The organism is Streptomyces sp. CBMA29 (genome assembly GCF_014596445.1).
GTDB lineage: Bacteria > Actinomycetota > Actinomycetes > Streptomycetales > Streptomycetaceae > Actinacidiphila.
In genome coordinates, this window is the sequence record NZ_MECL01000220.1 from 113,617 (window position 1) to 228,959 (window position 115,343).

The following is a 115,343-nucleotide window of genomic DNA, read 5'->3' on the forward strand; positions in this document are numbered from 1 at the left end:
TGACGCTCCGCCGTCCACGACGGCTTTCTCCCCCTCTTCTCCGGGTGCCTTCGCGTACCGCCGCGCGTTTTCGGATGCCCCCTACGGGCGCGTCGGCGTACGGGTGTACGGGCGTGGGGGCCGTACCGCTGACCCCGCTCCCGCCCCCCGGCGCCCACCACTCAAGGAGATCGCATGGCCAGATACGAGTCGGTGCTCGACGCCATCGGCGGGACGCCGCTGATCCGCCTCACCCGCGCCGCCGAGGGACTGCGCCTGCGCGTGTACGTCAAACCGGAGTGGCACGACCCCGGCGGCAGCGTGAAGGACCGGGCGGCGCTGGCCATGCTCCGCAGGGCCGAGGCCGACGGCTCGTTGCGTCCGGCAGGCACCGTGGTCGAGTTGACCAGCGGCAACACCGGCATCGGCCTGGCGCTGGCCGCCGCCCACCTCGGCTACCGGACGGTGGTCTTCACCGGCTCCGCGACCTCGCGCGAGAAGCGGGACCAACTCGCCGCCTACGGAGCCGAGGTGCGGCTGGTCGACGCCTTCGTCCCGCGCGGGCACCCCGACAGCATGCGCTCGCAGGGCACGCGGTTCGCCGCCGAGACGCCGGGTGCCTTGTTCGTCGACCAGTACGACAACCCGGCCGATCCGGCCGCCCATTACGCCACCACCGGCCCCGAGATCTGGACGGACACCGAGGGCGCGGGCCACTTCCTGCACCCCGAGGCCATGGCCGACGTCTGGCCGCTCGCCCTCGACTCCGCCGTGATCGACCGCTACGTCTCCGTCGAGGACCAGGACGCGATCGACGCCGTACGGCGGCTCATCGCCGACGGCCTCGGCGACGACGACGTGGTGGTGGTCGCGTACCGTCGCGACCGCCGCCTGCTCGCCCCCCACCCCACCGACCACCTCGGCTGGACCACCCCCGCCCGCCTCCGCGCCGCCCCGACCGTCGCCGACTCCGCTCAACCCCTCGCCCCCCGCCTCGGCGCCGCCCTCCCCCTCACCGCCCCCGCCGTCACCGCCTGGCCCCCCGCCAACGGCCACATCGCCCCCGTCCTCACCCACGGCCGCGCCACCCACACCGTCCCCTGGCCAGCCCTCCACCCCTGACCCCAGCTCCTCTCCCGCCGGAGTTCCCAGTCGCATCAGGTCCGTACCGTCCCGGCGTTCCGCGCCTCGTTTCGCACCGTCCCCGGCGAGCGCCGTCGCACTTGGCCGCCGCTACACCGGATGTCGTAGGTTGAGCGATTTCACCGCATGCCAGCGTGGTGCGAGGTGACGATGGTGGCCGATGTGCACAGGAACTTCCGCGTGGTCGATGGGGGAGAGCGTGAGCTCTGCACGGGATGCCGGCGCAGGTGACAGGGCGAAGCTCAAGAGCAAGGTCTGGTCGTTGCGTTCCCGATGGCCGCAAACCAGCTTCCTGGCAGGGCTTGAGGAGGACATTCTCGCCGCGCTGGTGGACTCCTCCGAACCCGTGCGTTTCGACCGTGACGACGTGCTGCTGGCCGAAGGCGCCGTCGGGTCCGATGTGCTTCTCCTGCTCACTTCATACGTCAAGGTCACCACGCTGCTAACGAACGGATCACGGGCGCTGCTCGCGGTGCGTGTCGGCGGTGACCTCGTCGGGGAGTTAGCGGCCTTGGACAACGGGCGGCGGACCGGGACGGTCATCGCCTGTGGTGTCGAGCCGGTGGACACTCTGCGTATCGACGCCGAACTCTTCCTCCGGGTGCTCTCCACGTCGCCGAAGGCGATGCTCGGTCTGTCCGAGTCCGTGGCCCGCAAGCTGCGCAGCGCTACGCAGCGGCGCATTGACCACCAAGGGGGGCACGCGTCGGTTCGGCTTGCCCGCGTGCTGGTTGAAATGGCTGACGACCATGGCGCCACGACGTACCGCGACAACGTGGTGATCAGCATCGATGTCACCCGCCTCGAGTGGGGCAGCCTCATCGGGGTGAGCAAGCGGACCGCCGAGCGGGCGATCGCGACCCTGCGGGACAACAAGCTCATAGGGTCGGGAATGAAGCGCATCACCATCCATGACATGGAGGGACTGCGAACTCTCGCGAACTCTGAGTGAGCGATCCCGCCAATTGGCGGGAGTCTGTGGGCGATTACCGGCGGCTGGACATACTGCTCGCCCCAACCCTCACGATGCCGGGCCTCATGTGCCGGTTCGCAGCACTTCATGGAGCATCGCGTGGTCACGCAGCCCAGCCCGTCCGGTCGTTCCGGCGATCTAGCCGCCCCTCCCGTCCCCCCTGTCCGTGCGAGCGCGCCTGCTCCGCGGGACTGGCCGACGTCGACCCTTCTGGGCAGGCTGCCCCGGACCACCCGGGACCTCCTCCTGGAGGAGGGCACACCGATGCTGTATCCCAAGCACCGGATGCTCCTGAGGCAGGGAGACGGGGGGAAGCACCTCTTGCTGCTCACCCGCGGAGTCGTGAAAGTCCTCGCCTCTTCGGAGAACGGGATGGACGTACTGCTCGGGATTCGTGTGGCAGGTGAACTGGTCGGTGAGATGGCCGTGTTCGAGGAGAAGCCGCGGTCCGGGTCTGTCTTCGCGTGCGGCGAGGTCTCGGCGCGGATCATCCCTCTGGAGGTCCTGGAGGGCTTCCTCACCCGTCACCCCGAGGCGATCAAGGCGTTGGTCGCCTCGTTGAGCGCCCGTCTCCGCTGGGCGAACCAGCGGCGTATCGACTCTCGGTCCTACGACGCGCCGGTCCGTCTGGCGCGAGTACTGGTGGAACTCGGCCGCGCACACGGCCGTACGCCGCCCGAGGGCATCGCGGTGCGCAAGGTTCTCGGGGTGACGATAAGCCAGTCCGAGTTGGCGTCGCTGTGCGGGTTGGCCCTTCCGACGACGGAGAAAGCCCTCGCCTCCCTTTCTCGAAAGGGGTTGGTCGAGCGTAGTTACCGCCGCATAACGCTCTGCGATATGCCGAGTCTGGCCGAGTTCGCGAAAGTCGGCGACGAGATCCCGTACTGGTAGGGAGTCCGTCCGCCGGAGTCCGCCTACTGTCTAGGAAAACGCAGCACCTACTCCGTTCCAGGCCAGAGAGGAATGGTCACATGGCCGCATGGTCCGGGTTCCATCCCTGTACGTGTATTGCCGTCGATGCCCAGGCATACAGCCGCAATGACGACCGCAGACAGTCCGAGATTCAGCACGACCTCCCACGACTTCTCTCCCGCGCCGCCGACGGTGCGGGACTGAACCGTTCCCAGTGGCACCTCCAGCCCAAAGGCGACGAGGAACTGGCCGTCTACCCGATGGACGGCTCGGAGCCACGCCTGGTCGACGATTTTGTACGCCATCTGGTCTGGGAACTAGGGGAATACAACCGGAGCAGGATCTCCGCGTCCCGGCTACGGCTGAGGCTCGCCGTCGACCACGGGCCCGTGGAGGTGGCGCCCAACGGTTTCGCGGGCGCGACCGTGGTGTCGGTCTCCCGGCTGCTCAACTCGGCGCATCTCTATGAGGCACTGCGTCAGTACGAGCCGGCGGACCTCGCCGTCCTGCTGTCCGACCACGTGTACCGGTCGACGGTGGGAAGCGGTCACACCACTTTGTCGCCGGAGGACTTCCGGAAAGTCGCCGTACAGGTCAAGGAATACGAGTCCGTCGCCTGGCTGCGGATACCCGGCGGAAACGGTTTCAGCCCAGGGCCGCGTCCCGCTGATACGGCGACGGCTTCGTCCGCGTCGCCGAGCCGATCCCACGGTTCGGCTGCCGAGAGCGCTTCCGGCCATCATTACCGGGCCGATCGCCTGAATGTGAACAACTTCGCGGGTCCGGTTGATCTGCGAGGAGGCACCGTGGGCTTTGGCGGCTCGAATGGCTGACGACGATGGGACTCCGACCGACGGGGCCGCAGCGGCGCCGCCTGAGGGAGTTCCGCAAGAACCGCTCGCGGCGGGCGGATCACCGGAGGTGCACGTCGTATCCGACTCCGCGGAGAAGGAGGGCGACGCCCAGGGATTCGCGGAGCTCCACCGTGCTTTCGGGCAACAGGTGCACAACCACTTCCACTCGACCGTCGAGGCTTCTGGGGCCACGTTCGGATTCGGCGCTCCACGGGCGCCCGGACTCGCCCCGGGCAATGTGCGTCCGGAGGAGGTCGACCACGCGCTGCGGCACTACTTGAGCCCTCAGCCGTGCTTCAGCGAGGCGCTCGCCAAAATCCGCCGTGATCACCTGGTGGTGCTCTCCGGCCACGAGGACACCGGCCGCCGCGCCGGGGCCTTCGCGCTGCTGCGGGAACTGACCGGGCCGGGTATCGGCCTCAGAAGCCTTTCGCCCGCGAACTCCCTGGCAGGGCTGACGGCGCCGAACGCGCTCAAGGAGCGCCAGGCGTTCGTCATCCTGGACTACGTCGGAGAGACGAACGCCGATCCCGTGCAGTCCTACGACATCGCACGGTTGGCGGAGGAGCTGCGCCGCAAGGACAGCTACCTGGTGATCACCGCGACCGAGAGCAGCCTGCGGAGACTGGCCTTCGACGGCTACTGCGTGCCATGGCGGGCTCCCGACCCAAAGGAGCTGTTCCGGGCTTGCCTGGATCCGCTCCAAGCGGCCGAACTGCCCTCGGCACTCATGGAACGGGTCGGCGAACAGCGCCGGCCCGCCGACGTGGTCGCCGCCGCGACCGGGTTCTGCGCCGGGGGGACGCCCACGGCGATGAAGACGATGAGCGGCAGCGATGCGGATGCCGTCCGGATGTGGTTCCGCAAGGTGCCGCTGCTGGAGGACCTGCTGCCGCTGGCCGCCCTGGCCTTCTTGGAGGGCATCCCGGAACGCAGCTTCGAGGAGCACCTGGCCACGCTGGAGGGACTCGTACGTGACTGGGAGCTCAGCGGTGAGTCCGCTCCCGGTGAGCGCGACGCCGTGCCGGTACCTGGCACCGGCACGACGGTGCTCCCCCAGAGCCGGGCCCTGTGGCGCAAGCGGGCGACCGGACTCGTCCGCGTCGATCGACGGCCCGAGCCGGGGCTGGGCGCGGACCGGAGCGAACGCCGGATGGTCTTCATCTCACCGGGCATCCGCGAACTGGTCATCGGGGAACTCCACACCCTCTACGGATACGAACTGTGGTACCCGCTGCGCCGTTGGCTGCACGACCTGGCGCAGCACCCGGACCTCGCGGTCCGCACCGAAGTCGCCCGGGGTACCGCCCTGTTCGCCGGTCACTCCCTGGCAGAGGTCGATGACCTGCTCCTCCAGGAGTGGGCGGACGGCCTGACCAACCAGCGAGTGACCGCGGCCCTCACCCTTCAGCACATGGCCGAGACGGACCGGTTGGCCCCGGCGGCCCTGACCATCGCCCTGGGCTGGGCCAGCAACAGGGGACAGGCTCGGGCGATCACGATGGCGATGGCGCTGTCGGGAACGCTCGGCTCCGTCTACCGCCTTGAGGTGCTCAACTGGTTGTGGCGCCTCACCGGTCGGGGAGAGCGTATGGCGGCCGCCGCACGTCGCTCTGTCGTGCTCTTGTTGCAGACGGCCGAGCAGGAACCCGAGCGGGCGCTGTTCACACTGCGCTACATACGTACGCGGATGGCCAACGCCCGCGCGGGTACCTGGGATCACCGTCGAACGACGCTGATCGCCGCCCAGGTGCTCGTGGCGCCCAGGCTCGGGAACCAGCCGGGCACCCTGCCCGGAGCCCTGCTCCGGCAGCGCCGGGAGAACGCCCGGCAATTGGGGAAGCTCTGGGCCGGGCTGCTGCTCAGCCGGAGTCGCCGTACCGCGTTCGAGGCGCTCTGCGACACCCTCGTCGACGTCCGCGACGAACCGTCCGTCGCCGACGCGGTACGGACCCTGGGCGAGGCGATGCGCGAGGAGATGACGCCGGCCCAGTGGCAGGCGCTGAGCTCCCGGTTGCTCGCGGTGCTCCGCCACCCCGACCTCGCCATGCCGAGCACCCGTCAGATGGCCCACGTGCTCCTCGGGACGCCGGGGGTCTAGCCGTTCCTCGGGACAGGCCGCTGTTCCGCTCGCAGGCCGAGGCGCATCTCAAGCCGCACCTCAGTTCGTACATCACGTCGTACATCAAGGAGATCGAGGCAAGTGAATTATCCCGTTGTGTCCGAGCACGTCCTTGGCGTGGTCAGCAGCCGCTTGTGGTCCCGCCGCCGACGTGAGGACGTGCCGCCGCTTCTTCCCGGCACCGTCCATGTCTTCCGCGTCGGCGGAGAGTACCGCCAGTACCCGGAAGGTCTGGTCTTCGACCCGGGTCACGCGGATGTGCTCGACGCCTCGTCCGTCAGCCTGATCGACACCAGAGTGCGCGTCGTCGATGTCCGTCGGACAGTGCCCTCGGTGAGCGAGGCGGACCAGTTCACCGTCAGCGTGTCCTTCTCGTGCCAGGTAACCGACCCGGCCCTGATCGCCCGCCAGGGCGTGGTCGATGTGACGGTGCCTCTCCGCGCCTACCTGGCGGGGGAGGACGACCTGCCCCGAGTGAGCGCCGGCTATCGCGTCGAAGAGGTCAACGCCGTCCGAGCGGAAGCGGCTCGCTGGATGACCGCGTACAGCACCGTCGTACCTCCCCGTGTCTCGGGAATGAGCGTGGAGTTCGTCGGCGTCGAGGTATACGTGGCCGACGAGCTCCGTGCGTGGGAGCAGAAGCTGCGCGAGCAGCGCCGCTCACACGAACTGCTGCGCGGCCAGAACGACTTCGAGTCCTACGACGCCCAGCGAATAGCCGAGTTGCTGGCCCAGGGGTCCGACTACGCCGACGCGATCGGCATCGTGCGCGAACGCGTCGATGTCGCCGACGTGGCCGCGCGTATCCACGGCCTCGCCGCCGCCCGGGAGGCACGCGCGGCCAGGATCGACGAGGAGAAGCGCGCACATGCCGAGGCCAGGGAGATGCTCTCGGCGCAGACCCAGCGGGACCTGATCCTCGAACTGGTGCGGCAAATGGGTGCGGAAGGCACTCTGTCCGATCCCCAGCCGCTGCTTGAGGAGCTCGTGCGCCAGGGCGCTTCGCGGTCCGGTGCCAACCCCGCACTCGACGTCGGTGGCACCCGGCCGTCGGACGAGCCGCGCCCGGCGCCCCGTAGTCTGCGGTCCGCGCAGACGCCGGAGGACGACTTCGTCAAGGACGAGGACGATTTCGTTGACTGACATGCCACAGAACCCGATCGCCCGGACGTTGTCCCGGCCCGTCGGCGCGGACGGGTCCCCGCACGCCGTGCCTGACCTGGGACGGTTCCTGCGCTCGCTCACCGGCGTCGACGAGGAACTGCTCGCAGAGGTCCGGCACGAACGCAGCAAGTACACCGCGCTCGGCGGTGTGGTACTCGGTACAGCCGTGATCGCGGCGTTCTCCATGTGGAACTTCGCCACGGAGGCACTGGGCCGGGTCTCGATCGTGGCCCTGCTGCCCACGGTCATCTGGCTGCTGCTCATCCTCAATCTGGACCGCTGGCTGGTCACGCCCGTACCGAACGCCCGTCGCAGATTCGGCCCCGTCGTGCTGCGGCTGGTGATGGCCCTGTTGCTCGGAGTCGTGATCGCCGAGCCCCTCGTGCTGCGAATCTTCTCCACAGCCATTGAGGAGCACATCGCCGACGGCCGGACGACCACGCTGGACGACCTGCGCGGCAAGCTGCTGGCCTGCAACCCGGTGCCGTCCGGCACCGCCGCCGCGCCGCCCGCGAACTGCGGCCACTACACGCTGGTCTTCGGCGCGACCCCCGGCAATCAGGCCGACGAGCTGGCGACTCTGCGCGAGGACGCCACAGCCCTGCAGAAGCGGGTCGACCAGGACAACACGGAGCTGACCGCGCTCGACACGCAGGTACGCGACGAATGCCGGCAGCTCATCCGTGACGCCGCCAGCGGCTTGCTGGAAAGGACGTCCGAGTGCCAACGGCTGCGCGCCAAGGCACGCGACTTCCGGGCGACGCACGCACTGGACACCGAACAGCGACAACTCAGCGGGATGAACGTCCGCATCGCCACGCTGGAGCGCGGGGTCGCCAGTTCGCGCGGCGACTTCGTGAAGGCCCGCGCGGCGGCGGTCGACAAGCGGATGGCCGAGGAGCAAGCGAAGCAGCGGGAGATCGGTGTCCTGGAGCGCATGCAGGCGCTGGACGAACTGGCCGCGGGCAAGCCCGTGCTGTTCGTCGGGATCTGGCTGGTCAGGGCCCTGTTCGTGTTCCTGGACGTGCTTCCTGTCATGGCGAAGTCGCTGGGGGGCGAGAGCACCTACGAGCGGATGCTCAGCTACGAGAGCACCAGCGCGGTCAAAGTGCACAGTTCCCGGGTCCGGCTGGCCGAACTGCGAGCACTGGCGGACACCGAGATCGCCCAGCACGCCATCGAGCAGGACGTCCGGCGCAGTCGTGCCGAGTCCGAGGCCGCGCACCGTGAGGTCGTCGCGACGACCAACATCCGTACGCGGCAGGCGATCAGCGCACTGGAGGAAGAGCTGCGCCGTACGTCGGCGCACTGACCGTCATCGTTGTCGATGTCGTCGGGCGGGCTCCGAGAGGCCGCCCGACGACCGGCGAGACAGGGAGGGTCCGATGCCTGACCGCAGCAGAGCGACGAACCGTCAGAAGGACTTGCTCCGGATCCTGACCGCTGAGACCCGGGAGGAGTTGGTGAAGGCGGACGGAAAGGCGGGACTCGTCCTGTCCTGTCTGGGCGCGGCACTTGCCACTCTTCTCGGCGCGCTCACCACGGGCAACCTCGCGCCGCAGCACTATTCACCACTGCCGCAGGCGCTGTTCTGGGCCGGTTGTGCCACCTGGATACCGGCCTTTCTCTTCCTCGGCATGGTCATCGCTCCGCGCCTGGGCCCGTCCCGGGCGATGCGTGCCCACTACTTCGGAGACGTGAACGCCACCCGCTCCACGACATTTCTCGCCGACGCCATCCGGCGCACCGACGTCAGCGACCGTGACCTCCAGCAACTGGAGCGGCTCTCGCACATCGTCTCGGTCAAGTACCGCTGCGTGCGGTACGGGATGCTGTGGTCGGCGGCGTTCGTGATTCTGACGGCGGCGGGTTTCCTCCTCGGCACATCGACCTGACGCCCTCTCGGCCGCAACCCCGGGAATCGCGGCCCGTACGGGCCCGCGGCCACCGTGTCCGCCAAAGCGCCGGGGTCCGGGCGCCGGCCCGTCACGCCTGGGCGGCCCACCCCTGAATCGTGGGGAGCACCGCCTCGGTGATGCGGAGCGGCATCGTGCCGTCCTTGCGCCACAAAGTCACCTCGTAGGAGCCGCCGCGGTCCTTCGCGTCCATGGCCACGGAGAGCACGCGGGCCGGGACACCGGGACCGCTCTCGCTGTCGCTCCCGTCGAAACGGAAGGTGAGCCTGACGGTGCGGTTGGAGTAAACGACGGCGGGGCGGCCCAGAACCGTCCGCTGCTGAGCGCCACTCCTCGGAGTTCTGAGTGATGCTCATCCACACTTCCCGACGGGCGCCTGAGCCCTACTTGGGCCACGGCTTCATCCCCTCGGGCGCATGAACGCAGATCAACGGGCGATCCGCGCTCACCATAAGGTCCAAGCCCTCGTAGGGTGTGCTTCCGATGCGCCAGATCAGGCCGTTCGCGTAAGCGGCCACAGCCCCGTCCTGCCGCATGAAGACATGCGAATAGCTGAGCCACCAGCCAACGGGAAACCATGAACCGCCGACGGCTGAGCCGATCGCCGAGGATTCGTCCTGATGCCTGCCGCCAGCCCCCACGGCATCGACGAAGAACGGTTCGCCGTTGATGAAGTTGGGGCCGTCCTCACGGGCGGGCCCAATCTTCAGGCCTCGGAACGTTTCGAGGAAGGCGGTTGCCAATGGGCTCGGGATGTACCCCTGCGCCTCCAGAGACTGGATGTCGGAGGACACGTCGAGGTGCCGCCCGGGGTACCAGCCAGCCTCCCGCAGGGCGGAAACCGTTGCCGGGTTCAATCGGGAGGTGAAATCCTCCGGTTCGCCGGGCACTAGTAATTCACCCCCAAGCTGTCCATCACTCGGCGGCATGCCCTGCACGGGGTGGCAGAAGCACCGTGGTCACCCTTGGGTGTATCGCTCACATGCACCGTAGTCATGTTCCCGCCTCGGATACCCGGTTCACCTTCTCGTGCATACGCCTTGCTCAGGCACTGCATTTCCGCACATCCACCGTTCATCGGGTGGGCATGCTGCTCGAAGATCTCCGCCATTTCATCCGGAGCGGTGACAGGCTCCTTGTTGTCCGATCGGTAGACATGGCCGCTCTGAGATTCATATTCGGCGGCGAAGTCGCTTCCCCGAGTCTCGCCCGCATTGGCCTGTGCGTCGAGGGATGCCTCACCGCAGTTATGGACAAGGACCGGCGTAGCCCCCGCCACTACATAGTACGTGTGCAGGCGGTGGACGGTGAGGTTGTAGGTGGTCTCGCTGTGCTGGTAGTTGCGGACTGCTGCGACGGTGATCAGAGTGCCGTTGGGCTGGCGGAGTTTGTCGCCGGGGTGGAGGTCGGCGGCGTTCTTCCACTCGTGGTCGGTGGCGTCCCAGTAGGGGTGGTGCTGGGTCGAGGTGATGGTGCGGGAGCCGTCGCCGACGTTGACCGTGACGTCGGTGAAGTCCTTGTCCGTCTTGGTGACGATGACGTCGGTGACGGTCTCCGCGTGGGTGGTTCCCGTGATCGGATCCGTTGCCAAGACCCGGTCACCGGACTTGACCGACGCTATCGGGACGATCTCACCATTTGCCTTGAGGACCTTGGTGTCCGCGGTGAAGCTGTTTCTCCCGCAGGCGCTCGCCTTGCTCTCACCGAATTCGGGAGCTCCCATGAACTCCAGAATCAGCAGGAGATTGGTTTGGTGCAGCCGGTGCGGCCGTAACAGACGTTGTGCCCCTTGTACTGCGGGTGCCAGTAGCCGCCGGCTCCAGTGGTTCCGGTTGGCGCCGTGGGGGCCGCTGGGGCCGTGGGGCTGATCGTCGACGCTGCAGAAGGGCGGGCAGTCGGAAGCGGGGTGGTGGATGCGATTACCGCCTCCGCCGGTGTCGCCCGACTGGAGACCGCTGGGGTCACTGGAGGTGACCGGGCTGTCGCCCGCGTAGGCGTAGCCCCCGATCTGGTTGGGGTCGGTGGCTTCGAAGAGCGGGTCGGCCGAGGTGAAGCGCCCGAGAGCGGGGTCGTAGTCGCGTACCCCGAGGCGCGTGAGGCCGGTCGTCGGATCCTGGGTACCGCCCACGAACCCCTTGTCGCCGGGCCAGCCGGTCGGCTGCGTGCCGCGCGGATTGCCGTACGGATCGAGGAGCCGGAACGTGGGCGTCTCGTCGGTCGCGGTCAGGCTGGTGGTGCCGGTCGCCTGGTCGTTCGCCGCGATGTAGCTGTAGGCGTTGCCGGCGCCGGTGCGGGTGCAAGTGGCGCCGCCTGGGAGGGCTACGTAGCGCGTGGCGGTGGTCGCACCCGAGCCGGTGACAGACGAGTCGTAGACGACTTCCTGGTCGGGGAGGAAGAGCGTGGTCTTGCCGTCCGGGTCTGAACGGAGGAGTTGATTGCCGTCGGCGTCGTACGTATAGGTCGTGGGGTTGTCCTGGCCCGTGGTCTTGAGGCTTGCGATCTGCCCCTCGTCGTTCCAGGACAGCGTGTCCGTGCCGGGCGTCGTGGTGCGGATGGTGGTGTTGCCGGCGTCGTCGTAGGTGTAACTGCTGCCCGTGACGGTGCCGTCGGGGGCGGTGGTCTGCGCGCCGGTGAGGGTGTCGGGCTGGGCTGTGGGATTGCCGCGCTTGCCGTAGGAGTACGTGGTGGTGCTGTCGGCGCTGATACCCGAAGTGCCGTGATTGACCTGTGTCTTGCGGTTGCCGTCCACGTCGAAGGTCCAGGACGTCCAGTACGTGGTCGTGGGGTCCGCGCCGCCGACCGTGGGGCTGGCACCGGCGGCGGTGGGGGCACCGGCGCAGTTGTCGGTCGCCGTCCACGCGTCGGTGAGGCGGCCGAGGCCGTTGTAGGCGAAGCACTGAGTGTCCGTCGCGGCGCCCAGGCGATTGTCCGTGATCTTGGTGATATCGCCCGCCAAGTCACGTGTGTAGGTCGTGTCCTGGATGTTCTGCGGAGCGGCGGACCGGCTGATATTGGTGTTGTTCAGCGCCCCGGTGTGCTCGTCGTAGGTGTTAGTGAACACCGCGCTGTTGGCCACGGCAGCGCCGTCGATGACCTGTGACACACGGGAGTAGGCGTCGAACATCGTGTCGCGGGTGTACGTGGACACACCGCCCACGGAGTCGACCATGTCCATGGAGTTGTAGCCGTAGGAGACCTTCTCCGACGGGAGGTTGCCGACCGCCGGATAGGTCGTGGACAGAGGCAGTCCGAGGTTGGGCGTGTATCCGTGGAAGTAGCTGTAGGAGCCGGCCAGGCCGGCGACGCTGGCCGGGATCGTGGTCGTGGTCTTGGTCGGATTTCCCTGAACGTTGTAGCCGTTGACGGCTTGGACGTACGCGTTGCCGGACGAGTCGTACTGGGTGGAAGACGTCAACCGGCCGAGGCTGTTCGGAACCGCGGTGTTGTCGTAGCTCCACTCGGCGAGCTTCGGCGACGCGGCGTCGGGACCGTCGTACCGGGCGGTCTGGCGTCCCAGGTCGTCATAGGTAGTGGAGATCGTCCTGTCGCGGGCGTCCGTGGTGGACGTCATGCGTCCGTCGGCGTCGTAACGCATCGTCGTCGTGCCGGTGTCCGGATCGGTCTGCGAGATCCTCTCGCCCAGCAGGTTGTAGGCGTACGTGCGCAGGTTCGTGCCGGGGTCGGTGATGGCCGAGTTCTGGCCGTGGCCCCGCCTCAAGATCAGCGACGGCTGGCAGGCGTACAACACCCTCCTCTGACCGGCCTTTTGACCGCTGCGCGGGGTGCGGACGGGCGATGGCGATGTCGGCGGGGAGTTCCGCGCCGACCGCTTGGCCAGGGTGTTGATCCGGTCGGCCCGCCCGGTTATGCGGGTCCTACCGGCCTCGGGCCTGTTCCATGTTGGCCCGGTGAGGACGGGAGAGCCAGTCCGCGTGCGGGCCCAGGCGCGCGTCGACCGGGTCGTCTCCTCGCCGGAGCGCGTCGATGTAGGCACGCTCGGCGGCGAAGCGGGCCGCCACCTCGCGGCCTTCGGCAACGGAGCCGTGGCCCGGGACCACGACGTCGGCCTGCCTGGCAGCCTTGGCCAGCCGGTCGAGAGCGCCTTCGTAGGCTCCCACCTGATCGTCCTGGCGAGCGTCGAAGAGCGGGATCAGGACGTCGGAGAGCATGTCGCCGACGAGCAGGACGCCTCGGTCCGCCAACAGGACCGAGGCGTGGCCGACAGCGTGCGCCTGGTGCTCGATGACCTGGCCCGGCACCGCTCCGCCGTCGGCGGGCAGCGGGGTGACGAGCGCGATGAGGTCGAGGGGTACGCCGGACGCGCTCTCCGCCGCCATCGCCTGCGCCCGCTCCCGGGCCCGACCGGCGACGCGGGCGGCGGCGCTCGTCGCGTAGCGCGGCACATCGCCGAACCGGGAATGCCACAGCAGATGGTCCCAGTGCGGATGGGTGCAGAAACCGGCCACCACCGGAATGCCGAGCCCGTCCACATCATCGGCGAGCTGGTCCAACTCGGAACCGTCGATGCCGGGATCGATCAGGACCAGCCCGTCCTCGCCGCGCACCACGATCGAATTGGACCAGACCCAGTCGCTCTGCCGCACCCAGACACCGTCGGCCACCTGCTTCAGCTTGCCCATCTCTGCTCCCATCTCTGCTCCCATCTCTGCTCCTATCGCTTGCCTGCACTGCCCAGCCGACTGCCCAGCCGACTGCCCAGCCCTCGGGACCGCGACGGCTTCCGCGCTATGCCTTATGCGGACGAAATTGCCAGACCTGTGTGACGTGCGAGGCGCCGCACTTTTCAAACGTGACCGGCACGCGAGAATCTCCTGTCGCGTCGTCGTGCACGGTCAGACAGCCCTCGTTGGAGATCACCTCATAGCCGCCCCGCGCCGGACTGATGGTCAGCTTCAGGTCCGTCAACTGATCCAGCACCGGCTCGCCGCACTCCTTTGGCCACATGAAGAATCCGGCCCCGTTCTGGTAACTCCCCATAGCTTTGCACAGCACGTCCTGGGGCGGCTGCCCCGTCATGTTGTCGGTCGTGCCGCCGGAGAAAAGGGGGCGAATGGTGGCTTTGGATGCGGCGCTGATATTCCAGATCTGACTCTTGTCCACGCTCTCGTTCCGATCGATCGCCTCGGCTGTGAGCTGGACTCCGCAGAAATGCCGAAAATTGGGCACTGAGTCGATTGCGCCTTTCTCGCACTCCAGGACGAGCCTCTTCCCCGGCGAACTGGGGACCGCCAGATAGAGGGTGTGCCCGCCCGCCTCCGTGGAAATCTGATAGACGCCGTCCGGCAGTGCGGACGGTACCTCGGGCGTCGTGCCCGCCGGATGAGTGGTGCCCGCCGGATGCGTGGTGAAGGTGCTCGACGGTGTACCGGCCGACCGCGACTTCGGGTAGCCGGTCGCGGGACTGTCGCCGGCCCCGTGGCGCGACAGAACGGCCCAGCCGGCGCACGCGGCAGCCGCGATCAGCACAGCGGCCAGGGCCCCGGTTCCGACTGCTCGTCGTCGGAAGAGAGCGGGAGCACCGCCTCCTCGGGGCTCCGTCCTTTGTTCCTTTTCAGGGTCAGGGGAAGTCCGTGACGGACCGCCCTCGGTCCGCGCGGACGGGCCGGACGGACTGTACCGTTCGTGCGTTTCGGATGGGTCGCGGAAGGTGCGGCGGGTGATGCCTTCGCCGAGCTGATCGACCACGGCGAGGGCGAACTCCGCGGCATGGGCGGCGGCACGCTCCTGGGACCCTCGGCTGTCGGCGGTTCCTTTGGCGCCATCGGCCATGTCGCTGATACCCCGGACGGTCAGCAGGGCCGAGCCATGGACGTGCACCGCCTGAGCGACTCCCGCGCTCTCCATTTCAATGGCGGCCGCGTCCTGGTAGTGCGCGTCGAGTCCACGGGCGAGTGACGAGTGTCTGGAGTCGAGGACGACCTCACCGGCGGCGATGGGCTTGAAATGGACTCTGAAAGGCGACGGTGTGCCGGGCGCGGACCGCGCAAGAAATTCGTCACGCTCGGCGTCCACGTGCTTGGCGAGCTGCAACAGACCGTGACTGGTCTCCCAGGAGCGGGGCCGCGACCGAGACCGTTCACCGTCCTCTTTGGCGCCGTGGACCGCGTAGATTCGCGTGCCCACCACGACGTCGCCGAGTTCGATGTCGTCCTTCAAAGCTCCGGCCACGCCGACGAACAGGACTGCCTGTGGCCGGAACATTTCGATTCCATGAGGGGCCATCACCGCGGCATTGACGTTGCCCTCTCCGGTTGAGCCCAATGCGATCCGGACACCGCTGCGCAGTTCGCCGACTCGGAACACTGTTCCCGTTGAGTGTTCATGCGGGCGCAGGCCGGTCGCATGGCGGCTCACGGCCTTGTACTCGAGTGGCAGCGCAGTAAGGATCAGAGCCACAACGGATAATTCGTCACTGTGCATTTATGCGCCCGGTCCTTCTGGTGCGAGGCATCGTCGTCAGGCGATCCAGTCTACGAACGAGGGCGACGATCCGAGGGCTGTCAGCCATTGCGGGGGTTTACTCCGAGCGCGATGTGAGGCTGATGCCGGTGACGAAGCGGCGGAATGAAGCACTACGACGGCCCGCGGCTCGACACGTTTCCCCAGAGCGAATGCAATTGCGTTCGACGAGGGTGATCCGCACCCCGACTCGGCGAAGATCCGCTCGACGCCCTATGCCGCGGCGCGTGGCGGTGCGCTGCCCGATGAGGGGGCCGACGCGACCGGTGGCGCGCTTCCGGTGCCGACGGGCGTCGTCGACGGTCCGGAGAGGTCCGCGTAGAGGACGATCTGGCAGCAAAGAGCGGCGAGCATGGACGCGTCGATCAGGGAAGTGACGAGCAGGGCGGCCGTCGCGTCGGACGAGAGCCAGAACACGATGAGCGCCACGGTGGGGACTGCGCAGAAAGTCAGCAGGTCGACGCCGAGTTGGAGATATTTGCGCGAAGCACGCCGCGCATCGCGACGATGAGCGTTCTCCCAGTCGAAGACGGGAGGGCCGCCGGGGCCGACGGCCAAGGCGGCCAGGCGCGGCGCGATGTCGTCGCGCACGTACCGTCCGATGGCCGAGATCTTCTGGTCGTTGACGAGGTAGGTCCAGCCGAGCGGCACGGATACCGGCGGCAGAAGGAGCAGAAGGCCCGTGTTCTGAAGCTGAAGGGCCGCGGCGACGACGGCTGCCATTGAGGCGAACGCCGCGTACAGCAGATTGTCACGGAATCCGATCCGCATCCGCTGTTCTTCCTTGAGGCTGCCGTACTCGACCAGAAGTAAGTCGGCTGTCGTCACTCCACCGCTGCCGGCCACAGCATCCCCCCACGGCTCGCACGATTGCGGACGCGACTTCCCTGCCCCCTACCCCGCGAGTGCGCAGCAGAAACAAAATGTGCCGCTTTGTGGCTGAAAATGGCGTGGTGGGTTGCCTGTTGCTCGTTGCTCGTTGCTCGTTGCCTGTTGCCCGGTGGCTACCGGCCTGAGGCCCCGGCGCAGGACGCCATGAGGTTGCGGCCCCGACTCCGGCCTGGCCCGGCCCGGCCCGGCCTTCAGAACGCGTATCTGACCCGTAGCCAAGGGGCGTGTGCCGCGATCAGCTCCCGGAGCCGGACGACGGCGCCGTGCTTGACGTCCCGCGCGTAGCGGACATTGAGCGCGCCGTTCTCCGAGCGTTTGACCTCCTGGGCGGCCGGTTGCCACAGCACGTCCTCCGCGCGCGGGTGCCAGCCGAGGTTGACCTCGTGCAACTGCTGGTTGTGGGTCAGCAAAATGACCTCGGCGGCGGCCTGCCGCTTCACCCGATCGGGCAGGACATCGTCGAGGCGGGTGAGCAGACCGGCCCAGTCGCGCTGCCAGCCGGGCCGCAGTACGACCGGTGAGAGGTTGAAGTGGACCTCGTAACCGGCGTCGAGGAAGTCCGCCGCGGCGGCGACGCGCTCCGCGACCGGGCTGGTACGGATGTCCAGCAGGCGCGAGTCGGGTTCTGGCATCAGCGAGAAGCGCACCCGGGTACGGCCCCGCGGGTCCAGCGCGAGGAGGTCGGGGTTGACGAACTTCGTGGCGAATGACGCCTTGGCGGTCGGCAGGGCGCGGAAAGCGGCGATGAGGTCGGCGGTGTTGTCGCAGACCAGGGCGTCGACCGAGCAGTCGCCGTTCTCGCCGATGTCGTAGACCCACGCCTGCGGGTCGCACTGGTTCGGCTCCTGCTTGGGGCCCTGCGCCCGCACATGCCGTCTGACGTGGGCGATGACCGCCTCGACGTTGGTGAACAGCGTGATCGGGTTGGCGTATCCCTTGCGGCGCGGGACGTAGCAGTAGGCGCAGGCCATCGCGCAGCCGTTGGAGGCGCCGGGGGCGATCCAGTCGGCCGACCTGCCGTTGGGGCGCGTCTCCAGGGTGCGCTTCACGCCCAGGACGAGGGTCTCCGTCTTGACGCGCACCCAGCGGGTGACGTTGCCCTCGTTGCCGTGCAGGGAGGGGATACGCCAATGGCTTGCCACCTCCGTGACGGGGACGCCGGGGAGCCGCGCCATGATCTGCCGCCCGCGCGGGGAGGCGAGCGCGGCCGGCTCGGCGTACACCTGCCGTACGTCCAGCATCCGGCGCGCCTGCGGGCTGTCCCGGAATCCGCCGTCGTCGGGCGGGGCGGCGGAGGGCGTGTCCTCCCAGCCGAAGAGGGTCTGCTGCTGGGGCGTATCGGGTGCAGCGGGCGTATCGGGTTGGACTGGCCGCTTGTGGGACGAGCCTGCCGGGGGCTGCGGCATGGCGCTCCTCCTGTCCACGGCCTGGTCCGGATCGGTGTGTCGTCCGCTCGTACGGTACGCGCGGCTGCCCGCGCCGCATGTGGTCGGCGGACGTGACGACGGACGTCATGGCGGACGGACGCGTCCGAGCCTACGGGGCCGAGCCCGGGGGCGGTGCGGAGTGAGCCGTCCGGGGCTGGCCGGTGGCGTACGTCCTGGCCCGCCGGAGTGTGGGCGCGCCGGACCCGCGCGGAGGCTGGCAGCATCGTCCGCGCGGAGCCCCGACCTGCGGAGCGCAGACCCCGCTGAGCACCGGCCCGCTGACCACCGGCCCGCCGCGGGGAGCACCGGCCGCCGCGAGAGGAGACCCCCATGGAACCGCGACCGCACTGGCTGTTCGGCGACCAGCTCGGCCCCCACTTCCTCGATCCCCGGCACGGCGGCCCCGACGCACAGGCGCCGGTGATCATGATCGAGGCCCGTTCGGTGCTGCGCCGTCGCCGGTTCCACCGCGCCAAGGCTCATCTGGTGCTGTCCGCGATGCGGCACCGCGCGGCCGAACTGGGCGACCGGGTGACGTACGTACGCGCCGAGACGTATACGGAGGGGCTGGCCGAGGTGCCGGGCGGCGGCGGCACGGACCGGCTCACGGTCTGCCACCCGACCTCGCGCGCCGCGCTGGGCCTGGTCACGTCCCTGGAGCGGGTGGACGTGCTGCCCGCGAAGGGCTTTCTGGTGCCCCGGGCCGAATTCACGCAGTGGGCCGGGCGCCGCAGTGGTGGCAGCCTGCGGATGGAGGGCTTCTACCGCTGGGTGCGCGAGCGGCACGACCTCCTGATGGACGGGGAGGGCCCGGCCGGCGGCCGGTGGAATCTCGACCACGACAACCGTGAGCCGCCCCCGCGCGGCCGGGACACCCTGGACGTGGCGGGCCCCTGGCGGCCGGAGGAGGACGAGATCGACGACGAGATCGACGACGAGGTCCGCCACGACCTCGACCGGTGGGAGCGCGACGGCCAGGTGTCCTTCGTCGGACGTCACGGCCCCCGGCTCTTCCCCGCCACCCGCCGCGAAGCCCTGTCGGCGCTGCGCCGTTTCCTCTCGCACCGGCTGCCGGACTTCGGACGGTACGAGGACGCGATGCTGGCCGCCGATCCGGTGATGAGCCACAGCCTGCTGTCCGCGCCGCTCAACCTCGGGCTCCTCGACCCGGCCGAGTGCGTCGAGCGGGCCGAGGCCGCGTACCGCGCCGGTGACGCGCCCCTGAACAGCGTCGAGGGCTTCGTCCGGCAGATCGCCGGCTGGCGCGAGTACGTATGGCAGCTGTACTGGCACTTCGGCGAGGACTACCGGCACCGCAACGAGCTGCGCCACCACGCCCCGCTCCCCGACTGGTTCCTCGAACTGGACGCCGACGCCGTCACCGCCAACTGCCTGTCCACCGTGCTCGCCCAGGTCCGGGACACCGGCTGGACCCACCACATCCCCCGGCTCATGGTGCTCGGCAGCCGCGCCCTCCAGGACGGCTGGGATCCGGCGGCCGTCACCGACTGGTTCCACCGCTGCTTCGTCGACGGCTACGACTGGGTCATGCTGCCCAATGTCGTCGGCATGTCGCAGTACGCCGACGGTGGCCTGATGACCACCAAGCCGTACACCTCCGGCGGCGCGTACCTCCACAAGATGAGCGACCTGTGCGGGCCGTGCGCCTACCGCCCCACCGACCGTGTGGGCGACCACGCCTGCCCCTACAGCACCGGCTACTGGGCCTTCCTCCACCGCCACCGGGCCCGCCTCGCCGCCAACCACCGCACGGCCCGCGCCGTCCAGGGCCTCGACCGGCTCAAAGACCTCCCCGAACTCCTCGACCAGGCCGCCGCCCGGGGCGCCCAAGCGCCGTGACGCCTCCCCCGACGGACGCGCGGCGCCAGACAGCCTGCGCCGCGCACGGCGCGGCCCCGGCCCTCTCATCGCCAACAGCATCCGCAAGGCCGGCCCCGCCCCGCGGGACATGCGCGAGACCGCAGTCCGCATGTCCAAGCGCTTCAGGTGCGGCGATCCGATCGACATCGCGACCGGCGAACAACCGAGCTCAGGCTCCTGAGCGATGCCGACCGGCCGGCTGTGCTCCGCTACGGATACGACGAGCGCGGCGACGTCACCGAGATCGTCGACTCCTCGGCTCTGCCGTTCCGCCTGAGCTACCACGAGCATCACCGTGTCACCGGCTGGGAGGACCGCGGCGGCACGCGGCACGCGGTACCAGTACGACACCGAAGGCCGTTTGTGTCAGTACGGCCGGCTCGGAAAATGTCCTCGCCTACGACATCGCGAACCGCACCACACGCGTCACCGATTCGCTCGGGCACACGACGACGTACGAGTTCAACGAGCTGGGCCAGCTCGTCCGTACGACCGATCCCCTTGGGGCTGCCGGAGACGGTCACTGTGCCGGACGGACGGCACCAGGTGGCGGCACGAATACGACGAGCGCGGCAATCTGACCCGTACGGTCGACCCGCAGGGCGCTGTCACCGGACGTGACTACGACACGCGCGGGCGGCTCGTCCGGATCACTGACGCCCTGGGGGGCGTTCGCGATATGACGTCGAACGGCGCGGGCCTGCCGACGGCCACCACGGACGTCGACGGCAATCTCGTCCGGCACATCGATCCGCAGGGGACTGTGACACTCTTCGACGTCGGGTCCTTCGACCGTCTGATGACGAAGACCCTCGCCGACGGCACGACCCTGCGTTTCGCCTACGACACCGAACTGCGGCTGACCTCGGTCACAAACTCACCGGCCGACAGCGGACCTACGACTACGATCCGCGCGGTGTGCTCCGCGGCGAAACGGACTTCAACGGCCGGACGGTCCGGTACGTCCACGACGCCGCAGGCCAGCTCGTCGAGCGGATCAACGGCGCCGGTGAGGCGACGCGTTACGTCAGGGATGCCGCCGGACGCGCCGTCGAGTGGCACGACGGCGACAGCGTCACGTACTTGGAGTACGACCCGACCGACCGGCTCACTCGCGCCGTCACCGCGGACACGGAACTGCTGCTCGAGCACGACGCCTTCGGACGGGCGGTTCGGCAGACCGTCAACGGCCGCACGCTGACCAACACGTACGACCAACACGTACGACCGGCTCGGCCGCCGGACCGAGCGCCGCACCCCGAGCGGCGCGGTGAGCACCTGGGAGTGGGACACGGGGATGCGTCCCACGGGCCTGCGCGCCCCCGGCCGACGCATGACGTTCGGATACGACGTGGGCGCGCGGAGACCGAACGGGCCCTCGACGCCGGCCTGGTGAGGATCCGACAGGAGTGGGACAGCAACCCTCGCCTCGCCTCGCCTTGCCTCGCCTCCCGGACCGTGAGCCGCAGCGGCTCGTCGGACGGGCCAGGGACGCTTGTCGCCCGGCGTACGTACGCGGCGGGCGGACGCGGATTCACCCTGGACGCGATGGGCCGGGTCACCGCGGTGTCCGCCGAGGGCTGGACCGAGCGCTACGCGTACGACTCGCTGGGCAACGTCGTGGTCGGCCAGTGGGACACCGGGCTGCCCGGGGACAGCGGCCCGATGGAGCGCCGAGGACCGGCTCGTCGAGGTACGCACGCCCGACGGGATCCGCTGGAGGTATCCGTACGACCCCTTGGGGCGCCGTACGGCGAAGCTCGGGATGGGCGAGGACGGCACGGTCGGGCACGGTCGTCAGCAGGACGGACTTCGTCCGGGACGGTACGCCCCCGGCCGTCGTAGTGACCTTCGACCGCGCCACCGGCTACACCCTGACCTGGCCGCCAACCCCACTGGTGCCCGTGGCCGACCGATCCGTACCGCTGCGCGTACCGCAGCGCGTGGTGCGGGAGCGGCGCGGGAGTGCTGCCGCAACTACGAAGCCTTTCTCGAACTCGCCCGCTCCTTGATCACCCTGTGCCAGATCAACTCATCGCGCTGGCCGCCGAAAAGGCTCACATGCGAACATGATTTAGGCCATCAGTGACGAGAAATGCAACAAATATTGACGCCCCCAAACATCGGGCGTAACTTCCGTTCTCAGCCGTCGCGCACCGCCCGCTCACCTCCCACACAGGCGAGCTCAGCTCCGTCCCCCCACTTCTCCGGGAGCAGCATGCGCAGAAGACGCGGGAAGCGCGGAAGCCGTCTTCCCGCGCCCCCACCGTCGTGGGCACCCCGTGCGGAGTGTGAACCGTTCCCCAACTTCCGTGGAGGACCGCGACCATGCCCGTATCCGCGCCACCGCGCCTTCGCTCCCGCCGTCGCTCCCGTCGCTCCCGCCACCGCGCGTCCCCGGCCGCCCTCCTGGCCGTCCTCGCCCTGTTGTGCGCCATGCTGTTCCTCACCAGCGGCTCCGCCTATGCCGCGCCGGCCGGTCCCGTCATCGCCGGGCCGGGCGCTACCTGCGTGGACGTGAGCGGCGACGACACCGGCGTCAACGGCGCACCCGTCCAGCTGTGGACGTGCCAGCCGCAGGCGTTTGACCAGCGCTGGAAGCACAACGCGAACGGATCGCTCGAAACCCTCGGCCGTTGCCTGGACATCATCGGCAACGGCACCGCGATCGGCACCCAGGTCGAGCTGTGGGACTGCGACGGCGTCGGCGGACAGAACTGGCAGCAACGCTCCGACGGCTCGCTGTTCAACCCGCAGTCCGGCCGCTGCCTCGACTCCCCCGGCGGCGCCACCGCCAACGGCACCCGTCTCCAGATCTACGACTGCAACGGCAGCGCCGCGCAGCAGTTCCGCATCGGTACACCCACCGGTGAGTCCAACGGCGGCGTGCGCATCATGCCCTTGGGCGACTCGATCACCGACGGATACAACGTGCCCGGCGGCTACCGCTCGGACCTGTGGCAGTACCTGGCCACGGACGGGCACACCGACGACTTCGTCGGCTCGCAGTCCAACGGCCCCGCGCGGCTCGGCGACCACGACCACGAGGGGCACCCGGGCTGGCGGATCGACGAGATCGACGCACACGCCGCCGCCTGGATGCGCGCGACGTCGCCACGGACGATCCTGCTGCACATCGGGACCAACGACATGATCCAGAACCACGACCCGGCCGGCGCTCCGGCCCGGCTGTCCACGCTGCTCACCCACATCACCGACGCGGCCCCCGCCGCCGACGTACTGGTCTCCGACCTGATCCCGCTCGCGGACCCGACCATCGAGAGCCGCGCGCGGCAGTACAACGCGGCCGTGCCCGGGGTGGTCTCCGCGCTCGCCGCACAGGGCCGCCACGTGCACTTCGTGTCCATGCACTCCGCGCTGACCACGGCCGACCTGGCCGACGGCGTGCACCCGACGGCCGGCGGCTACTCCAAGATGGCCGCGCGCTGGTACTCCGCGCTGATCTCCTCGCCCGTCACCCGCTGGGAGGCGGAGGACCCCGGCTACGCCTCGGTGCACGACGCCGACCTGCCGTCCAGCCCCACCGCCTCCGGCGGGGTGAAAGCCGGTCACATCGACAACGCCGACAGCTATCTGCAGTACGTGATCACCGCCCCCTACACCGGCGGCTACCGCATGTACGTGCGCGGGGGGAACGGCATGGGCACCGCCTGCACCCACCTGCTGACCATCAACGGCGGTCCGGCCACGACCGTCACGTACCCCTCCTACGGCTGGGACGAGTGGTCGATGACCGGCATCGATGTCCAGCTCCAACAGGGCGTCAACACCGTACGGTTCGCCAAGGGCGCCTGCTACGCCGAGATCGACGCGATCGACTTCGCCACCTTGGGCTCCCCGACGCCCTGGATCTGAGGCCCGCTCGCCGCACTACCAGCGTCGACCTGCCGACCCCGCGGACGCGCCGCCGCGGGAGTACGCCAGCCACTCCTGGAACGCGTCGACCAGAAGGGTCCCGCACTCGTAAACCGGTTCAAGCCCTTCAACGAAGCGCGTTTCGTCCACCGTGCACGTCCAACGGGGACGAACCGGCGCCAGGCGCCCCCGCAGCAGGAACCCTCAAGAGGGGGGGTACAGGTCCAGCCGCCACCGCGAGCCTTTCTCTGCCCCCGCCCCGGATCCCCAGGCCAACCCCGCGCGATCCACCGCGCTAAGGGCAAGCCGGTTGGGCGTTGTGATCCTTTCTGCGCACCGCCTGAGCCAAAGACGCGTCTCGCCATCCGCGAGAGCACCCCCCGGTTCCCGGTCAACTGCGCGCGCCCCGGTGCCATTGCGCCTGAATCTGCCAGCCAACAGCACGGAGCGTCGCGTCGAACCCGTCCTTCTCCGCCGCGTCCACCGCGCTTCCGTCCGCCTCGAAGCCCGCGCGCTGGAGCAGCCGCATGACATGCGCTCTGGAGTCAACGATCCGTCCCATGTCCCCGAGGACGGCCATGCCCTGTTCCACCCGGGTCAGCGGACGGAGGGAATTCGGTGTGACCTCATGACTCGGTCCGTACGGTGGTCCCGGGGAAGGGCATCCTGAGCTGCGGCTTTTCCAGCCATCGGCCCCGACCGGTCCCCAAAGCACTGACGAGACATCACACGGGGTCATTCCCCAAAACGGCAAGAGGCCCGCTGACCTGGTCATATGCCAGGTCGATGGAGTGGACGACGGGCATCGAAGCCGCGATCTGAGCTCGGGAATGACTGATGCCCTGTCGGCGTGCCTGCTGGTCAGACCGTCCACCCTTGGCTGTCTGCGGCGTGCCGCTGGACCTGGCGCGGGAGTGGCGCGGGGTGACGACGCCCTGCCCGGGGCCGCCGTCCCGTGGGGCCGGTGGCGCCCCCGGCGTTCCGTGCGGCGGCCGTACTCTGTTCGCTGGGGGCTTGCGGGGTGATCTCCCGGACGGAGTGCCCCTTTGATCGCTTTGTTCGACGTTGGTTCCAAGCGGGTCGGCGCCGAAGACCTGCACGTCAGTGGGACTGCTCCGCGCGTGAGCGGGGATGGACCCGCGAAGCCACGGATCCCTGTGGCCGATATCGCCGTTGTGGACGGCTACTGGACCATCGGCCTCGACCCCGACGGACTGGCCGACCTCGCGGTGAAGCTCCGCGCCCAGGCCGCCGCCGGGACCACGCGATCCGCCCGCAGCTCATCGCCGCCCGTGCCGACTGGGCCGCCCACCACTAGGGGCCTGAGCAGCCCCAAATCGCGGAGCCATCTCAGGCGCTCGGCGAGCGAAAGTCAGCCCCTTGCGGCCGGCCAGCCGAGTCACTCGCTACCTTCGGGTCGATCGCCCTGGCGGGCCCTTCTCCGGGACTGACGGGGCGGGGGCGCGGCCTTTCAGCTCCTTCGGACGTTTCCGGCGATGCGGCCGACGATGATTGCGGCCTGCTCCGGGTGCTCTTCCAACCATCTGCCGAGGTATTCCCGCATGCCTTCCTCGACGCAGGTGCCTACGGCGGTGTTGCCCAGCACGCTGGGCGTGGCGCCCTCGAACTCGGGGCGGTCGAGCTTCACCGACACGACCGCTGTCAGGCCATCGCCGATCCGGCCGGCGCTGAGATCGGGGTTCGTCGCCGCCAGCAATCCCCGATCCCGAGCGTAGGCGTTGACGGCCGCTGCCATCCCGTCTCGGAAGCCCGCCAGGTGAGTGCCGCCGTGGGTGGGCCGGCTGTTGGCGAAGCCGAGGACCCGCTCTTCGCGGCTATCGCGCCACCTCAGGGCCACTTCGGCCCTCCCTTCCATCTGTGGGTTCTCCCACTCAAAGTGGATGACGTCTGGATGTGCGGACGTTCCGGCCGTCACGTCGAGGGAGGTGATGAAGTCCCTTACTCCGCCCGGGAATCGGAACCGCATCGATCGGGGCTCGCCCGAAGGTCGCGTGTCGGTCAGGGAGATGTGCAGGCTCCGGTTCAGAAAGGCCAGTTCCCTGAAACGCTCTGCCAGCACGTCGAACGAGCACTCCACCGTCTCGAAGATGTCGGCGTCGGGCCAGAAGACAATGGTGGTCCCGGTTCCGGTCGCCGGGCCTGCGGCGATGGGCGGGGCGACCGCGACGCCGTGCGCGTACTTCTGAACCCAATGGGTTCCGCCGCGCCGCACTTCGGCGCTCAGGCGGCTCGACAGGGCGTTGGTGACACAGGGTCCGACGGACACGAAGCCCACAAGTGCGGCGTTGCGGCCGACCGGTTCCCTCCAGTTGTCCATGCGGGTCAGCAGGGCTTCCAGGCCAGGCCCGTCGGAGTCCCCGGCGGCCTCGACGGGGACACCCGGCCCGTCGTCGGCGACACTCACACCGCCGCCAGGCGTCAGAACGACGTCGACGACACCGGCGCGGCCGGCCAGAACCTCGTTCACAGCCCGGTTCGTGACCTCGAACACCGCTTGGTGCAGGCCGCGTTGGCTGGTCGAACCGATGTACATCCCGGGCCGCTTCCTGATGGCCTCCGAGCCGTGCAGCACCGTGATGTGGGTGGCGTCGTACCTCTTGGCATCCTCACTCACGAAGTCCCCCTCAAACCGTGTCCAGCAGTGCCGCCAAGCGTAGGCGAATCCACGAAAAACGCCAGGTCAGAGCAATTTTAGTGAGGCTGCGGGCAGGCGCGTGAGGGCCTGCCCGGATACATCAGGACCAAGAGCTGCTGGCGGCGGTCCGAACGCGGCGGCGCACCGGCCGAGGCCGCGCACGACCTCTTCTCCGGTGGCGCGTAGCTCCCTAATTCTCAGCGTCCGGGCGCGGACCGTCACCTTGATCTTTTACCGCCGCCGCACGGATGGCTGCCATTTGTGAAGCCGACGCACTCACTCAAAGGGGACCTCGGGGTTCGAGAATGCCTCGGCGTTCGGCGTTCGGCCACGGTCATTGGGAGCATCCGCGTGCGAAATTCTCGACCTGGTGGCACGGGTACGGCACGCGACCCCCGAAGTGGTCCGGAGAACAGACAGGCTCCAGGTCGCTGGCCTGGATATCTGTAGCGGAACGGATGACGGGAATCGAACCCGCGCTCTGAGCTTGGGAATCACAGGCGCCTTCTCGATATCTGCGCTGGTCAGCGCGGTTTCGGGCTCACCAGTGAGTGTGCGCCAATCGAACGATGTATGACGACAGGCCGTTCGGACAGGCGACCGCGACCGGCAACGTCACCGCGACCCAGACGGTCGATCACTTCGACAGCGCTGGAAACCCGGTCTTCGTCACCACGGCCACCAGTGTCCACGACGCCTACGGGCGCACCACATCGGTGACAGACCCCAATATCACCGACGCACAGCACCCCAACGGTGCCGTTACCACCACGACCTACACAGCGGCGCACGCGGGCGAATTGCCCTCCTCTGGACATCGGCCGTGACTTGGCGGTCACCACGAGCGACATCAACCTCAAGGTGACTACCGAGGCATACGACGCCCTGGGCCGATTGACGAAGATCTGGAACGCGGGACGGACCACCAGCCAGAATCCGAACACGTTGTACACCTACGCTCTCAATGGGTCGTCCGCTCCCTCCGCTGTCACGACATCGACGCTCACGAGTGACACCCCCCGGTACAACCTCTCGGTCGAAATCTTCGACGGATTCGGCGGCGTGCGGCAGACCCAGACCACGCCCGGGATCTCCGCCTACACCGGCCGCGTCCTCGCCGACACCTTCTATGACTCGCAGGGGCGCCCGGTCGAGACCCGCTCTCCACACTACGACGACTCGGCCAAGCCGGGCACGACGCTGTTCACCACCGGCGATGACCAAGTAGCGGGCGAGACATCCACGATCTACGACGGACAGGGCCGTCCTACGGCCTCGGTATTCTCATCCTTCGCGATCGAGCGATGGCGCACCGGCTACAAGTACCCGGGCGCCGACGAAACGGATGTGACGCCGCCTTCCGGCGGTACGGCGACCAGCACCATCACGGACGTGCTCGGGCGGGCCACGCAGCTTTGGCAGTACAAGACGGCCCAGCCCACCGGCCACGCGGCCGATGCGGACGTCACGTCGTACACGTACACGCCCGCCGGCAATCCGGACTCGCGAACCGACGCCACGACCAAGGACACCTGGAAGTACACGTACGACCTTCGCGGGCGCCAGGTCGGCGCGACCGATCCGGACACCGGTGCCACCACTCAGACCTACGATGCGGACGGCAGGCTGGCGACCGTCACCGACGCCCGCAAGGTCACGCTCAGCTATGACTACGACCTGATCGGCCGCCGAACCGCCGAGCACAGCACGACCTATCCGTCGACCACACCGGTACTTCAAGCGGCGTGGACCTACGACTCCATCGCCGGTGCCAAGGGACAACCCGTGGCGTCCACCCGCTATGCGAACGGCGACACCAGCAAGGCTTACAGCACCGAGGTCGTGAGCTACGACGTCGGTTACCGACCTACCAGTACCAAGGTCACCCTGCCCGCCACGGAAGGCAAACTGGCAGGCCCCTTCACCACACTGGACACGTACAACCCCGATCACCGGAGCGCTGAAGAGCTCACGCACCGACGTACGGGGTGACCTGCCGGCTGAGACCCTCAACTACACCTACGACGTCAACGGTGTCCTCCTCAGTTACGGAAGCTCGTCGACCGAGTACGACCTCTCCAGTGACTACGACGCGTTCGGCAGGCCGGTTCGCACCACGGTCAACCCGTGGGGAACGGAGGTCGTGGCCACCGACAACTACGATCAGGCCACAGGGGCGCTGCTCTCCTCCTGGGTCGATAAGCAGACCGTCCAGTCGGGCGCCGCTCAGCAGACGACGTACACGCGCAATCCTGACGGGCAGCTCACCTCGATCCAGAACATCGCCAACAACACGCTGTCACTCACCGACTTGCAGTGCTTCGGCTACGACTACCTCGGCCGGCTGACCACTGCCTGGACCGACACAGGCGGCATCACCACACAACCGCAGCCGAAGGTCCCGAACATCGGTGGATGCAAGAACGCCACCCCCACCAGCGGCGCGGCAGCCGGCCACACTACGGTCGGCGGTCCTGCGGCCTACTGGACCTCGTACGGGTACGACTCACGGGGCAACCGCACCGGCGTCACGCAACATGACGTGGCTGGCAACACGGCCAACGACGTCAGTACGACACAGGTGTTCGCTGCGGCTGGCCAGCAGAACACGCCCACCACCTCTCCCAGCACCGGCGGTGGAACGGGCGGTCCCCACGCACTGATGTCCACATCGAGCACCGGTCCGAACAACCCGGGCGCCACAGCGAATCAGTACGACGCCATCGGCAACACCACCGCGATCACCGGGACATCGGGTACGACGACGCTGACCTGGAGCCCCGAAGACGAACTCGCCTCGATCACCCCCACAGGCGCAACGGGTTCCACCACTTACCTCTACGACGCCGACGGCAACCAACTCCTCCGCACCGAGCCAGGCAAGAAGACTCACTTTTTCGGTTCGGACGAGCTGGTGCTGAACACGGCGAGCAACACCGTCACCGGCACACGCACTTACGCACTGCCCAACGGCCTGACCGCCGTTCGTCAGGGCTCCACCTTGACGTGGCAGTCCTCCGACCTGCATGGCACGGCCACGCTCGCCCTCGATTCCACCACTCTTGCCGAATCCCGTCGGCCCGTAGACCCGTTCGGCGTATCTCGCGGCACCCAGCCCACAGCGTGGGCCGGCGATCACGGCTTCGTCGGCGGCACCCAGGACCCGGCCACCGGACTGACCAACCTCGGTGCCCGCGAGTACCAGCCGACAACCGGCCGCTTCCTCAACCCCGACCCACTCCTGGACCCCGCCCAACCCCAGCAGTGGAACGGCTACGCCTACAGCAACAACAACCCGGTCAACCTGAGCGACCCGAACGGTACGGACCCGGCCGGAACACAGAACAGTTGCGCCTACGACCTCTCACAGTGCAATTCGAGTAAGGGCGAGTGCAAGGGTGTCAATAACACCGCGTGTGGCCACAGTGCCGAGGTCACCATCGCGAGCACCAATACGTCACCAGGCCTGACCGTCGGCACCTACGCCGACGGCCAACCCACCCTCGACGGCGTTCGCGTCCCTCCGCGTGAGGAGTTGATCGCCAGAGGAATGAACTCCAGGGAAAGCTATGGGCAGATGGTTGGGAGGTGGATCCGGGGTGAATGCGAGAACAACGACAATGTCGGCAACACCACTGCGTGACCCACGGGAAGGACTGCGGCTCCCTTGCCATCGACCTGGCGAACGACCTCCTCATGCTCGTACCGGTTCTGGGCGAAGCCGATGAGGCCGGTGTCGCGGCGCGCGGCGCCACCAGGGCCGCCGGAACCGCGGGCAGAGAAGCCGAATCAAGCCTGGGGAAACTGGTAAAGGAAACCTGTGGGGCGGCCAACAGCTTCCCAGGAAACACACAGGTTCTAGGCGCGGACGGGACGACCAAGTCCATCGAGGCCATACGTGTCGGGGACCTCGTCGAGGCCACGAATCCCCTCACCGGTGAAACAAGACCCGAAAAGGTTCAAGGAGTCATCAAGACTCTCACCGAAACCGAATTCACCGACATCAGCATTGATGTCAAGGGTAAGCCCCAAAAGCTCACCTCCACCCAGCACCACCCTTACTGGGACGTGACCCGCCACCGCTGGACCGACGCCACTGACCTCCACCCCGGAGACGCACTCCGACTCCCCAAACGCAACCACCACCCGCGTCCTGGCGATCCGTAACTACACCGGCCACACCACCACCTACAACCTGACCGTCACGGACCTGCACACGTACTATGTGCTGGCTGGGACCACGCCGGTACTTGTCCATAATGGCGGTGACGGCGACATCGATCCACGATTCGTCATCCCGGACTGGGATGAAGGAGATGGCGATGACGATGGTCACCACACGACAGCGGACCGTGAGACACAGAACAAGCAAGCTCGCGACGCATTGAAGGAAGTCGAAAGGAAGATTGGGCGCCCTCTGTCGCGAGCAGAGAAGCGAATATTTCATGACGCAATAACGAAGCGTGGACTCGATTACGATGGGATTGTGAACGAGGCGACGCATCTTTTTGGCGAAGGATGCTGATGTTTGATCACGTCAAGGCCGGCGAGGCTTTTAGTCGCCTCAATGGAGTCAGATTTGTGGAGGTCGGAAGAATCGGCGGGATGGCGATTCTTGGATTCGGCGACACTGTTTCATGGGAACTTGAAATCAGTGGGCGTATAGTCGAAGGGGCAGAGTTCGCTCTGCATATTGGATGTCCGTTCCGCATTCTGCAAGCGAGTCGCATCGTGTTGGGGTCCGACGACATTGACGATACGCCCTCTGGCGGTCAGGGTGAGGATCCGAGTGATGTTCTCCGTGGGTACGACCGAGGTGCCAGGAACCTAGAGGGATTTCTGACCCAATCCCCTATCCACGTGGTGAGTGTCAGGGTAACTGAGATTGGAGATTTTTCCGTGGAGCTGGAGCACGGAATCAGAATCGAAGCCTTCCCGACGAGCGCGAAAATCGACGAGTCATGGCGGTTTCTAGCAAGGTTCGGCGAGCATGTCGTTTTTTAATCTCTTTGGTGAAATTCTCAGCAGCGAGAGGGGTGTGTCATGAACCCCTCACTGCCGCTGTATATCGCCGAGCTGCTGGCGAAGACACCCAAATCGAAGCGATCAAGGCACTCCGTTCGTTGACCGGCATTTCGCTGGAGGCTGCGGTGGGGTTCTGCAGCGCCGTCGAGGGTCAGCGGTTCCTCCGGGAAGGGGTTCCGCCGGAGTCCGGTGGAGGCAGTCTCGTCTCCAGGATTCGCCTGCCGCAGGCCAACGAGGATTCTTTTACCACCGTCCGCCTGGTCCAGGAGGAGACGGGCATGACCATGGCCGAGGCCCGCAAGTTCCTTGCCGCGCTGGACGAGTCCGCCGCCTGAGCACTCATGCCGCAGCGCACCTCGACCGTTGTGGACGACGGGGATGCCATCTGGCACGACTGCGGCCCACTATTTGGTCTGGACAACTCCAAAGCCCCAGGTCTTCGACCTGGGGCTTCTTTATGGAGCGGATGACGGGAATCGAACCCGCGCTCTGAGCTTGGGAATCACGGGGGCCTCGTCGGCGTCTGTGCTGGTCAGTGGTGCGTGTGGTGGATGAGCGTCAACCGGGACCGCGCCGCGGGTGACCGTGGCTGTCCTTGCCGTACCGCTCGATCCGGCGCGGATGTGGTGCGGTGGCCCGCTCGGTCGGGGGCGGGCCACCGTGGGTGGGCGTTGGGCCCGGCGAGGGGTCAGCCGATGGCGATCACCGGGTGGTCGGTGGGGTTGATCCACTTCATGACCTGGGTCAGGAAGGCGGCGGGTACGGCGACGCAGCCGCCGGTGGGGCCGGCTTGGGGGCCGAGGTCGTGGAGGAAGATGCCGGCACCGCGGCCCTTGACGGCGGGGCTGGTGTTGAAGTTGATGACCAGGGCGTTGTGGTACTGGGTCGGGTAGTTGACGAGGTGCTCGCTGCCGTCGTCGCCGGCCTCGGTGAGGTGGAAGCCGCCCTGGGTGTCGGTGCGCATCTGGTTGTAGTACGCGGAGGTGGGGTCCTCGACCCACCAGTCGTGCGCGGTGACCTGGTGGTAGGGCATCTTCGTACCGGGGTTGGCGCCGAGGCCGAAGCCGCGCGTGATGGTGTAAGTGCCGGTGGGCGTGGTGTCGGTGCCCTGCTTGCGGGTCGCTCCGTTGGTGATGCCGTGCGAGCCGATCCGGGCGCCTGTGGTGGACGTCTGCTTCTGCCAGCCTTTGCTGGTCTTCTGCCAGAGCGTGACCGTGGCGTGGGAGCCGGATGCCCTGACGGTGATCACCTGCGTGGCGTTGCCGACGGTGACAGGAACGGGGAAGGGGCTGGGCGTGGTGACGTAGGACCCGGCGGGCAGGGTGAGGCGTTGGCCCGGGTGGATGGTGTAGGGAGACGCGATGTGATTGGCGGACGCGAGTTTGGTCCAGCCTCCGGGCACGTGCTCCTTGACGGCGATGCCTGACAGGGTGTCGCCGGAAACGACGGTGTAGGAGGTGACCGGGGTCGTACCCGGCGCGGTGGTCGCGGCCTCCGCGCTGTTGGACACGACGACCGTCGAGACCGCGGCGGCGGCGCTGAGCGCGGCGGTGACGGTGGCGCGGCGCGCGACGGGAGTCCGCGGCTTGGCGTGCCGTCCCGAGGGGGCGTTCATCGGAGTTGCTTTCCTTTGTCGGTCGGATGGCGGAGGAATGGGGAGACAGGACGAGGCGACGCCGTCACCAGCTCAGCCCGAGCTCGACGCGGGCTCCGTACGCTGTCCGGGTGCCTTTCCCCGGGTAGTCCCACAGGATGCTGCCGGGACCGCGGGTGATGATGTCGGGATTGCCGTCGCCGTTGAAGTCGGCGAGGCCCGCGACGGGGAAGCTGGTCCAGCCGGTGCCGAGCTGGACACGGGCGGTCGCGGTGTCGTGGGCGGCGTCGCCGGGGTAGAGCCAGAGGATTCCGGTCGAGTCCATGGCGAGCATGTCCATGTGCCCGTCCTTGTCCCAGTCGGCCATGCCCTCCAGGGTGTACGTGCTCATGCCGGTGCCGATCTGGACGCGGGTGCCGAGGGTGATGGTGCCGTTGATACCGCCGTTGCCGGGGTACATCCAGAGGTTCCCGCTGGCGTCCTCGGCGATGACGTCCGGGTGCCCGTCACCGTTCCAGTCCCGGACACCGGCGAAGACGTAATTGGTCCAGCCGGTACCGAGTTCGACACGGGCGGTCGAGGTGTCGTGGTCCGCGTCACCGGGATACAGCCAGAGAAGGCCCGTGGCGTCCTTCGCCACGATGTCGGCATAGCCGTCGCCGTTGAAGTCCGCGATGCCGGCCACGGTGTAGCCGGAGAATCCCCAGCCGACGAGGGTGCCGTTGGCGGTGTCGGGGCCGTGCGTGCCGTCGCCGGGGTACATCCACAGGTCGCCCGACGGCGTCTCGGCCACCAGGTCCGAGGTGCCGTCTCCGTTGACGTCCACGGTGTCCGCGAAGGTGTACGGACCGCCACCCGCGACCCCCTGTTGGTACAGGGCTCCGGCCTGGTTGCCGGTGACGGCGTAGTCGTAGGCATGGACGCCGCTGACAGAGCCGGACAGAAAGTCGCCGGGGCTGCCGTTGTACAGGCCCCGGCCGACGGTGAAGGCGTCAGGAGCGTTCCACGCCGTCACACCACTGGCCGAACCGGCGAGAGCGCCGTTGACGTAGAGCTGGGTCGTCTTCGTTGCCGCGTTGTACACGCCGACGAGGTGTGTCCACAGATTCGCCGACGGGCCGGTGGCGTACGCGTAGCTGAAGGCGGGACCGCTCACGTCCGCGCTGGTGGTGGCGAAGGCCCAGGTGGGGGCGCTGGTGTGGGAGTAGTTGTACTGAAGGTAGAAGGCGCTGTTCTGGCTGCCCTCCTGGGCGGCGATGGTCATGTTGTGCGTGGGCAGGGAACCTGGCTTGACCCAGGCCGAGACGCTGAAGCTGCCGCTGGTGTCCAGCACGGGTGAGGCGCTTGAAGCGGTGCCGTCGGTTCCGTCGAGGTTCAGCACGGTGCCGCGCAGCGCGTCGTCACCCCAGGTGGCGCCGGTCGCGGAGAGGGTGAGCGTGGCGTTGCCGGTATTGGGGTTCAGGACCGTGCCCGGAGTCTGCGCCGTGTCTGTGGCCGCGGTGTCCGTCACCACCGGCATGCCGGTGCCGTCGTCCATCGCCCACGTGTCCTGCGGTGTCAGCAGGGCATTGGCGATGGAGCCGTAGGCCCGCAGGCTCAGGTTGACGTGATCACCGCTGTCCGCGAAGGGCGCCAGCCGCTCCTCGCCGTGGTACGCGCCGGGCACCGCGACCGCGGAGTCGAGGTCCGCGAAATACGTCGCAGGAGCCGACCAGGGGTTGCCCAGGTTCATTGCGCCGAGGAAGGCGTTGACGTCGGTGCGGTTGTCGTCGACCGTCGAGGTGCAAGGGTCGTTGGCGGTGGCCCCGTCCCCGTTGTAGCCCTGGCAGGGCGTCAGGGAGGTCAGGACGACGTTGATCCCCCAGGCCTGCAACTGCTGTATCAGGGCGGTGTATCCGTTGGTCTCCAGGTCGGTGCTGGACGACGTGCCTCCCAGGAGGTCTTCCAGGCCCTCGTCGACGACGACGGTGTTGATGCCCGGCTGGTCCAGGACGTCGCGGTCGATCCGCGACAGCGCCGACGGTCCGCCGATCGGACTGCCCTGGTACGTCTCGGGGTTGTCGGTCATGAGCTGGTTCGACTCGATGCCTTCGGCCAGCACGCCGAAGGGAGCGGCGGTCGTGGGCTCGGCTGAGGCCAGGGCGTCCGACACCCGGGAGCCGTTGGAATTCGGTGGTGTGGTGTTGGGCTGGAACGGGTCCACCAGATGGTCACCCAGCACCGCCTCGGTCGGCACGCCCGCTGTCTGAACGTCGAGTCCGGTGACGAGCTGTGTGAAGTTGCCGTACGCCGCGGCGGTCGTGGTGAAGGGAGTGGCGCTGGTGCTCGTGGTGAGGTCTCCCGAGCCCACGGCGCTCACATAGGAGTACGAACCGTTGGCGTACGAATGCGTCACCACGTAGGGCACCGAGTTGGTGAGCTGGTACGAGAGCAGCAGGTAATGCCCGGCGGTGACGGCGAAGTTGATCGGGTCGCTGTACACCATGCCGCCGACCGGCACGGTCGCGGACTGGGCGCCGCCGAAGGTGAGGGAGGTCGGGGTGCCCGAGGGCACCGGGGTGAACGCGGTGGCGTTAGAGCTCAGCGCGACGGTGGCATGGCCGATGCTCAGCTTGCTCGTGCCCTCGCCGTTGTCGAGCTTGACGCGTACGGTGCCGCCCGAGATCGAGGGCTGAAGAGCCGTTCGGAACGTCTGGTTGCTGTAATTCACCGAACCGCTGAGCAGGTTGGAGTTGTTCTCGTTGGGGTTGGCCCAGGCGCCGGTCCAGCTCTGCCCCGCGGCCGGGGCCTTGTACGTGCCGTTGGCCTCCGGGGTACCGGCGGTGGTGTTGCGGGTGGCCATGCCGAAGATGTGCAGGGTCTGGTTCTGGAAGCCGATGTGGTTGCCGACGTCCGGCAGGGTGACGGAGGCGATGGTCCTGGCCGGGTCGGTGGGTACCGAGAACGCGAACAGCCCGTGGGCGCTGGCGTGCGTGCCGCTGCCGTCGTTGCGGTGCGGCAGCGAGACCGCCGGCAGTGACCCGCTCATGTCCCACCAGTTGGGGACGGTCAGGTAGTACCTGGACGTCGTGCCGTCGGTGTAGTTGACCGAACCGGCAGCCGCGCAGGCCCCTTGCGGATCGGTGCCGTCGAAGCAGTACGAGCCGGAGACCGTCCGGCCCGCGGGCACGTAGGGCGCCGTCTGATCGCCGTCGATCGCTCCGGGAGTGGCGAGCTGGGAGTCGGTCGCCGTGGTGAGGAATTCCAGCGCGCTGCCGGATCCGCTGAAGGAGACCGTCTGGTCGGCGGCGAGGACATTGTCCTTCTGACCGGCGCCGAAGGCGGGCAGCGTGAAGGTGGCCCCGTCGACGGTGACCTTTCCGCCGCTGGCCCACCCGGCGTTCGCCAGGTCCGTGGCCGAGAAGCTGTCGCCGCTCCCGTCGATGTCGGCCTGCGCGGTGTTGCTGTCGGAGCTGATGCCGGTGTTGTTGAAGCACGCGGTCAGGCTGGCGCAGGCGCTGCCGGGGTCACCGACGGCGAGGAACGGATATCCCGTGGTGCCGGATTCGTCACCGGCCGCGTCAACGGCGTATACCCACAGGGTGTGCGGCCCGGGGGAGTAGGGAGTGACCGTGAGGGTCGCGGCGTTGGCGGTGGCGGTCACGGTCTGCGCGGCCGGCGGGTTGCTCGTCGCCGGCGGGACGTCCACCGACCACACGAACTTGGTCGCGCTGCTGCCGCCGGAGGTGGCCACGTCGAACTTCCCCGCGGTGCCGGCCGGCGCGCCGGCGCCGCCGTCCTGATCGGTGTTGGGGAACAGATCGTTCTCCGAGGTGACGTCCGGAGCGTCGGGGGCGGTGGGTTCGGCGGTGAAGTGGCAGGTGGGGGACTGAGTGAAGGTGGTGGAGTCCTTGCCGTCGGTGACCTCGACCTGCCAGTCGACGGTCTTGCCGTTGGTGAGGCCGGAGACGAAGCTCGCCGGGAGTGTGTATTTCGCGTAGGTGCCGCTCGTCAGGCTGTCGTTGCTCAGGCCGGTGGGTTTGGTCGCGGTGCTGCCGTCCACCCAGTACTGGAACGTCGCCCTGAGCTTGTCGCCGTCCTTGTCCGACACCTTGGCCTCCAGGACCGGTGGCGTGCTGGCCAGGGTCTTGCCCATGACGGGGTACGGGGCGGTGGTGTCGCATGCCGCGTCATGACTGCCGGAGACGGCCGCCATGGTCGAGGCGGTCGGCACCGACGGACGGTTGTTGTACTCGATCTGGAGGCTCGGGTTGTGCCCGAAGCGGGAGAAGCCGAGGTCGTTGTGGGACTTCTCCGGGCTGTCCTCGCTGAGGGTGGCGGTGAACGACGTCGCATGTGCCGAGGCATCGGCCTTGATCGGAGTGAGGACGTTGAAACCGTGGCTCACCGTGTCATTGCCGGGGCACAGGTCGGGGTTGTACGACCGGCCGAAGTTCACCGCGGTCGAGTAACTGTTGTACTTGGGCCGGTTGCTCCAGTCGGTGCCCGAGCCGATGCCCCCCGACCAGTGCAGGTTGACCGCGTACGTGCCCGAGCAGGCTGCGGTGTAGACCTCGGTGGCTTCGACGCTCGCGCTGTTGATGTCGGCGCCGAAGAGCGTGGAGGGCAGTTTCCACTGGTAGATGGCGTGCTCGTCACCCGTGTGGCAGTCGCCCTCCTGCCACCCGTTGTATCCGACGCCGAGGTTTCCGCTGTCGGCGAGCTGCGTCGTCTTGTCGTAGAAGGAGACGCCAGGGCAGCCTTGCTTGACCTCGTCGAACGCGGGTGTGCCGCCGGTGGTCGGATGCCAGTTGAAGGTCGGGTCGATGTAGACGGGGAAGACCGTCGAGGGCGCCTTCAGCAGCCGCCGGTCGGGCGAGAGGGTGATCGCCGAGGGGGTCGCCCGGGTGCCGACCAGCGCCACCCTTGCCGCGAGACCGGCGTGGGCCGCGTCCGAGGGGTCTGCCGCGGTACGGGTCGTCGCGTGCTGCTGCGCCGGGAGCTTCTTGTTGGAGTCCCACATCAGCGCGGTGGCGGCGGTGAGGATCTCGTCGCCCTTGCCGCTGCGTACGCCGAGCCCGTCCTTCGTCTGCCGGATGCTGCCGCCGCCCACCGTGGTGCTCAGCCGTATCCGTGCCAGGGCTGGATTCGCGGCTGCCGAAGCCGACTTGACGACCAGAGTGTCACTGAATCCGCCGCTTTCGGTGGCACTCACCTGGAGGTCGACCGAGGGGAACACGTCGGGATAGGTCGCCGTGCTGCCGTGAACGACCGGCTTCGGCAGTGCCTGCGGCCACCGTACGGTCATGGTGACCCCGTCGTAGGTGCTTCTGACCAGCGCCGTCGTACCGCCGCCGGAGAAGGAGACCGAGCCGTACGCGGTCGCGGTCGGCGCCCAACTCCCGCCGCGTGCCTGGAGCGTGGTGTCGACCGGGACCCAGGCACCGTTCTTCTCGGTGCGCACCGGCAGGGGATTGGCGTCCAGTTGGAAGCCGCCGCCCGGAAGCGCGGTGAGCTGCTGGTCGGGAGCGGTGAGCGCGTTGACGACGGTGGGTTTGCCGGTCGCCTTCGCGGTGGCCGCGGCGGCCTGCATCGCCTTCTGCTGTGCGGCGTTGGGACCGTAGCCGTCCGCGAGCCGCGGCACGTCGGGGCCGGCCGCGTGGTCCGCGGTGACAGGAGCGGAGTGCCCGGGACCGGTGGTGTGTGATCCGTCCGGCTGCTGGGGCGGTACGGCGAAGGCCGGCGCCGCCGTGGCAGCCGAGGCGAGCAGCACGAGCGCCGCCACGACGGCAGTCCTCGGTCGCACTGACCGACTGGTCCCACCCCTGGGGGCGGGTGTGTGGTGCGTGCGCATCACGGGCTCTCCCTGTCGAGAAGGCCGGTGGATCCGGCCGATCCGACGCTAGGAGAGCGAGAGTTCGCAGGCCAGAGCCATTCTCGTGCGGAGCGGCCAATTCCGCCCGAATGTGATGGAAGTGTGGGGAAGTAGTGACAGCAAAGAGTTGGTACGTACTTGGCAATGGGCGGTGGGAGGCCATGTGCCGTTGCTAACTTCCGTTCCGGTCCGGTGCGGACCGCGCTGATCGTGAGGGGCGGGACACGTGGTTCTCCACGGGAGTTGGTATCGGCGTGACAGGGCGAGGTCCGCCGGCACGGCGGCATCGCCTCGGCGGTGGCGGCGCACCAGGACGCGCTCGGCCGCCGCGACGGTCGGTGCGATGGCGGTGTGCGCCGCACTGTTGCAGGCTGTTCCGGCGCAGGCCACGGCCCCCAAGGGACCGCCGAGCCCGCCCAGGACCGCTTCCGTACCGGTCAGCACGGTCACCCCGCACTACCGCGAGGCGGCGACCATGCCGGCATACAAGGCAGGCGCCGTCGCCTGGCCGAGCGGGCAGGCGAACGTCACCGTGGACTCCGGCGCCGCTCCCGTCGCCAGGCGCGCCGGGTCCCTTCCGCTGTGGATCGGCCCCGGCGGACACGACAGCCGGAACGGCAAGCGAGCGGCGACCGGTGCCGGGTCCGCGGCCGACCGAGCGGACTCCGCGGCACCGGTCTCCGTCGGTGTACGGGTGCTGCCCCGCGGTGACGCCGAGGCCGCGGGCGTCAACGGCGTTCTGCTCTCCCTGACCCAGGGCAGCGCGTCCGCCGCGTCCGGGCCCAAGAACGTCGGACTCACCCTCGACTACGGCGCGTTCACCCATGCATTCGGCGGCGACTGGGCTTCCCGCCTGCGCCTCGTCGCGCTTCCGGCATGCGTACTCACCACGCCGGGCAGGACCGGCTGCCGCACCGGCGTGGCGACTCCCGTGACGAACGATGTCGCCGGGAAGACCCTCACCGCGGACGTCACCCTGGCCTCCGCGTCCACGGCCACCGTTTTCGCCGCCGAAAGCGGCGCCGGGGGCGGCGGCGGCAGCTTCACCGCCACCTCGCTCCAGCCGTCGTCGACCTGGCAGGCCGGCGGCAGCTCCGACGGCTTCGACTGGTCGTACCCGATCGTCACGCCGACCGTCCCCGGCGGCCTCGCTCCCAAGGTCTCGCTGGACTACAGCTCCCAGTCGCAGGACGGCCTGACCTCCTCGACGAACAACCAGGCGTCCCCGATCGGCGACGGTTTCGACTACGACCCCGGCTTCATCGAGCGCTCCTACCAGTCCTGCGACCAGAACCCCGCGGGCGTCACCAAGACCGAGGACAGCTGCTGGTCGGACAGCAACACCCTCACCATGTCGCTGGCCGGGCGCTCCTCCGTTCTGATCAAGGACGACACGACCGGTGCCTACCATCCGCAGGACGACGCCGACGAGCGCATCGAGTACAAGACCGGAGCGCCCAACGGCGCCCACAACGGCGAATACTGGATCGTCACCACGGACGACGGCACGCAGTACTACTTCGGCCTCGATCAACTGCCCGGATACGCCTCTGGTGACGCCGCCACGAACTCCGTCTGGACCGAGCCGGTCTACGCGACCGTCTCCGGACAGCCCTGCTACAACGCGACGTTCGCCAGCTCCTGGTGCCAGCAGGCGTACCGCTGGAATCTCGACTACGTCGTCGACCCCCACCAGGACGCCGTTTCCTACTGGTACACCGACGACACCGGCTACTACGCCAGGGACAAGGGCACCACGGCCAACACCGCTTACACGCGCGGCGGTTACCTGAGCAGGATCGACTACGGGCAGCGGGCCGGTCAGGTGTACAGCACCACGCCCGCAGGCCGTATCACCTTCGCGGTCAACGGCCGTTGCGACACCTCCGCCACCGGTTGCGCGACCTCCACCCTCACCTCGTCCACCGCCAAGGACTGGCCGGACGTCCCGTTCGACCTTCAGTGCGCTCAGAACGCGGCCTGCTCCGTCACCAGCCCCACCTTCTGGTCGAAGTACGAGCTGACCGGCATCCAGACCCAGGCCCTCGTCGGCACCACGCTCACCAACGTGGACGCCTACGCCTTCACCCACACCTTCCCGCCCACCGGCGACGCGACGACGCCTTCGCTGTGGCTGTCCACCATCGTCCGTACCGGGCAGGACACCAAGGGCACCGGCCCCACGGCCGCGGTGCCGCTGCCGCCCGTCACGCTCGCCGGCCGGCCGCTGGCCAACCGGGTGGACGTCACCGACGGATACCCCCCGATCACCCGGCACCGGCTGGACACCGTCACCACCGAGACCGGCGAGATCATCAGCGTCGACTACTCCTCGGCGGCCTGCGCCTCCGGCACCCCCAGCGACCCGAGCCAGAACACCAAGCTCTGCTATCCCTCGTACTGGACGCCCGACGGCCACAGCACGCCGATGCTGGACTGGTTCAACAAGTACATCGTCACCGCCGTCACCGAACAGGACCAGACGAAGATCGGTCCGAGCGGCCTGCCCGCCGACAACGACGACATCACCACGCACTACACGCCGATCGGCACACCGGCCTGGCACTACGACGACGGACCGCTGACGCTCGCCAACGAGCTGACCTGGAACCAGTTCCGCGGCTTCCAGGGCATGAAGGTCACCACCGGCAACGCCCCTGACCCGGTCACCGAGAGCGACTACACCTACTTCCGGGGCATGGACGGTGACACCCTGCCGAACAAGGGCACCCGCTCGGCCACGATCACCGACTCCCGGGGCGACCCGGCGGTCACCGATCTCGACCAGTACGCCGGCATGGCGTACGAGACCGTCCAGTACGACGGCGCCGGCAGCGGCAAGGTGATCACCGACACCGTCACCGACCCGTGGACCTCGGCCTCCCGGGCGGCCCACAGCCTGGGCGACACGCTGCCCGCCCAGACCTCCTATCTCACCGGTCAGAGCAGGGAACGCGTCTACACCCCGTACTCCGACGGCCGTACCGGCGAGACCGAGACCGACTACACCCACGACTCGTACGGCCGGGTCACCAGGACCGACGACCTCGGCGACGTCACCACGGCGGCCGACGACCAGTGCGCCACCACGGCCTACGCGGACAACAACACCGCCTGGATCCTCGACGCCCCGGATGAGAACACCACCGTCGCCGTCAAGTGCGCCACGACGCCTGTCCTCCCGCGCGACGCCGTCTCCGACACCCGTACCTACTACGACGGTTCGACCGTCTTCGGCACGGCCCCGACCGCGGGCACCGTGACGATGAAGCAGAACGCCGCGTCGTACAGCGGCTCCACGCCGTCGTTCGTCACCATGTCCAGCAGCACGGTCGACGAATACGGCCGGACGCTGACCTCGACCGACGCCGACAACCGCACCACCCGTACCGCGTACACCCCGTCGACCGGGGCGTCGCCGACCTCGGTCACGATCACCGATCCGAAGACGTACCAGACGGTGACGACGTACGACCCGCTGCGCGACCTGGCACTTCAGTCCACCGACGCCGCGGGCTATGTGACCAAGCACCAGTACGACGCGCTGGGCCGGGTGACCGCCGACTTCAAGCCCGGCATCACGGCGGCGGCCGACAAGCACACCTACACCATCTCCGCTTCGGGCCCGTCGATCGTCACCACGCAGACGCTCAACAACGACGCGAACAACACCTACCGCACCAGCGAAGTCCTCTACGACACACTGCTGCGGCAGCGGGAGACCCAGGCCGCCACGCAGGACGGCGGCCGGCTGATCACCGACACCGTCTACAACACCGACGGGCTACAGGCGAGCACCACCGATCCCTACTACAACGGATCTCCGCTCTCGGCCGTCATCGACCCGGCGCAGTCCGGCGACGTGCCGTCCGAGACGGGCTATCTGTACGACGGAGCCGGCCGGCAGACAGCCGCCATCTCCTACAAGCTCGCCACCGAGACCTGGCGGACGACCACCGTCTACGGCGGCAACGTCACCACCACGCTCCCGCCGCAGGGCGGCGTCCCGCAGAGCACCTTCACCGACGCCCGGGGCAACACCACCGCCGAATACCAGTACCACAAGGGCGTCCCGGCCGATCCGGTAAACGACCCGGCCGCCGACTACTCCGCCCTGCACTACACCTACGACGCGAGCGGCAACCGCACCGGCGAGACGGACGTCGCGGGCAATGTCTGGTCCTGGGGCTTCGACCTCCTCGGCAACCAGACCTCGGCCACGGACCCGGACACCGGCACCAGCTCGTCGACCTTCGACAACGCGGGACAACTGCTCGCCTCGACCGACGCGCGCGGCAAGCAGACGACGTACAGCTACGACGCCGACGGCCGCAAGACGTTCACCTACGACACCACCGGCAACGCCGCCCCGTCGGCCGCGAACGAGACGGGCGCCTGGGTCTACGACACCCTTAAGAAGGGTCTGCTCACCTCGTCCACGTCCTACCAGTTGGGCACGACGAGTCCCGCGGTGACCACCGCGGTCATGGGCTACAACAGCTTCGAACTGCCGGCGGCACAAAAGGAGACGCTGGCCAATCTGCCCGCCGCGGCAGCGGCACTCGCCCCATCGGGCGGATACCTGACGAGCGACACCTACACGCCTCAGGGCATCCTGGCGAGCCACACCTACCCCGCGTCGGGCGGGCTGCCGAGCGAGCAGGTCTTCTTCGGCTACGACCTGTACGGGCAGCCGACGAGCGTCGGGAGCAACGGCACCTCCGCGAGCTGGGGTTACGTCGAGGCAGTTGGATACGACGAGTTGGGCAAACCGCTCCAGTACACCATGGGCACCTCCGGCAACTGGGCCGCGCTGCGCCTGACGTACGACGAGCAGACCCAGCGCCTCACCGACGCCCAGACCACGACCGCCACGTCAGCGACCGTCGTGGACGACACCAAGTACGGCTACAGCAGCGCCGATGTCTCCGGCGGCGCGGGGCTGGTGACCACGACCACCGACAAGCAGAACAGCGGCGCGGTCACCGACACCCAGTGCTTCCAGTACGACTACGCCACGCGGTTGTCCGCTGCCTGGACCGCCACCGACGCCTGTTCGGCCACTCCGGCACCGGGCAACAGCGCCACGGTGGGAGGGCCTCAGCCGTACTGGCAGTCCTGGACCTACGACGCGGCGGGAAACCGCGAGACGCAGACCGACCACGACACGGCCGGGACGGTCTCCACGGACACCACGACCGCGTACAACTACCCGGCGCAGGGCACTGGTTCGGTCCGGCCGCACACCCTGAGCAACACCACGTCGAGCGGTCCGGGCGCGACCGCGCACACCGCCTCGTACACGTACGACGCGGCCGGTGACGACACCAGCATCACGACGCAGGCCGGCACCCAGACCCTCAACTGGAACGACCAGGGCAAACTCGGCTCGCTCTCCGACACCGCGACCGGCGGGACCACGAACTACCTGTACGACACCGACGGCAATCTCGTCCTGCGCACCGACCCCGGACAGGCCACGCTGTTCGCGGCCGGCCAGCAGATCGTGGAGGACACCTCCACACACACGCTGTCCGGCACGCGCTACTACGAGCTCGGCGGCGACACCGTCGCCGAGCGGTCCAGCACCGGCGACGTGCAGTATCTGATCCCGGACCGGCAGGGCACCGACAGCCTCGCCATCGACTACCAGACGCTCGCCCCGACGCGCCGCTCCTACCTGCCCTTCGGCCAGGAGCGCACTGCGCCGTCGGCGTGGCCGGGCGGCGACGACGGGTACGTGGGCGGCACACCTGACCCGGCGACGGGACTGGAGAACCTGGGAGCGCGCGAGTACGACCCGTCCAGCGGCCGGTTCATGTCACCGGACCCGGTCTTCGAGGCCAACGATCCGACGCAACTCGGCGGTTACGACTACGCGGGCAACGACCCGGTCACCGGTTCCGACCCGACCGGCACGATGCTCTACGACGACGTGACCGGGCTCGGCTTCGGAAACGTCCATGTGATGCACGACTGGTACCACGACGAGGGCTACACCGACAGCCACGGTCACGCGACCCAGAAGTACGCCAACCTCGTCTACCGCCAGGCCATCTCCTACCTCATCGGCCAGTACGAGCTGACCCATCCGCAGCCGAAGCCGAAGGCCAAACCGAAGAAGCCGTGGTGGAAGAAGGCCACGGGGATCGCGGAGAACGCCGGGAAGTTCGTCTACCACGCCTCGGGCGCGGCCGACGTCGTCGGCTGTGTATCCGATCCGTCCGTCGGCGGTTGTATCAAGGCCGGTGCCCTGGTCGCGGGCTTCCTCGCCACGGGCGGTGAGGACGAGTTGGAGATCGCCGCACTGGAGGCGGGAGAGGACCTGGCGGACAAGGAGGCCGGCGACCTGGCCGAGGACGCCGCGTCCTGCCTCGTCCCGCACAGCTTCACCGGCAACACCCCCGTCCTCGAGGCGGGCGGTGCCACCGTCTCGATCGCCAAGGTCCGGGTCGGCGACGTGGTGATGTCCACCGACCCGCAGACCGGCGAGACCTCCGCGCACGTCGTCCAGCGCGTGATCCGCACGACCACGGACCACGACTTCACAGCGCTGACGATCACGCCGTCCACGTCCGCGTCCACGGGGAAGGCGCCCCGGAAGACCGCGGCGGCCCCGGCGGCCGTTCTCACCACCACGTGGCACCACCCCTTCTGGAACGTCAGCACCTCCCAGTGGACTGACGCCTCCCACCTCACCCCCGGCACCCACCTCCGCCAGTCCGACGGCACCACCGCCGTCGTCACCGCGGTCCGCAATTACCACACGACGGCAGTGACGTACGACCTCACGGTCGCGAACCTCCACTCGTACTATGTGCTGGCGGGCGGCACGGCGGTCCTGGTCCACAACTGCGACACGACGTTGACGGCTCGGCAGGCAGAGTTGATCCGGCAGGGTCCGCATGCGGATTTCTCGGTCGAGGCCACATCTGCGGATGTTTCTGATATCGAATCGGCGGCAATGCAAGGACTTAGGTGTCACAGCTGTGGCGAATTGACCAAAGAGGGAGAAACTACGGTCGGCGACCATCAGCCACCCACCGGGCTTGCACCTGATGCCGAGCAGAGGCTCTTTCCGCATTGCCCGGCATGTAGTACCGCACAGTCCAGAGCTGTGACCAGGGCGCAAAAGCTCATGCGTGACCACTTCAATATGCCCGACCCAAGCGTCGACGGATATTATGAACTGTTGTCCTCGATCATCGACAGTCACACAAGCGGTTAGTCGAGCTTTATGAAGGGTGTGTTCGGGTGGAGATCGGATTCGCGGGAATACTACTCAATCACCCCGTCCTGATCATTGGTTCGACCGGTTTCGTCGAGGACTACGCTGACGTTCCACTCGATGGTTCGGTGCATGCGTCCGAGGTCCACCAGCACCTCGGGGTTCCAGCGCTGGCACAAGTAGCGCCAGTGCTCATCAAGCTTTGGCGTGGCCCGCACACCGCGGTGGGAGAGACCGTATTCGACGGGATCGTGGATCTGCCGGACGGGACGCTGGCTGCCTTCGATGTCGAGAACGTGAGCCGCTTCACGAAGAAGCTCGGTAAGCCGGGGACCTACCACCTGACCATCCGGGTCGATGATCCCAAGCGAGCGTCCCGCGTCGACCTGGTGCTCGACCGAGGTGAAGGAGAAGTCGAGATCGGCACCGTACTGGAGTTGTCAATTCCTCCGATCGGTGGCGTCACGGGTCTCGCCGTGGATGCCGATGCCGCTCTTCATCTGATCTTGAGCGAGCACGACCTTCCCCTTCACCGCCTGGCCAACGCTCTCGATCTCATCCTCGGAGAGTGGGTGAGAGATCTCAGCGACGCGTCGCCCCGAGCGGAAGCGCTGAGGTCCGCGCGCCTCACTCGACTCGTCCATTGGTTGCGCGGGCAGGCCCCATGGGCGCCGCACAACGTTTTCCTTGATGCCAGGGCTTCGGCCGAAGAGCAGATCGTGCGGGCAAGCCGTGGAAACCGCGAAGATTTCGATGCCGCCGACGCTGCGGCCGACATCATTCGATCCCTCAAGTACGACCGGCCATGACGGGTACGGCGGCTGTGCAGCGGCGGAGGATCGCTTCGGCGGCGGCCGGGTCGAGGGAGGTGCCGGTGTCCTCGGAGAAGAAGTCGGTGATGCCGGGGTTGGTGATGATGACGTGCTGGCCGCGGATGGGGCGGAGGTCGCGGTCGTTGGCGAGTTGACGTGAGCCGAGACCGGAGCAGTTGACGACGACGGGACCGAACGATGGATCGTCCAGGCCCGTCACCCTGACCTCGGCCACCGTGGCGCCGGTCGCGAGCCGACGTGCATGTCGACTTACCGCGGTCCGCAATTACCACACGGCGGCGGTGACGTACGACCTTACGGTCGCGGACCTGCAATGACGGATGCGAACCACCGATCTCTACCGTGTTGCCAGACGGCCGAACGGTGAGACAGAACGTGCCACCGGGATCGACGTCAAGCCCCCTGATTTGACGAAAATGGTTATGGGAGGACTTCGCGCGTGGTCACGCCGGGACTCACAAGGGAGGAATCAAAGTGATTGTCCCATTCAAATGGCTGGCTGAGAAATCGAGATTTGGGGTGGGAACTGGGATGCGCAGGGTTGGAGCAACTGATCGTGTCGAATGGGCCGTTGGCCAAATACGCGGTAGTCAGTGCCGTCACCGGCCTGCGGCGCCCCTACGGCCAGTCGCTGCGACTGGAAGATGGCACGACCGGATTCGTCGACAGCGCCGACCTGACTGACACGGCAGAGCCGCTCATCCTGCCTGAGGGCGCTGAGGTCGTGGGCGTAGTGCTCGGGTACACGAATAACGGCAGGGTCCGCCTCACGCTTCGCCCCAGAGACGTGGCCTTGGCGCGTGCGACAGAAGACACGGCAGCGGCCACGTCCTTGTGGGTTCGGGTCGCGTCATCGACTGGCGACGGTCGCGTCAAGACGGAATTCTTTGCGTCGCCAAGCGCGGCACCGCTACTTGTGTGGGGTTTGACGGCCCACCCCGGCTCGGCGGACCACCATACGGCACGGCGCCTCCTGGAAGCGGCTCCGCCGGATTTGCGCGACAAGGTCGACGAAACTCTGCGGAAACCGGGCTCATGAGACCGCGCCCTCGCGGACGGCCACCACGACTGCGGCCACCTCCGCCAACGGCTGGCCCGTGGTCGTCTCCCAGGGTGTGGACCTCCACCGGATCGAGGTGTCCCAGGTGTCCGTTGCGCTGCTCGACGGTCCGGTCGCCACCGTTCTCGGTCATGTCGTCCGGCGTTACTGCTACGAAACAGTTTCCCACTGACAGCCGTCGGTTCCGAGCCCGGTCACGCGGGCCATGTCGATGTCGTAGATCCAAGCAGTGCAGGCTGGTGCGCCAGTCCATGCCACCTGGGCGGTGACGGCTGGCCTTTCCCCAGCCATCACTGTCGAGCCGGAGCGTCTGCCAGGTCACTAGCGGCTTGCCCTCCTGCACGAACGGGGGACAGGCACGGTCGGAGGCTCTCGACGCCCCCCTGGTTGACGTACCAGGTGCTCTCGGCCAGTCCGTAAGGCAGGGCAATTACCACGCGATAGCGGTGACGTACGACCTCACGGTCGCGGACCTCCACTCGTACTATGCGCTGGCGGGAACGGCGGCGGTCCTGGTCCACAACTGCGACGTAGAGATCAATCAAGAGCAATTGGATACCCTTTCCGTCGGACCCCATGCGGGCGGCGAAGAAATTTCTACGACAGAACCGGACCTTTTGCCACAAGAAATTCGAGATCCAGGGCAGGGCGGTGCAAGTTCTGGCTCGCATCGGAAGAAACCACGGGATCTACGAGCCGAAGGGGAACTACGAAGAGTTGATGGAGCTTGCGCGTTCACACGTTTCGGGTGGATTGGTGGAGGAACCCATTGGGGGGCGAATATGAAAATCGGCGAAGTCGAGGTGGTCCTGAACCACGGCCTTCTGGTGATTGGGTCAGGCGAAAATCCGGAGTTCGATCTATTGATGAACCCTCCTCCGGTAAGTGATCAAAGACATGTCATGGTCGCTACTCGTGCTCAGATCGCTCCGGTGAGAGTAGGGGTGTGGCGTGGAATTTCACCAGTCGCACCCCGGCTGACCTTCAGCGGTCGGCTGCTCCTTGCTACGGGATATTTGACGTTCAGGGAGAGTTCGGAACAACCGTTCTTCGCATGGCCGGCCGCGAGCTCCGGGTCCTCGATCGTGGTGTCGGTCGGTACCGACGCGTGGGACGCGGCAACGGACGTGACGGTCGTCATCGATCCGAGCCCGGAGAGCTGGCCGGATCTGACAAGTAGAGAGGGATTCGTGGCTTCATCTGCCGAAGTTTCCTCTATTTCGCAGATCGACCGAGTACTTGCCGGGCACAATTACCCGGAGGAGCGCCTCGCGGCGGCGCTGAGAATTCTGTCCATGGCATCGGAGGAAGGCGTCTCGGCACCGCGTATTCGATATGGAGTTGAATCTGTCAGGGAATGGATGAAGTGGCTGCATCCGGCCATCTCTGCGAACTCCTTCGATGGAGTTCCAGAGATCATTGACGACACCGTCGCCGGGACAAATAGTGTGGAGGTGGGTGTGCGAGCTGTCATGATGAATATCTCGACCGCCATCGGTGTTACCGCCGAGGAGTTGATGTTGGCCCACTGGTAGAGGCACCTAAACGGGATCGGCTTGGAGTGAGATTTACGAAGGGTGCGGTCGGTTGGGTCCACATGCATTGGTGGGGGAGACTGTTTTCGGCGGAACCGTATATCTACCGGACGGAACGCTTGCCGCCTTCGACGGTCGAGAACGTGAGCCGCTTCACGGAGAAGCTCGGTAAGTCGGGGGCGTACCACGTGACCATCAGGGCCGATGACCCCATGCGGGCCTCTCGTGTTGACCGTCCGAGTGCCCGTCGTCAACCTCGCGATCGTCGAGGACTTCTGGATCGACGGCCTTGACCCTGCTGGCCTCGCACGGATCGCGGCCAAGCTGCGAGCCCAAGCCGATCGTCTGATCACGCGATACGCCCCCGGCTCGTCGCTGCCCGCGCCGACTGGGCTGAACGTCACGGTGCCAGCAAACCTAAAGCTCGGCAGGCGAATTCCCCATTGGGCAGACAACGGGTACGGAACGCCTAATCCGGGGCGTGGTGCGCCCGGCGACCTTCGATTCGGCGCACGAGGCGGGCTGGGTATGGCTTCGCGACACGGCGATCCCGTTCTGCGGCCTCAATCAAAGTCGGATGGCCCGAAAGTTCCGTTGGATTCCGGCAGGACGACCTTGCGTCCGGGACTTTCCTGGTACGGGCCACCAGCAGAGCCCCAGGTCTTCGACCTGAGGCTTATCAAATGGCGCGGATGACGGGAATCGAACCCGCGCTCTGAGCTTGGGAATCACAGGCGCCTTGTAAGCGTTCGTGCTGGTCAGCGACGCATTCGGTCCTGAAGTGCCCAGTGGGCCGACGCCGTTGGTGACCGTGATTGACCGCACCGTACCGCTGTCCATGGTGCGGAACTGGCGTGAGGCGGCAACTGTGGGGGCTGCCGTGTAGCGTAAGAACTGCGTTCTGAGCTGCATTTGACTGGGCCAGCGCGGATTAGCTAGCGCAATGGGCTCCGGATCGCAGGGCTCGCGTCAACAAGGGCAACCGCCCGTTGACCATCGGAGCCTATCTCAATCTGCAATGCTTTCATGGCAACGACGCCACAAATCGATGCCCATTTTAGAAAGACCTTCCGGTGCCTCTGGGAGAGAGGCAATCTCACGTTCGATCTCACTGCTGCGGTTGCGACAGTATTGGCGCCATTCGCCGCGTACGCCCGCCAGAATGCCGAGTGCCTGGTGGATGACGGCAAAGACGTAGAGGCCATGCAGAAGTCCGGTGACGGGTCGATCTTCGTTCTTCCACGGCGAGTAGCCAGTTGCACGATCATCCACGGCCAGAGGCTCGATTATGTCTACTAGAGTGAGTTGAAGGTGCATCGATTCATGGATGAGCGACTCGGCCACCCTTAGCGGCGCATCCCGTTCGTCCTTCTCCGGTATCGAGACAAAAATTGAGAACGGCAGCTCGGGCGTGCTGTGGCTGACGTCATAGCCCCTCGGGCATTGAATCAGATGAATTACCTTCACGACCGAGCCGATACTTTCAGCCATGCTCGGGACGTGGGTAAGCACGTCGACTGCCCCTTGGATCTGCTCACGGATCTCCGGATCACGACTGTCAGCGAAGTGCAGACCCTCGAATCCTGCCGCTGTCTCGCTCGATAAGTACTCAATCTTCGCTACGTGAGGCCCGACTCGAATGCCACCGCCGTCGGGTGCGGGGGGCCTTGTATTGCCCGCCAACCAGCGAGACGTCCCATACTGTTCGACGAGACTGGGCTCCACTTGACTGCGCGATATGAAGTCCGCTACCAGTTCGGCCGTCAGGCCGGGGAACCAAAGCAGATCCTCCTTGCCCAGGCGGAGACTGAGTGAGCTAGTCACATCGGGCTCGGAGTGAGTAAATGATCGTGTATCGCGCTCCTCCATGCATTTTGGAAACCGCGTGAAAGGAGTCGGGCGAGATTTCAAATGCAAGTGCGCTCAAGTGCTCCGGACGCAGCACACGGTGGACATCGGCGGGGTCGCCAGAGCTGAAGAGCATCAAAAAGCCGCCATCGGTGTCAGCGAGACCGCGGTTCAGTTGGATGGTCAGTCGGTGCGACTCGTCTCCGATGAGATAGTCGTTGTGTATGCCGATTCGGTGCCCGCGCACAAGCTTGTGGCACACGACGCTGACGTCCGGCTCAAACTCGCATCCGAACATGGCTGTCATCGCGGTGCTGACGTCAGTGAGGACGTCGGGTCTGGTCAGGTAGGAAGCTGTCGGCGATGCGCTATCCCAGCAGCTGAACTCGTACTGCTCGTAAAAGTCGGTCCGCTTCGCGATCCATGGCGCGTCGCGCTCAAACCATTCGAGCACGTGCTCACCGATATGCGGGGTGAAGCACTCAGTCAAGGTCGCGTATCGAAACGGAGTCGCGGCCATCTCGGGGCTACCCAGATCTGGCCGCGGCCAGACCGCCATATCGGATGCCGGCAATGCGCCTTGTTCAGGCGGAGAGTTGGTTGTCACGGCGATTCCTCGTGTCGGTCATTTCCTTGGCGACGACGGAGAGACGGCCTCTGATCGCCGAGATCAGTGTGAGCTGGTCGCTACAGAAGACGGTCGGGTTAGAGTAGCCGTTCCTGGTAGACCAGCGATGAGCAGGCATTCCTCCGCCGCATACCGTCAGTTCGGGGCAGGCTTCGCAGGTCGGAGATGTCGGATACTGGAGGGCAAAGTATTCGTCAAATTCTGGGCCAGTGAGCTGGTTAAGGAGATCCCGGTTGACGATTGAACGCTCAAGGTGAAAGCGATCAGCACCGGGGTAAGCGACCTTCAGCGTATCGTTGCGAGTTATGCGACCGTCGGTGTCAATCACAAGAATTCCGTACTCCTCTTGCCCGAGACCCTCCTTGCGACCCCGGCCGCCAAGGATGAGACGAATGAGATCATCGAGCACGCGGATTCGAGGCGGGGTCAGGTCCGCGAGGTAGTGGTCGAGCAGGCGCACCATCCAGTCGCCGTATTCTGTCGAGTCCGTCTGGCTCTTTCCTGGAGGAAGGACGTCATGGTTTCCATCCCGATATAGGAAGTCAAATGACGGCGCCCCGGTGGCCTTCAAGAATTCATACACCTTGATAGGGTCTGATGTCGGATCGACAACCGCGAGCAATCCACTGAACAGCCGATCTCGCGCCGAGTGTGCGACGAGTCGAGCAACGCCGGCCACCACGCGCTCGTGTGAACCGTCGCCGTGTCGGTCCCGACGATTTCGATCGTGCAGCTCGGCCGGGCCATCCAGGCTGATCGAGATCCCCACGTCGTAGCGATCGAAGACGTCAATGAAGTCGTCGGTTAGCAGCACACCATTGGTCTGGACGTGCAGACCGGCATCTGCGCGCAGACTCGACTTGAGACCTTCGACGAAACGCTCGGTTGCGCCGATGCCGAGCAGGAGCGGTTCGCCCCCGTGCAGTACTACGCTCAGCGGGCGCGTCTGCGACTGACTTAGCGCGCCCAACTGATCAATGACAGCACTCATCACCGCATCTGTCATACGGCGAGGCTGACTCTTCCACCCATCGTCACCGAGGTTGTAGACGTAGCAGTAGCTGCAGTCCAGGTTGCACCGACTAGCCGTCTTGACCAGTGCGGTATCAATCTCCCGATTCAGGACTGACCTCTAACGGTTGTGGCGGTTGTGGGTCCGGTTGTAACCCATGGTCGCCGCTGGTTCGCTCGTCCGGACCTCCTCGATCAAACGCTGGAGTGCGACACTGTCTATTTCTGGCGTTGGGGCGGCAGATGCTGAGACCGCCACGGTTTCGGCCGGTTCTACCTCATTCATAAGGGATTTCCCTTCGAGTGATCGGCGCTGATCAAGGACCCCACGAGCCCTCAGTCGCGAGCCAAAGCGCGCGAAAACACCGGGCTCTACGATCCGTATCTTGGATGGTAGACCGCTCGTCGGCATCTGTCGTGTGAGAGCGACTAATTTGGTTGCAGTGGGACGAGTATGGCCCTCTGTGAACCAGAGTGCTGGCCTGTTCGACCAGCTCGATGCGTCCCTCTTGACCCTGCGCTACCTGTCGGGCCGGGCCTGAGTGGCGCCGCGTGAGTGCAGGCCGCCAAGCTCTGCTTGCTCTCGCTCACTTGCGCTCCAGCTACGCCCACGCCCGACTTGCGACTGCTTTGGCGTCGGCACCACCACCGCCTACTGGTACGTCACCGAGGCCATGGATGTGCTGGCCGCCTTGCACTGACCCTCGCCGAAGCGTCGCACGGCGCCACAAATGACCACTTTCTCCTCTTGGTCGGACTACTGACCTTGCCCCGGCCGACCGGGCCGCTCATAGCTGATAGGTCGGCCTGGAGCGGAGCGGCCGTGCTGGAAGAGGTAGTTCTCCGGCGAGGTCGACACGAACGTCGTCAACGTCGTCGCGGACTCACCACGGGGCATCACTCTGATCCCCATGCTCTCGAGTCGGCGGTGGCTATCTACCTGTGGCCGTGTCACCACCTGTGCCGCCTCCGTATATCCCAGACGTGTGAGCGGACCTGGACGACGACAGGTCCGCTCCGCCTCCCATGGCCATGGCGCAATCCGCAGTGAACCCGCACCAGGTACGTCGAGACCGGCTAGCATCTGTCCCCACAAGGGGGGCTTGTCCAACGTGACGTGAGCACCCATCGGCGTACCCGAAGTAGAAGCTCAGGTCTCCGTTATGTCGTACTCCGCAGAGATCAGCCGCACCAATCCGGGATGTTTTATTTTCCTGGTCGACCAGTCGACCTCCATGAGCGACGCGATCGGCGGTGAGAGCGCCCAGCAGAAGGCTGATGTCGTTGCGGACGCCATCAACCGGCTGTTGACCGAACTCTCGGTCAAGTGCGCCAAGGAGGAAGGCGTCAGGGACTACTTCCACGTCGCCGTCGTCGGCTACGGGCATTCGGTCGGGTCCGCGTTCGGAGGCGCGCTGGCTGGCCGCGACCTGGTCCCGCTGAGCGAAGTGGCCAACTGCCCGGCCCGGGTCGAGAACCGGTCGAAGAAGATTCCGGATGGCGCAGGCGGGTTGGTGGAGACCAGCATCAGCTTCCCAGTGTGGATGGATCCGGTGGCCCAGGGAGGCACTCCTATGACCCGTGCGCTGGGATACGCGGGTTCCTTGGTGGCTCGGTGGATCGAGGAGCATCCCGGTGGGTTCCCGCCGATCGTGCTGAACCTCACCGACGGCGAGTCGACTGACGGCGATCCGACGAGTGCGGCAATATCCATCGCGTCGCACGCGACAGCGGACGGCACGGTGCTCCTGTTCAACCTTCACGTCTCCGCCGGCAGTGGTTCGCCGGTCACGTTCCCCGACGCGGAGGCCGGTCTCCCCGACACGTATGCGCAGACGCTCTTCGGCATGTCCAGCGTCCTGCCGAGCCACATGCGTTCCTACGCGGCCTCGCAGGGGCATCGTGTCTCGGAAAGCACCCGTGGTTTCGTCTACAACGCGGACATTACCTCGGTCGTGGAGTTCCTGGACATCGGGACCCGAGCCACCGAACTGCGGTGACGGGGTTGGCGCCCACACTCTTCGTGAACCGGCTCCTGGTTCCGAAGCAGGGAAGCTCCGACCTCGAATGCGAGGACGCGATCGAGGTGCGCCCGAGTCTGGACGCCGACGACGCCGTGGATACGGCACTCTGCGCCGCCGTCGCCGACGGGGCGTCTGAGAGCATGCTGGCCTCGAGGTGGGCGAGGTCGCTGGTGAGCGAGGCGGCTGATGTGGGCTTCCTATACCCGGAGATATTCGACGAACGGCGCCCGCTCGCAGCTGAGTTGGTGCGTCGAGCCGTCGAGCCGTGGGACGACCGGATCAAGGAGTACAGCGCCCGCCGGGAGGCCGACGGGCGTCCCTTGCAGTGGTACGAGCAGCCGGGACTTGAGAAGGGCGCCTACGCGACACTCGTCGCCGTGCGCGTCCAACCGCCGCCAGCCGTATTTCCAGACGAAGCGGAATCCGTTGCGCAGGGAGGGGCCTGGACCTATACGGCCGTCGCGCTCGGGGACAGCTGTCTGTTCCACGTCTCCGGCGACGAGGCCACGTCGTTCCCCCTCACCAGGTCGGCGGAGTTCGGGCTCAATCCACAACTCCTCGGCAGCCGCAACCACGACGTCGATCTCATCGCAGACCGCCTGTCGTACGACCGCGGCCAGTTGCGCGCGGGAGACGAACTCCTGCTGGTGACCGACGCCCTGGCCGCATGGTTCCTCCGCGGCTGCGAGAACCAGTCCCGTCCGTGGCTCGAACTCCAAGCAGCGACCGCGGAAGGACAGTCGACGTTCGCAGCATGGATTCGTGAGCGACGCGAGAGCGGGTCGATGCGCAATGACGATGTCGCCCTGGTACAGATCGTCGCCGGGGATGAAGGGTCCGGTGAAGCCGATGGCCGCGACGCCGAGTGATCCGAATGGGCGAACCGGCCTGGGGGTACGGAACATCCGCAGGTTCCCCACCGGCGGGGAGTATGTGGAGGCACTGCAGAACACCGCTGTGTGCTTCAGGGAACCCGAGCTCAAAAGCGGCACGGTCGGCCGCGATCCCGTGCTGGGCCCCAAACCCATCTCCGGGAACTTCGCCAGCGTCTTCTCGGTCACCTCGCGCTCGGGGCGCCGCTACGCCGTCAAGTGCTTCACCCAGGACGTTGCCGCCCAGGAATCGCGCTACGACGCGATCAGCCGACATCTGGCCGCACTGGGCCGCGCGGCGCTGTCCCAGCCATGGAACATCGGCTTCGAGTACCAGTCACAGGGCGTCCTGGTCGCCGGTCAGTGGTATCCCCTGCTCAAGATGGAGTGGGCGGAGGGGAACAGCCTGATCCGCTGGATCGAGGACCACCGTGCCGATCCTGCGGCGCTAGGTGCTCTCGCCAACCGCTTCGCCGCGCTGACCGCAGACCTGGCCGCCACGGGAGTCGCCCACGGAGACCTTCAGCACGGCAACCTGCTTGTCGCCCGGGACGGCACCTTCCGGCTCGTCGACTACGACGGAATGTTCGTCCCCGCCCTGGCGGGCTACCGGGCCACTGAGATGGGCCACCGCAACTACCAGTCGCCGCAGCGTTCGGACACCGACTTCGGTCCCGGCCTGGACCGGTTCTCGGCATGGGTCATCTACTTCTCGTTGGCCGCACTGTCCGCCGATCCGATGCTGTGGGACCAACTTCACGAATCGGGGGGCGAGTTCTTGCTCCTGACGGAAGAGGACTTCCGGGCGCCGGCCGCGTCGTTCCGCTTCGGGACGCTGCTGAGCCATCCCGATCGGCGGCTGCGCGACCTGGCCGGCCGTATGAGGGACCTGTCCGCCCAGCCGTTGTCCGAACTTCCCACTCTGGCGCCAGGCACGTTCTCCGTTCCTGCAGCTCCGCTCCGGGCGCGGCCGTCTGCCCACTCCACGTCGATTCCGCACCCTTCGGCCCCGTCCGGTTCCGGCACGCACCCCTCGTGGCTGACCGGTCATCTGCAGTCGGCCGTCCCTTCGCCGCTGACCGCCTCCCCCTCCGTATCGGCATCGGCCTCCGCATCGGCGGTTTCGCACTTTCAGCGTCGCAGGAGGGTTGATGTCGCCCTCGCCTGTTGCATGGCGCTGTTGGTCGTCGCTCCGGCGATACTCACGGCTGGCTCCCTCCTCGCTGCCTCGGCCTACCCCACTGCGCAAGGGGGAGCGCTGCTTGCCGCCTTCGGAGCGGGCAGTACAGGCCGCCGCACACGGTCCGAGGTACGGGCGCTACGCCTGCTTCGACGCGATCTGCGCCGTCGCTCCCAGACGATCGGGCACTCGGAAAAGGCGCTGGTGAACCTCGACCAGGAAGTCCAGGCACTCGACCGGCACATCCAGGACCGGGAGGCGAAAGACTCCGCCCGCATCCGACAACTGCAGGCCGACCAGAACAACGAAGGCGCGCGCGTCACCATCACGCTGAACCAGCGGCTCGCCGCCATCGACGGTGAGCTCGCGGCGCTGCCCCGCCAGGAGCAGGAGCGACGTGACAGGGCGCTCGCGCCACTTCAGCGGAGCCACGTCCAGGACCAACTCCGGCGCACTCCTATCGGCGAGACCGCGAAGCTCTCGAATCTTGGTGCCGGGACGACGAGCGCGCTCATCAGCGCGGGTATCAGGACCGCTGCGGACTTCACTGCGGTCCGCTACGTCACGGGTGGCGGGTACGGCACCGTGAGTGCCATGTTCGTCCTGGCGAGCGGCCATCAGGTCAAAGTCCCGAGCATCGGAGAGAAGCGCGCCCGAACACTGGAGAGTTGGCGCAAGGGTATCGAGGACCGGGCGCGCCAGTCCGCACCGGTCAAGCTCTCGCCCGCTGAGCTACACAATCTGGCGGCACAGACCACTGCCGAGCGCAGTCGCCTTCACAACGAACGCAAGAAGGCCCAGACAGACGCCCAGACACATCGGGACCGCTTGCGGACGCGCATCACTTCCGAACAGCGTGCCGTCATGGACGCTCAGCAGGCGGCCCGTGTCGATGACGCGCGCGCCAGGGCCGAGATGAGTCGGCGACGCGCCCAACTCGTTCTGCAGCGGGACGATCGCGCCGCTGTCGACGCCGCACTCACCCTGGCGCGCCGGACCCGGCGTGGCCTCTCCCTCCGCCGTTACCTGTTGTTCCTCGTCACCGGTCGGTGACGTTCCTCAGTGCCAGGGCGCAGGACCGGTCCGAGAAGTCCAACCGGCCAGGGCGTCGCCGTCAAGAAGCCGGATGCCGACGCGTACCGCGTAGTCGCGCGCCGACTGCGTGAAGCGGCTCGTGGTGACGATTGCGGCCAGGTGGCCGCCATGGGCGTGCTGGTACGTACCGTTCACCTTCTGTACGTCACCGCTGCCGACCGTGGAGTTCGGGCCGTACCGCTTCGCCTGGAGGATTAGACGTCGGCCGTCGGGAACGGTCGCGATGACATCCGCGCCGAGGTCCCCGGAGCCGCCCACTACCCGGACGTCCCGGCATCCGTCCCGCTGGCACAGGAACGCGAGAGCGTGCTCGAACTCCTTTGGTGACATGCTCTGGTAAGCCTCCACGTGCTGGGCTCGGGCTGCCCACACCGCGCGGGCCTCGGTCCGCCTCCGGAAGCTTCGTACCACCGTAGCTACGACGACGGCGAGGAGGCCGATGACCATCAGCACGCCGAGGACCGGATGAGCGGCGAGAATGCCGACCAGTACAATTACCCCGATCGCCGCGCCGCTGACCACGATCCGCCGGTCGGCCCGTGCGATCGACCGGCGTAAAGCCGGTTTCCCGCGTCGGGCGCTACGTCGCCGCACCGCTGCCAAGCTGATCCCCCCAAAGACGTTGTCCGGCAAGCCAATTGTGCCGGATTTCTCCCTCCAGCACGGCAAGAATGCGGGAATTCGGTCGTGTAGCGCGGCCGTCATCGGGTGGGATAAGGGGATCGACTAGGTTTCCGTCGAGCGTGTCTGGAAAGCCGGACGGCCGTGGGCTCGGCCGTGATGGTGTGGCTGGTGGTTCTCCACTGCCTGTGGAAGTCGGCAGATGTCGGTGGAGGACTCGCACTCACACCCGTACGGCATCGACGACATCGCCAACCTGGCGATCACCCCGGACGACAAGAACCTGGTCGCTGTCAGCGACTACTCCGTACTACCAGCAGGACTTTAGACTTGTGGAGCTGTCGGTGGATGGCACCTACCCAACCGGGTCGTACCCGGACGCGGTGTCCATCGCCCCAGACGCCACAGTGGTGGCCAGCTGTCCTAGTCGTCGCTGCGCAGTATCTATGACCGCGTGAATGACCACCCGTACGGTCGTCCGTTCTAGGATCCCATTCGATGGATTGCTCGTCGGGAATGCTCGCAGCGAGTGCACTGATTTGACCGTCAGATGTGGTGCGACAGTGCTGCGGGTTCTTCAATTGGTCTGGATAACAACAAAGCCCCAGGTCTTCGACCTGGGGCTTATCTATGGAGCGGATGACGGGAATCGAACCCGCGCTCTGAGCTTGGGAATCACATGTGCCGCCGTGAAGCAGGTGCTGGTCAGCACGGTATCGGACTGACCAGCGGGTGCGCCGCAGACTCCAGCGCCGGCCGAGGTTGACCGCCGGATACCGCTGCGAGTGGTGCGGTTGTGGTGCACACCGTGTAGCGCGGATCCGTCAGACGGCAACGACGGTCAGGGAGCCGTCCAGCCCCTTGAAATCGTCGGCGTTGCGGGCGAAGAGGGGAAGGTCCTGGGCGGAGGCGATTGCGACGATAGTGAGATCTATCCTCCGGGGGCGTGGATCGCGGCCTGCGGCGATGGCGAGCGCTACGAGCGTGCCGTAGCGGGCGGCTGCGTCCCCGTTGAACGGGAGGGGTTCGAAATCGGCGACTGCCGCGCCCAGTTTTTCCATGCGGGCGGCTCGGGTGGCAGCGCCTTTGGCCATGGCGACCCCTTGTTGCAACTCGGGCCATCGTGATGGCGGTGACTTCGGGGACGGCGGGAAGGTCCGCCGGGTCGAGCACGTCCAGATCGATGTATGTGCGGGCTGGGCCTACCGTCGGGAGGAGGCCGACCGCCCGACTCCGCGAACGCTGGCAATGCTGGGGCACCCACGACCCGAAGCCACCTGACCAACCCCGCTCGCTTCCGCGGCGACGTGGAGGCATCTAAGTGGCGGGGAGGATGTCCCTGTCGTTGGTCAGGATTGCCGGGCCTACCGCCTACTGCTCGATGGGCAGGTGCTGCTGACGAGCGTGGATGTGTGCTCCCGCGCGCTCTTCGATGCCGGGGGGTGCACTACACGATATCGGCGTCGTTGACCAGGATTTGCCGTTTCCTGTCTGGCTCCGGCACTTCGGGAATAGCATGTCCGCTGTGCGTGTGGAATCAGCGGAGTCGTCCGTCAACATGCCGGACGACGGACTCGTCCGCAGGGTCAAAGCCCTTGCCTGTACCGCACCGATCCAGGCGCTGGAGGCTGTCAAGGGCAGCCTGGGCCGGGTCGATGCGCGCCCCTATCAAATGGTGGAGCTGGCGCTGCACACCATTGACCAGGTCGCCATGGCGATGGACTTCAATACTGGTGCGGAACACGACAAGGTGACCGAGCAGGTCAGCCACTTCGCCGCGGTTCAGGCTCCGAAGCAGAGCGAGGAACAGCACCGCGAGGTGGCTGAGTGGGTTCTGCACAAGCTGATCAACATTGGCACGATCGATCGTGGATTCACTTGGCAGTACGGACGCGTAGACGGCGAAGGCACCTACGGTCTCTACGACTTCGAGTTCAAACTGCTCGTCGAACACTCGGCGCCCGACGGGCGGGTGTTCCTGCGTGTCACCGACGAAGCGATCAACGTCCTGGTCGGTGCGCTGGACACCGACGTGGAATCGGCACAGGTCGCGGCCGAACACAAGCTTGAGTACCTCATCAAGCGAAGGCGGCTTGAGGACGCGAAACTCGCCGCGGAGCAGGCGCGATACCGCACTGTCCAGTACGGGGAGTATTTGCGGCAGTATTTGGAAGCCACCCGGCGCGATGTTCGTACGGTTGATTGGGAGCGGGAGGTTCCCGAGCTGCTGGACGAAGCGCTGGAGCACATTGAAGAGCGCTGTCTGCACGAAAACGCAATCCTGTCGAGCATCACCGCGCACCGTGACGAGACCCGCGATCCGCGCCGCAAGCAGCAGGCTGCCGAACTGGTGGACATCGTGCGGGACTGCATCCGCAGGCACATGCAGTTGCAGAGCAGACTCCAGGGAGCGGGCGCGCTGTTCCGCGCCGAGCAGGACCGTCAGCAGTTCTCCGGGCCGCCTCAGCGGGCGGCGATCGACGTGTTCAACCAGGTGTTGATTCCTCTCCTGGGTCTGGGCGTGGGCGCCGCAATGGGCCCGGTGACCGACTTCTTCCGGTGCGGGCTGCCGCCGGTTCCACCAGCGGTGACGTCGCTGGACACGCTGGTGGGGCGGTTGCTGATCACGCGCTCGGACCGCAGCGTGTATGCCGGCGACGTCCCGACGCCTGTTTTGCGGGACGGGGCCGAGCCGCCGCGATTCAGCGAGGAGGAGCAGCGCCGCGCGGGCGAATTGCTCGATTTCCCCGCCGACGAATCGCACATGCTCAGTGCTGTGCTCGCCGAAGCCCGTACATATGGGCCGGCAGTGGAGCGGTTGGTGCTGCATGACGCGGTGCACGCGTTCAGCCCGGCGCTCAGTGAGGCGGTGCTTCGGGGCGATCCGAGCCTGCTGATCGCCGTCCGCAGCCCGGGGCACATCGACAGTCCTGCGCTCGGCGGCGACGACTTCCTGTTGTCCCGAGTGCGCATTGAAGACGTGGCCGGTGATGACGGTTTCAGGAATGAGGAGTTCGGCGAGTGAAGTCCGCCTTGAGTATGGATGATGTCGAGGACGCTGCGAAGCTCATCGCTTTCGGCATGCGCCCCAGACAGCGACCCGCCAAGGACAGGGTCTACCGGGATCTGGTGCGCAGATACCGAGGGGAAGGCGAGTTCCGCGTGCTGGTGGAGCGCACAGCCAAAGGACTCGGTCTGAAGGTGCTCGGTACGGCGGAGGACATCGGCATGGTGCTTGCCGCAGCGCCGAACTCGGTCTTCGAAACGAAGATGGAGGACTACGTCCGGGTCGCCAAACAGCGTGGTGAGGGCGAGAAGCTGCTTCACGGCATCATCCATCTCGCTGTTGCTGCACTGGCTTTCCCCCGTCCCGATGACCTGGCGAGTGACAGCTACATCGGTCGGATCAGCGCGGAAGCCGTGGACAGAGCCGTGCGCGACACCTGCGACCGGTTGCGCGACAAGGCGGATGAAGCAGAGGCCGGCGGCGACACACCCTCCGGTACGCCGGAACTGGAGAAGGTCTGGAATGCCTATGCCCGTCGGCCGGAAGCGTCGCTGACCAAGGACGGCCGGCTGGCGATGAATTCGACGAAGGGCATGATCACGCGGGCGCTGAACTTCCTTACGGAACAAGGCTTCCTGACGGTGGCAGGAGTCGGCGACGACGGTTGGTTCCGCACAACGCCCCGTTACCGACTTCAGGTCCGTGAGCTGGCCGCTACCAGTGCGTTCGAGGAGTTGCTCAGCCTCGGAGTGGTCCCCATGTCGTCGTCCGGCGTTCTGCACGTCGTATCCCGGTCCCAAGCCGTTGCGGACGCGGTGGAAGGCAGGACGGAAGGAGCAGGAACGGACACACCGGAATCGGAGACGGTGGACGAGAGGCTGTCCGATGTATGAATTGTCCCGGGCGCTGTTGCGAAGTGTCGGCCCTGACTCCGCGCGGTACGAGAATGTACTGCTCGACTTCAGCGGTGTCGGTCCTCCGGTGGTCACCGGGAATCAGGGCGACATCTTCGACACTGAGGAACGGCCTCGCCGCCCTGCATCAGCGAGTGTGCTCTATTTGGAGAACGGCGGAGGCAAGTCTGTACTGATCAAGCTCATCTTCTCGGTCGTGCTTCCAGGGCGACGGCAGGTGGTGGGCACGCGTAACACGCACGCGCTCGACGGTTTCGTGCTGCCAGAGGACGTCTCGCACGTAGTGCTCGAGTGGACCCACGCGCGCAGCGGCAAGCGGCTCGTGACGGGGAAAGTCAGTCAGTGGAAGGACAGGCGGACCGCGGACGAATCGTCCTTGTCCGAGCGGTGGTACCACTTCCGACCCGGGCGGACCCTCGATCTGGAGAGCCTGCCCGTCGAGGCGGAGGGGAAATATCTCAGTCTTGCTCAGTACTGCGAGGAGTTGAGACTTGCTCAGGAAGCGGAACCAGCCCTGGGCTATCGGCTGTTCCAGCTCAAAGGGGAGTGGACCGACCGGCTCAGCGCACTCGGCCTCGACCCCGAACTCTTCCGCTACCAAAGGGCGATGAACAACGACGAGGGTGAAGCCGCCGACGCGTTCTCGCTGGGCAGTGACGCCGCCTTCGTCAGTTTTCTTCTCAGCGCGGTGCTTCCGTTGGGACCGGCCCATGATCTGGCCGAGGTGGTTGCCACGTACGCGACGAAACTGGCCGATCGCGGCGGCATGGAGTTGGAGAAGAATTTCGTCGAAGGGGCATTGGAGGCTCTGGCTCCACTGGTCCAGGCCCGCGAGGCACGCACTGCGGCCGATGAAGGGCTGGTGGAGGCACGCACGGTTCTCGGCCGATTCATCCAGCAGGTACAGACGCGCGCGGCGCAGGAGAAGGACGGATTGGTACGCCGCGACGAGGAGGCCGTCCGTCTCAAGGACGAGGTTCGCAGGGCGGAGGTTTCGCACGGGCGCGCTACGGCAGTTGCACTCGAACTGCGCAGATTGGTGGCGGAGTTGTGCTTGGGGGAGGCGCAGGAACAGCACGCGCGAGCCGACCGGGAATGGGCTGCGGCTGTCGAGGTGAGCAAGGGCTGGCAGGCCGTTCCCGCCGTACTTCGTGATCTTGAGGCAGCGAGTACAGTGAGTCGGCTCCGGAGGCGCGTAGGCGAGACCGAAGAAGCCGCTCGACCGGCCCTCGTGGCCAGGGATCAGGCCGCGCACATCCTCGCGCAGGCGTTGAACGCCATGGTGTGCAGGCTGGCCGCGGAAGCCAGCGATGCCGAAACACGGGCGGTCGAGTACAGCGATCAGGCGGACGCTGCTCAGAATGAGCACGACTCAGCGGTCGCTGTGGCCGCGGAACAGGAGGCGAAGGCCGGATCCGTGGACGAGCGGATCGCCGAAGTCTTGGCCGAGATCGCCGCGGCGGTACGGGACGGACTTGTCCCTGACGGCATGGCTGTCGCGGACGCCGGGACCCTTGCCGAATCCGAGGCCCGGCTGAACAAGGAACGCACGGGTGACCTCGAACTGGGCGTCGAACGCCTGGAGGGCGAGTATCGACAGGCATGCCGGCAGCACGAGGCAGCGCAGAGCGACCTGTCCGAGGCCGTGCACGCGTATGACATCGCCTGCCGCGAACACAAGGCGATGGACACCGGTATGCGCGATCTCGCGGCGGATCTGCGGTTCGCCGGCGTCTACGGCGGCGAGCTCTCCGACCTGGACATCGAAGCAGCGGCACTGACCGATCGACTCGCGCAGGCGCAGGAAGACGCGGAGTCGGTCCGGCTCGACGTACGAATCACCGCAGCGGGCGACGACCGGGCACTGACATCGCTGGAGGTCACAGATCTGCTGCCGCCGTCGCTCGAGGCAGCCAGGGTCTGTGAGTCGCTGAACGCCGGCGGGGTGCCGTCATGCACCGGCTGGGAGTACCTGGCCTCGATACCCGGTGTGGAGCGCCGCGAGGAACTCGTCCGCCGATTTCCTCAGTTGGCCACAGGCGTGCTGGTGAACGAGGCGGACCACGTGGAACGCGCTGTCGAGATCCTGGCTTCGGAGGGCGACTCGCCGACAGGCTTCGTCGCGCTGGGCACGACGAGTGCGCTGATGGGCGGAGGCGGTCTTCCGCCCGGCGCCGCCTTCGTCGTTCCGCCCCATCTCGCGCTGTATGACGAGAGAGCGGGACAACGCGAGCGGTTCGAGCTGGACCGCCGCCGTCACGAGCACCAGCGGCGCCTGGCCGAACTGGACGAGACGTTGCGCACGTATGCGGGGTTCATCGCTCGGCTCACCCAATGGCGAAAGGAGTGCCCTCCCGGCCGGCTGGTGGAACTGAAGGACGCGATGGACACCAAGGAGGAGTCGGCGCGGACGGTCCGGGAGACGGCAGGCGCCGTGGCGCGGACACGGGATGGGCTGTCCGCCCGGCTGAGGGCGGCGCGCGAGGAGATTCCTCCGCTGCGCGACGCCCAGATCGAACTGGACAGTCGCGCCGGAGCACTCAGAACACTTCTCCTCCGTGAGCAGCGAACCTTCGACTGGCGGACGGAGGCGCTGCGGGCCCGCGCTACCGCACACGAGTATCGGGAAGCCGCCGCGGCGGCCCGCACGGCAGCCGAGAACAATCGGCTGGTGGCGGCCGATGCCCGTCGCCGTGCCGACGCCCTCCGGGCTACGGCGGACCGGGCATCCGTAGAACTGGCGGAGCTTCCGGGACAGGACACGTCCGACGCCGACACGACTGTCGGCCGGACACCCGAGCAACCGCTGGAAGTGCTGCGTCATGCCTACCGCACAGCCGTCGACGAATACACCCTGGTCGCGGTCGGCGCGGACCTGCTCGCCGACCTCCGGCAGGCTGAGCGGGAGGCGGCGGCGGCGGCGACGGGACTCACCTCGTTCACCGAGACAGAACTCGTCACGGCTCGCATGCTGTTGGACGGCCCGAGCGGTGCCGACGCGGCCTCACGGAACGCCGGCCGACTCCGTGCCGAGCGGGAGACCGCTGTCCTGCGTGAACGGCTCGACGATCTCCGTGCGGAAGTACACCGTCATCGGACCGCGTTGGATGGCTACGCCGTGCCGTCGTCCGAGGCACCTGTCGAGCTGAAGCCATTCGGGCGTCCTCGGGACGTGCCACACGGAGAAAGGCTCATCGTGGCCGCGGAGCAGTCCCGCGACGAAGCCGTGTCCATCACCGCCGAACTGAGCCGGCATTTGGACGAGGCCGTGCAGGCCCAGACGGATGCCCGGCAGTCGACACGCGCCTTCAAGCTGCTGGTCGATGTGTTCGGTGAGCCCGCCGCGGAGCTCGCCGACGAGTCCGGGACGACGCAGCCGTACATGGGCGACGCTGCGGGAGCCCGAGAGCGGCACGATCTGTTCCGTGGCGTGTACCTCGTGGCTCAGCAGGCCGTGACGGCGGCCGAGGCGGACGAGCGAGCCTGTGCCGACCGGCTCGCCGCCCATGCGGGAGATATCCGATTCGAGGAACTCCAGTCACCCGGCCGCCGGATCATGATCATGACTGAGCGTGCGCTGCTGCCCGCTCGTGCTGCAGCATGGGCGGACGACCTCCGGCCCAGGCTTCGGACCCTTGAGATCGACCTGGAGTCCATCGGCCGGCACCGCGAGCAGATCGTCCGACAGTTGGCACAGCAGGTGCGCGAGGCGCTGCGCACGCTCAAACGGGCCCAGCGCCTGTCCCGGCTGCCCGAGGGTCTAGGGAACTGGTCGGGTCAGCAGTTCCTGCAGATCGGCTTCGCCGATATCACTGATGAAGTGATGCACGACCGGCTGGGCCAGGTCATCGACGACGCGGCCTCGGAGGCACAGGACAAGCAGAGCAGGCGCGATGCCCGCCAACTCGTACTGAGAGGCGTCGAAGCGGCGGCGGCGCCCAAGGGTTTCCAGGTCACCGTCCTCAAGCCCGACGCGGTCCTTGCGGTGCAGCGGGTGAGAGTGGCGCAGACCAAGGACATCTTCTCGGGAGGCCAGATCCTCACCGCGGCCATCGTCCTGTACTGCACGATGGCCGCGCTCCGTGCCAACGACCGCGGCCGAGTCGGACACCAGCACTCCGGAGTACTCTTCCTCGACAACCCGATCGGCCGCGCCTCGGCCCTATACTTGTTGCGCCTTCAGCAATCCGTCGCCAAGGCGCTCGGTGTCCAGCTGATCTATACGACAGGCCTGTACGACAAGCCGGCGCTGGATGTCTTTCCCCTCGTCATCAGGATGCGCAACGATGCCGATCTCAGGGCCCGGCGGCGCTATCTCTCCGTCGTCGACCGCCGCCTCGCGAGCCATCTTGAATCCCTCGCTGAGGGGCCGGGAGGCGCCGTCACTGCGGCCAGGTACTTCTCCCTTTCGTCGGACGAAGCCGCCGCCGGATGAGGCCGACCGTGCACCGGATTCCCGACGCGCTCCTGGCGCGCCTGCGTCAACGGGCCGAAGCCAAACACTGGAACGGTCATACGGAGAAGCGGATCGGCCGGACCGACGTGCTCGCGGACTTCCGTACTGTCTATACGGCTGGTCCGGACAGCGACCCCGAGGACGTCATCCTCGGCCGGTGTCTGGCCACTCTCGTGTCAGCCGGCCACATCAGGCTGATGAGAGGCAAGCGCGCCGACGGCGAACTTCTGCCACCGGGGATTCACCTTCTTCCGATCGGCCCCGCGCCCGCGAAGGACGTTCGGCGGGGCGAGCTTCTGCACCCTGACCTGTACCCGCTCGTGAGGGACCGGCCCCGTGTCACGGAGACCCAGCGGGTCGCCTACCGGGCGATCAGCAACTGGCTGCACTCGTTGCCCGGCCCCGCGGATTCAGTGCTCAACGTTCCGTTGCGCGAACGGGCCTTTGAGATCTTCGGTAAAAGAGAGTATGTCTCATTCTTTCCGGAGCCGGAGAAATGCCTGGACTACGGCGGTTTCGGGGGGCCGCTCTTCAGTGACCCCGCGAAGCTCTACCGCCTCATCCGGGCTTTCCCGACGAACCCGCCACTTCTCAACGCGCTCTTCACCCAAGGCCGTATTCGTGACCGGTGCACGTCGTTCAGCGGGGGCGACGTTCTTCTCGTGGTCGAGAACTCCGCCACCTACACGTCCCTGGTGATGCGGTTGCAGGAGGTTGAACACCGCATCGGATGCGTGGCCTGGGGCGTTGGCTGGTCATTCAGATCTTCCGTGCTGAGCATCAGGACCCATCACAACGCAAACGGTCATGAGAGACGCCGAGAACTCCGAGAGATCCGGTACTTCGGAGACCTCGACGCCAGTGGGCTGACCATCCCGGCCAAGGCGTCGGCCGCGGCCGTGGAGGTGCAACTCCCTCCCGTACTGCCGACGCCCGTCCTCTACCGCGAGCTGATCAGGCTGGGGACGCCGTTGCCCGGCAGGGAGAGCACCGAGCAAGATGACGCGGAAATCATGGCGAGTTGGCTGAACGACAGCCGCTCCTTCAGTCATGTCGTCGACACACTCGTGAAAGGCGAGAGGTGGGCGCAGGAGGCCATCGGTCTGAGTCATCTGACCACCAACGACGAGTGGCTGGCGGACATGCAGTGAAGACCGGGAGCGCAGGGCGCGCGCATTCACCCTTATCGGATTTGCCGCCGACGCCGGTGAGCCTCCGGCGGGAGCCCGGTGGCCTGCCGAGCCGCAATCCGCGCTTCTGGGGAAGGGATTTTCTTCTTGGCACACTCGACGACTGCATCCGGCGCAGCGAGAGCCGGACGGTGACGGCTCTGATCGGACCGATAGGTACAGGCAAGAGACAGGTCGTCGCGGAGTACATACACCGGACGACCGGGCGGTTCGGTCGTGTGAAATGGGTTCGTCCCCAGGAGACAATGGGTGAAGAGGCCGAGTCTGCCGAAGCGCTGAGTCCACGGACCGGTCCCGCCGCCGACCTTCCGCCGCTCGTCGTGATCGCCGGAGCACACGGGTGGGCCGACGTGGAACCGCACCTGCCCCTCGGCCCCGCTCATGTACTCATCACCTCAACCGCTCCGGCGGCGGAGTGGACTCCGTGGGCGGCGGTGCTGCCGGTCGGCCCGTGGGAGCGGTCGGAGTCCGTCGGTTTTCTGAGCAGGAACGTGCCCACGCTCACGTCCGACGATGCCGGTCAGCTGGCAGCAGTCCTGGGCGATCTGCCGCTCGCGCTTGCGTATGCTGAGATCTGGCTCAATCGTGGCCGCTCGGCAAGCAGTTTCCTTGCCATGCTGCGCAGCCGTCCCGCCGAAGTGCTGGGGAGCGCCGGGCCAGACGGCTACTCCTCTTCCCTCGCTTCCAGGATCGCGGAGGCCCGCGATTCGCTCGCTGCAGGCGACGACTGGCCGGCCCGGCTGCTGGATGCCTCCGCTTTGCTCGGGCCCTCTCCGATGCCGGTCAGCTCCCTGAACCCGGGCGTTCTCTTCGGGCCGTCCGAGGACACCTTGAGCACCGAACTTCTGCTGCGGGGAACTCAGTTGATCAAGGCTTTTCCCTCGGTCGGGAAGAGCGGGCTGGCCTCGCTCACTTGCGGCATGTTGAGCGTGACCCCGGTCTACTGCGCCGTGGTACGTGGTCTGCTGACGTCCGACCCGACTGCCTCCGCCCACGCGACCCGCTGGGCGGAGGTACTGCTGGTGGCCCTGAGGCCATGTCCTCCAGGTCGGGACGGGTGGGATGCCAGGGACGAGTGGAGACAGGTATCTCCCCAGTTCATGGCCTACGACCCACTTGATGTCGGCACGCGGGAGGGACTTGTCGTGCTGGCCGCGGCCTATGACCACATGCTTGATATGGGCCGATGGCGCGATGTCCTGCACAAACTTGAATCCTTGCGCCTCCGCGGACGACACCTGCTCCCGGAGAATCACGCGGTCACGCTACGAGTCGGCAGTGTGCTGGTGCGCGCGTACGACTGTGCACAGCGTTACTCGGACGCGAGTGCATTGGGTGCCGAGATGCTGGCCGACGCGACCTCTGCATGGGGGACGCGGGACCTCGACACTCTGAAGTGCGCGTCTGCCCTCATCGTCCCTTTGGGCGCGTCCGGAAATCCACTGCGGGCGGTGGAACGAGCCACGGTAACCATGGCGGCGCAACGAGATCTGCTTGGCTCCAGCCACCCGGAGACGCTGCTCACCCTCAGCCGGTTGGCTGTTGTGGAGCTCATGGCAGGAAACTGGCAGAACTCAGCGACCGTCGGGGAGACTGCCCTATCGGAACAGCAACGCGTGCTCGGCGATACCCACCCGGATGTCCTGGCGACCGCCTACTGGCTTGCCTGCGCTTACGCCGAGTCGGGGGTTTACGCAAGGAAGGCACTGGATCTTTTCTTCGCCACCCATCAAGCACAACGCAAGGCCCTCGGCGACAGCCATCCCGCGACGATCCGCACGGCAGCAGGGTTCGTCCTCCAGGACCTCGATGTGTACAACGCATGTCACGATATTGAATTTTGCCGTCGGACGCTGGATTTATTGAGGAGGGAGTTCGGAGCGGAAGATAAATATGTCTACCGTATCGACCGCGCCTGCCGGAGGGCCGGGGTGAAGATCGTGCCGTGACACATTTCCGCGGGCCGGGCGATCCGGCCGCAGACGCTAAAAACCCGGTATGGAAGTTCCCTCTCAGCGGGGGCGAGTGAGACGACCTTCCGTGTCCAGTCAGCCCGTGGTGCCCGCCGCCAGCGGACCGTTGTGTCCTCGCCTGCTAGCTGGTCCGGAAAAGTAAAATCCCCAAGTCCGTGACCTGGGGATTTTACTAACAGGTCATCTCATTTGGTTCGATGGGCTTTCGGGTCACGGTGGGGATCGTTGAGCGACTGGTGCCGGACGAGTTGTGGGAGTTGTTCCAGCGGGTGGTGCCGGAGGCGCCCTCGCGGCCGCAGGGCGGTGGCCGGCGCCGACACGGTGACCGGGAAGTACTGGCGGCGATCGTGTTCGTGGCCACCTCGGGATGCACGTGGCAGCAGGTGCCCGCTGCCTCGTTCGGCCCGTCCGGGGCTACTGCCCACCGGCGGTTCACCGAGTGGAGCAAGGCCCGCGTATGGGCCAGACTCCATCGCCTGGTCCTGGACGAACTTGGCTCACGCGGTGAGCTGGACTGGTCGAGGTGCGCGATTGACTCGGTGAACATGCGGGCTCTGAAAAAGGGGATTTGACAGGTCCGAATCCTGTCGACCGGGGCAAATACGGCTCGAAGATCCACTTGGTCACCGAGCGAACCGGTCTGCCCATATCCGTCGGTATCTCGGGCGCGAACCTGCACGACAGCCAGGCCCTCATCCCCCTGGTCCGCGGCATCCCGCCGATCCGCTCCCGGCACGGTCCGCGCCGACGACGTCCCGACAAGCTGCATGCCGACAAGGGCTACGACCACAACCACCTGCGGCGATGGCTCCGCTTACGCGGGATCACCCACCGGATCGCCCGCAAAGGCATCGAGTCATCTGAACGCCTTGGCCGCCACCGCTGGACCGTCGAGCGCACCATGGCCTGGCTCACCGGCTGCCGACGACTGCACCGCCGCTACGAACGCAAGGCCGACCACTTCCTCGCCTTCGCCAGCATCGCCTGCACCCTCATCTGCTACCCCAGACTCACCAAATGAGACGATCGCTAAAGAGCGGATGACGGGAATCGAACCCGCGCTCTGAGCTTGGGACAGGGTCCTTGCCGGCATCCGTGCTGGTCAGCGGCACGGCCCGCTCCGAAGGGCACACGTGATCAGTGCTCTTGGTGACCGCGCCTGACCGCACCGTACCGCTGCGCGTGGTGCGGAGGCGGTGCGATGGCGGGGGCCTATCGGTCGTGCCGGGTGACGGCTACGACGGTGAGGAGGTCGTCGAGGCCCTTGTAGTCGTCGGGTAGGTGGTGAAGAGCGGCAGCTCTTCGGCAATGGCGGCGATCATGAGATCGGCGGCCCGGCGGCGGGGTTTGTGGCCAGCGGTGAATCACGGCCGCAGGGCGCCGTATAGCAGGACGTGGGTGGTTTCTGACGGCGACTGTGGCGGGAGTCTGAATGCTGGTCCAAACCACTTCTCGGCCTTCGTACTTGCGGCGCTGCCGGTGGCGGGTCCTACGCTTCTCGCCGTTGCGCTGGGAGCCCTGACGAGAAGCGCGATGTAGGGAACGAAACCGTCGTGCGACAAGACGGCCTTCGTCCATCGCTACCTGAGGGCCTGACAGGAGGAGTAGGGGCCGGTCGAGCCGGAAGCTCGAGTTGGGATCGAACCGCACCTCGTTGAGCCAGCATTCGGGGCGCTATCGCGGGTTCGCTCAAAACCCTCATCGTTTCATGATGGCTGCCGCGGGCTCCGTTGGCCCTGCACATCACCTATCCTCAGTCGGCAATGCCGGACCGTGTTGGTGCCTTGGAGGCGGAGATTCGGCGTCGACAGTCCACAATGACCGCCTTTATTTCTGGGCAATTCGGATCAAAATTTTCCTCAGATTCTCTTTTTAGGATGGCAGTCACTTCGTCCGGATCTCTTCGGTGGCACATTACAACGTAGTACCCTTGACTGGCTTGCGCCGACTTCATGTACATGGGGAGTTGTGTCAGTATGCCGTGGCGCACTTCCTGAAGTTTGTCATCTTTCTTGAATTCGATAACCGCAGTTGCGTTATTCAATCTTGCTGTGAAATCCGTAGGGCCGCTTCCGTGGTCAGAATTTGATTCTAGATGAATCTTCAAGGAGCCGAAGGTCAGACGGGAGAAGATTTGGAACATGCCTTGATGCTGGCGTTCGTGTAGCACCCTTCCAGTGTCGTCGTAAAGGAGTTTCCAGCCCCCCTGTTCCTCAATTGCTCCTCGAAATCTGAAGATAGTGTCCAGCATGGCCACGGCGAGTAGGTCATCATCTGCGGCATCGGCCAGGGAGACCGTCGGTAGCATGTTGGCCCAGTGCCTTCCCGATGCAAGCGCCGCTAGGTCGGCCACGCCAGGTCCGCTTTCGAGGATCTTTGCCTGTCGGATCTTAGCTACGTTAGGCGATGGTTCGCGATAGCCGGCCACGACGAGGTCGAATTTTGAATATGAGATCAATCGCCCGACCACGAGGGAGATCTCGTCATGGCCGTCCATGTTGACAGACGCGCTGGCTGTAATGTTGCAATCGTCTCGAACCATGCCCGTGATCGTGCGACTAGGGAGAGATATCGAAGCTTCCTTGTGCCCGCCCCCTAGGGGGCGATAAGTTGTGATTCCCGAATGAACGAACCACTCTCCAATTTCGGGCTCAATTTCCGTTGCCTCGCGAAGCGCCATCGAGTGAATTATCTGGGATATGGTCACGCTGACCAGTGCACTTTTTCTGAAATCAGAGAATTCCGCTCCGGTGTCGGGATTGCTAGCTATCGCATCGAAGATTATCTTCTCCATTGGCCCTAGGAGGGAGTAGAGGATGTTCGCGCGAGCATAGTATGGCTGGAACATCAGGTTCACGTCGTCTTTGGCAGGAATCTCATTCCAAGCCATGAATTGCAACTCCTTCGCTTAAGATGCCAGTGCCCACTAACTTACCCTCTCGGCAACCCACTTCATGACCCCTTCCCGCGGGGATTGAAAGTGGCGGGCCGGCCCTGGCCGGTCGCCTACCTGGGCTGAGGTCGAGCATGGGCAAAATGGCGGCCGTGGAGCGGGCGACGGGGCCGACGAGTCCACGGCGGAGGTGGCTAGCGTCGTGCTCCGGGAGGCATGGGTCCAATGGGGTGTACCGCACTTAGCAGCTCAGTCAGTGATGGTGTGGATCGCTCGCTCGTATCTGGTACGCGGTCTCTGAATTGGTCCAGACAACTAATGAGGCCTATGGGCTGCCCCGTAAACGGTCGGCAGGGCGGCGGCCAGGCGCTGAGCGATACTCGCGAGACTCCGCCGTGGCAGGTGTGACAGCTTGCGGACATGCCGTCGGCAGCAGACCGGATCATTGATCACCTCGGGCCGATGCTTGCCCTCCAGCCCCGCAAGCGGTTCGCGAGGGACGCCCGGCTGATCGGGGATGGCACTTTGGTGCCCACCCGCGATCACGCTGTCGCCGAGCAGTCGAAGAACTACGGGTACTCCACCAACCACCAGGTCGTCGTCGACGCCGAAACGCGCCTCGTCGCGCTGGTCGGCCGACCCCTTCCCGGCAACCGCAACGATTGCAAGGCATGGAAGGAGTCCGGGGCAAAGGCCGGCATCGGCACGACCATCGCCGACTGCGGCTATCCGGGCACCGCACTCGTGATGCCCCACCGGCGCCGCAGGGGCGAGGAGTTGCCCGGCTGGAGACAGGCCCACAATAAGTCCCACAAGCAGGTCCGCGCCCGCATCGAACACACCTTAGCCCGGATGAAGACCTGGAAGATCCTCCGCGATTGCCGTCTCAAAGGCGACGGTGTCCACCACGCCATGCTCGGCATCGCCCGGATGCACAACCTCACCATCGTCGGATAGACCACGGCCTCGTACAGCAACCCACTATCCCCGATCCCCTCAGAGATCTTTTACGGGACAGCCCTTAGGTCTTCGACCTGCCTTTCCTTCCAAGAGGATGACGGGAATCGAACCCGGCTCTGAGTTTGGGAATCACAGGGGCTCTGTTGACGAAAATCTTTGCCGGGCAGATTTCACGCGCTCTTGCGCTCAATGCGGTGGGTTCCGCCTTTGACCTCGGCTTACCGTGTCGTACCGCGTGAGCTGGTGCGGAAGTGGTGCGCAGGCTGATTGCGCCTCCTGTGGCCCTATCGGTCGTGCAGCAGGGGGGGGCGCGTCAGGGGAGACGACGATGAGTTGGTTGTCGAGTCCGTTGTAGTCGTCGGGCTGGTGGGTGTGGGTGTATAAGGATAAAAGGGCGTTTCCCTAATAAGTCACCACCGGATCCAGTAGGAGGTGTATACAGCGTGGGTGGGGACTGACCGGCCATCAGGCGGGCGGCGACGACGCGAAGGGTGTTGCCATGGCGGTTGATGATAAGCGCATCACCGACTTCGTCAAGCGGAGCGAACTGCGGTCACGTGTCGCAGCGGTGCTCCGCGCTGCGGGTTCCTCATCGTCTGGGTGAGGGAGGAGGCGAACGGCTCGCGGTGGGCCCTGTATCTCAAGCTGCCTCCGGAGCTGCGGGAGTCGTTCGGCACTGGGCGCGAGGTGCTTGTCTGGGTGGTGCAGTCCGCCGAGTTCCAGGCCCGCACCGTCACCCAGGCCGCCGAAGTCATCCTCCAGGAACGACCGCGGAGATCGGCGTCGAGGACGCCACCTGAACTCCTGCCAGGACGGTCGGGTCTGGTGCACGATCGGGCGACATCTGAAGTGGCTTGCCCTGTGAGGCGGGCGGGAAGGATATCGCTGGGACTGTGCCACTCATTCTGTATCTACTCGAAGGCCATCGACCGGAAGGTGTCGCGGATCTCTGTTAGCGGGCCCCGGTCGCGGGTGTAGTAGAGCTTGTTGGTGAGGAGGGTGGCCCAGCGGTGGTGAGTGGGGGAGATCCATAGGGCGGTGCCCGTGAAGCCGTAGTGGACCCAGATGTCGTCGGTGGGGGTGGTGTTGGGGGCGGGGTGCCAGAAGAGGCCGCGGGGTGGGGTGAGGGCGCCGGTGTGGAGGCGGAGGGAGTCGGCGGTCCAGGTGGGGCCGAAGGCGGCTTGGGTGGGGTTGAGCATGTGGCGGGCGAAGGCGGAGAGGTCGGCGGCCGTGGAGAAGACGCCGGCGATGCCGCAGGTGCCGCCGAGGAGGCGGGCGGAGAAGTCGTGGGCGGTGCCCTTGAGGTGGCGGCCGGTTTCGTCGTCCAGTTCGGTGGGGGCGCTGCGGGCGAAGTTTTCCGGGGTGAGCGGTCCGAAGGTGGTCTCGGTCATGCCCAGCGGTTGCCAGACGCGAGCGGCTGCGAGCTGCTCCAGGGGCTGGCCGCTGAGGTATTCGGCGAGGTAGCCGAGGACGAGGGCGGCGCGGTCGGTGTATTCCACGGCTTCGCCGGGTGGGCGGTGGAGGGCTGCGTGGAGGACGCCGTCGCGGATGTCCTGCGGGTCGGTGCCGTAGAGGTTGCGGAGGTTGGCGCGTAGGGGGAGCCCCGCGGTGTGGGTGAGCAGGTGGTGGGCGGTGGCGTCGCCGAGCGGTTGGCCGGTGACCTCGGGCCAGAAGGTGCCGAGCGGGGCGTCGAGTTGGAGTTTGCCGCTCTCGACGAGGATGCCGATGGTGGACCAGACGGCGAGGATCTTGGTGAGGCTGGCGATGTCGAAGACCGTGTCGAGCCGCATCGGCTGGTCCGGCTCGCCGGGGTCGAGAAGGCCGACCGCTCCGCTGGCCGTGGTGCCGTGCGCGTCGCCGACGGCCCAGACGGCTCCCGGGTAGACCTTGTCGCGTACGCCGTCGTCCAGGAGTTGGTGGATACGGTCGGTGTCCAGCGTCATGGTCTCCCCGTCGAGTGCCGGTGGTTGCCCTCCGGCCAGCGTAGTGAGGCGGTCCTGGGGGAGCGGTGTGCCACGGCGGGGGGTCAGCCGAGTTGGTCGCCGAGTGCGGTCAGGGCAGCGGCGGTCGTGCTCAGGGGGTAGCGGGCGGCGTTCGCGTAGCCGGCCTCGCGCAAGGCGTCGAGCATGCCCGGGGTCGTACGGAGCCGGTCGATGTCGCGGGTGAGCGCGGTCGGATGCGTGAAATCGGTGGCCAGGCCCGATGCCGCCAGCGACTCGTTGAGGCCGGGCACAGGCTGGTAGACGACGGGAAGGCCACAGGCTTGGGCCTCCAGCGCGACGAGGCCCATGGCTTCGAGCGTGCAGGAAGGCATGACCAGAGCGTCGTAGTCGCGGAAGGTTGTCCACAGTTGGGGACGGCGGAGCCAGCCGAGGTAGGTGACGTGTACGCCGAGTTCGTGGAGGAGCGGCGCCAAGGCGCTGAACTGCGAGGGTGGTGCCGCGACGCTCAGTTCGACCTCGGGGATCACGGCGAGAGCATGGAGCAGGTTCTCCACACCCTTCTCCGGCGTGAGGCGCCCCGCGTAGAGCAGGCGTAAATGGCTCGCACGAGGCGTTCGCGATGGCTCCGGCGGCGTGGCGAGGAGATCGTCCGGGACACCCCACGGGATGTGTTCGATCTTCGGCCGGGCGGGCGGGGCGAGAGCGAGCAGCCGGTCGGCCATCGCCATCGTCGGGACCACGATCACGTCCGCCGCATCGGCACAGTGCCGGAGAACCGCGCGTTGGTCGGCGTACATCTCCGCGTACAGGAGGTCCGTGCCGTGGACCAGGGCTATGCGCCGGGCCTTCGGCAGCGCGGCAAGCAGGGCCGGCGAGGCGCCGAAGGCGAGGTGGTGCAGGTGGAGTGTGCTGATGTCCGCCGGGTCGACCGCGTCTTCGAGCGCGCAACTCAGAGCCCGGACGTACGGGGGAAAGCCAGGTCCTTCGACGCACTTGCCGGATACGTTCAGGCTTCGCAGTCCTTGCGGGAGCGATGTCTCCCTGGTCCCGGCCGCCAGCATGAATGCCCGTGCCGAGATCAGAGGACGGTGCCCGGTGTAGAGGTCGAGGAAGAGCTCGACGCTGCCGCCAGGGCTGGGATACGGCAGGTCAAGTGCGGTGGCGACGGAGGCGTTCACGACAGCTCCTCGTACAACCGGGAGGCTTCAACGCCGTTGCTGGTGGCGTACTTCAGGCCGTGGCTCTGGTAGCTCGCGGCAGCCCCGAAGGGGTGGAGGAAGGTCAGCTTGCCGAAGGTCATCCGCGGATAGATCCGCACCTTGACGGCGGCTCGGATCTCCAGCGTCCAGTGAATCGCGTGGCCTTGGTGCCCGAGGGGCGCGGAGACATGGACCCAGATCCCGAGTGCTCCGATGGTGCGTGAGCCGTTGAGGAGTTGGACGTACCGCTCGGAGCTGGTCTTCTCGTAGGTGCTGCCGAGGTAGAGCACGCCGGGCCGCAGTACGAATCCGTCGGACGGAATGGCGAGTTCGGCGGCCGTCGTGGGTCGTGCGGCGTCGAGCTGGCCGTCGCAGATGTACAGCGTCTCGCCGAGACGCCAGTCGTAGGCGTTCGGGGAGACGCGGCCGGGGTCGTACGGCTCGATGCTGATCTCCCCAGCGGCACGGGCGGCTGCGATGGCGGGGCCGGTGAGGATCACGACGCCACCACCTGTACGGGACGGTGGTCGTCGCGCCAGGAGGCGGAAGCTCTCGGACCGTTGGCTGCTTGGTACTTGCCGGCGTAGTGCGCGATCGGGCCGACCGAGACGAAGAACATGATCTGCCCGATCTTCATCTCGGCGTAGACTCGTAGCGGGCGGATCGGGGACAGCATCAGCGTCCACTGCCCGTGGAAACCGATGTCTCCGATGGGAGCGGTGATCTCGACGAAGAGGCCGAGGCGGCCGACGGACGACCGTCCGAAGAGCAGCGGAACGAAGGTGTCCGACCCGACGCGCTCGACGGTGTGGCCGAGGTAGAGCTGGCCGGGTTGCAGCACGTATCCCTCCGGACCGATGTCGATCTGCTCGGTGGGATTGCGGAAGCGCGCGTCCAGAAGGCCGTCGGTGTAGACGAGAAGCTTGGGGCCGAGGCGGACGTTGTAGCTGTTCGGATTGACCTGGGATTGGTCGAAGGGGGTGATGCGTAAGCGGCCGTCGTCGGTCGCCGCCGTGATTTCGGGGCCGGTGAGGATCAACGGATACCTCCGGTGAGGGCGTGCTGGACGGACTGCGCGAGGGATTGGCCGGTGGGTACGGCCGGAAGGCGTAGAGCCCCGGCGAGGTAGTCGGTGGTGATGAACGCTTCGGGTGGCGACGGCAGCGAGGACGGCACCGCCACCATCGGACCCGCGAGTAGCAGAGATGGCGCTGTCTTTTCAGGGCAATTGACGCGTACGAGCTGGTTGTCGAAGGGCTCGACGGCGAGGACATCGCCACGCGTCAGCGTCCCGTGAAGTCGCACCGCGCGCAGTGCGGTCTCATTGAGAAGGACGGCGCTGGAGGTCTCCGAGTACACGGTCGTGGCGATGTCCTCAAGCAGCAGCCGTCTGTCCAGGACGGTGTGGTGGTACGGCGCCCTCAGCTTGTCGATCGGCTCCCGAAGATCGCGGGCGATCGCGGTGATCCGTGCGCGCACCGATTCCAAGGTGCTTGGGAGGGACAGCGATGAAGCATCGGCGAAGCGGGCTGCTCCGGCTTCCCAGCCGCTCTCGGACGGACGCGCACGAGCGAACCCGGCACCTTGCTCGTAGCCCTTGAGTACCTGCATGCCGCCGATCCGAACGGGTCCGTACGCGTCACTGTGGCAGTGGCCGGCGAAGACGATGTCGAGGAAAGGGCAGGCTTCGGCGAGCCGCAGATCCTCCTCGAAACCGGAGTGGCTGAGGACCACCCATGCGTCCACCTGGCCATAGGCACGCTTCAATTCACGCAGCGCCAGAGCCGGGTTGGTCACCTGCTGCCCGACGCGCTGCCCGTACGGGACGGCGTTGAACGCCTGGACGCCGATGACGGCCGTGACCGCGACCGTCCGCCCGGCGATGCTCCGTACGTCGACCGGCCGGAAGAGCCGACGACCGTCGCGGTCGTACGCGTTGGCGCAGACGGTGATGCGGTGCAGCTCGGATTCGAGGTAGTGCGGCCATCCGTGGTTGCCAGGAGCGACGACGTCGTACAGGGCGAGCAGCGTGTCTCGTTCGAGGGCGCCGCGGCCAAGACGGTAATAGCCCGTGCCCTCGAAGAAGTCGCCGCAGTCCGCGATGAGGGCGTTGGGTCGGACAGCCGATAAGTGGGACATCAACGGGACGGCGTTGTCGAAGGAGGAGTGGAAGTCGGTTGTGGCGAGGATCTGTTGGAGGCCCGACCTCACGGTGTGACCTCGCAGATGTCCGCCCCGAGGGCTCGGAGTTTGCCCGGCAGATCGGCGTGGCCCCGGCGGAGTTGTTCCAGACCGCCCAGCGTCGTGATGCCCCGGGCGGTCAGCCCTGCGATGAGGAGGGCGGCGCCCGTACGGATGTCGGTGGTCTCCACTCCGGCACCGGTCAGCCGCTGCGGCCCGGCGAACCGGCACTGCGTGGGTGACACCTCCTCGATCTCCGCTCCCATACAGCGCAGTTGAGGGATGAGATTCGCGTGGCGGCCGGGGTTGATCGTGTCCGCGAACGCGTGGTGGCCCTGGATCCCGAGAGCGAATGCCAGGAGCGAAGGCTCGAAGTCGGCGTCGAGTCCGCTCGGGGAGAGCGAAGCCGAAGCGTGGATCGGGAGTTCACCACCCTCGATGTGTCGCGCATCGATTTCGATGCCGTTCATGTGCTCCGTGACGACGACGCCCGTCCGGCGCAGATGTTCCAGGGCCGGGGTGAAGTCACCGGCGCGTACGCCCTCGATGCGCGCTGTTCCCCGCGTGGCCGCGATCGCGCAAGCGAGTGTGCCGGCCTCGATCTTGTCGCCTGGCACGGTCCAGGTCAGGTCGTGGACGGACGCAGTCTCGGTTGGCGGTGTGAGCACCAGGAGCTCACGCTCAACGGCTTTCACCCAGCCGGTCGATTCGAGAGCTCCGACCACGCCGAGGGTCTCCGGCGACAGGTTCGGCGTACTCAGCCGTAACTCCTGTCGGGAGACGACAGCGCGGAGGATCGCCACGATCGTGGCTCCTCGGGACCGGAACGGCAGGGCGACGCTCACCGTTCCTTGTTCCGCCCGCGACCTCTGGATCTCGTAGCCGTACCGGTGCGTCGAGCAGCGGTCACCGAATGCCTCGTACACGCGGAAGTGCTGCTCCATGCCGCGGTCGCCGATCCGGCAGCCGCCCGGCCACGGCAGAAGTGCCCTTCCGAACCGTCCGAGAAGCGCGGGCGCCAGGTAGTACGAGGCGCGGATCGTGCTCGCGGCGGTGAGGAGTTCGGCTTCAACGCGATGCCTACGACTGGGCGTGATCACCATGGACCCTGCCTCACCCGGGACGTGCACGGCGTCGAAACCGGCTCCGAGCAGCAGTCCGAGCAGGGTGTGGACATCCGTGCTGTCCGGGATGTTGGTCACGCGTACGGGCGCGCCGACGACCGCTGCGGCGGAGAGAAGCGGAAGAGCCGCGTTCTTCGAGCCGTCGACGATCACGGTTCCTTCGAGCGGGCGTCCGGGCCGGATGGCGATCACCTCGGCCGGTGGTGCGGTGGCGTCCGGGACGATGTCCCTGGGGCTGGGGTGTTTCATGCTGGGCCTCCTCGCGGCTGCTCTTCACCACGAAAGCGCCGGAATCATGGCTGCCCCGCTCCGTCTGCGGGTGCCGCATGGGTTATGCAGACTCCGCATGACGTACGGCGGAAGGGCTTCTAGCCTGGAAGGCCGGGGCAGGATCGGCGACGGCGGAAGGAGCCGGCGCGTATGGCTGCGGAGCAGGACGAGGCAAAAAGGGTCGGGGAGATCGTTCGGCGGGCGCGGGTCCTCGCCCGTCGCTCCCAGTCCGAGGTGGCGGCCGCGTTGGGCTACCACCAGTCCAAGGTCAGCCGACTTGAGCAGGGCCGGGGCACACAGGACTTACGCGTGCTGCGTGCGGTGGCCGACGAACTCCGCATCCCTCTGCACACACTCGGGCTGACGCCCCCGCCCACCGTCGACCGTCCGGAACGGGAAACACCAGAGGACATGCACCGTCGCACCTTCCTTGCCGCAGGCGTCGTCCCGCTCGTAGGTTTCTCCGCTCAGCCGACCCGCCCGACCGGTGAACTCGTACGGTCGCTGCTTCCGGGCACCGACTCCGCTGCGGGTACCGGCGAGGAAGATCTGCGTCGGCTGGAGATCAGGATGAGCAGGCTGCGCGCGCTGTTCACCTCCTGCGACTACGCCCGGCTGGAGCTCGAACTGCCCGCTCTGATCGCTGATCTCCGCCAGGTCGCGGGCACGTCCTGCGACGCGGCCGGGCTGCTTGCCGCCGCCTACCAGACCTCGGCGAGTCTGCTGCTCAAACACGGTGATCATGGACACGCGTGGCTTGCTGTCGGCCGCGCCATGGGCGAAGCCGAACGGTCCGGCGACCCGGTCGTCGTCGCCTCCAGCGTCCGCGTGCACGCACACCTGCTGGCGCGAGAGAACCACGCCGCCCAAGCGGTGACGCTGATCCGGCATGTCGTGGACCAGATGTCGGGCGCGTACGACCTCAAGTCCCCGCGCCATCTCGCGGTCCTGGGAATGCTTCTCCTTCGGGGAGTGACGGCCTCCGCCCTGGCCGGAAGCCGGAATTCGGTCCGCGACTTCCTCACCGAGGCTCGTGACGTAGCGGCGAGAATGCCGGACAGCACGCAGGACACCTGGTCCAACTTTGGTCGCGTCAACGTCGAGTTGCACGCCGTGAACGCCTCCGTCGTCCTGGGCGACGCCGGTCTGGCCCTCGACGCCGCGCGTCCGCTCATGCGCCGGCACATTCCCGTCCCCGAGCGCCGCGCCGCCTTGTGGACCGATGCCGCGCACGCCTACAGCCAACAGGGACGTCTCGCCGATGGGTACCAGGCGCTGCGGATCGCCGAGGGCTGCGCGCCGCAGGACGTAGGGCGCCCGGCGGTACGCGCGCTGGTGGCGGACATGGCGTCGCGGGACCGGCGTCGTACGCTGCCGCCGTTGCATCACTTCGCCCGACAGTTGGGGGTGTCCGCGTGAGCGGTGAGGCTGGGAAGCCGTTCCTGTACGTGGTGGTGTGCGCTGCCGGGGTCGCGCGGGATGTGGGGGTGCTCATCTCGGCGGCGCAGGGGCGGGGTTGGGGTGTGGGGGTGGTGGCCACGCCTCTGGGCTTGGGTTTCATCGACCAGGCGGCGGTCGAGGCGCAGACGGGCTATCCGGTGCGTTCGGCGTGGCGGAAGCCGGGTGATGTCCGGCCGTTGCCTCCGGCGGACGCCATCGCGGTAGCGCCGGCCACCTTCAACACGGTCAACAAGTGGGCGGGCGGGATCGCGGACACGCTGGCGCTGGGCATCCTCTGCGAGGCGTACGGGTTCGGCATTCCGACGGCGGTGCTGCCGTACGTCAACAGCGCGATGGCCGCGCACCCGGCGTACGAGGCGAGCTTGGCGCGGCTGCGCGCTATGGGGGTCCTGGTCAGCGGCCTGGAGCCGCACCCGCCGAAGTCGGGCGGCGGCGCCGACACCTTCCGGTGGGACGAGGCGCTGGAGTTGCTCGCACCAGAAGTGAACCCGGGCGGCTGAAGTCGCGCCGGAATTCGGCGCATGCACGATGTGCATGGACCGCTGCTCCATGTGCATGACGTGTGGTCCGTGCCACGTGCCGCACGGTTTGGTCTTCCCCAGGACACGTCAGGTGCAACTCAGTGGGGAGACCACGATCGTGCGTACGGAGAACGACGGCCCGGCGGCCGTATCGGTGCGGAGATGGACGCGTACAGCTCGATGCGCCGGACCTGCCCGGCACGAATTACGACGGCTGCTCGGTGAATGGGAACTGGCGTCGCTTGCGGATTCCGCGGAGATCGTCGTATCGGAACTCTTCACGAATGCTGTGCGCCATGTAAAGGCGCCGCGCGACCGGCTCGTCGAGACCCGGTACGAGCGGTTGGCCGGCGGCGTACGGATCGAGGTTCATGACGCGGACGCCTCCTCCTGGAAGTCGGTGCCCGAGCCGCCGCCCGAGGCGGAGTCCGGACGCGGCCTCGCACTGGTCGACTCCATCACGGGCGGCTGCTGGGGCGTGAACGAGCGCACCGGCGTCGGCAAACTGGTGTGGGCGGTCGTTGCCGATGAAGGCGTCGGTGAAGACTTCGGGACGCGGGAATGACGGGCGCTCAAGCAGCGGGTGTGACGGTGAGAAGCCGAAGTGGAAGATTGTCACCCGCGCGGGTTTCTCCGTCGAGGGCTACCTTCCCGCGTGGGCCGAGGACGATCCCAGTCAGACCGACGTCCCGCTTGAGCTTCTGTCGGTGCGGCTGGCCGATGTCACGCACTGGATGGAGTTCGAAGGGCAATCGGCCCGGATACGCTCGGCTCTCGAATCAGACGGTGAGCGATCCGGCGAGAGCCAGATCCTCTGGGGCGTCATGGAGTGCCGGCTCTTCGCGGAAGAGCCCGAGGCCAGCGCACCCGTCGTCAACCTCGCGATCGTCGAGGACTTCTGGATAGACGGCCTTGACCCTGCGGGTCTCGCACAGATCGCGGCCAAGCTGCGAGGCCAGGCCGATCGTCTCGATCACGAGATTCGGCCCCGACTCGTCGCGGCCCGGACCGACTGGGCTGTATGAATATCAAGGTGCCAGGACAACTAAGGCTCGGCAGTCGAATCTCCCATTGGGCAGGCAACGGGTACGGAACGACTAATCCGGTATAGGAAAATACATAAGCCCCAGGTCCGCGACCTGGGGCTTATCTATGGAGCGGATGACGGGAATCGAACCCGCGCTCTGAGCTTGGGAAGCTCATGTTCTACCATTAAACTACATCCGCGTGAAGGCCCTGGTGGGGGTGGCTTCTTGGGGGAGTCTACCGCATGCGGGGGGTGGGGTGGGGCGTAGGTTGGGGGCGGAGTGGTGAGTGGGTGCGCGGTGGGTTGATCCCCTAATGTGTGGGTTTGTCGTCCACGCCGGTTGGTTGGGGAAGGGACTTGATGGAGCGCACCGTTGTTCGTTGTGCCGAGGGGCATGTGTTCAGTACGGCTTCGTTCCCGATGCAGCATTTGGGGGCGGAGAGGTTGGGGCCCGGTCGGTTGTTGAGGTGTCCCAGGTGCGCGCGGCTGAGGCACGCGGTGCCGGTGGCCGGGGGCGGGGAGAAGCGGTAGCCGGGGGCCGGTGAGGCGGCGGCTCCGGGTCGGAGGATTGGGTCGGGGCCGCTCCGGGCGCGTAACCTTCGGGGCGTGCTTCTCTCTGACAAGGACATTCGAGCCGAAATCGACAACGGACGCGTGCGCGTGGATCCGTTCGAGCCGTCGATGGTGCAGCCGTCGAGTATTGATGTGCGGCTGGACCGGTTCTTCCGGGTGTTCGAGAACCACCGGTATCCGCACATCGACCCGGCGGTGGAACAGCCGGATCTGACGCGGCTGGTGGAGCCGGAGAGTGACGAGCCGTTCATCCTGCATCCGGGGGAATTCGTGCTCGGGTCGACGTACGAGGTCATCTCGTTGCCCGACGACATGGCGTCGCGGCTGGAGGGGAAGTCGAGTCTGGGGCGGCTGGGGCTGCTGACGCACTCGACGGCGGGGTTCATCGACCCCGGCTTCTCCGGGCATGTGACGCTGGAGCTGTCGAATGTCGCGACGCTCCCGATCAAGCTCTGGCCCGGAATGAAGATCGGGCAGCTCTGCCTCTTCCGGCTGACCTCGCCCGCCGAATTCCCTTACGGATCGCAGCAGTACGGCTCCCGTTACCAGGGGCAGCGCGGGCCGACGCCTTCACGGTCCTTCCTCAACTTTCACCGCACCAAGGTCTGAGGGCGCTGGGTCGGTCCCCCGGGCGGTCAGATCAGCGGCAGCTTGAACAGGCAGAGCAGCGCGATCAGTTGGATCGACGCCGCCCCGAGCGCCTTCGGCCACGGCAGGTCGTGCGATTTGCTGACCATCGAGGTGAGCAGCGCCGCGCAGCCCAGCCAGGTGAGCCAGCCCAGGAGTTGGACGAAGCTGTTGGCGCCGCCGAGGAAGAGCGCGAAGAAGAGCCGCGGGGCGTCGGTGAGCGTCGTGATCAGAAGCGAGAGCCCGATCGTCGGCGCCCAGGCGCCGTCGCCGCCGAACTGCCGGGCGAGGGTGTTGGTGACCGCGCCGAGCGTGACCGCGGAGATGACGACGGCGACGGCCGTGGTGAGCACCCACGGGATGCTGGTGGTGAGCGTCGCGTCCAGGACGTCGCTGCGGGCGGCGTCGAAGCCGAAGACGGCGAGCAGCCCGTAGAGGAAGGTCACGGTCAGGGCCGGGCCCCAGACCGTGTGGTCGCGCATCTGCCAGAACGTACGGCCGGGTCGCAGCACGACGCCGCTCAGCAACTGCTTCCAGTGCAGCCGCGGACCGACCGGCGGCGCGGCGGACTGACCCGCGCGGTACGTCGCCACGTTGTCGTCGCCCGAGTACGGGGGCTGGGTGTACGGGGTCTGCGCGTGCGAAGGCTGCCCGTACGGCTGCTGCCCGGCGTACGGATCGACGTACGGCTCCTGGCCGCCCTGGCCCGCAAACCCGGCGCCCAGCGTGAACGCCTTCGTCTGGCCGGGCGACTCGTCGTAGCCGCCGGGCTGCCCCGCCGCGGGCGCGTAGTACTCCGGCTCGCCGGGAGGCGTTCCGTACGCGCCCTGCCCGTGACCCGAGCCGTATCCCGGCCCCTGGCCGGGACGGCCGCCCCGGCCACCGCCCTCACCGCGTCGATTCCTGAATCCAGCCACGTCATCGAACGTACCCGGTAAGCCGCCGCACCGCTCCTGTCGTCCGGTCCGCCGCCGCCCATTGCTGCCAACCTGTGACACGCGGCGGCGAACCCGTCGACGGACCCCAGGGCAAACCCCTAGGGGAACCGTAAGGGCTGGTGAGGCCCCGGATCAGGCCGTCCCGGCCGCCGCTTCCTCGCTCAGCTCGGCCGCGTCCGCCGGCGCCTTCACCGACTGGAGGAGAAGCTGCGAGACGTCCACGACCTGGAGGGCCTCCTTCGCCTGGCCATCGTTCTTCTTGCCGTTGACGGAGTCGGAGAGCATGACCAGGCAGAACGGGCACGCGGTGGAGATGATGTCCGGGTTGAGGGAGAGAGCCTCGTCGACGCGTTCGTTGTTGACGCGCTTGCCGATCCGCTCCTCCATCCACATCCGGGCGCCGCCCGCGCCGCAGCAGAAGCCGCGCTCCTTGTGACGGTGCATCTCCTCGTTCCGCAGACCGGGCACGGCCGCGATGATCTCGCGCGGCGGTGTGTAGACCTTGTTGTGCCGCCCGAGGTAGCAGGGGTCGTGGTACGTGATCAGGCCCTCGACCGGCGTGACCGGCACCAACTTGCCCTCGTCCACGAGGTGCTGGAGGAGCTGGGTGTGGTGGACGACCTCGTACTCACCGCCGAGCTGCGGGTACTCGTTGGCGATGGTGTTGAAGCAGTGCGGGCAGGTGGCGACGATCTTCTTCGAGGCGCGCGGCTTGCGGTTCGCGGGATCCACCGAGCCGTCCTCTTCGAGGGACTCGCCGAAGGCCGTGTTGAGCATGGCCACGTTCTCCTGGCCGAGCTGCTGGAAGAGGAATTCGTTGCCCAGGCGGCGGGCGGAGTCACCGGTGCAGTTCTCGTCGCCGCCCATGATCGCGAACTTGACGCCCGCGATGTGCAGCAGCTCCGCGAAAGCCTTGGTGGTCTTCTTCGCGCGGTCCTCCAGGGAGCCCGCGCAGCCGACCCAGTACAGGTACTCGACCTCGGTCAGGTCCTCGATGTCCTCGCCGACGACCGGCACCTCGAAGGTGACTTCCTTGACCCACGCCAGGCGCTGCTTCTTCGGCAGGCCCCACGGGTTGCCCTTCTTCTCCAGGTTCTTGAGCATCGTGCCCGCCTCGCTCGGGAACGACGACTCGATCATCACCTGGTAGCGGCGCATGTCGACGATGTGGTCGATGTGCTCGATGTCGACCGGGCACTGCTCGACGCAGGCGCCGCAGGTGGTGCAGGACCACAGCACGTCCGGGTCGATGACCCCGCCCAGACCGTTCGGCGCGGCCTCCGCCGTGCCGATCAGCGGGCGCTCGGCCTCGGCGAGCGCGGCGGCGGGGACGCCCGCGAGCTGCTCGGGCGTACCGGTCTCCTCGCCCTCCGCGTTCTTGCCGCCGCCGGCCAGCAGATACGGCGCTTTGGCGTGCGCGTGGTCGCGCAGCGACATGATCAGCAGCTTGGGGGAGAGCGGCTTGCCGGTGTTCCAGGCGGGGCACTGCGACTGGCAGCGCCCGCACTCGGTGCAGGTGGAGAAGTCGAGGATGCCCTTCCAGGAGAAGTGCTCGACCTGGGAGACGCCGAACTGGTCGTCCTCGTCGGGGTCTTCGAAGTTGACGGGTACGCCGCCGCTGACCATCGGCTGGAGCGCGCCGAGCGCGACCTGACCGTCCGCGTTCCGCTTGAACCAGATGTTGGGGAAGGCCAGGAAGCGGTGCCAGGCCACGCTCATGTTGGTGTGGAGGCCGAGCACGATCGCCCAGATCATCGTGACGCCCAGTTTGACCATGGCGACGGCGTAGACCGTGTTCTGGAGGCTGCCGGTGCTCATCTTCCGGAAGGCGGCGACCAGCGGGTACGAGACGAAGTACGCGGCCTCGTAGTGGCCGACGCCGTGCAGGGCGCCCTCCAGGCCGCGCAGCGTCAGGATCGCCAGGCCGATGATCAGAACGACGTACTCCACGAAGTACGCCTGCCAGGCCGTCGAACCGGTGAAGCGGGACTTGCGGCCGGCGCGCGAGGGCAGATTCAGCAGCCGGATCACGATCAGGGTGAGGATGCCGAGGGTGGTGAGCGCCGCGATGAACTCGGTGTACACCTCGTACGGCAGCCAGGTGCCGATCCACGGCAGGATCCAGTCGGCCTTGAAGAGCTGGCCGTACGCGTTGACGATCGTCAGGCCGAGGGTGAGGAAGCCGACCGCCACGAACCAGTGCGCGACGCCGACGACGCCCCACTTGTTCATCCGGGTGTGGCCGACGAATTCCCTGGCCAGGGTCGTGGACCGGGCCACCCGGTCGTTCGTGCGGGAGCCCGCGGGCACGGGCTGGCCGAGCGTGACGAACCGGAAGATCTGCGCGACGGCGAGGCTGATCAGGGCGACGCCGACCGCGGTGAGGACCAGCGACACGATGATCGCGGCGAGTTGCATGTGGGCTCCTCGGGCCTGCGCGGCGGTTCGGTAGGAGGGGGCCGTGGGTTCAAGGTCGTGCTGGCAAGGTCGTACGGGTCGTACGAGCAAGGTCGTACTAAGCGGTAACTTAATCTGGTCTCCGCTGAGATTACCCGTGATCCGCGGGCGCATACAGCCGTGCAACTCGTGATCTGCGTCGCGATGCGACCTGTTGCGACCTGTTGCGAGCCGTCGCGAGCCGTCGCGAGCCGTCGTGAGCTGTCGCGACCGGCTCAGAGCCGCTCCACGCTCTCACCCCGGCACCGGTTCCGGGTGTCGAAGACATACGTCGCCGCCCGCGCGACCATCGTGTAGTCGAAGACGTCGTGGTCGGTCGCGACGACCACCACGTCCGCCGCCGCGGCCTCCTCCTCGGTCAGCTCCACGCACAGCAGGTCGGCGGGCAGCCGGGCCGGGTCCGCGTACGGCTCGACCGCGTGCACCCGGGCGCCGCGCGCCGTCAGCCCGGCCGCGATGGCGAGCGCGGGCGATTCACGAAGGTCGCCGCTGTCGCGTTTATAAGCGAGGCCCAGCAGAAGGACGCGGCTTCCGTCGACCGGTCGCTGCCTGGCGTCGAGGCCCGCCACGATCCTGTCCACCACCTGGGTGGGCATCAGCCCGTTGATCTCCTCGGCGAGCGCCGCGAAACGCAGCAGACCACGGGGGACCGGCAGCCGGTGACCGCCGACGCCGGGGCCGGGGTGGAAGGGCAGGAAGCCGTACGGCTTGGTGGCCGCCGCGTCGATCGCCTCGCGGATGTCGGTGCCCATCGACCCGGTGACGGTGGCCAGTTCGTTGACCAGCGCGATGTTCACCTGGCGGAAGGCGTCCTCGATGAGCTTGGTCAGCTCGGCGGTGCGCGGCGACGAAACCGGCACCGTATTGCGCACGATTCGGGAGTAGAAGCCGTCGACGGCGAGGAGCGATCGTACGTTCACACCGGAGACGACCTTGGGGGTGTTCTCCAGCCGCCACCGGGGGTTGCCGGGGTCGGTGCGCTCGGGGCTGTAGCCCAGGTGGAAGGCGCTGCCCGCGGTCAGGCCGCTGATCTCCTCCAGGACCGGCCGCAGCAGCTCCTCCGTGGTTCCGGGCGCGGTCGTGGACTCCAGGACGACGGTGGCGCGCGGGCGCAGGTGCGGGGCCACGGCCCGGCCCGCGTCCACGATCGCGCCGCGGTCGGGAACGCCGTCGTGGACCGGTACGGGGACGGTGATCACGCAGACGTCGAAGCCGTGGGCGTCCGCGTAGTCCGTACTGGCCCGGTAGCGGCCCGAGGCGAGGGCCTCGGTCAGCCGCTCCGCGGGAACGTCGCCGACACAGGAGTCCCCGGCCGCCAGCCGTTTGACCCGCTGCTCGTCGATGTCGATCCCGGTGACCGTGAAACCGGCCTCGGCCGCCCGCAGCGCCAGCGGCAGCCCGACATGGCCCTGGCCTACGACGACGACGCGCTGGCTGTCTTCGGTGGGTTCCATGACGCTTAAATTAGCCCTAATCGTGACAAGTATGGCAAAGGCGACATTAAGTTCATCGGATGTCGGGTCACCGAGCGAGCGGACCACCGTGCGAGCGGACCACCGCGCGAGCGGGTCAACGTCAGCGCGCCATGACGAACGAGGCGCCGCGATCACGCGGGAGGAGGCGGGCATGCGGGCCGTGCTGCGCTGGGTCGCGATCGGCGCCGGGCTCCTCCTGGTGGTGACGGCGGGTCTGGGCTGGGCGTCCTACCGGAAGTTCAGCGGCAACATCCACACCGACCGGGCCGCGGAGAAGGTGCTCGCCCGGTACGCGAAGGAGCGTCCCCGCGCGCTGGTGCCGCAGGCGCGCAACATCCTGATGCTGGGCTCCGAAAGCGGCCAGGGCGGCCAGGGCGGCCAGAGCGCCGAGAGCGGCTCGGGCTCCGGCACGTCCCCCGGCACGTCCCCCGGCGCGTCCCCCGGCGCGCCCCCCGGCGAGGACACCTCCGACGCCGCCGTCCTGCTGCACCTGTCCGCCGACCGCCGCCACGCCGCCGCCGTCGGCGTACCGCGCGCCCTGAAGGTCGGCGTGCCGAGCTGCCCGCGCCCGGACGGCGGTACGAGCCCGGCCGCGTACGAGCCCTTCGGCCGCGCCTTCGGCGGCGGCGGGGCGGCCTGCTCGATCCGCGCCTTCGAACGGCTCAGCGGCATCCGCGTCGACCACCACATGGTGGTGGACCTCGCCGGGTTCGACCGGATCGAGGCCGCGGTCGGCGCCCACGCAGGTGAGCGCCGCCGGGAGCTGTTGCGTACGCTGACCCGTGAGGCGCGCGGGGCGGACACGCTGCACCATCCGGCCCGGTTCTTCGGTCTGGTCAACACGGCGACGTCGTCCATCACGGCCGATCCCGGACTCAGTACGCTGCCCGCGCTGTACGAGCTGGCCGGAAGCCTGCGCAAGGTGCCGGACGGCGCCCTCGTCTTCCGTACGCTGTCGGCCCGGCCGGCTGAGTCCGGTCCGCTGCTGACGGCGCTGCGCGCGGACCGCCCGGTGCCGGCGTCCCCGGACCACTGACGCGGCACCTCGCCACACCGCCTCCGACCTGCGATAACGCCCGCCCTGCGCACATAAAGCAGAGATAAGTTGAGTGTGGTCGACTCACGTCTGTTGACAGAAGATCCCGGGTCGTGCAGTCTTGAGTCAGTTCCACTCAAGTCAGCAGGAGGATTTCACCATGGCACGTGCGGTCGGCATCGACCTGGGCACGACTAATTCCGTCGTCAGCGTTCTCGAAGGCGGCGAGCCCACCGTCATCACCAACGCAGAGGGCGCCAGGACCACGCCGTCCGTCGTCGCCTTCGCCAAGAACGGCGAGGTGCTCGTCGGCGAGGTCGCCAAGCGCCAGGCTGTCACCAACGTCGACAGGACCGTCCGGTCGGTCAAGCGCCACATGGGCACCGACTGGAAGATCAACCTGGACGGCAAGGACTTCAACCCGCAGCAGATGAGCGCCTTCATCCTGCAGAAGCTCAAGCGGGACGCGGAGTCGTACCTGGGCGAGAAGGTCACCGACGCGGTGATCACCGTCCCCGCGTACTTCAACGACTCCGAGCGCCAGGCCACCAAGGAGGCCGGCGAGATCGCGGGCCTGAAGGTCCTGCGGATCGTCAACGAGCCGACCGCCGCCGCGCTGGCGTACGGCCTCGACAAGGAGGACCAGACCATCCTGGTCTTCGACCTCGGTGGCGGCACCTTCGACGTCTCGCTGCTGGAGATCGGCGACGGCGTCGTCGAGGTGAAGGCCACCAACGGCGACAACCACCTCGGTGGTGACGACTGGGACCAGCGCGTCGTCGACTACCTGGTGAAGCAGTTCCAGTCCGGCCACGGCGTGGACCTGGGCAAGGACAAGATGGCCCTCCAGCGCCTGCGTGAGGCGGCGGAGAAGGCGAAGATCGAGCTGTCCTCGTCCACCGAGACCTCGATCAACCTGCCGTACATCACGGCGTCCGCCGAGGGCCCGCTGCACCTGGACGAGAAGCTCACCCGCGCCCAGTTCCAGCAGCTCACCACCGATCTGCTGGAGCGCTGCAAGACCCCGTTCCACAACGTCATCAAGGACGCCGGGATCCAGCTCTCGGAGATCGACCACGTCGTCCTGGTCGGCGGCTCGACGCGGATGCCCGCCGTCGCGGAGCTGGTGCGCGAGCTGACCGGCGGCAAGGACGCCAACAAGGGCGTCAACCCGGACGAGGTCGTCGCCATCGGCGCGTCCCTCCAGGCCGGTGTGCTCAAGGGCGAGGTCAAGGACGTCCTGCTGCTCGACGTCACCCCGCTGTCCCTCGGTATCGAGACCAAGGGCGGCATCATGACCAAGCTGATCGAGCGCAACACGACCATCCCGACCAAGCGCTCCGAGATCTTCACCACGGCCGAGGACAACCAGCCGTCGGTCCAGATCCAGGTCTACCAGGGCGAGCGCGAGATCGCGGCGTACAACAAGAAGCTCGGCATGTTCGAGCTGACCGGCCTGCCGCCCGCCCCCCGCGGGATGCCGCAGATCGAGGTCACCTTCGACATCGACGCCAACGGCATCATGCACGTCGGCGCGAAGGACCTCGGCACCGGCAAGGAGCAGCGGATGACCGTCACCGGCGGCTCCTCGCTGCCCAAGGACGAGGTCGACCGCATGCGCCAGGAGGCCGAGCAGTACGCGGACGAGGACCACAAGCGCCGCGAGTCCGCCGAGACCCGCAACCAGGGTGAGCAGCTCGTCTACCAGACCGAGAAGTTCATCGCGGACAACAAGGACAAGCTCCCCGAGGACGTCAGGTCCGAGGTCGAGACCGCGATCGCGGACCTCAAGGAGAAGCTGAAGAACGAGTCGACGGACGACGGCAACACCTCCGCGATCCGCGAGGCCACCGAGAAGGTCGCGGCCACCAGCCAGAAGCTGGGCCAGGCGCTGTACGCGCAGACCGACGGCGCCTCCGGCAGCGCCGAGACCTCCGGTGCCGGTCCCGAGGACGCCGCCTCCGCGGCCGACGACGACGTGGTCGACGCCGAGATCGTGGACGACGAGAACAACAAGAGGGACGGTGCCGCGTGACGGAGGAGCCGAAGGGCTTCGAGTCGGAGCCCGACGTCCCTTCCGAGGCCGGCGAGGAGCAGCCGGACGCCGCCGCGAAGGCCGCCGGGTCCGCCGATGAGGCGGGCCCGGCGGCCCCGGCCCCGGACGGGGACGCGAAGGAGCTGACGGCCCTGCGGGCGCAGTTGGACCAGGTGCGCACCGCGCTCAACGAGCGCACCGCGGACCTCCAGCGGCTCCAGGCCGAGTATCAGAACTACCGCCGCAGGGTGGAGCGGGACCGGGTCGCCGTCAAGGAGGTCGCGGTCGCCAATCTGCTCACCGAACTGCTGCCGGTGCTCGACGACATCGGCCGGGCGCGGGAACACGGCGAGCTGGTCGGCGGCTTCAAGTCGGTCGCCGAGTCGCTGGAGACGGTGGCGGCGAAGCTGGGGCTGCAACAGTTCGGCAAGGAGGGCGAGCCCTTCGACCCGCTGGTGCACGAGGCCCTGATGCACAGCTATTCACCGGATGTCACGCAGACCACATGCGTGCAGATCCTCCAGCCCGGGTACCGCATCGGGGAGCGCAATCTGCGGCCCGCCAGGGTCGCGGTCGCCGAACCGCAGCCGGGCAGCAACGCCAAGGACGAGTCGGCGGCGGAGAAGAAGCCTGACGAAGAGGAGACCGGTGGCCCGGACGAGGGCTGACGGCGTAGAAGTAAGTGGGCGTAGGAGTGTGCCGGTCACCGGCGGCGCGCCTGGAAGCCGCGGAGAGGAGGGACGTCGGGGATGAGCGTCAGTAGGGACCTGTTGGAGAAGGACCTGTACAAAGTCCTCGGCGTGCCCAAGGACGCCACGGACGCCGAGATCAAGAAGGCGTACCGGAAGCTCGCCCGTGAGTTCCACCCGGACGCCAACAAGGGCGACGCGAAGGCCGAGGAGCGCTTCAAGGAGATCTCCGAGGCCAACGACGTGCTGTCCGACGCCAAGCGCCGCAAGGAGTACGACGAGGGCCGCGCGCTGTTCGGGAACGGCGGCTTCCGCCCCGGTCCCGGCGCGGGCGGCACCGGCGGCTTCAACTTCGACCTCGGCGACCTGTTCGGCGGCACCGGCGGCCAGCCCGGCGGGCAGACCACCAGCGGGCAGGGCGGCGGCTTCGGCGGCGGCCTGGGCGACGTCTTCGGCGGTCTGTTCAACCGCGGCGGCGCGGGCACGCGGGTGCAGCCGCGCCGCGGCCAGGACATCGAGTCCGAGGTGACGCTGAGCTTCACCGAGGCGGTCGACGGGGCCACGGTCCCGCTGCGGATGTCCTCGCAGGCGCCCTGCAAGGCGTGCTCCGGCACCGGCGACAAGAACGGCACGCCCCGGGTGTGCCCGACCTGCGTCGGCACCGGGCAGGTCTCGCGCGGCGGCGGTGGCGGCTTCTCGCTGACCGACCCGTGCGTGGACTGCAAGGGCCGCGGCCTGATCGCCGAGACCCCTTGCGACGTCTGCAAGGGCAGCGGGCGGGCCCGTTCCTCGCGCACCATGCAGGTCCGTATCCCGGCCGGTGTCACCGACGGGCAGCGGATCCGGCTGCGCGGCAAGGGCGCGCCCGGCGAGCGCGGCGGCCCCGGCGGCGACCTGTACGTGGTCGTGCACGTCGGAGCGCACCCGGTCTTCGGGCGTCGCGAGTCCAATCTCACGGTCACCGTGCCGGTGACCTTCGCCGAGGCGGCGCTCGGCGGCGAGATCAAGGTGCCCACCCTGGGCGGCCCGCCGGTCACCCTCAAGCTTCCGGCCGGTACGCCGAACGGCCGTACGCTGCGCGCCCGCGGCAAGGGCGCCATGCGCAAGGACGGTTCACGGGGCGATCTGCTCGTCACCATCGAGGTGGCGGTGCCGGAGAAGACCGAGGGCAAGGCGCTGGACGCGCTGGAGTCCTACCGGGAAGCGACCGCGGGGCACGACCCGCGGGCGGAGCTGTTCAAGGCCGCAAAGGGAGCGTGACCTGAATGAGCGTCGACGGAAGCGGTATGAGAGGCCCGCGCGGCCGCAATCCTTACCAACTGACCGAGGAGTCCCCGGTCTACGTCATCTCGGTGGCGGCCGAGCTGTCCGGGCTGCACCCGCAGACCCTGCGTCAGTACGACCGCCTCGGGCTGGTCTCGCCCGACCGTACCGCCGGGCGCGGCCGTCGCTACTCCACCCGTGACATCGAGCAGCTCCGCGAGGTGCAGCGGCTCTCGCAGGACGAGGGCATCAACCTCGCGGGCATCAAGCGGATCATCGAGCTGGAGAACCAGGTCGCCGCCCTCCAGGCGCGCGTGGCCGAGCTCTCCGCCGCAGTCGAGGGCGCCGCCGCCGTCATCCAGCAGCGCGAGGCCGCCGTGCACGCCTCGTACCGCCGCGACCTGGTTCCCTACCAGGACGTCCAGCACACCAGCGCGCTGGTGGTGTGGCGCCCGAAGCGCGACGGCTGACCGACGCTCACCCGTACGGCGTGATGCGCCCGTAAATACGACGGACGGTCGGCGGCGCCGGTCAGTGGAGCGCGGCCGGGACGACCTGGACGGAGTCGCCCACGGCGCGCTCGCCCGTCGCGTCCGAGGGGTTGTTGGCGAGGGTGCCGTCGACGGCGAAGGTGGTGGAGCCGCCGCCGTCGAGGTTGAGGGCCTGGACGGCGCCCAGGGAGCGCATGAAGGCGGCGGCCTCCATGAGCGTGAAGCCCTCGCTGCCGCCGCCGGTCCGGCGGCCGTCGACCGTGACCAGCAGCAGGCGGCCCCGGTCGTCGATCCCGGCCAGGGTGCGGGGCTGGCGGCTGTTGGCCCAGACGTAGCCGAAGGACAGGTCGAGCGGGTCGACGACGCCCTCGGCGGCGGCGTCCACGGCGATCCGGCCGTCCTCGACGAGCGTGGGGGCGGCGCTGACGACGCTGTCGCCGGGGCCGAGGGTGAGGACCTTGCCCGCGGTGTCGCGGATGGCCGTGTCGACCGATACGCGCTCACCCGTACGGGCGTACGTGGTCAGCCAGTCGGCGGCCGAGCCGATGCCCTGGAGGACCGAGCCGTCGGCGGGCACCCGGCCGCCGCGCGCGCCGACGGACACCACGTCGCCCTCGGCGTCGAGCACGGCCTGGACGCCGGGGCCGGTGGGCAGGGCGGCGCCGAAGGCGGGGGTGAACGCCACCAGGTCGTCCTTCTCGTAGCAGGTGACGTCCTGCCAGGGCAGTTCGCTCGGGGTGCCGCCGGGGCGCCCGCAGTCGCGGACCGTGCCGGGCAGCCGGTTGACGCCCTGCACGGCGTAGGACGCGCCGCCCGCGCGGGCGGTGGCCGTGCTGTTCAGGTCGGCGATCCGCAGCCGCCGCCCGCCGTCGGCGAGCACCAGCGCGGCGCGCGCGCCGGCCGACATCGACTCCAGCCGCCCGTCGTATGCGCCGAGTCCCGACTGGGTGCCCTGGACGCCGCCCGCGTCGGTGATGACGAAGAAGCCGCCGTTGACGGCGACCAGGGAGCCCAGTTTCCTGGCGACCGAGGACGGCGTCGCGCGGCGCGCGACATCGCCGTCGTGGGTGCCCGCGACCGTGCCGCGGAACACGCGCGGGTCGACGGTCGCGATGTGGATGTTCTGGACGTCGGCGGGCTGGTCGGCGTCGTAGCCGGTCCACTCGACGGCGGTGAGGAAGCCCGCCGCGGTGACGGGCTGCGCGGCGGCCGTGGCGGCGGCCTGTGTGGCGTACCCGCCGATCCGTATCCGCAGGCCCATCGCGCCGTGCGGGGTGTCGCTGTAGGCGGGCCACTGGACGGTCTCGACGCGTGGCGCGAAGCCCGCCGCGCGCAGCCGCGCCGCCGTGTCGTCCGCCCACGCCTTGTCGCTCACTTCGAGCCCGGTCGGCGCGCCGGTCAGCCTGCTGGTGGACGGCCGCTGGACGGTGACGGTCCAGGACGGCGCCGCGTCGGCGCGCCGGATCGTCCCGGTGCGGACCTGAAGGCCGGGCGCCGGATCCCGCGTCGTCCACCGCGACGAGACGGGGTTGCGGTGGCCGGTGGCAGCCGAGGGGTCCGGCCCGTGACCGGGCACCGCGGCCTGGGCCGTCGAGTCGAGGGCGAGCGGTACGACGGCGGCGAGTACGGCGACGGCGGCCACGACGGTGCGGACGCGTACCCGCGCGGCACCCCTGGTGTGCTCCATGAAGACCCCTTCACGTACGACGGCTGACGGCTGCGAGCGGGCGGCTTCCGCGCCCCATGAGAGCCGTCCTACGCGAAGAGCCCGCCTTGTGGGGGTGAGTTCCGGGCGAACAGCCGACGAATGCGGCCATCCGCCGTATGCCGTAGGGGCGTTGTGGGTGTTACGCGCGTTGTGGGCGTTACGCCGACGGCGTGCCGTGATACCCCCTCACGCGTTGCCCATCGCGCGTGTCAGGGCGATCTCGATCACGATGCGGTCCGGGTTGGGGGAGGGGGTGCGGCTGTAGCGCTCGGTGTAGCGGCGTACGGCCTCGGCGACGCGGTCCGGGTCGGCGCAGACGGTGGCCACGCCTTCGAGGGTGGCCCAGATCCGCCGCTCGACCTGGCAGACCGCGACCCGAGCGCCGTCGGGGCCCGCCGCCAGGACGTTCAGGGCCTTGGTGCTCCTGCCGCTGGCGATGACGCGGGCGAGCCCCGCCCCGGGGTCGTACGTGACGCCGACCGGGACGACGTGCGGGGAGCCGTCGGGGCGCGGGGTGGTGAGGGTGCACAGGTGCCGCTCGCGCCAGAAGGCGAGGTAACCGGGTGCGGGGGAGCGGGGATCGAATGCCATGGACGGGACGGTACGCGGGGGCGCGCGGGCGGGTTCGCAGGGGCCGGGCGCGGGTCCGTACGGGCCGGGCGCGGGCTCGTACGGGCCGGGCGCGGGCTCGTACGGGTCAGGTCAGGCGCACCGGGAGCGCGGCGGTGCTGTTGCCCACGAAGCCCGGCAGCGGCGGGAGTCCGGCGTCGGGGACGGCGAGGGTGAGGCCGGGGTGCGCGGCGTACAGGCTGCGCAGGGCGATCACCGCTTCGAGGCGGGCCAGCGGCGCGCCCAGGCAGTAGTGGCTGCCGTGGCCGAAGGCGAGGTGCCGGTTGGCGGGGCGGGTGATGTCGAAGCGGTCGGCGTCGGGGCCGTACTCGCGCGGGTCGCGTCCGGCGGCGGCGTATCCGGCGAGGACGGCTGTACCACGTGGCACAGAGGCGCCGTCAACCACCAGATCGGTGATCGGATAGCGGAACGGGAAATTCGCCACCGGCCCGTCCCAGCGCAGCGTCTCCTCGACCACCGCGTCCCAGGACACCTCGCCCGCCAGCACGAGCGCGAGCTGGTCGGGGTGGCCGCACAGGGCGCGTACCGCGTTGACGATCAGATTGAGGGTCGTCTCGTGCCCGGCGACGATCATCAGCAGCAGGGTGCCGGTCAGCTCGGCGTCACTGAGGCGCCCGCCGGAACCGTTGCCGGAATCACCGCCCGAGCCCCCGTGCCCGCCGCTCGCGCCCCCGCCCCCGCCGCCTCCGTGGCCGCCGCCTCCGCTCCCGCTCTCCTCGCCACGCGCCGCGATCAGCGCGCTCGTCAGGTCGTCCCCGGGTGCCGCGCGCCGCTCCGCGACGACCTGGCCGAGGATCGCGTACGTCTCGCGCTGCGCGGCCATCGCGTCGGCCGCGGAGCTGCTGGTGCTGACGATCAGGTGGCTGAGGGTGTGCAGCCGGTCCCGGTAGGCGGGGGCGATGCCCAGCAGCTCGCAGATCACGCCCATCGGCAGCGGATAGGCGTAGCCCTCGCGCAGGTCGACCACGCCGTCGGCGTCCGCGCGGCCGGGGAGCGCGGCCAGCAGGCCGGCGGCCTGCGCCTCGATCCGCGGGCGCATCGCGGCCACCCGGCGCGGGGTGAACGCCTTGGTGGCCAGGCCGCGCAGCCGCCTGTGGTCGTCGCCGTCCGCCGTCGTCATGCCGTTGACCAGCGCGAACGCGTTGAGCTGCCACTGTTCGGGGACCTCGCCCCGCTGGAGGGCGGCGAAGTGCGCGGCGTTCTTGGCCACCTTGGGGTCGGCCAGGAAATCGCGCAGTTCCTGGTAACGAGAGACGATCATCCCTGGGACGCCGTCCGGCAGCGTCACGGGGCAGACGGCCCCCGCCTCGCGCAGTGCGGCGGCGTCCGCGTGCAGCGCGGCGCCGGTCGGGTCCATGGAGTGCGCGTCGCTCATGGGAGTCCTCACGGACGGCGGGTAGGGAGGAGTCAAGCGGACATGCGGCCGTACGGACAAGCGGAGATGCGGCCAAAACGGCTGGAGCGGACCCCAACTCCGCTGCCTCCCAGCGGAGTTGAAGCAGGCATTGTCGCACCGCCGCCGGGATTTATTCAACGTTCATACAAAAACACATTCGCCCGCCGCGAGGCTCGCCGTCCCGCCCCCAAAACCGGCCCCAAACTCACCTTGAGCGAGGTAGACTCAACTTGCCTCATGTGGCTCAAGGCAGGTTTACGCCCCTAACCGTCGATCACCAGAGGAGGAGCCGACGCCAGTGGACGCCGAGCTGACCAACAAGAGCCGGGAAGCGCTGAACGCCGCCAACACCCGGGCCGTCTCCGAGGGCAACCCCGACCTGACGCCCGCGCATCTGCTGCTCGCCCTGTTGAGCGGCACGGACAACGAGAACATCCTCGACCTGCTGACCGCCACCGGCGCCGACCCCGATACGCTGCGGGCGGGCGCGGAGCGGCTGGTCGAGGCTCTGCCGAAGGTGCAGGGCTCCACCGTCGCGCCCCCGCAGGCCAACCGCGACCTGCTGGCCGTCATCGCGGACGCCTCGCAACGCGCCAAGGAGCTGGGCGACGCCTACCTGTCCACCGAGCACCTGCTGATCGGGACCGCCGTCAAGGGCGGACCCGCCGGTGAGCTGCTCGCCGCCCAGGGCGCCAAGGCCAAGAGCCTGCTCGACGCCTTCGAGACCGCCCGCGGAGGGCAGCGCGTGACCACCCAGGACCCCGAGGGCACGTACAAGGCCCTGGAGAAGTACGGCACCGACTTCACCGCCGCCGCCCGCGAGGGCAAGCTCGACCCGGTGATCGGCCGCGACCAGGAGATCCGCCGCGTCGTCCAGGTGCTGTCCCGCCGGACGAAGAACAATCCGGTGCTGATCGGCGAGCCCGGCGTCGGCAAGACCGCCGTCGTCGAGGGCCTGGCCCAGCGGATCGTCAAGGGCGACGTGCCCGAGTCGCTGCGCGACAAGCGGCTGGTCTCGCTCGACCTCGGCGCGATGGTCGCGGGCGCGAAGTACCGCGGTGAGTTCGAGGAGCGGCTGAAGTCCGTCCTGGCCGAGATCAAGGACAGCGACGGCCAGGTCATCACGTTCATCGACGAGCTGCACACCGTCGTCGGCGCGGGCGCGGGCGGCGACTCCGCCATGGACGCGGGCAACATGCTCAAGCCGATGCTGGCCCGCGGCGAGCTGCGGATGGTCGGCGCGACGACGCTGGACGAGTACCGCGAGCGGATCGAGAAGGACCCGGCGCTGGAGCGCCGCTTCCAGCAGGTGCTGGTCGCCGAGCCGTCCGTCGAGGACACCGTCGCGATCCTGCGCGGCCTCAAGGGCCGCTACGAGGCGCACCACAAGGTGCAGATCGCCGACTCCGCGCTGGTCGCCGCCGCCACCCTCTCCGACCGCTACATCACCTCCCGCTTCCTGCCCGACAAGGCCATCGACCTGGTGGACGAGGCCGCGTCCCGGCTGCGCATGGAGATCGACTCCTCGCCCGTCGAGATCGACGAGCTCCAGCGGGCCGTGGACCGCCTGCGCATGGAGGAGATGGCGCTCAAGAACGAGACCGACCCCGGCTCCGTACAGCGGCTGGAAAAGCTCCGCAAGGACCTCGCCGACCGCGAGGAGGAGTTGCGCGGGCTCAACGCGCGCTGGGAGAAGGAGAAGCAGGGCCTCAACCGGGTCGGTGAGCTGAAGGAGCGGCTGGACGACATCGGTACGCGGATCGAACGCGCCCAGCGCGACGGCGACTTCGAGACCGCGTCCAAGCTGCTCTACGCCGAGAGGCCCAAGCTGGAGGCCGAACTGGAGGAGGCCACCAGGGAGGAGCAGGAGGCCAAAACCAGGGGCGCCGACGAGAAGATGGTCAAGGAGGAGGTCGGCCCTGACGACATCGCCGACGTCGTCGCCGCCTGGACCGGCATCCCCGCGGGCCGCCTGCTGGAGGGCGAGACGCAGAAGCTGCTGCGCATGGAGGAGGAGCTGGGCAAGCGGCTGATCGGCCAGACCGAGGCCGTACGCGCCGTCTCCGACGCCGTACGCCGCTCGCGCTCCGGCATCGCCGACCCCGACCGCCCCACCGGCTCCTTCCTCTTCCTCGGCCCCACCGGCGTCGGCAAGACCGAGCTGGCCAAGGCGCTCGCCGACTTCCTCTTCGACGACGAGCGGGCCATGGTCCGGATCGACATGAGCGAGTACGGCGAGAAGCACTCGGTCGCCCGGCTGGTCGGCGCGCCTCCCGGCTACGTCGGGTACGAGGAGGGCGGCCAGCTCACCGAGGCGGTACGCCGCCGCCCGTACAGCGTCGTGCTGCTGGACGAGGTGGAGAAGGCGCACCCCGAGGTCTTCGACATCCTGCTCCAGGTGCTGGACGACGGACGGCTGACCGACGGGCAGGGCCGTACGGTCGACTTCCGCAACGTCATTCTGATCCTCACCTCCAACCTGGGCAGCCACTACCTGGTCGACCCGGCGCTGGACCCGGCGCAGAAGAAGGAGCGGGTGCTGGAGACGGTCCGCGCGTCCTTCAAGCCGGAGTTCCTGAACCGGCTGGACGACACCGTGGTCTTCTCCGCCCTCGACCAGACCGAGCTGCGGCAGATCGCCCGGCTCCAGACCGACCGGCTCGCGGACCGGCTGCGCGACCGCCGCCTCACCCTCGAAGTCACTGACGGCGCCCTCGACTGGCTCGCCGAGGAGGGCAACGACCCGGCCTACGGCGCCCGGCCGCTGCGCCGCCTCGTACAGACCGCGATCGGCGACCCGCTCGCCCGCGCGATCCTGTCGGGCGAGGTGATCGACGGGCAGAACGTACGGGTGGACCGGGCGGCCGACGGCCTGATCGTGGGGCCGACGACGGGGCCCGATCTGAACAAATGAACCGGGGTTGCCACCGCCCGGCGGGAATGGGGGAGGATGGAGGAGAAACGTCTCGAAGGGAACCTTCACCGTGAGCATCGACCCGTCCTCGATCCCCAATTTCGGGGGCCAGGACCCCGAGCCGAACGGACCCGCCGGCAGCGTGGTCATCCCTGACCAGGAACTGGTCAAGCAGTTGCTCGAACAGATGGAGCTGAAGTACCTCGTCGACGAGGAGGGCGACCTCGCCGCGCCGTGGGAGGAATTCCGCACGTACTTCATGTTCCGCGGCGAGGGTGAGCAGGCGGTCTTCGCCGTCCGGACCTTCTACGACCACGCGTACTCGGTCGACGACAAGCCTCAGCTCCACGAGGTCATCGACGACTGGAACCGCCGCACCCTGTGGCCCAAGGTCTACACGCACACGCACGACGACGGCTCCGTCCGGCTGATCGGCGAGGCCCAGCTCCTGATCGGCCTCGGTGTCGGCCTGGAGCACTTCGTGTCCAGCACGGTGAGCTGGGTGCGCGCGTCCATCGAATTCGACAAGTGGGTCGGCGAGACGCTCGGCCTGGAGAAGGACGTCGAGGGCGGTACGGACGGCGACGCCGAGGGCGACGGCGGCAGCGACGACTGAACGCGGGCCTCTGCGTCGCGGGCATTACAGGGGTACGGGGACGACCGTCAGCAGGTACGTCCCGTAGCCGAGCGAGATCCCGGCCAGCGCCGCCACCGTCACGGCGGCGGTGCGCGGCCGGGCTTTCGCGAGCGCCGCGGCGCACGGCACCAGCAGCGGGAAGGCGGGCAGCAGGAAGCGCGGCTTGCAGGAGAAGAAGCCCGCGCCGCCCAGCGCGATCACCACCAGCACCGCCGCGTACACCAGCAGCGGCAGCGGCATCCGGTCGAGCAGCGCCAGTACGAGCAGGACGGCCGCCGCCGCGCACACCGCCGTCGCCATGTAGGCGGAGAGCGTCTCGGGTTCGAGCACCATGTGCTTGACGTAGTGCAGCGCGTAGTGGCCGAAGTCGAACCGCGAGCCCCAGCGGGTCTGTACGTCGAAGTAGCCGCGGACGGCTCCGGTCCGCCAGCCCACCCAGCCGAGGTAGCCGCACCAGCCGAGCGGCGCGGCGACGGCCGCGGCCCAGGCCCGCCAGTCGCGCGGGTCCTCGCGGCAGTGCGCGAGGGCCGCGATCGAGACGGCGGCGGCCACGGCGACGGCGTTCGGCCGGGTCAGCCCCGCGAGTACGGCCAGCAGCCCGGCGGCCGGCCAGCGGCGCGTGACGGCCGCGTACAGCGCCCAGGCCGCGAAGGCCGTCATCAGCGACTCGGTGTACGCCATCGACAGCACCACCGAGTGCGGCAGCAGCCCCCATACGAGGACCAGCGCGGTCGCCGTCCTGCGGCCGTAGCAGTGCTCGGTCACCGCGTAGATCCCCCACGCGGCGGCCACCGCGCCCGCCCACGCCACGAGCAGCGCGCACGCCACCGAGCCGACCGGGAGCACCGCGTCCGCGGCGCGCACCGTCATCGGGTAGAGCGGGAAGAAGGCCAGATCGTCGTACCGCAGGCCCGGCGCCTCCCAGGCCGGGATGAAGGTGCCGTAGCCCCACTCCGCGATGCGGTGGTACCAGATGCCGTCCCAGCTCAGGCCGAGCAGGTCGCGCGGGTGCCGGTGGGTGCGGTGCGCCCACATCGTCAGCACCACCAGGCCCGCCATCCGGGCCACGACGAAGCCCGCCACCGCGGGACCGGCCCCCGTCGCCGCCCGCACGGCCAGTGCTTTCGGCGACGACGTCACCGGTTCGACGACGACCAATGGACCCGGCTCCTCGGGGGCTCGCGAACGTCTCTTAGTCGGACAAACCGACTATCGCGCTCCGCTCGCCGTGGTCCGGGTCTGACACGCCCGAGGAGGGCGGACGTTCACCCACGGTCGGATGCTGTCGGTGGCTCGCCTTCACCGTCGCCGGGCGGTGGTGGGTGACCGGCTCGGGCGGTCGCCGGGTGACCGCTCGGGAATCCTCGGAGCTCGCCTTCACCGTCGCCGGGTGAGCGTCCGGCCGCGCCGGCCCCCCCGGCTTAGGGTGCGGATATGACTTCCGCATTCGCCCGCAGCCTCACCCCGCACGAGCTCACCGCAGGTGACCTGCGCCTGCGCCCCTTCGCCGAGTCCGACGAGCCCGCCGTCGCCCGCGCCATGGAGGACCCGGAGGTCCTGCGCTGGGCCGGCGGCCTGGCCGTCAACGCCGCACCGGTCGCAGACCGCGCCGCGATATGGCTGGCGCCGCGGCTGGTCTCCTGGCGCAACGGTTCGGCCGCGCTCGCCGTCACCGACGCCGCCTCGGAGGACCTGCTCGGCTACGTCACCATCCGCGACGTCCACCGCGTCCCCGGGCAGGCCGAGGCCGCGTACTGGGTCACCCCGGCCGCCCGTGGCCGCGCCGTCGCCGCCCGCGCCCTGCACGCCGCCGCCGGCTGGGCCTTCGCCGTCCCCGCCGCCGGCGGCCTCGGCGTGTACCGCATCAGCCTCGACCACTCCCTGGCCAACCCCGCCTCCTGCCGCGTCGCCGCCCGCGCGGGCTTCCGTGAGGAGGGCCTGATGCGGGCCTTCTTCCTCGACCCGGCGGGCGCGCGCCACGACTCCCATCTGCACGCGCGGCTGGCGACGGACGCGGTCGTGCCGCCCGCGTGAGTACGCCGCCCTTCAGGAATCCTGCTCCAGCACGGACAGCACGTTCCCGGCCGGGTCGGTGAACCACGCGATCAGCGGCCCGCCGCCGCGGAAGATCCCCTTCGCGTCCGTCGGCATCCCCTCGTACCGCTCGAACCGCACACCCCGGCGGCCCAGTTCGTCCACGGCCGCGTCGATGTCCGGGACGGGGAAGTTGAGAATCGTGAACGTCGCGGGCCGGTGGTCCGCGCCCTTCGGGTACACCAGCACCTCGCGGTCCCCCGCGAGGTGCAGCGTCAGCAGCCCGTTCGCCTCGGACACCCGAATCCCGAGCGTCTCCCCGTAGAACGTCCTCGCCGCTTCCACGTCGTCCACCGAGAACCCGCTGAACGCCTGCGTCTCTCCGAACATGACCGCTCCCTGTTCCTCGTAGGTACACCTCCCCCTACGACCGCCGGGGCACGGAAAACTCATCGCTCCCGGGAGCTAGAGATCGTCCGGGAGCAGACGGAAGCACTTGTGGCGGCCGAGCGGCCGTACGGCACGGAAGTCGCGCCGGTCGAGGGTGAGGACGGCGTCGGTGTCGTAGTCGGAGGCGAGGGCGACGTTCACGGCGTCGGCGAGGTCGAGGTCGAGCGCGCCGTACCGGACGCGTACGGACTGGGCCGTCGCCAGGTGGGTCTCGGTGATCTCCGGTACGACGATGCGACTCATCCGCATCCAGCGGCGGATGTCGTCGACGGCGCTCATCGCCGCTTCGCGGCCCAGCTCGCGGGTGGCGACGTGGTCGATCTCGGCGAGCAGAAGCGGGGACATCACGAGAAGACCGGCGGTCAGCAGGGCTTCGTTGGCTCCCCGGTGTTCCGGGTGGGTGGAGTCGAGTGCGGCCAGCAGGCCGGAGGTGTCGGCGACGACGATGATCACGCGGTGGTTCCGGATCCGTTCTCACGTCGGACGGCGTCGGCCACGGCTTCGCGCACGTCGTGCTTGGTCGGCGTGCGGCCGGAGCCCTCGAAGGTGCGGGAGAACAGGGGCTCGTCCCAGACGCGGTTGGCCATGGCGGCGAGGTGGATGCCCTGGCGGATGATCTCGGCCTCGCTGATGCCGCGCCGAGCCGCGGCTTCTTTGATGATCGCCAGATCTTCCGGGTCGGCGTAGACGTTGGTGCGCTTCATGGACATGTACCAAGAGTAGTCCATGTACCACGTCGGTGTATGTGATTGCCTACCGCCGCGTCCTGACCAGCAGATACACGAAGTAGGGCGCCCCGATGACGGCAGTCATCAGGCCCGCGCCGAGCTGGGCGGGGGCGATGACCGTGCGGCCGAGGAGGTCGGCGACGGAGACGAGGGTGGCGCCGAGGAGGACGGCGACGGGGATGACGCGGATGTGGCGGCGGCCGACGAGGGCGCGGGCGGCGTGCGGGGCGACGAGGCCGACGAAGCCAATGGTGCCCGCGGCGGCGACCGCGGTGGCGCTGAGCAGGACGCTGACGGCCAGCAGGCCGAGGCGGGTCGGCCCGAGGGCGAGGCCGAGCAGGCGCGGGGTGTCGTCGTCGAGCGAGACGAGGTCGAGTTCGGCGCGGCGGGAGAAGGCCACGGCGGCGCCGACGACGAGGACGGCCGCGACCGGCAGCACATCGGGCATGGTCCTGCCGTACGTCGAACCGGACAGCCAGATCAGCGCCTTCGTCGCGTTGAACGGGTCGGTGAGGACGATGAGCAGGCTGATCAGGGCCGAGGTCCCGGCGGCGGCGCCGACGCCGACCAGGACGAGCCGGTTCTGCTGGAAGCCGCCCCGGGCGCAGAGCCCGAAGACGATCGCGGCGGTGGCCGCCGCGCCCGCGAAGGCCGCGCCGGCCACGCTCCAGGACCCGGCCGTCGGCACGGTGGTGACCAGCAGCACGGCCCCGAGACCGGCGCCGCCCGAGACGCCGAGGATGCCGGGTTCGGCGAGCGGATTGCGGGTGACGGCCTGGACGAGCGTCCCGGACAGGGCGAGCGCGGCGCCCGCGAGCAGCGCGGCGAGCACGCGGGGCACGCGGGTGTCGAGGACGAAGGTGACGACGTGGTCGGCCCTGCCCTGCGCCCAGTTCACGACGTCGCCGAGCAGCAGCTTGGTGTCGCCGAGGAGCACCGCCGCGACGACCGCGGCGACGAACACGGCCACGAGTACGGCCAGGACGGCGGCGAACGCCGCCCTGCTGGGGATGCGCAGCCGGTCCGGCGCGGCGGACGCGCCGGAGCCGCGGGTGCGCAGCGCGATCACGACGAGGAACACGGAGCCCGCGACGCTCGTGACGACCCCGGTGGGCACGGCGACCGCCGACTCGGCGCTGACCGTGGCCCGCAGCAGCACGTCGGAGCCGAGAACCAGCGCCGCACCGGCGAGCCCGGCGACCGGAACGGCCGCCCGCGCCCTGACCAGGCCGCGGAACCGCCGGGCCAGCGGCCGGACGAGCGCGGGCGCGCACAGGCCGACGAAGCCGATCGGCCCGGCCAGCGTCACCGCCGCCGCGGACAGCAGCGTCGTGAGCAGGACGACCGTGACGCGGGTGCCCAGGACCGGCACGCCGAGCCCGCGGGCCGCGTCGTCGCCGAGCGCGAGCGCGTCGATGCGGCGGCCGGCCAGCAGCAGTCCGAGCAGGGCGAGCAGCGCGATCGGCGCCATCTGGTTCACGCCGGCGAAGCCGTTCTGGCTGATGCTGCCCTGGCTCCACTGGTAGAGGCCGTTGGTCTGCTCGGGGAAGAGCAGGAGCAGCGCGTCGGTGACCGAGCCGAGGCCGAGCGCGAGGGCGCTGCCCGCCAGCACCAGCCGTACGGTCCCGGCCCCGAGCCCGGACAGCGCGAGCACGAGCGCCGCCGCCGCGAGACCGCCGACGAAGGCGACGCCCGAGGAGGCGAGCAGCGGCAGCGAGGCGCCGGTGACGGTGAGGATGCCGAGCGCCAGGTACGAGCCCGCGTTGACCGCGAGCGTGTCGGGCGCGGCGAGTACGTTCCGGCTGACCGCCTGGAGCGCGGCTCCGGCCGCGCCGAGCGCGACGCCGACGACGAGGCCCGCGACCATGCGCGGCAGCCGCGAGGCGATGACCACGGAGGCGTCGCCGTGCTCCGCGCGGCCGGTCAGCGCCTTCCACACCTCGCCCGCGCCGACGTCGGCGGTGCCCTGCGTGATGTCGGCGACGGCGAGGACGGCGACCGCGAGGACGAGGACCAGGACGAGGACCAGTCCGGCCGTCAGCGCGGTCGCGCCCGCGCCCGGGGCGGGCGCGGCCGTCCGTGCGTCGGCCGCGGGCTCGGTGGCGCGCGGGGGAGTCGTGACGCTCACGGCGCTGCTTCGCCCTTTCGCTACTTCGTGAGGGCGGCGACGACGGCGTCCACGTACGCCTCCATCGACGCGGGACCGCCGAACATCCAGACGCCGTCGGGCAGTCGGCTGACATGGCCCGCCTTGACGAAGGGCAGCGACTTCCACACGGCGTTCTTGGCGAGGGCGTCGGCGAAGGGGTCGCCGTCCGAGGCGTTCGCGATGTAGGTGAAGCGGATGTCACCGAGCCCGGTGAGGCCCTCGACGTCGGTGGTGGCCAGGCCGTAGTCCTTGTCGCCCTTGACCTTCCAGGCGTTCGTGAGGCCGATCCGCTCGTTGACGTTCCCGATCAGGGAGCCGCTGGTGTACGGGCGTATCGAGACCTGGTTGGCCTGTACGTACGCGTCCCCGAAGGCGTACGGAGTGCCGGCGAGACCGGCGTCCGCGAGGGCCTTCCTGCCCTCCGCGAGCTTCGCGTCGAACGCCTGCTTGACCTCGGTCGCCTTCCGCGTGGTGCCGGTCGCCTGCGCGATGAGGTCGAGGGACGTCGTCATCAGGCCGATCTGATCGGTGGCGTCGGCGGACCTCATCTGGAGGACGGGGGCGATCTTCCGCAGTTGGGTCACGGCGGACGCGGTGAGGTCGGTGGTCGCGACGATGAGGTCGGGCGACAGGGCCGCGATCGTGTCCATGCTCGGCTCGCCGCGGGTGCCGATGTCCTTGGGGGAGTTCTTCAGCGGGGCGGCCTTGTCCCAGTCCGTGTACCCCTTCACGTCGGCGACGCCGACCGGGTCGACGCCGAGCGAGACCAGGTCCTCGACGACGTTCCACTCGGTGCCGATGACCTTGGTGGCGGGCGCGTCGAGGCTTACCCGCGTACCGCTGGCGTCGGTGAGGGTGATCGGCCCCGAGGCCGAAGCGGAGGCGGAGTCCGTGGTCTTGACCGACTCGTCGGCGGCGGAGTGCGTCGTTCCGCATCCGGTCAGTCCGGTCAGGGAGAGGGCCGCGGCGGCGGCGACGGCGGCTGTTGCGGCGGGTACGGGGAGGCGTCTCATGAGGTGGAGTGGAGCCTTTCGCTTCTGTTCCGGTCGCTTGTGTTGCGGTTGCTTGTGCTGCGGTTGTTTACGTTCCGGTCGCTTGTGTTCTGCTTCTCGGCTTGGCCTCTGCTGTGGTGGCGGCCGACGGCACGGGTCCGCAGCCGGCCGGTCGAGGGGTCGGTGTCGACGTCGACCCGGATGCCGTAGACCTCGGTGAGGCGTTCGGGGGTCAGGACGTCCTCGGGCAGGCCGTCGGCGACGATCCGGCCGTCGTGGAGCAGCGCGACGCGGTCGGCGACGGCCGCCGCCTGGTCGAGGTCGTGCAGGACGACGCCGACCGCGATCCCGTGGTCGTCGGCGAGGTCGCGGATCAGGTCGAGCAGTTCGATCTGGTACCGCAGGTCGAGATACGTCGTCGGCTCGTCGAGCAGCAGCACGCCGGTCTCCTGCGCGAGGCAGCTCGCGAGCCAGACCCGCTGGAGCTGTCCCCCCGACAGGTGCTCGACGCCCCGCGCGGCCAGGTGCTCGACCCCGGTCAGCCTCAGCGCCCGCTCCACCGCGCCGGTCCCGCCCGGGTCCGGCCGGCCCCAGCGCCCCCGGTGCGGATACCGGCCGAACTCCACGACGTCCCGCACGCTCAGCCCGCTCGGCGTCGGCCGCCCCTGTGTCAGCAGCGCCACCCGCCGCGCGAACTCCCGTGACGTGAGCTGGAATCCGTCCGTCCCCGCGTCCAGCGTCAGCGCGCCCTCCCGGGCCCGCTGCAACCGCGCCAGCGTCCGCAGCAGCGTCGACTTCCCACTGCCGTTCGGCCCCACCAGCGCCGTCACCTCGCCCGGCCGCAGCGACACGGCGGCGTCATGCACGACATCCACCCGGTCGTACGCGACCGTCATCCCTGTCGCCGCCAACTCATGCCCCCGCGAAGGCGGCCCGCCGCCAGCACTCTCCCCAGCTCTCACATCACTTAGGTTAGCCTAACCTAATTCCCCCCTCCCGCCGGGGTCACCTTTGCCCCTCCGGGGCTCGACTTCTCTAGGCTCCGCTGGTGGACAACTTGGGGCCGGGGCGCCCTGGCGCGTGGGCGGAGTTGGACAAGCGCCTCCGCGATCACGTCGGAGCCCCGTACTTCGCCCCGACCGCCACCGCTCTCCTCGGCCTTCTCCCCGCCCTCGACCCGCACCACCGCCGCAGGGTCCTCGACCTGCTCGCCCGGCAGGCCGACCTGCTCTCCGGGAAGCGGTGCCGGGAGGATCGGCTGGCGCTGGCCGCGCTGGTGGCCGCCCGGCCATGGGCGGTCCCGTTCCTCTCCGACCCGCATCCGGGCGTGAGGACCTGCGCGGCCTTGTTCCTGGGGGAGGTGCCGGGCGACGACGCGTCGGCCCTCGACGGCCCTCGACGGCCTCAGGGAACAGGCCGCGGTGGAATCGGACCCGACGGCCCTGCAAGCCCAACTACTGGCTCTGGGCAGCCTGTCGGCGCACAGCGCGGTCACCGACGCGTTCTGGCTCCGGCCCTGTCTGACGCACGCCGACCCCCTGGTCCGGCTGGCCGCGATCCGAGCCGCCTTGCCGACCGTGACGACACCCGCCGCCGCCAGGGGACTTGGCCGCACGGCCGGAACCGCCTTCGTCGCGTTCGGTACCGCGTCCCTGCCCGACGTGCAGTGGCGGTCCCAGGTGCGTGAGGCGGTCCGCGGCTTCGCGGATCCGCTGCGGGCGCACCCGCGGGAGGCGCTGGAACTGGTCGGCGCGTTGGCCGGGGCCGCGAGGGCGGACCTGCGCCGCGCCGCCCTGGTGGCCGCTAACACCCAACTGCGGTACTGACGGCGTCCGTCGGCCGGGTTGTGGGAAGTGGTCGTCGCGGGACTGGACGACGAGGACCGGGTCCCCGCAGAAGCGCTCGACATGAACGGCTCCGCCTGGACGAACAGATCTGCCGCGCGGCCACGGAGGCGCTGGACCGTATCGGCTGAGCCACCTCGGCAGTCCGGCCCCCGCTCAGCCGTTGAACGCCTGCGGAACCTTGACGCCGCTTCGGTGAGGATTTCGGGGCGTTTGCAGAAGGGAAAGCGGACTTGGGTGCGGCCGGCGGTGGGGTGGTCGTAGAAGTCGGAGTTGGGGACGGCGACGACGCCGCATTTCTCGGATAGCGCGCGGCAGAAGGTCAGGGCGTCGGTGCCGGGGGAGAGGTGGGTGATGTCGGTGGTGATGAAGTACGTGCCTTGGGGTTCGTACACGGTGAAGCCGGCGTCGGTCAGGGCGAGGGCCTCGGCGACGGCGTACTGGAAGGGGCCGGAGGCGACGTAGGTCAGGAACTGCTTGGTGGTGCGGACGGCCGCGACCAGTCCACGCGACCCCGTCACCCAGACCACGCCGTTTTTATGCACTCATTCGTATTTCGCACAACAGGCCCACCAAGGGTGCCCCCAGCACCACGGTCGCCGGTGAGCCGACGACGGTCTACTGCCGCAAATCCCACGCCGAAGACGACGACAAGACGGGCGTCGACCGCCAGGAACGGATCTGCCGGGAGATCGCCGAGCGCCGCGGATTCGTCGTCAACCCGGCCCACGTCTTCGTGGACAACAGCCGATCCGCCTGGAGCCGCAAACGGAAGCGCCCCGGCTGGGACCGTCTGTTGGAGGAAGCCCGGGATCGCAGCTTCCGGCATCATCGCCTACCACCCCGACCGGCTCATGCGGCAGCCCCGCGACTTGGAAGAGCTGCTCCAGGTCTCCGACGACCACGCGAGATCGTTGCCCCGACGCTGGAGCAGTTCGTCAGCGACGCCGCCGTGAAACCGCTAAGCGAGCTTCGGGTGGACGGCCGACTCGCGACCAGCAACCTCCCCGATGGCGTGGCTGAGGAACTGAACGACGACCAGCGGCAACTCGACGAGCTCAACGAGATGTGGACGGCGAAGGAGTTGTCCACGGCGCAGTACCGGAAGATGCGCAAGGGGATCACCGACCGCATCGCAAAGGCCCAGCACAAGGTGGTCATCCGGCCTATGGTCCTCTCGACGGGCTCACGGGTGCGGGTGCACGGGCCGCTTGGGAGGCCGAGGACATGACGGACAAGCGCCGTAACGCGGTGCTGCGCTTCCTGTCGCGGGTGGCGAAGCCCCGCGAGGGTTCCGGTTCGGTGGGGGATGAGTTGACGGAAAGCAACGCCTTGCTGTCGCTGGTGAGCGAGGCTGTCCGATGTGAGCCTGGTGAGCGGATCGTCACGACGTCCGTCGTCTGCCCGCTCTGCGATACCGACACTTTCGAAGTGGCGGGCAACGAGTGCTTCTGCGAGGGCTGCTGTGTGCCCGCAGGGTTAGAAGACGGAGAATTGCATTCCTGCGAGTTGCCCTTCGTGCTCGCAGGATCGGTTGCTCGGCCCGATCCCGTATGTCCCGAAGGACACGATGTCTTCCAGGTGGCGCTCGCGTACGGGCTGGGAGAGGACCACGAGGTTCGGCGTCTCTCGGTCGGTCTTCGCTGTCCGATCGACGGTGCGCTGGACTTGCTGCTCAACAACGCGCCCGTGGTACCGCGACGGATCTCGTAATCGCCCAGGCTGCCATCAAGGTGGTGTGGACCGCGGAGTCAGACCGGCGCAGTTTCTCGGTGCGCGGCCGGTCAGCGTCTGTCCCGCCCCTGTGACGCCGATCCTCTCTGTCAGCGAGGCGTGCGAGGCTCTGGGTATGACCTACGACCTCGCTGTTTGGGAAGGTGAGCGACCGGCGGATGACAAGACTGCTGGCCGAGTCTTCACTGAGCTCTACGACCACTACATCGACGGGGAACTCGACCACCGTCCGACCGAACGGATCGCCGCTTACGTGGCCGCGCTCCTTGAGCGGTGGTGTGACATGACCGAGGACGAGTCGGACACTTCTCCCTGGGCGACCGGCCCGTTGATCGATGAGGCCAGCGGTCCGCTCATCTACTTCGCGATGCGTTGGAGCATGGCCGAAGAAGCGTCGGCTTACGCGGCGTTCTTGGCGGAGTCCATGGGTCTGGTCTGCTTCGACGTGCAGCAGGACGGGCTCAGGCCCTGAAGGGGGCGCCGGACGCCGGTGGCAGAAGTGGGGCGGTGGAGTTGGCGGCATCCGCCCAGCCCAGGCACGGTTCGTTCGACGACCAAGCGCCGTCTGGGCCGTGGTGCACAGCCAAGGGCCATGCCCGTTGAGCGACGAGCGACTCGCGCGCTGTGTCGCGTCCGCTGGTTCGGGTTTGCGAGGCGTGCACACTGAGAAATCCATTGGGGGATGGTGATCCAGCCTGGCTACTCTCCGAGCCATGAGCGGACCCCTGTTGGTGACCGAATTGGCTGAGGCCCCGTCGCACGCGGCAATCCTGCGGGTCCGCGAGTTCCTGGTTCGCCCTCATGGGATCCGGTATCGGCGACGAGGTCGTCTTCGAGGCCGAACATGCCGACGAGGTCGACCAGGAACCTCTTATCGGGTTCGCTCCGACCCACGCTGTCGATGTCGTCGCGTTCTGCAACAGTCCCGTCGACCACGTCGTGACGGCCCTGCTGACCGCCGCCGTCATGGACTTGATCGGCGGCATCGCCAACGTCGAACTACGGGAGGACCAGGTACCGATCGTGGCCGGCCTTCCGGGCATCGTCGCGACGGTGACCGATCCCTGGCTCGCCGCGTACGGCTCAGCCGACTTCCTCAGGGCGTGGGTCCAACAACCCGGCTTCCGACTCCTGAAGTAGCCGGGAAAGGACGTTCATGCGGTGAAGGCGCGACGACCACTGCGCTACGAGCCCCATCCTGCTTGCGATCGTACGAGCCACCTGCACTCCGCCGCGCTTCACACGCTGCGGTTCCGCCTACGGCTTCAGTTTCAGCGCCACATAAGTTTATGACGATTCGCTGCGTGCTGTGCGTGCAAGGCTCCGATAACTAGTGTTATCAAGAACCAAAATGGCTGATGTCGCAGGCCAGGGGCGGCATCGGCCTCATGCAGGAAGAAGAGCGTGTGAGTTCAGGACGTCAAGCGCTGCAGGCGGCTGGCGGCGTCGCGGAGGACTTCGGGGCGTTTGCAGAAGGCGAAGCGGACTTGGGTGCGGCCGGTGGTGGGGTGGTCGTAGAAGACGGAGTTGGGGATGGCGACGACGCCGCATTTCTCCGGTAGCGCGCGGCAGAAGGTCAGGGCGTCGGTGCCGGGGGAGAGGTGGGTGATGTCGGTGGTGATGAAGTACGTGCCTTGGGGTTCGTACACGGTGAACCCGGCGTCGGTCAGCCCTGCGGCCAGCAGATCGCGCTTGGCGCGGAGGTCGGCGGCGAAGTCGGCGTAGTAGGCGTCGGGCAGGGCGAGGGCCTCGGCGACCGCGTACTGGAAGGGGCCGGAGGCGACGTAGGTCAGGAACTGCTTGGTGGTGCGGACGGCCGCGACCAGTTCACGCGACCCCGTCACCCAGCCGACCTTCCAGCCGGTGAAGGAGAAGGTCTTGCCTGCCGAGGAGATGGAGACCGTGCGGTCGCGCATGCCGGGCAGCGAGATCAGGGGGGTGTGGACGCCGTCGAAGACGAGGTGTTCGTAGACCTCGTCGGTGACCACGAGGAGGTCGTGGTCGACGGCGAGGGCGGCGATCTCGGTGAGTTCGGCGGGGGTGAGGACCATGCCCGTGGGGTTGTGCGGGGAGTTGAGGAGGAGGAGCCGCGTACGAGGCGTGACGGCGGCGCGCAGGGCGTCGAGGTCGGGGCGGAAGTCGGGGGCGCACAGGGTCAGGGGGACGCGGACGGCGCCCGCCATGGCGATGCAGGCGGCGTAGGAGTCGTAGAACGGCTCGAACGCGATGACCTCGTCGCCCGGTTCGAGCAGGGCGAGCATCGCGGCGGCGATGGCCTCGGTGGCGCCCGCGGTGACCAGGATCTCGGTGTCGGGGTCCAAGTCGAGCCCATAGAAGCGGCGTTGGTGGTCGGCGACGGCGCGGCGCAGTTCGGGGACGCCGGGGCCCGGCGGGTACTGGTTGCCGCGGCCGTCGCGCAGGGCGCGGACGGCCGCCTCCCGTACGGACTTGGGACCGTCGGTGTCGGGGAAGCCCTGGCCGAGGTTGATCGCGCCGGTCGAGACGGCCAGCGCCGACATCTCGGCGAAGATCGTCGTGCCGAGGCCGTCGAGACCGCGGTTCAGCAGCGGCCTGTCCCGCATGCGCCCGCCCGTTTCCAGACTGCCTGTTTCCAGACTGCCCGTTTCCTGCCCGCCCATTTCCAGCACCCACTCTCCGTCGGAACCGTACGGGGACCGTCCCGGGACGCGTCCCGGGTTCCGTACCGTACGTCGTCCGCCGTCGGGGGTGTGCGCCGGGCGC

At 67.9% G+C, this 115,343-nt stretch carries 90 protein-coding genes, 1 tRNA gene and 5 pseudogenes; 54 read left to right on the forward strand and 42 right to left on the reverse strand.

Annotated features, from left to right (window positions below):
- The first annotated feature begins 174 nt into the window (after positions 1-174).
- The 8 genes from BGM09_RS29810 (at position 175) to BGM09_RS29845 (ending at position 9,042) form a co-directional block, all read left to right on the forward strand.
- On the forward strand, positions 175-1,101 hold the full coding sequence (locus tag BGM09_RS29810) for a PLP-dependent cysteine synthase family protein (RefSeq protein WP_188284824.1): 927 nt from the start codon (positions 175-177) through the stop codon (positions 1,099-1,101).
- Between the two features lie 220 nt (positions 1,102-1,321).
- Positions 1,322-2,074: a Crp/Fnr family transcriptional regulator gene (locus BGM09_RS29815; RefSeq protein ID WP_188284825.1), complete on the forward strand. Its 753-nt coding sequence runs from the start codon at positions 1,322-1,324 to the stop codon at positions 2,072-2,074.
- A gap of 285 nt (positions 2,075-2,359) precedes the next feature.
- On the forward strand, positions 2,360-2,986 hold the full coding sequence (locus tag BGM09_RS29820) for a Crp/Fnr family transcriptional regulator (RefSeq protein ID WP_188284826.1): 627 nt from the start codon (positions 2,360-2,362) through the stop codon (positions 2,984-2,986).
- Between the two features lie 80 nt (positions 2,987-3,066).
- Positions 3,067-3,840 carry a hypothetical protein gene (locus BGM09_RS29825; protein ID WP_188284827.1) on the forward strand — a complete coding sequence of 258 codons (774 nt, stop codon included), beginning with the start codon at positions 3,067-3,069 and terminating at the stop codon, positions 3,838-3,840.
- An 88-nt stretch (positions 3,841-3,928) separates the two neighbouring features.
- Entirely contained in the window at positions 3,929-5,962 is a 2,034-nt protein-coding gene (locus tag BGM09_RS29830) for a hypothetical protein (protein ID WP_317452948.1), read from the forward strand.
- Between the two features lie 102 nt (positions 5,963-6,064).
- Positions 6,065-7,126 (forward strand): hypothetical protein, encoded by a 1,062-nt coding sequence (locus tag BGM09_RS29835; RefSeq protein WP_188284829.1) that lies wholly within the window; start codon positions 6,065-6,067, stop codon positions 7,124-7,126.
- Position 7,127: 1 nt separating this feature from the next.
- Complete coding sequence (locus BGM09_RS29840; RefSeq protein WP_188284912.1) at positions 7,128-8,459, forward strand: DUF4407 domain-containing protein; 1,332 nt, start codon at positions 7,128-7,130, stop codon at positions 8,457-8,459.
- A 73-nt stretch (positions 8,460-8,532) separates the two neighbouring features.
- The gene (locus BGM09_RS29845) at positions 8,533-9,042 is read left to right on the forward strand and encodes a Pycsar system effector family protein (RefSeq protein WP_188284830.1); all 510 of its coding nucleotides are present in this window, start codon (positions 8,533-8,535) and stop codon (positions 9,040-9,042) included.
- A 91-nt stretch (positions 9,043-9,133) separates the two neighbouring features.
- Here BGM09_RS29845 and BGM09_RS38615 read toward each other — a convergent pair whose 3' ends face one another.
- From BGM09_RS38615 to BGM09_RS29875, 7 genes are all read right to left on the reverse strand, one after another.
- Positions 9,134-9,256, reverse strand: a complete 123-nt coding sequence (locus BGM09_RS38615; protein ID WP_262928428.1) for a hypothetical protein — start codon at positions 9,254-9,256, stop codon at positions 9,134-9,136.
- 190 nt (positions 9,257-9,446) lie between these two features.
- A complete protein-coding gene (locus tag BGM09_RS29850; protein WP_188284831.1) occupies positions 9,447-9,953 on the reverse strand; it encodes an SUKH-3 domain-containing protein in 507 nt (168 codons plus the stop codon).
- Positions 9,953-12,808: a polymorphic toxin-type HINT domain-containing protein gene (locus BGM09_RS38620; protein WP_188284832.1), complete on the reverse strand. Its 2,856-nt coding sequence runs from the start codon at positions 12,806-12,808 to the stop codon at positions 9,953-9,955. The genes BGM09_RS29850 and BGM09_RS38620 overlap by 1 nt, the downstream gene beginning before the upstream one ends.
- Positions 12,809-12,938: 130 nt before the next feature.
- A complete protein-coding gene (locus BGM09_RS29860) occupies positions 12,939-13,727 on the reverse strand; it encodes an MBL fold metallo-hydrolase (RefSeq protein ID WP_223187781.1) in 789 nt (262 codons plus the stop codon).
- 82 nt (positions 13,728-13,809) lie between these two features.
- On the reverse strand, positions 13,810-15,504 hold the full coding sequence (locus BGM09_RS29865) for a 5'-methylthioadenosine/S-adenosylhomocysteine nucleosidase (protein ID WP_188284833.1): 1,695 nt from the start codon (positions 15,502-15,504) through the stop codon (positions 13,810-13,812).
- 252 nt (positions 15,505-15,756) lie between these two features.
- Positions 15,757-16,389, reverse strand: a complete 633-nt coding sequence (locus BGM09_RS29870) for a hypothetical protein (protein WP_188284834.1) — start codon at positions 16,387-16,389, stop codon at positions 15,757-15,759.
- A gap of 236 nt (positions 16,390-16,625) precedes the next feature.
- Entirely contained in the window at positions 16,626-17,840 is a 1,215-nt protein-coding gene (locus tag BGM09_RS29875) for a spore photoproduct lyase family protein (RefSeq protein WP_188284835.1), read from the reverse strand.
- Between the two features lie 351 nt (positions 17,841-18,191).
- Between BGM09_RS29875 and BGM09_RS29880 the strand changes: the two genes are divergently transcribed.
- The 3 genes from BGM09_RS29880 to BGM09_RS38120 all read left to right on the forward strand — a co-directional run bounded on the left by BGM09_RS29880 (position 18,192) and on the right by BGM09_RS38120 (position 23,618).
- Positions 18,192-19,721, forward strand: a complete 1,530-nt coding sequence (locus tag BGM09_RS29880; protein ID WP_188284836.1) for a cryptochrome/photolyase family protein — start codon at positions 18,192-18,194, stop codon at positions 19,719-19,721.
- A gap of 939 nt (positions 19,722-20,660) precedes the next feature.
- On the forward strand, positions 20,661-21,587 hold the full coding sequence (locus tag BGM09_RS38625) for an RHS repeat domain-containing protein (RefSeq protein WP_317452949.1): 927 nt from the start codon (positions 20,661-20,663) through the stop codon (positions 21,585-21,587).
- Positions 21,588-22,070: 483 nt separating this feature from the next.
- On the forward strand, positions 22,071-23,618 hold the full coding sequence (locus BGM09_RS38120; protein ID WP_223187782.1) for a ricin-type beta-trefoil lectin domain protein: 1,548 nt from the start codon (positions 22,071-22,073) through the stop codon (positions 23,616-23,618).
- A 391-nt stretch (positions 23,619-24,009) separates the two neighbouring features.
- Here BGM09_RS38120 and BGM09_RS29920 read toward each other — a convergent pair whose 3' ends face one another.
- Positions 24,010-24,210, reverse strand: a complete 201-nt coding sequence (locus tag BGM09_RS29920; RefSeq protein WP_188284929.1) for a hypothetical protein — start codon at positions 24,208-24,210, stop codon at positions 24,010-24,012.
- An 879-nt stretch (positions 24,211-25,089) separates the two neighbouring features.
- Positions 25,090-26,253, reverse strand: a complete 1,164-nt coding sequence (locus BGM09_RS29925; RefSeq protein ID WP_317452950.1) for a DNA gyrase subunit B — start codon at positions 26,251-26,253, stop codon at positions 25,090-25,092.
- 590 nt (positions 26,254-26,843) lie between these two features.
- Between BGM09_RS29925 and BGM09_RS29930 the strand changes: the two genes are divergently transcribed.
- From BGM09_RS29930 to BGM09_RS29960, 7 genes are all read left to right on the forward strand, one after another.
- Entirely contained in the window at positions 26,844-27,101 is a 258-nt protein-coding gene (locus tag BGM09_RS29930) for a hypothetical protein (RefSeq protein WP_188284837.1), read from the forward strand.
- A 1-nt stretch (position 27,102) separates the two neighbouring features.
- Entirely contained in the window at positions 27,103-28,266 is a 1,164-nt protein-coding gene (locus tag BGM09_RS29935) for an RHS repeat domain-containing protein (protein ID WP_188284838.1), read from the forward strand.
- A 151-nt stretch (positions 28,267-28,417) separates the two neighbouring features.
- On the forward strand, positions 28,418-29,917 hold the full coding sequence (locus BGM09_RS29940; protein WP_188284839.1) for an RHS repeat-associated core domain-containing protein: 1,500 nt from the start codon (positions 28,418-28,420) through the stop codon (positions 29,915-29,917).
- A complete protein-coding gene (locus tag BGM09_RS29945; RefSeq protein WP_188284840.1) occupies positions 29,914-30,441 on the forward strand; it encodes a Hint domain-containing protein in 528 nt (175 codons plus the stop codon). Before BGM09_RS29940 ends, BGM09_RS29945 begins: the two co-directional genes overlap by 4 nt.
- Positions 30,434-30,799, forward strand: a complete 366-nt coding sequence (locus BGM09_RS29950; RefSeq protein ID WP_317452958.1) for a hypothetical protein — start codon at positions 30,434-30,436, stop codon at positions 30,797-30,799. Before BGM09_RS29945 ends, BGM09_RS29950 begins: the two co-directional genes overlap by 8 nt.
- A complete protein-coding gene (locus BGM09_RS29955) occupies positions 30,799-31,278 on the forward strand; it encodes a hypothetical protein (protein ID WP_188284841.1) in 480 nt (159 codons plus the stop codon). Before BGM09_RS29950 ends, BGM09_RS29955 begins: the two co-directional genes overlap by 1 nt.
- A gap of 146 nt (positions 31,279-31,424) precedes the next feature.
- Positions 31,425-31,634, forward strand: coding sequence for a hypothetical protein (locus tag BGM09_RS29960; protein ID WP_188284842.1), 210 nt, complete (start codon positions 31,425-31,427; stop codon positions 31,632-31,634).
- 353 nt (positions 31,635-31,987) lie between these two features.
- On the opposite strand, the gene BGM09_RS29965 is transcribed toward BGM09_RS29960, so the two are convergent.
- On the reverse strand, positions 31,988-32,914 hold the full coding sequence (locus BGM09_RS29965; RefSeq protein ID WP_317452951.1) for a LysM peptidoglycan-binding domain-containing protein: 927 nt from the start codon (positions 32,912-32,914) through the stop codon (positions 31,988-31,990).
- Positions 32,915-32,978: 64 nt separating this feature from the next.
- Positions 32,979-38,657 (reverse strand): LamG-like jellyroll fold domain-containing protein, encoded by a 5,679-nt coding sequence (locus BGM09_RS39005; RefSeq protein WP_188284843.1) that lies wholly within the window; start codon positions 38,655-38,657, stop codon positions 32,979-32,981.
- 433 nt (positions 38,658-39,090) lie between these two features.
- On the opposite strand from BGM09_RS39005, the gene BGM09_RS29975 reads away from it, so the two are divergent.
- Positions 39,091-45,975 (forward strand): RHS repeat-associated core domain-containing protein, encoded by a 6,885-nt coding sequence (locus BGM09_RS29975; RefSeq protein WP_188284844.1) that lies wholly within the window; start codon positions 39,091-39,093, stop codon positions 45,973-45,975.
- Between the two features lie 26 nt (positions 45,976-46,001).
- On the forward strand, positions 46,002-46,784 hold the full coding sequence (locus BGM09_RS29980; protein ID WP_188284845.1) for a hypothetical protein: 783 nt from the start codon (positions 46,002-46,004) through the stop codon (positions 46,782-46,784).
- Here the strand turns inward: BGM09_RS29980 and BGM09_RS39010 are convergent.
- Complete coding sequence (locus BGM09_RS39010) at positions 46,765-47,022, reverse strand: FAD-dependent oxidoreductase (RefSeq protein WP_188284846.1); 258 nt, start codon at positions 47,020-47,022, stop codon at positions 46,765-46,767. The genes BGM09_RS29980 and BGM09_RS39010 overlap by 20 nt on opposite strands.
- Positions 47,023-47,349: 327 nt before the next feature.
- Between BGM09_RS39010 and BGM09_RS29990 the strand changes: the two genes are divergently transcribed.
- Both BGM09_RS29990 and BGM09_RS29995 read left to right on the forward strand, forming a co-directional pair.
- Positions 47,350-47,847, forward strand: a complete 498-nt coding sequence (locus BGM09_RS29990) for a hypothetical protein (RefSeq protein WP_188284847.1) — start codon at positions 47,350-47,352, stop codon at positions 47,845-47,847.
- Between the two features lie 467 nt (positions 47,848-48,314).
- Positions 48,315-49,403, forward strand: coding sequence for a hypothetical protein (locus tag BGM09_RS29995; protein ID WP_188284848.1), 1,089 nt, complete (start codon positions 48,315-48,317; stop codon positions 49,401-49,403).
- A 1,008-nt stretch (positions 49,404-50,411) separates the two neighbouring features.
- Here BGM09_RS29995 and BGM09_RS38140 read toward each other — a convergent pair.
- Genes BGM09_RS38140 through yhhA form a run of 4 tightly spaced genes read right to left on the reverse strand, consistent with a single transcriptional unit; the run spans position 50,412 to position 53,302 of the window.
- Positions 50,412-51,272: an aKG-HExxH-type peptide beta-hydroxylase gene (locus BGM09_RS38140; protein WP_223187784.1), complete on the reverse strand. Its 861-nt coding sequence runs from the start codon at positions 51,270-51,272 to the stop codon at positions 50,412-50,414.
- Positions 51,220-51,858, reverse strand: a complete 639-nt coding sequence (yhhC, locus tag BGM09_RS30005) for a cyclophane-containing peptide 2OG-Fe(II) oxygenase YhhC (RefSeq protein ID WP_188284850.1) — start codon at positions 51,856-51,858, stop codon at positions 51,220-51,222. Before yhhC ends, BGM09_RS38140 begins: the two co-directional genes overlap by 53 nt.
- Complete coding sequence (yhhB, locus tag BGM09_RS30010; protein WP_188284920.1) at positions 51,836-53,002, reverse strand: cyclophane-forming radical SAM/SPASM peptide maturase YhhB; 1,167 nt, start codon at positions 53,000-53,002, stop codon at positions 51,836-51,838. Before yhhB ends, yhhC begins: the two co-directional genes overlap by 23 nt.
- 9 nt (positions 53,003-53,011) lie before the next feature.
- Positions 53,012-53,302, reverse strand: coding sequence for a YhhA family cyclophane-containing RiPP (yhhA, locus tag BGM09_RS39240; protein ID WP_411158380.1), 291 nt, complete (start codon positions 53,300-53,302; stop codon positions 53,012-53,014).
- 131 nt (positions 53,303-53,433) lie between these two features.
- On the opposite strand from yhhA, the pseudogene BGM09_RS39245 reads away from it, so the two are divergent.
- The 4 genes and pseudogenes from BGM09_RS39245 to BGM09_RS30025 all read left to right on the forward strand — a co-directional run.
- A pseudogene (locus tag BGM09_RS39245) lies at positions 53,434-53,582 on the forward strand (transposase family protein); the annotation flags it as partial.
- A 471-nt stretch (positions 53,583-54,053) separates the two neighbouring features.
- Complete coding sequence (locus tag BGM09_RS30015) at positions 54,054-54,890, forward strand: vWA domain-containing protein (protein ID WP_188284851.1); 837 nt, start codon at positions 54,054-54,056, stop codon at positions 54,888-54,890.
- Between the two features lie 23 nt (positions 54,891-54,913).
- On the forward strand, positions 54,914-55,783 hold the full coding sequence (locus BGM09_RS30020; RefSeq protein ID WP_188284852.1) for a hypothetical protein: 870 nt from the start codon (positions 54,914-54,916) through the stop codon (positions 55,781-55,783).
- Positions 55,764-58,019, forward strand: coding sequence for a hypothetical protein (locus BGM09_RS30025; protein ID WP_188284853.1), 2,256 nt, complete (start codon positions 55,764-55,766; stop codon positions 58,017-58,019). The genes BGM09_RS30020 and BGM09_RS30025 overlap by 20 nt, the downstream gene beginning before the upstream one ends.
- A 6-nt stretch (positions 58,020-58,025) precedes the next feature.
- On the opposite strand, the gene BGM09_RS30030 is transcribed toward BGM09_RS30025, so the two are convergent.
- A complete protein-coding gene (locus tag BGM09_RS30030; RefSeq protein WP_262928429.1) occupies positions 58,026-58,391 on the reverse strand; it encodes a restriction endonuclease in 366 nt (121 codons plus the stop codon).
- Between the two features lie 148 nt (positions 58,392-58,539).
- On the opposite strand from BGM09_RS30030, the gene BGM09_RS30035 reads away from it, so the two are divergent.
- Both BGM09_RS30035 and BGM09_RS38630 read left to right on the forward strand, forming a co-directional pair.
- Positions 58,540-58,791: a hypothetical protein gene (locus BGM09_RS30035; protein WP_188284930.1), complete on the forward strand. Its 252-nt coding sequence runs from the start codon at positions 58,540-58,542 to the stop codon at positions 58,789-58,791.
- A gap of 93 nt (positions 58,792-58,884) precedes the next feature.
- A complete protein-coding gene (locus tag BGM09_RS38630; RefSeq protein ID WP_262928430.1) occupies positions 58,885-59,010 on the forward strand; it encodes a hypothetical protein in 126 nt (41 codons plus the stop codon).
- A gap of 496 nt (positions 59,011-59,506) precedes the next feature.
- Here BGM09_RS38630 and BGM09_RS30040 read toward each other — a convergent pair whose 3' ends face one another.
- Positions 59,507-59,776: a type II toxin-antitoxin system VapC family toxin gene (locus BGM09_RS30040; protein WP_223187785.1), complete on the reverse strand. Its 270-nt coding sequence runs from the start codon at positions 59,774-59,776 to the stop codon at positions 59,507-59,509.
- Positions 59,777-60,213: 437 nt separating this feature from the next.
- Between BGM09_RS30040 and BGM09_RS30045 the strand changes: the two genes are divergently transcribed.
- The 6 genes from BGM09_RS30045 (at position 60,214) to BGM09_RS30070 (ending at position 71,243) form a co-directional block, all read left to right on the forward strand.
- The gene (locus tag BGM09_RS30045) at positions 60,214-61,707 is read left to right on the forward strand and encodes a hypothetical protein (protein ID WP_317452952.1); all 1,494 of its coding nucleotides are present in this window, start codon (positions 60,214-60,216) and stop codon (positions 61,705-61,707) included.
- Positions 61,704-62,582: a hypothetical protein gene (locus BGM09_RS30050; protein ID WP_317452953.1), complete on the forward strand. Its 879-nt coding sequence runs from the start codon at positions 61,704-61,706 to the stop codon at positions 62,580-62,582. The genes BGM09_RS30045 and BGM09_RS30050 overlap by 4 nt, the downstream gene beginning before the upstream one ends.
- Positions 62,575-67,038: a hypothetical protein gene (locus BGM09_RS30055; RefSeq protein WP_188284855.1), complete on the forward strand. Its 4,464-nt coding sequence runs from the start codon at positions 62,575-62,577 to the stop codon at positions 67,036-67,038. The genes BGM09_RS30050 and BGM09_RS30055 overlap by 8 nt, the downstream gene beginning before the upstream one ends.
- Positions 67,035-68,210 carry a Wadjet anti-phage system protein JetD domain-containing protein gene (locus BGM09_RS30060; RefSeq protein WP_223187786.1) on the forward strand — a complete coding sequence of 392 codons (1,176 nt, stop codon included), beginning with the start codon at positions 67,035-67,037 and terminating at the stop codon, positions 68,208-68,210. The genes BGM09_RS30055 and BGM09_RS30060 overlap by 4 nt, the downstream gene beginning before the upstream one ends.
- Complete coding sequence (locus BGM09_RS30065; RefSeq protein ID WP_188284857.1) at positions 68,207-70,198, forward strand: tetratricopeptide repeat protein; 1,992 nt, start codon at positions 68,207-68,209, stop codon at positions 70,196-70,198. Before BGM09_RS30060 ends, BGM09_RS30065 begins: the two co-directional genes overlap by 4 nt.
- Positions 70,199-70,419: 221 nt before the next feature.
- Positions 70,420-71,243 (forward strand): IS5 family transposase gene (locus BGM09_RS30070; protein WP_223187787.1). Its coding sequence is split into 2 segments (ribosomal slippage): positions 70,420-70,779 and positions 70,782-71,243, totalling 822 coding nucleotides; the frame shifts between segments, so codons are not numbered across the junction.
- 191 nt (positions 71,244-71,434) lie between these two features.
- On the opposite strand, the pseudogene BGM09_RS38150 reads toward BGM09_RS30070, so the two are convergent.
- Positions 71,435-71,583: pseudogene (locus BGM09_RS38150) on the reverse strand (VapC toxin family PIN domain ribonuclease); the annotation flags it as partial.
- 392 nt (positions 71,584-71,975) lie between these two features.
- The gene (locus BGM09_RS30075; protein ID WP_188284859.1) at positions 71,976-73,112 is read right to left on the reverse strand and encodes a hypothetical protein; all 1,137 of its coding nucleotides are present in this window, start codon (positions 73,110-73,112) and stop codon (positions 71,976-71,978) included.
- 429 nt (positions 73,113-73,541) lie between these two features.
- Here BGM09_RS30075 and BGM09_RS30080 point away from each other — a divergent pair.
- A pseudogene (locus tag BGM09_RS30080) lies at positions 73,542-74,072 on the forward strand (transposase); the annotation flags it as partial.
- Positions 74,073-74,986: 914 nt separating this feature from the next.
- On the opposite strand, the gene BGM09_RS30085 reads toward BGM09_RS30080, so the two are convergent.
- The 6 genes from BGM09_RS30085 to BGM09_RS30110 all read right to left on the reverse strand — a co-directional run bounded on the left by BGM09_RS30085 (position 74,987) and on the right by BGM09_RS30110 (position 80,771).
- Positions 74,987-76,018 (reverse strand): serine hydrolase domain-containing protein, encoded by a 1,032-nt coding sequence (locus BGM09_RS30085; RefSeq protein ID WP_188284860.1) that lies wholly within the window; start codon positions 76,016-76,018, stop codon positions 74,987-74,989.
- 83 nt (positions 76,019-76,101) lie between these two features.
- A complete protein-coding gene (locus BGM09_RS30090; protein ID WP_188284861.1) occupies positions 76,102-77,196 on the reverse strand; it encodes a glycosyltransferase family 4 protein in 1,095 nt (364 codons plus the stop codon).
- Complete coding sequence (locus tag BGM09_RS30095) at positions 77,193-77,717, reverse strand: dCTP deaminase domain-containing protein (RefSeq protein ID WP_188284862.1); 525 nt, start codon at positions 77,715-77,717, stop codon at positions 77,193-77,195. Before BGM09_RS30095 ends, BGM09_RS30090 begins: the two co-directional genes overlap by 4 nt.
- Complete coding sequence (gene dcd / locus BGM09_RS30100) at positions 77,714-78,256, reverse strand: dCTP deaminase (RefSeq protein ID WP_188284863.1); 543 nt, start codon at positions 78,254-78,256, stop codon at positions 77,714-77,716. Before dcd (BGM09_RS30100) ends, BGM09_RS30095 begins: the two co-directional genes overlap by 4 nt.
- The gene (locus BGM09_RS30105) at positions 78,253-79,428 is read right to left on the reverse strand and encodes a metallophosphoesterase (RefSeq protein WP_188284864.1); all 1,176 of its coding nucleotides are present in this window, start codon (positions 79,426-79,428) and stop codon (positions 78,253-78,255) included. The genes dcd (BGM09_RS30100) and BGM09_RS30105 overlap by 4 nt, the downstream gene beginning before the upstream one ends.
- Entirely contained in the window at positions 79,425-80,771 is a 1,347-nt protein-coding gene (locus BGM09_RS30110) for a UDP-N-acetylglucosamine 1-carboxyvinyltransferase (protein ID WP_188284865.1), read from the reverse strand. Before BGM09_RS30110 ends, BGM09_RS30105 begins: the two co-directional genes overlap by 4 nt.
- A 171-nt stretch (positions 80,772-80,942) precedes the next feature.
- On the opposite strand from BGM09_RS30110, the gene BGM09_RS30115 reads away from it, so the two are divergent.
- From BGM09_RS30115 to BGM09_RS30130, 4 genes are all read left to right on the forward strand, one after another.
- A complete protein-coding gene (locus BGM09_RS30115; RefSeq protein WP_188284866.1) occupies positions 80,943-82,211 on the forward strand; it encodes a helix-turn-helix domain-containing protein in 1,269 nt (422 codons plus the stop codon).
- Entirely contained in the window at positions 82,208-82,753 is a 546-nt protein-coding gene (locus BGM09_RS30120; protein WP_188284867.1) for a flavoprotein, read from the forward strand. The genes BGM09_RS30115 and BGM09_RS30120 overlap by 4 nt, the downstream gene beginning before the upstream one ends.
- A 112-nt stretch (positions 82,754-82,865) precedes the next feature.
- Positions 82,866-83,339, forward strand: a complete 474-nt coding sequence (locus tag BGM09_RS30125; protein WP_317452954.1) for an ATP-binding protein — start codon at positions 82,866-82,868, stop codon at positions 83,337-83,339.
- The gene (locus tag BGM09_RS30130) at positions 83,314-83,799 is read left to right on the forward strand and encodes a DUF6907 domain-containing protein (protein WP_188284868.1); all 486 of its coding nucleotides are present in this window, start codon (positions 83,314-83,316) and stop codon (positions 83,797-83,799) included. The genes BGM09_RS30125 and BGM09_RS30130 overlap by 26 nt, the downstream gene beginning before the upstream one ends.
- 128 nt (positions 83,800-83,927) lie before the next feature.
- Here BGM09_RS30130 and BGM09_RS30135 read toward each other — a convergent pair.
- Positions 83,928-84,001 (reverse strand) — tRNA-Gly (locus tag BGM09_RS30135).
- A 406-nt stretch (positions 84,002-84,407) separates the two neighbouring features.
- On the opposite strand from BGM09_RS30135, the gene dcd (BGM09_RS30140) reads away from it, so the two are divergent.
- Complete coding sequence (gene dcd / locus BGM09_RS30140; RefSeq protein ID WP_188284869.1) at positions 84,408-84,983, forward strand: dCTP deaminase; 576 nt, start codon at positions 84,408-84,410, stop codon at positions 84,981-84,983.
- A gap of 26 nt (positions 84,984-85,009) precedes the next feature.
- Here the strand turns inward: dcd (BGM09_RS30140) and BGM09_RS30145 are convergent, their stop codons facing one another.
- The 3 genes from BGM09_RS30145 to BGM09_RS30155 form a co-directional block, all read right to left on the reverse strand.
- Positions 85,010-85,918 carry a Yip1 family protein gene (locus BGM09_RS30145; RefSeq protein ID WP_188284870.1) on the reverse strand — a complete coding sequence of 303 codons (909 nt, stop codon included), beginning with the start codon at positions 85,916-85,918 and terminating at the stop codon, positions 85,010-85,012.
- A gap of 153 nt (positions 85,919-86,071) precedes the next feature.
- Complete coding sequence (locus BGM09_RS30150; protein ID WP_188284871.1) at positions 86,072-88,357, reverse strand: (Fe-S)-binding protein; 2,286 nt, start codon at positions 88,355-88,357, stop codon at positions 86,072-86,074.
- Between the two features lie 254 nt (positions 88,358-88,611).
- Complete coding sequence (locus tag BGM09_RS30155; protein ID WP_188284872.1) at positions 88,612-89,850, reverse strand: nucleotide sugar dehydrogenase; 1,239 nt, start codon at positions 89,848-89,850, stop codon at positions 88,612-88,614.
- A gap of 172 nt (positions 89,851-90,022) precedes the next feature.
- On the opposite strand from BGM09_RS30155, the gene BGM09_RS30160 reads away from it, so the two are divergent.
- The 5 genes from BGM09_RS30160 to BGM09_RS30180 all read left to right on the forward strand — a co-directional run bounded on the left by BGM09_RS30160 (position 90,023) and on the right by BGM09_RS30180 (position 95,364).
- Entirely contained in the window at positions 90,023-90,907 is an 885-nt protein-coding gene (locus tag BGM09_RS30160) for an LCP family protein (protein ID WP_188284873.1), read from the forward strand.
- A gap of 160 nt (positions 90,908-91,067) precedes the next feature.
- Positions 91,068-92,942 carry a molecular chaperone DnaK gene (dnaK, locus tag BGM09_RS30165; protein ID WP_188284874.1) on the forward strand — a complete coding sequence of 625 codons (1,875 nt, stop codon included), beginning with the start codon at positions 91,068-91,070 and terminating at the stop codon, positions 92,940-92,942.
- The gene (grpE, locus tag BGM09_RS30170; RefSeq protein ID WP_188284875.1) at positions 92,939-93,610 is read left to right on the forward strand and encodes a nucleotide exchange factor GrpE; all 672 of its coding nucleotides are present in this window, start codon (positions 92,939-92,941) and stop codon (positions 93,608-93,610) included. Before dnaK ends, grpE begins: the two co-directional genes overlap by 4 nt.
- An 81-nt stretch (positions 93,611-93,691) precedes the next feature.
- Positions 93,692-94,891 (forward strand): molecular chaperone DnaJ, encoded by a 1,200-nt coding sequence (gene dnaJ, locus BGM09_RS30175; protein ID WP_188284876.1) that lies wholly within the window; start codon positions 93,692-93,694, stop codon positions 94,889-94,891.
- A 5-nt stretch (positions 94,892-94,896) separates the two neighbouring features.
- Positions 94,897-95,364, forward strand: a complete 468-nt coding sequence (locus BGM09_RS30180; protein ID WP_391041587.1) for a heat shock protein transcriptional repressor HspR — start codon at positions 94,897-94,899, stop codon at positions 95,362-95,364.
- 61 nt (positions 95,365-95,425) lie between these two features.
- Here BGM09_RS30180 and BGM09_RS30185 read toward each other — a convergent pair whose 3' ends face one another.
- From BGM09_RS30185 to BGM09_RS30195, 3 genes are all read right to left on the reverse strand, one after another.
- Positions 95,426-97,072 (reverse strand): phosphodiester glycosidase family protein, encoded by a 1,647-nt coding sequence (locus BGM09_RS30185; RefSeq protein ID WP_188284877.1) that lies wholly within the window; start codon positions 97,070-97,072, stop codon positions 95,426-95,428.
- A 207-nt stretch (positions 97,073-97,279) separates the two neighbouring features.
- A complete protein-coding gene (locus BGM09_RS30190; protein WP_188284878.1) occupies positions 97,280-97,684 on the reverse strand; it encodes a pyridoxamine 5'-phosphate oxidase family protein in 405 nt (134 codons plus the stop codon).
- 106 nt (positions 97,685-97,790) lie between these two features.
- The gene (locus BGM09_RS30195; protein ID WP_411158381.1) at positions 97,791-99,098 is read right to left on the reverse strand and encodes a cytochrome P450 family protein; all 1,308 of its coding nucleotides are present in this window, start codon (positions 99,096-99,098) and stop codon (positions 97,791-97,793) included.
- A 319-nt stretch (positions 99,099-99,417) separates the two neighbouring features.
- Between BGM09_RS30195 and clpB the strand changes: the two genes are divergently transcribed.
- Both clpB and BGM09_RS30205 read left to right on the forward strand, forming a co-directional pair.
- Positions 99,418-102,033: an ATP-dependent chaperone ClpB gene (gene clpB / locus BGM09_RS30200; protein WP_188284879.1), complete on the forward strand. Its 2,616-nt coding sequence runs from the start codon at positions 99,418-99,420 to the stop codon at positions 102,031-102,033.
- A gap of 70 nt (positions 102,034-102,103) precedes the next feature.
- Complete coding sequence (locus BGM09_RS30205; protein WP_188284880.1) at positions 102,104-102,649, forward strand: YbjN domain-containing protein; 546 nt, start codon at positions 102,104-102,106, stop codon at positions 102,647-102,649.
- 24 nt (positions 102,650-102,673) lie between these two features.
- Here the strand turns inward: BGM09_RS30205 and BGM09_RS30210 are convergent, their stop codons facing one another.
- Positions 102,674-103,828 (reverse strand): hypothetical protein, encoded by a 1,155-nt coding sequence (locus BGM09_RS30210; protein ID WP_223187788.1) that lies wholly within the window; start codon positions 103,826-103,828, stop codon positions 102,674-102,676.
- Between the two features lie 276 nt (positions 103,829-104,104).
- On the opposite strand from BGM09_RS30210, the gene BGM09_RS30215 reads away from it, so the two are divergent.
- Positions 104,105-104,704 carry a GNAT family N-acetyltransferase gene (locus BGM09_RS30215; RefSeq protein ID WP_188284881.1) on the forward strand — a complete coding sequence of 200 codons (600 nt, stop codon included), beginning with the start codon at positions 104,105-104,107 and terminating at the stop codon, positions 104,702-104,704.
- A 12-nt stretch (positions 104,705-104,716) separates the two neighbouring features.
- Here the strand turns inward: BGM09_RS30215 and BGM09_RS30220 are convergent, their stop codons facing one another.
- The 6 genes from BGM09_RS30220 to BGM09_RS30245 all read right to left on the reverse strand — a co-directional run bounded on the left by BGM09_RS30220 (position 104,717) and on the right by BGM09_RS30245 (position 109,919).
- Positions 104,717-105,094 carry a VOC family protein gene (locus BGM09_RS30220; RefSeq protein WP_188284882.1) on the reverse strand — a complete coding sequence of 126 codons (378 nt, stop codon included), beginning with the start codon at positions 105,092-105,094 and terminating at the stop codon, positions 104,717-104,719.
- Between the two features lie 75 nt (positions 105,095-105,169).
- On the reverse strand, positions 105,170-105,607 hold the full coding sequence (locus BGM09_RS30225) for a PIN domain-containing protein (protein WP_188284883.1): 438 nt from the start codon (positions 105,605-105,607) through the stop codon (positions 105,170-105,172).
- Positions 105,604-105,864, reverse strand: a complete 261-nt coding sequence (locus tag BGM09_RS30230; protein WP_188284884.1) for a CopG family transcriptional regulator — start codon at positions 105,862-105,864, stop codon at positions 105,604-105,606. Before BGM09_RS30230 ends, BGM09_RS30225 begins: the two co-directional genes overlap by 4 nt.
- A gap of 43 nt (positions 105,865-105,907) precedes the next feature.
- Complete coding sequence (locus BGM09_RS30235; protein WP_188284885.1) at positions 105,908-108,010, reverse strand: iron ABC transporter permease; 2,103 nt, start codon at positions 108,008-108,010, stop codon at positions 105,908-105,910.
- Positions 108,011-108,030: 20 nt separating this feature from the next.
- Positions 108,031-109,044: an iron-siderophore ABC transporter substrate-binding protein gene (locus BGM09_RS30240; protein ID WP_188284886.1), complete on the reverse strand. Its 1,014-nt coding sequence runs from the start codon at positions 109,042-109,044 to the stop codon at positions 108,031-108,033.
- On the reverse strand, positions 109,041-109,919 hold the full coding sequence (locus BGM09_RS30245) for an ABC transporter ATP-binding protein (protein ID WP_223187789.1): 879 nt from the start codon (positions 109,917-109,919) through the stop codon (positions 109,041-109,043). The genes BGM09_RS30240 and BGM09_RS30245 overlap by 4 nt, the downstream gene beginning before the upstream one ends.
- Before the next feature lie 525 nt (positions 109,920-110,444).
- Between BGM09_RS30245 and BGM09_RS30250 the strand changes: the two genes are divergently transcribed.
- Positions 110,445-110,849 (forward strand): hypothetical protein, encoded by a 405-nt coding sequence (locus tag BGM09_RS30250; RefSeq protein ID WP_188284888.1) that lies wholly within the window; start codon positions 110,445-110,447, stop codon positions 110,847-110,849.
- A 188-nt stretch (positions 110,850-111,037) separates the two neighbouring features.
- Here BGM09_RS30250 and BGM09_RS38155 read toward each other — a convergent pair.
- Positions 111,038-111,397: pseudogene (locus BGM09_RS38155) on the reverse strand (aminotransferase class I/II-fold pyridoxal phosphate-dependent enzyme); the annotation flags it as partial.
- Between the two features lie 23 nt (positions 111,398-111,420).
- Between BGM09_RS38155 and BGM09_RS39015 the strand changes: the two are divergent.
- From BGM09_RS39015 to BGM09_RS30265, 5 genes and pseudogenes are all read left to right on the forward strand, one after another.
- A pseudogene (locus tag BGM09_RS39015) lies at positions 111,421-111,621 on the forward strand (recombinase family protein); the annotation flags it as partial.
- A 261-nt stretch (positions 111,622-111,882) separates the two neighbouring features.
- Complete coding sequence (locus BGM09_RS39020) at positions 111,883-112,098, forward strand: hypothetical protein (protein WP_317452955.1); 216 nt, start codon at positions 111,883-111,885, stop codon at positions 112,096-112,098.
- Positions 112,095-112,580, forward strand: a complete 486-nt coding sequence (locus BGM09_RS38165; RefSeq protein WP_223187790.1) for a hypothetical protein — start codon at positions 112,095-112,097, stop codon at positions 112,578-112,580. The genes BGM09_RS39020 and BGM09_RS38165 overlap by 4 nt, the downstream gene beginning before the upstream one ends.
- A gap of 136 nt (positions 112,581-112,716) precedes the next feature.
- Entirely contained in the window at positions 112,717-113,073 is a 357-nt protein-coding gene (locus BGM09_RS30260; RefSeq protein ID WP_188284889.1) for a hypothetical protein, read from the forward strand.
- A gap of 272 nt (positions 113,074-113,345) precedes the next feature.
- Positions 113,346-113,741 carry a DUF6368 family protein gene (locus tag BGM09_RS30265; RefSeq protein ID WP_223187823.1) on the forward strand — a complete coding sequence of 132 codons (396 nt, stop codon included), beginning with the start codon at positions 113,346-113,348 and terminating at the stop codon, positions 113,739-113,741.
- Positions 113,742-114,013: 272 nt separating this feature from the next.
- On the opposite strand, the gene BGM09_RS30270 is transcribed toward BGM09_RS30265, so the two are convergent.
- Positions 114,014-115,183: a pyridoxal phosphate-dependent aminotransferase gene (locus BGM09_RS30270; protein ID WP_188284891.1), complete on the reverse strand. Its 1,170-nt coding sequence runs from the start codon at positions 115,181-115,183 to the stop codon at positions 114,014-114,016.
- Positions 115,184-115,343 lie beyond the last annotated feature (160 nt).

Excerpts from the sequence above, each read along its gene's own strand:
- BGM09_RS30270 (WP_188284891.1), bottom strand. The coding sequence starts at position 115,183 with ATGCGGGACAGGCCGCTGCTGAACCGCGGTCTCGACGGCCTCGGCACG.
- BGM09_RS30150 (WP_188284871.1), bottom strand. The coding sequence starts at position 88,357 with ATGCAACTCGCCGCGATCATCGTGTCGCTGGTCCTCACCGCGGTCGGC.
- dnaK (WP_188284874.1), top strand. The coding sequence starts at position 91,068 with ATGGCACGTGCGGTCGGCATCGACCTGGGCACGACTAATTCCGTCGTC.
- BGM09_RS30055 (WP_188284855.1), top strand. The coding sequence starts at position 62,575 with ATGTATGAATTGTCCCGGGCGCTGTTGCGAAGTGTCGGCCCTGACTCC.
- BGM09_RS29825 (WP_188284827.1), top strand. The coding sequence starts at position 3,067 with ATGGCCGCATGGTCCGGGTTCCATCCCTGTACGTGTATTGCCGTCGAT.
- BGM09_RS38120 (WP_223187782.1), top strand. The coding sequence starts at position 22,071 with ATGCCCGTATCCGCGCCACCGCGCCTTCGCTCCCGCCGTCGCTCCCGT.
- BGM09_RS30260 (WP_188284889.1), top strand. The coding sequence starts at position 112,717 with ATGACCTACGACCTCGCTGTTTGGGAAGGTGAGCGACCGGCGGATGAC.
- BGM09_RS29975 (WP_188284844.1), top strand. The coding sequence starts at position 39,091 with ATGGCGGTGTGCGCCGCACTGTTGCAGGCTGTTCCGGCGCAGGCCACG.
- BGM09_RS30110 (WP_188284865.1), bottom strand. The coding sequence starts at position 80,771 with ATGAAACACCCCAGCCCCAGGGACATCGTCCCGGACGCCACCGCACCA.
- BGM09_RS29930 (WP_188284837.1), top strand. The coding sequence starts at position 26,844 with ATGTATGACGACAGGCCGTTCGGACAGGCGACCGCGACCGGCAACGTC.
- BGM09_RS30075 (WP_188284859.1), bottom strand. The coding sequence starts at position 73,112 with ATGGCTTGGAATGAGATTCCTGCCAAAGACGACGTGAACCTGATGTTC.
- BGM09_RS30230 (WP_188284884.1), bottom strand. The coding sequence starts at position 105,864 with ATGTCCATGAAGCGCACCAACGTCTACGCCGACCCGGAAGATCTGGCG.
- BGM09_RS30240 (WP_188284886.1), bottom strand. The coding sequence starts at position 109,044 with ATGAGACGCCTCCCCGTACCCGCCGCAACAGCCGCCGTCGCCGCCGCC.
- BGM09_RS38630 (WP_262928430.1), top strand. The coding sequence starts at position 58,885 with ATGTCGGTGGAGGACTCGCACTCACACCCGTACGGCATCGACGACATC.
- BGM09_RS30085 (WP_188284860.1), bottom strand. The coding sequence starts at position 76,018 with ATGACGCTGGACACCGACCGTATCCACCAACTCCTGGACGACGGCGTA.
- BGM09_RS30015 (WP_188284851.1), top strand. The coding sequence starts at position 54,054 with ATGTCGTACTCCGCAGAGATCAGCCGCACCAATCCGGGATGTTTTATT.
- BGM09_RS30220 (WP_188284882.1), bottom strand. The coding sequence starts at position 105,094 with ATGTTCGGAGAGACGCAGGCGTTCAGCGGGTTCTCGGTGGACGACGTG.
- BGM09_RS29965 (WP_317452951.1), bottom strand. The coding sequence starts at position 32,914 with ATGAACGCCCCCTCGGGACGGCACGCCAAGCCGCGGACTCCCGTCGCG.
- BGM09_RS29875 (WP_188284835.1), bottom strand. The coding sequence starts at position 17,840 with ATGCCGCAGCCCCCGGCAGGCTCGTCCCACAAGCGGCCAGTCCAACCC.
- BGM09_RS29840 (WP_188284912.1), top strand. The coding sequence starts at position 7,128 with ATGCCACAGAACCCGATCGCCCGGACGTTGTCCCGGCCCGTCGGCGCG.
- BGM09_RS30155 (WP_188284872.1), bottom strand. The coding sequence starts at position 89,850 with ATGGAACCCACCGAAGACAGCCAGCGCGTCGTCGTCGTAGGCCAGGGC.
- BGM09_RS29860 (WP_223187781.1), bottom strand. The coding sequence starts at position 13,727 with ATGGGAGCAGAGATGGGAGCAGAGATGGGCAAGCTGAAGCAGGTGGCC.
- BGM09_RS30180 (WP_391041587.1), top strand. The coding sequence starts at position 94,897 with ATGAGCGTCGACGGAAGCGGTATGAGAGGCCCGCGCGGCCGCAATCCT.
- BGM09_RS30195 (WP_411158381.1), bottom strand. The coding sequence starts at position 99,098 with ATGAGCGACGCGCACTCCATGGACCCGACCGGCGCCGCGCTGCACGCG.
- BGM09_RS29845 (WP_188284830.1), top strand. The coding sequence starts at position 8,533 with ATGCCTGACCGCAGCAGAGCGACGAACCGTCAGAAGGACTTGCTCCGG.
- BGM09_RS38165 (WP_223187790.1), top strand. The coding sequence starts at position 112,095 with ATGACGGACAAGCGCCGTAACGCGGTGCTGCGCTTCCTGTCGCGGGTG.
- BGM09_RS30025 (WP_188284853.1), top strand. The coding sequence starts at position 55,764 with ATGGCCGCGACGCCGAGTGATCCGAATGGGCGAACCGGCCTGGGGGTA.
- BGM09_RS30185 (WP_188284877.1), bottom strand. The coding sequence starts at position 97,072 with ATGGAGCACACCAGGGGTGCCGCGCGGGTACGCGTCCGCACCGTCGTG.
- BGM09_RS30040 (WP_223187785.1), bottom strand. The coding sequence starts at position 59,776 with ATGGCCAAAGGCGCTGCCACCCGAGCCGCCCGCATGGAAAAACTGGGC.
- BGM09_RS38140 (WP_223187784.1), bottom strand. The coding sequence starts at position 51,272 with ATGGAGGAGCGCGATACACGATCATTTACTCACTCCGAGCCCGATGTG.
- BGM09_RS30215 (WP_188284881.1), top strand. The coding sequence starts at position 104,105 with ATGACTTCCGCATTCGCCCGCAGCCTCACCCCGCACGAGCTCACCGCA.
- BGM09_RS30160 (WP_188284873.1), top strand. The coding sequence starts at position 90,023 with ATGCGGGCCGTGCTGCGCTGGGTCGCGATCGGCGCCGGGCTCCTCCTG.
- BGM09_RS30035 (WP_188284930.1), top strand. The coding sequence starts at position 58,540 with ATGCCGACCAGTACAATTACCCCGATCGCCGCGCCGCTGACCACGATC.
- BGM09_RS29820 (WP_188284826.1), top strand. The coding sequence starts at position 2,360 with ATGCTGTATCCCAAGCACCGGATGCTCCTGAGGCAGGGAGACGGGGGG.
- BGM09_RS30245 (WP_223187789.1), bottom strand. The coding sequence starts at position 109,919 with ATGACGGTCGCGTACGACCGGGTGGATGTCGTGCATGACGCCGCCGTG.
- BGM09_RS29955 (WP_188284841.1), top strand. The coding sequence starts at position 30,799 with ATGTTTGATCACGTCAAGGCCGGCGAGGCTTTTAGTCGCCTCAATGGA.
- BGM09_RS29880 (WP_188284836.1), top strand. The coding sequence starts at position 18,192 with ATGGAACCGCGACCGCACTGGCTGTTCGGCGACCAGCTCGGCCCCCAC.
- BGM09_RS30190 (WP_188284878.1), bottom strand. The coding sequence starts at position 97,684 with ATGGCATTCGATCCCCGCTCCCCCGCACCCGGTTACCTCGCCTTCTGG.
- yhhA (WP_411158380.1), bottom strand. The coding sequence starts at position 53,302 with ATGCCGACGAGCGGTCTACCATCCAAGATACGGATCGTAGAGCCCGGT.
- BGM09_RS38615 (WP_262928428.1), bottom strand. The coding sequence starts at position 9,256 with ATGGACGCGAAGGACCGCGGCGGCTCCTACGAGGTGACTTTGTGGCGC.
- BGM09_RS30060 (WP_223187786.1), top strand. The coding sequence starts at position 67,035 with ATGAGGCCGACCGTGCACCGGATTCCCGACGCGCTCCTGGCGCGCCTG.
- BGM09_RS29865 (WP_188284833.1), bottom strand. The coding sequence starts at position 15,504 with ATGCACAGTGACGAATTATCCGTTGTGGCTCTGATCCTTACTGCGCTG.
- BGM09_RS30115 (WP_188284866.1), top strand. The coding sequence starts at position 80,943 with ATGGCTGCGGAGCAGGACGAGGCAAAAAGGGTCGGGGAGATCGTTCGG.
- BGM09_RS29810 (WP_188284824.1), top strand. The coding sequence starts at position 175 with ATGGCCAGATACGAGTCGGTGCTCGACGCCATCGGCGGGACGCCGCTG.
- BGM09_RS30030 (WP_262928429.1), bottom strand. The coding sequence starts at position 58,391 with ATGTCACCAAAGGAGTTCGAGCACGCTCTCGCGTTCCTGTGCCAGCGG.
- dnaJ (WP_188284876.1), top strand. The coding sequence starts at position 93,692 with ATGAGCGTCAGTAGGGACCTGTTGGAGAAGGACCTGTACAAAGTCCTC.